Annotated in this window: 109 protein-coding genes, 1 tRNA gene and 2 pseudogenes (2 of these 112 only partly in view); 72 read left to right on the top strand and 40 right to left on the bottom strand. The window is 66.8% G+C overall.

Translation table 11 applies throughout. The features are described from left to right. Window positions 1–500, bottom strand: the beginning of a protein-coding gene (gene ettA / locus L2D00_01815; protein ID WBQ13435.1) for an energy-dependent translational throttle protein EttA. It extends 1,165 nt beyond the left edge of the window; only the first 500 of its 1,665 coding nucleotides appear in the window; the start codon lies at window positions 498–500; the stop codon falls past the left edge of the window. Window positions 501–685: 185 nt separating this feature from the next. Here ettA and L2D00_01820 point away from each other — a divergent pair, with 185 nt between their 5' ends. Next, window positions 686–2,293, top strand: coding sequence for a cisplatin damage response ATP-dependent DNA ligase (locus L2D00_01820; protein WBQ13436.1), 1,608 nt, complete (start codon window positions 686–688; stop codon window positions 2,291–2,293). A 223-nt stretch (window positions 2,294–2,516) separates the two neighbouring features. On the opposite strand, the gene L2D00_01825 is transcribed toward L2D00_01820, so the two are convergent. Beyond that, entirely contained in the window at window positions 2,517–3,398 is an 882-nt protein-coding gene (locus L2D00_01825) for a hypothetical protein (GenBank protein WBQ13437.1), read from the bottom strand. Between the two features lie 102 nt (window positions 3,399–3,500). On the opposite strand from L2D00_01825, the gene L2D00_01830 reads away from it, so the two are divergent. The 9 genes from L2D00_01830 to L2D00_01870 all read left to right on the top strand — a co-directional run bounded on the left by L2D00_01830 (window position 3,501) and on the right by L2D00_01870 (window position 14,039). Next, a complete protein-coding gene (locus L2D00_01830; GenBank protein WBQ13438.1) occupies window positions 3,501–3,983 on the top strand; it encodes a MerR family DNA-binding transcriptional regulator in 483 nt (160 codons plus the stop codon). 94 nt (window positions 3,984–4,077) lie between these two features. Continuing rightward, window positions 4,078–5,865, top strand: coding sequence for an acyl-CoA dehydrogenase C-terminal domain-containing protein (locus L2D00_01835; GenBank protein WBQ13439.1), 1,788 nt, complete (start codon window positions 4,078–4,080; stop codon window positions 5,863–5,865). 31 nt (window positions 5,866–5,896) lie between these two features. Next, entirely contained in the window at window positions 5,897–7,063 is a 1,167-nt protein-coding gene (locus tag L2D00_01840; protein WBQ13440.1) for an acyl-CoA dehydrogenase family protein, read from the top strand. A gap of 108 nt (window positions 7,064–7,171) precedes the next feature. Then, the gene (locus tag L2D00_01845) at window positions 7,172–8,380 is read left to right on the top strand and encodes an acetyl-CoA C-acetyltransferase (GenBank protein ID WBQ13441.1); all 1,209 of its coding nucleotides are present in this window, start codon (window positions 7,172–7,174) and stop codon (window positions 8,378–8,380) included. A gap of 4 nt (window positions 8,381–8,384) precedes the next feature. Next, the gene (locus tag L2D00_01850) at window positions 8,385–8,645 is read left to right on the top strand and encodes a hypothetical protein (GenBank protein WBQ13442.1); all 261 of its coding nucleotides are present in this window, start codon (window positions 8,385–8,387) and stop codon (window positions 8,643–8,645) included. Then, a complete protein-coding gene (locus L2D00_01855) occupies window positions 8,642–10,840 on the top strand; it encodes a 3-hydroxyacyl-CoA dehydrogenase NAD-binding domain-containing protein (protein WBQ13443.1) in 2,199 nt (732 codons plus the stop codon). The genes L2D00_01850 and L2D00_01855 overlap by 4 nt, the downstream gene beginning before the upstream one ends. Before the next feature lie 282 nt (window positions 10,841–11,122). Then, window positions 11,123–11,896: a tyrosine-protein phosphatase gene (locus tag L2D00_01860; protein WBQ13444.1), complete on the top strand. Its 774-nt coding sequence runs from the start codon at window positions 11,123–11,125 to the stop codon at window positions 11,894–11,896. Further along, a complete protein-coding gene (locus L2D00_01865) occupies window positions 11,893–13,221 on the top strand; it encodes an anthranilate synthase component I family protein (protein WBQ13445.1) in 1,329 nt (442 codons plus the stop codon). The genes L2D00_01860 and L2D00_01865 overlap by 4 nt, the downstream gene beginning before the upstream one ends. Continuing rightward, the gene (locus L2D00_01870) at window positions 13,218–14,039 is read left to right on the top strand and encodes an aminotransferase class IV (protein WBQ13446.1); all 822 of its coding nucleotides are present in this window, start codon (window positions 13,218–13,220) and stop codon (window positions 14,037–14,039) included. The genes L2D00_01865 and L2D00_01870 overlap by 4 nt, the downstream gene beginning before the upstream one ends. 40 nt (window positions 14,040–14,079) lie before the next feature. On the opposite strand, the gene L2D00_01875 is transcribed toward L2D00_01870, so the two are convergent. From L2D00_01875 to L2D00_01885, 3 genes are all read right to left on the bottom strand, one after another. After that, window positions 14,080–14,640 (bottom strand): GcrA cell cycle regulator, encoded by a 561-nt coding sequence (locus L2D00_01875; GenBank protein ID WBQ13447.1) that lies wholly within the window; start codon window positions 14,638–14,640, stop codon window positions 14,080–14,082. A gap of 214 nt (window positions 14,641–14,854) precedes the next feature. After that, on the bottom strand, window positions 14,855–15,778 hold the full coding sequence (locus L2D00_01880) for a hypothetical protein (GenBank protein ID WBQ13448.1): 924 nt from the start codon (window positions 15,776–15,778) through the stop codon (window positions 14,855–14,857). Window positions 15,779–15,789: 11 nt separating this feature from the next. After that, the gene (locus tag L2D00_01885) at window positions 15,790–17,361 is read right to left on the bottom strand and encodes a hypothetical protein (GenBank protein ID WBQ13449.1); all 1,572 of its coding nucleotides are present in this window, start codon (window positions 17,359–17,361) and stop codon (window positions 15,790–15,792) included. Between the two features lie 56 nt (window positions 17,362–17,417). Here L2D00_01885 and L2D00_01890 point away from each other — a divergent pair, with 56 nt between their 5' ends. The 4 genes from L2D00_01890 to L2D00_01905 all read left to right on the top strand — a co-directional run bounded on the left by L2D00_01890 (window position 17,418) and on the right by L2D00_01905 (window position 20,424). Further along, window positions 17,418–17,756, top strand: coding sequence for a DUF1491 family protein (locus L2D00_01890; GenBank protein WBQ13450.1), 339 nt, complete (start codon window positions 17,418–17,420; stop codon window positions 17,754–17,756). Between the two features lie 104 nt (window positions 17,757–17,860). Then, entirely contained in the window at window positions 17,861–18,274 is a 414-nt protein-coding gene (locus tag L2D00_01895) for a hypothetical protein (protein WBQ13451.1), read from the top strand. 331 nt (window positions 18,275–18,605) lie between these two features. Then, on the top strand, window positions 18,606–19,094 hold the full coding sequence (locus tag L2D00_01900; GenBank protein ID WBQ13452.1) for a hypothetical protein: 489 nt from the start codon (window positions 18,606–18,608) through the stop codon (window positions 19,092–19,094). Next, window positions 19,024–20,424 (top strand): terminase family protein, encoded by a 1,401-nt coding sequence (locus L2D00_01905; protein ID WBQ13453.1) that lies wholly within the window; start codon window positions 19,024–19,026, stop codon window positions 20,422–20,424. The genes L2D00_01900 and L2D00_01905 overlap by 71 nt, the downstream gene beginning before the upstream one ends. Window positions 20,425–20,428: 4 nt before the next feature. On the opposite strand, the gene L2D00_01910 is transcribed toward L2D00_01905, so the two are convergent. After that, entirely contained in the window at window positions 20,429–22,033 is a 1,605-nt protein-coding gene (locus L2D00_01910) for a glycosyltransferase family 39 protein (protein WBQ13454.1), read from the bottom strand. 367 nt (window positions 22,034–22,400) lie between these two features. Between L2D00_01910 and L2D00_01915 the strand changes: the two genes are divergently transcribed. The 3 genes from L2D00_01915 to L2D00_01925 all read left to right on the top strand — a co-directional run bounded on the left by L2D00_01915 (window position 22,401) and on the right by L2D00_01925 (window position 28,037). Further along, window positions 22,401–25,667 (top strand): TonB-dependent receptor, encoded by a 3,267-nt coding sequence (locus tag L2D00_01915; GenBank protein ID WBQ13455.1) that lies wholly within the window; start codon window positions 22,401–22,403, stop codon window positions 25,665–25,667. 120 nt (window positions 25,668–25,787) lie between these two features. After that, window positions 25,788–26,795: an agmatine deiminase family protein gene (locus L2D00_01920; GenBank protein ID WBQ13456.1), complete on the top strand. Its 1,008-nt coding sequence runs from the start codon at window positions 25,788–25,790 to the stop codon at window positions 26,793–26,795. A 15-nt stretch (window positions 26,796–26,810) separates the two neighbouring features. After that, window positions 26,811–28,037, top strand: a complete 1,227-nt coding sequence (locus tag L2D00_01925; GenBank protein ID WBQ13457.1) for a beta-lactamase family protein — start codon at window positions 26,811–26,813, stop codon at window positions 28,035–28,037. Window positions 28,038–28,126: 89 nt separating this feature from the next. Here the strand turns inward: L2D00_01925 and L2D00_01930 are convergent, their stop codons facing one another. From L2D00_01930 to L2D00_01965, 8 genes are all read right to left on the bottom strand, one after another. Next, window positions 28,127–28,621 carry an ATP F0F1 synthase subunit B gene (locus L2D00_01930; protein WBQ13458.1) on the bottom strand — a complete coding sequence of 165 codons (495 nt, stop codon included), beginning with the start codon at window positions 28,619–28,621 and terminating at the stop codon, window positions 28,127–28,129. A gap of 3 nt (window positions 28,622–28,624) precedes the next feature. Continuing rightward, on the bottom strand, window positions 28,625–29,161 hold the full coding sequence (locus L2D00_01935) for an ATPase (protein WBQ13459.1): 537 nt from the start codon (window positions 29,159–29,161) through the stop codon (window positions 28,625–28,627). Window positions 29,162–29,266: 105 nt separating this feature from the next. Beyond that, entirely contained in the window at window positions 29,267–29,494 is a 228-nt protein-coding gene (locus L2D00_01940) for a F0F1 ATP synthase subunit C (protein WBQ13460.1), read from the bottom strand. A 55-nt stretch (window positions 29,495–29,549) separates the two neighbouring features. After that, complete coding sequence (locus L2D00_01945) at window positions 29,550–30,329, bottom strand: F0F1 ATP synthase subunit A (GenBank protein WBQ13461.1); 780 nt, start codon at window positions 30,327–30,329, stop codon at window positions 29,550–29,552. 60 nt (window positions 30,330–30,389) lie between these two features. After that, the gene (locus L2D00_01950) at window positions 30,390–30,710 is read right to left on the bottom strand and encodes an AtpZ/AtpI family protein (GenBank protein ID WBQ13462.1); all 321 of its coding nucleotides are present in this window, start codon (window positions 30,708–30,710) and stop codon (window positions 30,390–30,392) included. A 121-nt stretch (window positions 30,711–30,831) separates the two neighbouring features. After that, window positions 30,832–34,269 carry a chromosome segregation protein SMC gene (gene smc, locus L2D00_01955; GenBank protein WBQ13463.1) on the bottom strand — a complete coding sequence of 1,146 codons (3,438 nt, stop codon included), beginning with the start codon at window positions 34,267–34,269 and terminating at the stop codon, window positions 30,832–30,834. 48 nt (window positions 34,270–34,317) lie between these two features. Then, on the bottom strand, window positions 34,318–35,112 hold the full coding sequence (locus tag L2D00_01960; protein WBQ13464.1) for a DsbA family protein: 795 nt from the start codon (window positions 35,110–35,112) through the stop codon (window positions 34,318–34,320). Continuing rightward, complete coding sequence (locus L2D00_01965; protein ID WBQ13465.1) at window positions 35,109–35,699, bottom strand: DUF721 domain-containing protein; 591 nt, start codon at window positions 35,697–35,699, stop codon at window positions 35,109–35,111. Before L2D00_01965 ends, L2D00_01960 begins: the two co-directional genes overlap by 4 nt. A gap of 65 nt (window positions 35,700–35,764) precedes the next feature. On the opposite strand from L2D00_01965, the gene L2D00_01970 reads away from it, so the two are divergent. Next, window positions 35,765–36,871: an A/G-specific adenine glycosylase gene (locus L2D00_01970; protein WBQ13466.1), complete on the top strand. Its 1,107-nt coding sequence runs from the start codon at window positions 35,765–35,767 to the stop codon at window positions 36,869–36,871. 376 nt (window positions 36,872–37,247) lie between these two features. On the opposite strand, the gene L2D00_01975 is transcribed toward L2D00_01970, so the two are convergent. The 3 genes from L2D00_01975 to L2D00_01985 form a co-directional block, all read right to left on the bottom strand. After that, entirely contained in the window at window positions 37,248–38,279 is a 1,032-nt protein-coding gene (locus tag L2D00_01975; protein WBQ14481.1) for a site-specific DNA-methyltransferase, read from the bottom strand. Between the two features lie 131 nt (window positions 38,280–38,410). After that, the gene (locus L2D00_01980; protein WBQ13467.1) at window positions 38,411–39,019 is read right to left on the bottom strand and encodes a ribonuclease HII; all 609 of its coding nucleotides are present in this window, start codon (window positions 39,017–39,019) and stop codon (window positions 38,411–38,413) included. A 53-nt stretch (window positions 39,020–39,072) separates the two neighbouring features. Next, window positions 39,073–40,182, bottom strand: a complete 1,110-nt coding sequence (locus L2D00_01985) for a PA0069 family radical SAM protein (protein WBQ13468.1) — start codon at window positions 40,180–40,182, stop codon at window positions 39,073–39,075. 87 nt (window positions 40,183–40,269) lie between these two features. On the opposite strand from L2D00_01985, the gene L2D00_01990 reads away from it, so the two are divergent. The 3 genes from L2D00_01990 to L2D00_02000 are packed head-to-tail and all read left to right on the top strand — an operon-like array spanning window position 40,270 to window position 42,510. Beyond that, entirely contained in the window at window positions 40,270–41,037 is a 768-nt protein-coding gene (locus tag L2D00_01990) for a TIGR04283 family arsenosugar biosynthesis glycosyltransferase (protein WBQ13469.1), read from the top strand. After that, window positions 41,034–41,918 carry a dienelactone hydrolase family protein gene (locus tag L2D00_01995; GenBank protein WBQ13470.1) on the top strand — a complete coding sequence of 295 codons (885 nt, stop codon included), beginning with the start codon at window positions 41,034–41,036 and terminating at the stop codon, window positions 41,916–41,918. The genes L2D00_01990 and L2D00_01995 overlap by 4 nt, the downstream gene beginning before the upstream one ends. After that, a complete protein-coding gene (locus L2D00_02000; GenBank protein ID WBQ13471.1) occupies window positions 41,908–42,510 on the top strand; it encodes a TIGR04282 family arsenosugar biosynthesis glycosyltransferase in 603 nt (200 codons plus the stop codon). Before L2D00_01995 ends, L2D00_02000 begins: the two co-directional genes overlap by 11 nt. Here L2D00_02000 and L2D00_02005 read toward each other — a convergent pair. Then, the gene (locus L2D00_02005) at window positions 42,479–43,303 is read right to left on the bottom strand and encodes a uracil-DNA glycosylase (GenBank protein ID WBQ13472.1); all 825 of its coding nucleotides are present in this window, start codon (window positions 43,301–43,303) and stop codon (window positions 42,479–42,481) included. The genes L2D00_02000 and L2D00_02005 overlap by 32 nt on opposite strands. Before the next feature lie 144 nt (window positions 43,304–43,447). Here L2D00_02005 and L2D00_02010 point away from each other — a divergent pair, with 144 nt between their 5' ends. From L2D00_02010 to nadC, 7 genes are all read left to right on the top strand, one after another. Then, on the top strand, window positions 43,448–45,124 hold the full coding sequence (locus L2D00_02010; protein ID WBQ13473.1) for an electron transfer flavoprotein-ubiquinone oxidoreductase: 1,677 nt from the start codon (window positions 43,448–43,450) through the stop codon (window positions 45,122–45,124). Window positions 45,125–45,156: 32 nt separating this feature from the next. After that, complete coding sequence (locus L2D00_02015; protein WBQ13474.1) at window positions 45,157–46,833, top strand: hypothetical protein; 1,677 nt, start codon at window positions 45,157–45,159, stop codon at window positions 46,831–46,833. Beyond that, window positions 46,830–47,720, top strand: a complete 891-nt coding sequence (locus L2D00_02020) for a 4-(cytidine 5'-diphospho)-2-C-methyl-D-erythritol kinase (GenBank protein ID WBQ13475.1) — start codon at window positions 46,830–46,832, stop codon at window positions 47,718–47,720. Before L2D00_02015 ends, L2D00_02020 begins: the two co-directional genes overlap by 4 nt. Next, window positions 47,717–48,724 (top strand): hypothetical protein, encoded by a 1,008-nt coding sequence (locus L2D00_02025; GenBank protein ID WBQ13476.1) that lies wholly within the window; start codon window positions 47,717–47,719, stop codon window positions 48,722–48,724. Before L2D00_02020 ends, L2D00_02025 begins: the two co-directional genes overlap by 4 nt. Window positions 48,725–48,904: 180 nt before the next feature. Next, window positions 48,905–50,020, top strand: coding sequence for a quinolinate synthase NadA (nadA, locus tag L2D00_02030; protein WBQ13477.1), 1,116 nt, complete (start codon window positions 48,905–48,907; stop codon window positions 50,018–50,020). A gap of 14 nt (window positions 50,021–50,034) precedes the next feature. After that, window positions 50,035–51,558, top strand: coding sequence for an L-aspartate oxidase (locus tag L2D00_02035; GenBank protein WBQ13478.1), 1,524 nt, complete (start codon window positions 50,035–50,037; stop codon window positions 51,556–51,558). Then, window positions 51,555–52,403 carry a carboxylating nicotinate-nucleotide diphosphorylase gene (gene nadC, locus L2D00_02040; protein ID WBQ13479.1) on the top strand — a complete coding sequence of 283 codons (849 nt, stop codon included), beginning with the start codon at window positions 51,555–51,557 and terminating at the stop codon, window positions 52,401–52,403. Before L2D00_02035 ends, nadC begins: the two co-directional genes overlap by 4 nt. Before the next feature lie 6 nt (window positions 52,404–52,409). Here nadC and L2D00_02045 read toward each other — a convergent pair whose 3' ends face one another. After that, entirely contained in the window at window positions 52,410–54,959 is a 2,550-nt protein-coding gene (locus tag L2D00_02045; GenBank protein ID WBQ13480.1) for a hypothetical protein, read from the bottom strand. A 152-nt stretch (window positions 54,960–55,111) separates the two neighbouring features. Here L2D00_02045 and L2D00_02050 point away from each other — a divergent pair, with 152 nt between their 5' ends. Both L2D00_02050 and L2D00_02055 read left to right on the top strand, forming a co-directional pair. Continuing rightward, the gene (locus tag L2D00_02050; protein WBQ13481.1) at window positions 55,112–55,525 is read left to right on the top strand and encodes an NADH:ubiquinone oxidoreductase subunit NDUFA12; all 414 of its coding nucleotides are present in this window, start codon (window positions 55,112–55,114) and stop codon (window positions 55,523–55,525) included. 40 nt (window positions 55,526–55,565) lie between these two features. After that, window positions 55,566–55,970 carry a DUF2155 domain-containing protein gene (locus tag L2D00_02055; protein ID WBQ13482.1) on the top strand — a complete coding sequence of 135 codons (405 nt, stop codon included), beginning with the start codon at window positions 55,566–55,568 and terminating at the stop codon, window positions 55,968–55,970. Here L2D00_02055 and aat read toward each other — a convergent pair. From aat to aroQ, 4 genes are read right to left on the bottom strand one after another with little or no spacing between them, the layout of a single operon-like run. Beyond that, window positions 55,937–56,587, bottom strand: a complete 651-nt coding sequence (gene aat / locus L2D00_02060) for a leucyl/phenylalanyl-tRNA--protein transferase (GenBank protein WBQ13483.1) — start codon at window positions 56,585–56,587, stop codon at window positions 55,937–55,939. The genes L2D00_02055 and aat overlap by 34 nt on opposite strands. Window positions 56,588–56,602: 15 nt before the next feature. Beyond that, window positions 56,603–57,952 (bottom strand): acetyl-CoA carboxylase biotin carboxylase subunit, encoded by a 1,350-nt coding sequence (accC, locus tag L2D00_02065; GenBank protein ID WBQ13484.1) that lies wholly within the window; start codon window positions 57,950–57,952, stop codon window positions 56,603–56,605. A 13-nt stretch (window positions 57,953–57,965) separates the two neighbouring features. Continuing rightward, entirely contained in the window at window positions 57,966–58,466 is a 501-nt protein-coding gene (gene accB, locus L2D00_02070) for an acetyl-CoA carboxylase biotin carboxyl carrier protein (protein WBQ13485.1), read from the bottom strand. Window positions 58,467–58,481: 15 nt separating this feature from the next. Beyond that, a complete protein-coding gene (gene aroQ / locus L2D00_02075) occupies window positions 58,482–58,946 on the bottom strand; it encodes a type II 3-dehydroquinate dehydratase (protein ID WBQ13486.1) in 465 nt (154 codons plus the stop codon). Window positions 58,947–59,050: 104 nt separating this feature from the next. Between aroQ and thiS the strand changes: the two genes are divergently transcribed. Continuing rightward, window positions 59,051–59,260 carry a sulfur carrier protein ThiS gene (gene thiS, locus L2D00_02080; protein ID WBQ13487.1) on the top strand — a complete coding sequence of 70 codons (210 nt, stop codon included), beginning with the start codon at window positions 59,051–59,053 and terminating at the stop codon, window positions 59,258–59,260. A 6-nt stretch (window positions 59,261–59,266) separates the two neighbouring features. Here the strand turns inward: thiS and L2D00_02085 are convergent, their stop codons facing one another. Further along, window positions 59,267–59,455: a hypothetical protein gene (locus L2D00_02085; protein WBQ13488.1), complete on the bottom strand. Its 189-nt coding sequence runs from the start codon at window positions 59,453–59,455 to the stop codon at window positions 59,267–59,269. A 102-nt stretch (window positions 59,456–59,557) separates the two neighbouring features. On the opposite strand from L2D00_02085, the gene L2D00_02090 reads away from it, so the two are divergent. The 3 genes from L2D00_02090 (at window position 59,558) to L2D00_02100 (ending at window position 61,600) form a co-directional block, all read left to right on the top strand. Further along, window positions 59,558–60,367 (top strand): thiazole synthase, encoded by an 810-nt coding sequence (locus tag L2D00_02090; protein WBQ13489.1) that lies wholly within the window; start codon window positions 59,558–59,560, stop codon window positions 60,365–60,367. A 59-nt stretch (window positions 60,368–60,426) separates the two neighbouring features. Next, window positions 60,427–60,885 (top strand): GNAT family N-acetyltransferase, encoded by a 459-nt coding sequence (locus L2D00_02095; protein ID WBQ13490.1) that lies wholly within the window; start codon window positions 60,427–60,429, stop codon window positions 60,883–60,885. A 76-nt stretch (window positions 60,886–60,961) separates the two neighbouring features. Beyond that, window positions 60,962–61,600 (top strand): DUF998 domain-containing protein, encoded by a 639-nt coding sequence (locus tag L2D00_02100; GenBank protein ID WBQ13491.1) that lies wholly within the window; start codon window positions 60,962–60,964, stop codon window positions 61,598–61,600. On the opposite strand, the gene L2D00_02105 is transcribed toward L2D00_02100, so the two are convergent. The 3 genes from L2D00_02105 to L2D00_02115 form a co-directional block, all read right to left on the bottom strand. After that, on the bottom strand, window positions 61,597–62,355 hold the full coding sequence (locus L2D00_02105) for a DsbA family protein (protein WBQ13492.1): 759 nt from the start codon (window positions 62,353–62,355) through the stop codon (window positions 61,597–61,599). The genes L2D00_02100 and L2D00_02105 overlap by 4 nt on opposite strands. 16 nt (window positions 62,356–62,371) lie before the next feature. Continuing rightward, window positions 62,372–63,772, bottom strand: a complete 1,401-nt coding sequence (locus L2D00_02110) for a M48 family metalloprotease (protein ID WBQ13493.1) — start codon at window positions 63,770–63,772, stop codon at window positions 62,372–62,374. Between the two features lie 104 nt (window positions 63,773–63,876). Beyond that, window positions 63,877–66,546, bottom strand: coding sequence for an Rne/Rng family ribonuclease (locus tag L2D00_02115; protein ID WBQ13494.1), 2,670 nt, complete (start codon window positions 66,544–66,546; stop codon window positions 63,877–63,879). A 509-nt stretch (window positions 66,547–67,055) separates the two neighbouring features. Here L2D00_02115 and L2D00_02120 point away from each other — a divergent pair. The 4 genes from L2D00_02120 (at window position 67,056) to prfB (ending at window position 72,089) form a co-directional block, all read left to right on the top strand. Continuing rightward, a complete protein-coding gene (locus L2D00_02120; GenBank protein ID WBQ13495.1) occupies window positions 67,056–68,288 on the top strand; it encodes an N-acetylmuramoyl-L-alanine amidase in 1,233 nt (410 codons plus the stop codon). A gap of 103 nt (window positions 68,289–68,391) precedes the next feature. After that, the gene (locus L2D00_02125) at window positions 68,392–70,908 is read left to right on the top strand and encodes a penicillin-binding protein 1A (GenBank protein ID WBQ13496.1); all 2,517 of its coding nucleotides are present in this window, start codon (window positions 68,392–68,394) and stop codon (window positions 70,906–70,908) included. Next, window positions 70,886–71,041 (top strand): hypothetical protein, encoded by a 156-nt coding sequence (locus L2D00_02130; protein ID WBQ14519.1) that lies wholly within the window; start codon window positions 70,886–70,888, stop codon window positions 71,039–71,041. Before L2D00_02125 ends, L2D00_02130 begins: the two co-directional genes overlap by 23 nt. Next, window positions 70,970–72,089 (top strand): peptide chain release factor 2 gene (prfB, locus tag L2D00_02135; protein ID WBQ13497.1). Its coding sequence is split into 2 segments (ribosomal slippage): window positions 70,970–71,038 and window positions 71,040–72,089, totalling 1,119 coding nucleotides; the frame shifts between segments, so codons are not numbered across the junction. Before L2D00_02130 ends, prfB begins: the two co-directional genes overlap by 72 nt. Before the next feature lie 66 nt (window positions 72,090–72,155). Here prfB and L2D00_02140 read toward each other — a convergent pair. From L2D00_02140 to L2D00_02155, 4 genes are all read right to left on the bottom strand, one after another. Continuing rightward, window positions 72,156–72,656, bottom strand: coding sequence for a polymer-forming cytoskeletal protein (locus tag L2D00_02140; GenBank protein WBQ13498.1), 501 nt, complete (start codon window positions 72,654–72,656; stop codon window positions 72,156–72,158). A gap of 73 nt (window positions 72,657–72,729) precedes the next feature. After that, window positions 72,730–73,971, bottom strand: coding sequence for a peptidoglycan DD-metalloendopeptidase family protein (locus tag L2D00_02145; GenBank protein ID WBQ13499.1), 1,242 nt, complete (start codon window positions 73,969–73,971; stop codon window positions 72,730–72,732). A gap of 649 nt (window positions 73,972–74,620) precedes the next feature. Next, window positions 74,621–76,750: a methylmalonyl-CoA mutase gene (gene scpA, locus L2D00_02150; protein WBQ13500.1), complete on the bottom strand. Its 2,130-nt coding sequence runs from the start codon at window positions 76,748–76,750 to the stop codon at window positions 74,621–74,623. Continuing rightward, the gene (locus tag L2D00_02155) at window positions 76,747–78,585 is read right to left on the bottom strand and encodes a methylmalonyl-CoA mutase family protein (GenBank protein WBQ13501.1); all 1,839 of its coding nucleotides are present in this window, start codon (window positions 78,583–78,585) and stop codon (window positions 76,747–76,749) included. The genes scpA and L2D00_02155 overlap by 4 nt, the downstream gene beginning before the upstream one ends. Before the next feature lie 159 nt (window positions 78,586–78,744). On the opposite strand from L2D00_02155, the gene L2D00_02160 reads away from it, so the two are divergent. Next, window positions 78,745–79,857 (top strand): DUF2793 domain-containing protein, encoded by a 1,113-nt coding sequence (locus L2D00_02160; GenBank protein ID WBQ13502.1) that lies wholly within the window; start codon window positions 78,745–78,747, stop codon window positions 79,855–79,857. Window positions 79,858–79,960: 103 nt separating this feature from the next. Further along, complete coding sequence (locus L2D00_02165; protein ID WBQ13503.1) at window positions 79,961–81,838, top strand: anion permease; 1,878 nt, start codon at window positions 79,961–79,963, stop codon at window positions 81,836–81,838. Here the strand turns inward: L2D00_02165 and L2D00_02170 are convergent. Next, the gene (locus tag L2D00_02170; GenBank protein ID WBQ13504.1) at window positions 81,835–82,185 is read right to left on the bottom strand and encodes a hypothetical protein; all 351 of its coding nucleotides are present in this window, start codon (window positions 82,183–82,185) and stop codon (window positions 81,835–81,837) included. The genes L2D00_02165 and L2D00_02170 overlap by 4 nt on opposite strands. 181 nt (window positions 82,186–82,366) lie before the next feature. Here L2D00_02170 and L2D00_02175 point away from each other — a divergent pair, with 181 nt between their 5' ends. Further along, window positions 82,367–84,349: a polysaccharide biosynthesis protein gene (locus L2D00_02175; GenBank protein ID WBQ13505.1), complete on the top strand. Its 1,983-nt coding sequence runs from the start codon at window positions 82,367–82,369 to the stop codon at window positions 84,347–84,349. Between the two features lie 53 nt (window positions 84,350–84,402). Here L2D00_02175 and L2D00_02180 read toward each other — a convergent pair. Continuing rightward, window positions 84,403–84,477: transfer RNA gene (locus L2D00_02180), tRNA-Thr, on the bottom strand. A gap of 105 nt (window positions 84,478–84,582) precedes the next feature. Between L2D00_02180 and L2D00_02185 the strand changes: the two genes are divergently transcribed. The 8 genes from L2D00_02185 (at window position 84,583) to L2D00_02220 (ending at window position 89,423) form a co-directional block, all read left to right on the top strand. Beyond that, complete coding sequence (locus L2D00_02185) at window positions 84,583–84,750, top strand: hypothetical protein (GenBank protein WBQ13506.1); 168 nt, start codon at window positions 84,583–84,585, stop codon at window positions 84,748–84,750. A gap of 85 nt (window positions 84,751–84,835) precedes the next feature. Next, window positions 84,836–86,104 (top strand): UDP-N-acetylglucosamine 1-carboxyvinyltransferase, encoded by a 1,269-nt coding sequence (gene murA, locus L2D00_02190; protein WBQ13507.1) that lies wholly within the window; start codon window positions 84,836–84,838, stop codon window positions 86,102–86,104. Further along, window positions 86,105–86,548 carry a DUF2948 family protein gene (locus tag L2D00_02195; protein ID WBQ13508.1) on the top strand — a complete coding sequence of 148 codons (444 nt, stop codon included), beginning with the start codon at window positions 86,105–86,107 and terminating at the stop codon, window positions 86,546–86,548. It abuts the gene before it with no gap. Continuing rightward, window positions 86,545–87,018 carry a UPF0262 family protein gene (locus tag L2D00_02200; protein ID WBQ13509.1) on the top strand — a complete coding sequence of 158 codons (474 nt, stop codon included), beginning with the start codon at window positions 86,545–86,547 and terminating at the stop codon, window positions 87,016–87,018. Before L2D00_02195 ends, L2D00_02200 begins: the two co-directional genes overlap by 4 nt. Then, window positions 87,015–87,455: a hypothetical protein gene (locus L2D00_02205; GenBank protein WBQ13510.1), complete on the top strand. Its 441-nt coding sequence runs from the start codon at window positions 87,015–87,017 to the stop codon at window positions 87,453–87,455. The genes L2D00_02200 and L2D00_02205 overlap by 4 nt, the downstream gene beginning before the upstream one ends. Before the next feature lie 99 nt (window positions 87,456–87,554). After that, entirely contained in the window at window positions 87,555–87,773 is a 219-nt protein-coding gene (gene infA / locus L2D00_02210; GenBank protein ID WBQ13511.1) for a translation initiation factor IF-1, read from the top strand. A gap of 4 nt (window positions 87,774–87,777) precedes the next feature. Continuing rightward, a complete protein-coding gene (locus L2D00_02215) occupies window positions 87,778–88,356 on the top strand; it encodes a Maf family nucleotide pyrophosphatase (GenBank protein WBQ13512.1) in 579 nt (192 codons plus the stop codon). A 5-nt stretch (window positions 88,357–88,361) separates the two neighbouring features. Beyond that, a complete protein-coding gene (locus L2D00_02220) occupies window positions 88,362–89,423 on the top strand; it encodes a ribonuclease E/G (protein ID WBQ13513.1) in 1,062 nt (353 codons plus the stop codon). Window positions 89,424–89,436: 13 nt separating this feature from the next. Here L2D00_02220 and L2D00_02225 read toward each other — a convergent pair whose 3' ends face one another. After that, the gene (locus L2D00_02225) at window positions 89,437–90,108 is read right to left on the bottom strand and encodes a hypothetical protein (protein WBQ13514.1); all 672 of its coding nucleotides are present in this window, start codon (window positions 90,106–90,108) and stop codon (window positions 89,437–89,439) included. Between the two features lie 38 nt (window positions 90,109–90,146). Between L2D00_02225 and yacG the strand changes: the two genes are divergently transcribed. Continuing rightward, window positions 90,147–90,341, top strand: coding sequence for a DNA gyrase inhibitor YacG (yacG, locus tag L2D00_02230; GenBank protein WBQ13515.1), 195 nt, complete (start codon window positions 90,147–90,149; stop codon window positions 90,339–90,341). 67 nt (window positions 90,342–90,408) lie between these two features. Beyond that, window positions 90,409–91,881 carry an IMP dehydrogenase gene (gene guaB / locus L2D00_02235; protein WBQ13516.1) on the top strand — a complete coding sequence of 491 codons (1,473 nt, stop codon included), beginning with the start codon at window positions 90,409–90,411 and terminating at the stop codon, window positions 91,879–91,881. 18 nt (window positions 91,882–91,899) lie between these two features. Here guaB and L2D00_02240 read toward each other — a convergent pair whose 3' ends face one another. The 3 genes and pseudogenes from L2D00_02240 to L2D00_02250 all read right to left on the bottom strand — a co-directional run bounded on the left by L2D00_02240 (window position 91,900) and on the right by L2D00_02250 (window position 93,728). After that, window positions 91,900–92,664: an isocitrate lyase/phosphoenolpyruvate mutase family protein gene (locus L2D00_02240; GenBank protein ID WBQ13517.1), complete on the bottom strand. Its 765-nt coding sequence runs from the start codon at window positions 92,662–92,664 to the stop codon at window positions 91,900–91,902. Beyond that, window positions 92,661–93,002 (bottom strand): annotated as a pseudogene (locus tag L2D00_02245) (methylated-DNA--[protein]-cysteine S-methyltransferase). Before L2D00_02245 ends, L2D00_02240 begins: the two are co-directional and overlap by 4 nt. 252 nt (window positions 93,003–93,254) lie before the next feature. Then, window positions 93,255–93,728: pseudogene (locus L2D00_02250) on the bottom strand (bifunctional transcriptional activator/DNA repair enzyme AdaA). Between the two features lie 72 nt (window positions 93,729–93,800). Between L2D00_02250 and L2D00_02255 the strand changes: the two are divergent. From L2D00_02255 to L2D00_02325, 15 genes are all read left to right on the top strand, one after another. After that, window positions 93,801–95,114, top strand: a complete 1,314-nt coding sequence (locus L2D00_02255) for an RsmB/NOP family class I SAM-dependent RNA methyltransferase (protein ID WBQ13518.1) — start codon at window positions 93,801–93,803, stop codon at window positions 95,112–95,114. Then, window positions 95,090–95,959: a hypothetical protein gene (locus tag L2D00_02260; GenBank protein ID WBQ13519.1), complete on the top strand. Its 870-nt coding sequence runs from the start codon at window positions 95,090–95,092 to the stop codon at window positions 95,957–95,959. Before L2D00_02255 ends, L2D00_02260 begins: the two co-directional genes overlap by 25 nt. A 94-nt stretch (window positions 95,960–96,053) precedes the next feature. Then, on the top strand, window positions 96,054–96,275 hold the full coding sequence (locus tag L2D00_02265) for a DUF4160 domain-containing protein (protein ID WBQ13520.1): 222 nt from the start codon (window positions 96,054–96,056) through the stop codon (window positions 96,273–96,275). Next, the gene (locus tag L2D00_02270; protein WBQ13521.1) at window positions 96,272–96,541 is read left to right on the top strand and encodes a DUF2442 domain-containing protein; all 270 of its coding nucleotides are present in this window, start codon (window positions 96,272–96,274) and stop codon (window positions 96,539–96,541) included. Before L2D00_02265 ends, L2D00_02270 begins: the two co-directional genes overlap by 4 nt. A 43-nt stretch (window positions 96,542–96,584) precedes the next feature. Then, window positions 96,585–96,815: a DUF433 domain-containing protein gene (locus L2D00_02275; protein ID WBQ13522.1), complete on the top strand. Its 231-nt coding sequence runs from the start codon at window positions 96,585–96,587 to the stop codon at window positions 96,813–96,815. Window positions 96,816–96,885: 70 nt separating this feature from the next. Next, window positions 96,886–97,164 carry a DUF5615 family PIN-like protein gene (locus L2D00_02280; GenBank protein WBQ13523.1) on the top strand — a complete coding sequence of 93 codons (279 nt, stop codon included), beginning with the start codon at window positions 96,886–96,888 and terminating at the stop codon, window positions 97,162–97,164. After that, a complete protein-coding gene (guaA, locus tag L2D00_02285; protein WBQ13524.1) occupies window positions 97,154–98,716 on the top strand; it encodes a glutamine-hydrolyzing GMP synthase in 1,563 nt (520 codons plus the stop codon). Before L2D00_02280 ends, guaA begins: the two co-directional genes overlap by 11 nt. An 81-nt stretch (window positions 98,717–98,797) precedes the next feature. After that, complete coding sequence (locus tag L2D00_02290; protein ID WBQ13525.1) at window positions 98,798–99,229, top strand: RusA family crossover junction endodeoxyribonuclease; 432 nt, start codon at window positions 98,798–98,800, stop codon at window positions 99,227–99,229. Further along, on the top strand, window positions 99,229–99,885 hold the full coding sequence (locus L2D00_02295) for a hypothetical protein (GenBank protein ID WBQ13526.1): 657 nt from the start codon (window positions 99,229–99,231) through the stop codon (window positions 99,883–99,885). Before L2D00_02290 ends, L2D00_02295 begins: the two co-directional genes overlap by 1 nt. A 104-nt stretch (window positions 99,886–99,989) precedes the next feature. Continuing rightward, window positions 99,990–100,190, top strand: coding sequence for a SlyX family protein (locus L2D00_02300; GenBank protein WBQ13527.1), 201 nt, complete (start codon window positions 99,990–99,992; stop codon window positions 100,188–100,190). A 483-nt stretch (window positions 100,191–100,673) separates the two neighbouring features. Further along, window positions 100,674–102,347 carry a methyl-accepting chemotaxis protein gene (locus tag L2D00_02305; protein ID WBQ13528.1) on the top strand — a complete coding sequence of 558 codons (1,674 nt, stop codon included), beginning with the start codon at window positions 100,674–100,676 and terminating at the stop codon, window positions 102,345–102,347. 241 nt (window positions 102,348–102,588) lie between these two features. Next, window positions 102,589–103,173, top strand: a complete 585-nt coding sequence (locus L2D00_02310) for an NnrU family protein (protein WBQ13529.1) — start codon at window positions 102,589–102,591, stop codon at window positions 103,171–103,173. 48 nt (window positions 103,174–103,221) lie between these two features. Beyond that, the gene (locus L2D00_02315; protein WBQ13530.1) at window positions 103,222–103,626 is read left to right on the top strand and encodes a DUF6249 domain-containing protein; all 405 of its coding nucleotides are present in this window, start codon (window positions 103,222–103,224) and stop codon (window positions 103,624–103,626) included. Between the two features lie 10 nt (window positions 103,627–103,636). Continuing rightward, the gene (locus L2D00_02320) at window positions 103,637–104,188 is read left to right on the top strand and encodes an RNA polymerase sigma factor (GenBank protein ID WBQ13531.1); all 552 of its coding nucleotides are present in this window, start codon (window positions 103,637–103,639) and stop codon (window positions 104,186–104,188) included. Next, entirely contained in the window at window positions 104,185–104,526 is a 342-nt protein-coding gene (locus L2D00_02325; GenBank protein WBQ13532.1) for a hypothetical protein, read from the top strand. The genes L2D00_02320 and L2D00_02325 overlap by 4 nt, the downstream gene beginning before the upstream one ends. A gap of 9 nt (window positions 104,527–104,535) precedes the next feature. On the opposite strand, the gene L2D00_02330 is transcribed toward L2D00_02325, so the two are convergent. Together L2D00_02330 and L2D00_02335 are read right to left on the bottom strand one after the other, a co-directional pair. After that, window positions 104,536–105,135: a cytochrome b gene (locus tag L2D00_02330; GenBank protein WBQ13533.1), complete on the bottom strand. Its 600-nt coding sequence runs from the start codon at window positions 105,133–105,135 to the stop codon at window positions 104,536–104,538. Window positions 105,136–105,138: 3 nt separating this feature from the next. After that, entirely contained in the window at window positions 105,139–105,741 is a 603-nt protein-coding gene (locus tag L2D00_02335) for a YceI family protein (GenBank protein ID WBQ13534.1), read from the bottom strand. 143 nt (window positions 105,742–105,884) lie between these two features. Between L2D00_02335 and L2D00_02340 the strand changes: the two genes are divergently transcribed. The 3 genes from L2D00_02340 (at window position 105,885) to L2D00_02350 (ending at window position 109,499) form a co-directional block, all read left to right on the top strand. Continuing rightward, window positions 105,885–106,172 (top strand): hypothetical protein, encoded by a 288-nt coding sequence (locus L2D00_02340; GenBank protein WBQ13535.1) that lies wholly within the window; start codon window positions 105,885–105,887, stop codon window positions 106,170–106,172. Between the two features lie 417 nt (window positions 106,173–106,589). Further along, entirely contained in the window at window positions 106,590–108,374 is a 1,785-nt protein-coding gene (locus L2D00_02345; protein ID WBQ13536.1) for an acyl-CoA dehydrogenase, read from the top strand. Window positions 108,375–108,416: 42 nt separating this feature from the next. Next, window positions 108,417–109,499 (top strand): esterase family protein, encoded by a 1,083-nt coding sequence (locus L2D00_02350; GenBank protein WBQ13537.1) that lies wholly within the window; start codon window positions 108,417–108,419, stop codon window positions 109,497–109,499. On the opposite strand, the gene L2D00_02355 is transcribed toward L2D00_02350, so the two are convergent. Next, window positions 109,496–109,861, bottom strand: coding sequence for a DUF4870 domain-containing protein (locus L2D00_02355; protein WBQ13538.1), 366 nt, complete (start codon window positions 109,859–109,861; stop codon window positions 109,496–109,498). The genes L2D00_02350 and L2D00_02355 overlap by 4 nt on opposite strands. Before the next feature lie 172 nt (window positions 109,862–110,033). On the opposite strand from L2D00_02355, the gene L2D00_02360 reads away from it, so the two are divergent. The 3 genes in view from L2D00_02360 to L2D00_02370 are tightly spaced (at most 43 nt apart) and all read left to right on the top strand, a layout consistent with a single transcriptional unit that may run on beyond the window. Then, window positions 110,034–110,387: a YbjQ family protein gene (locus L2D00_02360; protein WBQ13539.1), complete on the top strand. Its 354-nt coding sequence runs from the start codon at window positions 110,034–110,036 to the stop codon at window positions 110,385–110,387. Next, a complete protein-coding gene (gene lepB, locus L2D00_02365; protein WBQ13540.1) occupies window positions 110,384–111,139 on the top strand; it encodes a signal peptidase I in 756 nt (251 codons plus the stop codon). The genes L2D00_02360 and lepB overlap by 4 nt, the downstream gene beginning before the upstream one ends. A 43-nt stretch (window positions 111,140–111,182) precedes the next feature. Further along, window positions 111,183–111,936: the 5' portion of an NAD(P)-dependent oxidoreductase gene (locus L2D00_02370; protein WBQ13541.1), read on the top strand. 119 nt of this gene lie beyond the right edge of the window; the window shows 754 of its 873 coding nt (coding positions 1–754); the start codon lies at window positions 111,183–111,185; its stop codon lies off the right edge, out of view.

Consider the following 111,936-nt stretch of genomic DNA (forward strand, 5'->3'; position numbering starts at 1 on the left):
CGCTCGCCGCCTGACAGATTGGTCACCGCTGCCTCGCCTGGCGGACAGCGCAGGGCCTCCATCGCCATTTCGATCTTGGAATCCACGTCCCAGGCGTCGCGCGCGTCGACCTGTTCCTGAAGGGCGTTCATTTCCTCCATCAGCTCGTCGGAATACTCCTCGGCGAGCCGCATGGCGATGGCGTTGTAGGCGTCGAAAATACGCTTGTCTTCAGAGCCCTCGATGACGTTTTCCCAGACCGTCTTGGCCTCGTCGAGCTTGGGCTCCTGGGCCAGATAGCCCACGCGCACGCCCTTTTCGGCCCAGGCCTCGCCGGCGAAATCGGTGTCCTGGCCGGCCATGATGCGCAGGAGGGTCGATTTGCCCGACCCGTTCGTGCCCACCACGCCGATCTTGGCGTCGGGCAGGAAGTGCAGCGAAATGCCCGTGAACACCGGCTTGCCACCCGGATAGGTCTTGGACAGCTTGTCCATGTGATAAACATACTGATACGCGGCCATGAGCGGGGGCGCTCCTTTATATGACGAGCCGGAAAGAAGGGTCGTGCCAGCCTATACCGGATCGCTGGCGGGGCGCGCAATCGGGGCGGGCGGCTGTGGCGGGATTCTGGCAGGTGTGAAGCGGGGCGTCAGGGGGAGAGGGCTGTGCTGGCCGTGTCCCGCCCCCGCGCGCTATATCCATCGCCATGGAGCGTTTTGCGCGATTGCTGGACCAGCTGGCCTTTACCCCGCAGCGCAATGGCAAGCTGCGCGCGCTGGAAGTGCATTTCGGGCAGGTGCCGGACCCGGAGCGGGGGCTGGCGCTGGCGGCGCTGACCGGGGCGCTGGAGTTTCGCGGGGCCAAGGCCGGCGTGATCCGGGCGCTGGCGGCGGAGCGCACGGATCCGGTGCTGTTTGCCCTGTCTTATGACTATGTCGGAGACCTGGCTGAAACCGTGGCGTTGATCTGGCCCGCGCGGCGCAGTGCCAATCGTGCGCCGGATCTGGCCGAGGTGATCGCCAAGCTGCAGACGATGACCCGCGCCGAGGCACCCGCCCAGATCGAGGCCTGGCTGGATGCGCTGGACGCGACCGGGCGCTGGGCGCTCTTGAAGCTGGTGACCGGCGGGCTTCGCGTGGGGGTATCGGCGCGGCTGGCCAAGACGGCGCTGGCGCAATATGGCGGCGTGCCGGTCAATGCGATCGAGGAAATCTGGCACGGGCTGGTGCCGCCCTATGAGGCTCTGTTTGCCTGGCTGGAGGGCCGGGCCAAGCGGCCCGAGAGCGCGGCGAAATCGCCCTTCCGCCCCGTCATGCTGGCCCACCCGGTGGCACCGCGCGATCTCGACGCGCTGGCACCAGACGACGTGCAGGCGGAATGGAAATGGGACGGCATCCGCGTGCAGGCGGTGAGCGAGGGCGGGGTGCGCCGGCTCTACACGCGCACCGGGGACGATATCTCCCACGCCTTTCCCGATGTGCTGGCGGCGCTGGACTATGAAGGCGCGCTGGACGGCGAACTCCTGGTGCGCGCCGGCGATGGCGGGCCGGCCCCCTTCGGTGATCTGCAGCAGCGCCTGAACCGCAAGACCGTGTCCAAAGCGATCGTGACGCGCCATCCCGCCTTTATCCGCGCCTATGATCTTCTGGTGGAGGGTGAGGACGATTTGCGCGCGCTGCCCTTCGCGGCGCGCCGGGCGCGGCTGGAGGCGTTTGTGACGGCGCTCGGCTCGGACCGGATCGATCTGTCGGCACCGATCCGGTTTGAAAGCTGGGCGGCGCTGGACGCCCTGCGCGCCGATCCGCCCCACGCCCATGCCGAAGGCGTGATGATCAAGCGCCTGGCCAGTCCCTATCTGCCCGGGCGTCCGCGTGGGGAATGGTTCAAGTGGAAGCGCGATCCGTTTCTGGTGGACGCGGTTCTGATGTACGCCCAGCGCGGCCACGGCAAGCGGTCGAGCTTCTATTCCGATTTCACCTTCGGCGTCTGGCGCGCGGGCGAGGACGGCGAGGCGCTGACCCCTGTTGGCAAGGCCTATTTCGGGTTCACCGATGCCGAGCTCAAACAGCTCGACGCGTTCGTGAAGGCGCATACCGTCGAGCGCTTCGGGCCCGTGCGCGCGGTGAAGGCGGGGCCCGAGTTCGGCCTGGTGCTGGAGATCGCGTTCGAGGGGCTCAATCGCTCGCCACGCCACAAATCGGGCGTCGCCATGCGCTTCCCGCGCATTCATCGCATCCGCTGGGACAAACCGGCTGCCGAAGCGGACCGGCTGGAGACGCTTGAGGCGATGTTGGGGGACGGGGGCCTGTTATGAACTCGCCCCGTCAAAGCCTCCTCTCCCCTCTCTGAGGGGAGAGGGTAGGGTGAGGGGTGTGCGGCGGTCCAGCCATGCGGGGCCAAGCAATGTGATCCGGAGAGGTCCGCCCCCTCACCTTTATCCTCTCCCCCATAAATGGGGGAGAGGGGGCTTCTACGGAGCGCTTTTATCGGTGAAGCCAGTGGATGGCTTTTCCACAAATGAAGTCAGCGGCCTCCACCTACTCCCCCGACGCCTCTCTCAGCCGCCGCGCGGCCGCCATGGCTTCCAGCGCTTCGCCGTCGGTGCGGGCACCGCGGGCGGCGATGTCGTAGAGGTCGGCGGCGGCACCAAGCTCGCCGGCGGCTTCTTTCAGGCGCGCCAGGCCCAGGGCTGCGCGGGCATGCTCCGGCTCGAAGGCCAGGACGCGTTCGAACTGGACGGCCGCCTCGGCGCTGTCGCCGGCCCGGGCCAGGCACGCGCCCTGGGCCGCGATCAGATCGAGATCCCAGGGTGCATCTTCCAGCTCCAGTGCAATACCGGCGCAGGCGGGGTTCAACGCGGCCGCGCGCTGGGCCGGTGTGGATGCAGGGCCGGGCTGTGAGGTTTGCGCAGGCTCCGGCGCGGCGCGCGGGGTCATGGCTGGACCGGCGGATGTGGGTGCGGGTTCAGGCGGCGGCACCGAAGACGGTGCCGGTGACGGCTCCGGAGACTGCGCCGCGCCGGGGGCCGGTCTGGCCGCTGCCACACGCGCTGCGGGCGGCGCGGTCCATCCGTGTGCATCCAGGGTCAGCCATACGCCGCCTGCGCGTATCTCGGCTGTCTGCATGGGTGCACCGTCCAGCGTGAGGCGTACGCCGTCAGGCTCGGGCGCCAGGTGCAGCGCCGCGATGGGCGCGGGGCCGGCCGGGGTGATCCGTCGCGCGGCTTCGCCGTCCACGCCGGTAATGTACAGCGCGCCAGCTTCGATGAAGGCTGACGCCGGCTGGCGGTCAAAAGCGAGCCAGAGATGCGGCCCGCCGTCGCGCTCCACCAGGAGCACGTCGCGCAACTGCGCCTGAGCGGGGGCCGCCGCGCCAAGCGACGCGGCGGCCAGGAGGCAGGTGAGGGGGCGAGAGACCATGGATGAAGCATTGGCGCGAGTCGCCCGCCGCGCCTAGGTTTGTAGCGGGCTGCCATCTGATTGACGTTGACGTGAACGTAAAGCTGGTAGATGGTGACCGCCATGAGCCAAACACCCGCGCCTGACTCGCTCTGGACGATCCGGGAGCTTGCCGAACGCTTCGGCGTCACGGCGCGCACGCTGCGCTTTTACGAACAGAAAGGCCTGCTCAAACCGCGTCGGCGGGGGGCAACGCGCCTGTACACCGCCGCCGATTGCGCGCGGCTGGAGCTGATCCTGCGCGGACGGCGCGTGGGCTTTTCCCTCGAAGATGTACGCGAAATGCTGGAGATCGAACAGCTCGATCACGGCTCGCGCGCGCATTTGGGCCTGGCGCTGGAGCGCATGCGTGACCGTATCGCGGTGCTGGAGCGCCAGCGCGACGATATCGACGGGGCGCTGGCCGAGTTGCACGCCGGGACGCGCTGGCTGGAAGAGCGCCTGGCCAATCGCGAACCGCCTGACGACATCAAACGCCGCGCGCGCGCCTTCGAGGCGCTGGCTGCGGCGCGCCTGACCGAATGGGCCGCCGGCCCGCCTGACTGACGCCTCATACCGACACGCCAGACCCTGACTGGCTGGCGGCCAACCCTCAAGCCGGCCCGATATCGCGCGCCGGCCCGACACTTCGGAGACCAACATGCCCCAGTACCGCGCCCCGCTTCGTGACCAGAAATTCGTCCTCAACGAGCTTCTCGACGTCCAGCAATACAGCCATCTGGACGGCTTCTCCGAGGCGACCCCGGATATCATCGACGCCATCCTGGAAGAGGGTGCCAAGCTGTGTGAAAACGTGCTGGCCCCGCTGAACAAGACCGGCGACGTGCAGGGTTGCACGCTGAAAGACGGCGTCGTTACGACCCCCGACGGGTTCAAGGACGCCTATGCCCAGATGACCGAAGGCGGCTGGACCGCGCTGTCGGCCGATCCGCAATATGGCGGTCAGGGCCTGCCGCATTTCCTGAACCTCGCCTTCAACGAGATGGTGACCAGCGCCAACATGGCGTTCGGCATGTATCCGGGTCTGACCGGCGGCGCGGTGCATGCGCTGGTGGTGGGCGGTTCGGACGAGCAGAAGCAGATGTACCTGCCCAAGATGATTTCCGGCGAATGGTCGGGTACGATGAACCTGACCGAGCCCCATTGCGGCACGGATCTGGGCATGCTGCGCACCAAGGCGGTGCCCAATGGCGACGGGTCCTACAAGATTTCCGGCCAGAAAATCTGGATTTCGGCGGGCGAGCACGGCCTGTCGAAGAATATCGTTCACCTGGTGCTGGCACGCATTGAAGGCGCGCCGGCGGGCGTGAAGGGTATTTCGCTCTTCGTGGTGCCCAAATTCATCCCCGATGAAAACGGCGAGCCGGGCCAGCGCAACACGCTGAAATGCGGCGGGCTGGAGCACAAGATGGGCATTCACGGCAATGCCACCTGCGTCATGGATTATGACGAGGCCACCGGCTGGCTCGTGGGCGAGGAAAACAAAGGCCTGCGCATCATGTTCGTCATGATGAACGAGGCACGCCTGGGCGTGGGCCTTCAGGGTCTGGGCCTGGCCGAGACCGCCTACCAGTTCTCGCTCAGCTTCGCCAAGGACCGGCTTCAGGGCCGCTCGCTGACGGGGCCGAAAAACCCGGACGGCCCGGCCGATCCGATCATCGTGCACCCGGACGTGCGGCGCATGCTGATGGACCAGAAAGTGTTTGTGGAGGGCGCGCGTGCGCTGGCCTACTGGACCGCGCTGCAGGGCGATCTGGAGCACAAGGGCGAAGACGAGAAGGCGCGCGAGACAGCAGGCGATTACATGGCGCTGCTGACCCCGGTGATCAAAGCCTATCTCACCGACAAGGGCTATGACAGCGTTTCCAAGGGCCTGCAGATTCATGGCGGCTCGGGCTTCACCGAGGAGTGGGGCATGTCCCAGCTCCTGCGTGATGCGCGCATCACCCTGATCTATGAAGGCACCAATGGCGTGCAGGCCCTGGACCTGGTGGGCCGCAAGCTGGCCATGAAGGGCATGGCGCCGATCAATAATTTCTTCGCCGCCCTCGACGCCTTCGTGGCGGAAAACAAGGGCGACAGCGCCATCGCGTCGTCCGTCGAGGGGCTGGAAGCCGTCACCGCCAAGCTGAAACGCGCCACCAACTGGCTGGTCGAGAAGGGGCTGGAGAATTTTGATAATGCGGGCGCGGCCTCGACCGATTATCTGCACCTGTTCGGCCTGACCTGTTTTGCCTGGACCTGGGCGAAAATGGCCAAGATTGCCGCTGCGAAAGCCGCCGCGGGCGAGACCGATCCGATCTACGCGGCCAAGCTTGTCACGGCGGAGTATTTCGTCGCCCGCTGGCTGCCGGATGCCGACGCCCATCTGGCGCGCATCGAAAGCGGTGCCGGCAATTTGATGGCGCTCGCCGCCGAGGCGTTCTAGGCCGGCTGCGACCCAGACAGGAGACACGATCATGAATGCCCAAGTGCTCAATACGCCCCGTCCCGCCTGGCTCGACCAGGAGGATGTGAACATGTTCGACCACGCCGTGCGCGGCTTCCTGACCAAGGAATGCCTGCCTCACGGCGACCGCTGGGAGAAAGAGGGCCAGGTCGACCGGGACATCTGGACCAAGGCGGGCGAGGCGGGCCTGTTGTGCCCGGCCTGCCCGGAAGAATACGGCGGTGCGGGCGGGGACTGGCGCCATGACTACGCCTTCCACATGGCGGTGGCCGAGCTGGGCGTGGACGGCTGGGGCGCGTCTTTGCATAACTCCATCGTGGCTCCGTATGTCTGGCATTACGGCTCGGAAGAGCAGAAGCAGCGCATCCTGCCCAAAATGCTGACCGGCGAGTATGTCGGTGCCATCGCCATGACCGAGCCCGGCGCGGGTTCGGACCTGCAGGGCGTGAAGACCACGGCGGTGCGCGATGGCAATGGCTATCGCATCAATGGCTCGAAGACCTTCATCACCAATGGCGGCACGGCCAATCTCATCGTGGTGGTGGCCAAGACCGATCCCAAGGCCGGTGCCAAGGGCACCTCGCTCTTCCTGGTGGAGACGGACGGGCTCGACGGCTTCCGCCGCGGGCGCAATCTCGACAAGGTGGGCCTGAAAGCCCAAGACACCGCCGAATTGTTCTTTGAGGACATGTGGGTGCCGGCCGAAGCCCTGCTGGGTCAGGACGAGGGCCGCGGCTTCGTCCAGCTGATGGAGCAATTGCCCCAGGAGCGGCTGCAGATCGCGGTACAGGGCGTGGGCATGATGAAGCGCGCGCTGGCCGAGACGATCAATTACGTCAAGGAGCGCAAGGCTTTCGGCAAGGCGGTCATCGATTTCCAGAACACCCAGTTCAAGCTCGCCGAGCTGAAGACCAAGGCCACCATCGCCGAGGTGTTCTGCCAGCACTGCTCAGATCTGCTCATCGACGGCAAGCTGGATGCAGCCACGGCGTCCATGGCCAAATACTGGGTCACCGACATCCAGTGCGAGCTGGTGGATGAATGCGTCCAGCTCCATGGCGGCTACGGCTTCATGAACGAATACCCGATCGCCCGCATGTGGCGCGACGCGCGCGTGCAACGCATCTATGGCGGCACCAACGAAATCATGAAGGTGCTGATCGCAAGGACGCTTTAGGTAGCGCGTTTTCCCTTCAGCCCCGGAGCCCGCTCCGGGGCGACTCCCCCTCAAGCGGGGCAAGACAAACAACACTGAATTCTCTGATTCAACCGGGAGACACCCCCAATGACCGACGCTTACATCTATGACGCCTGCCGCACGCCGCGCGGCAAGGGCAAGAAGAATGGTTCGCTGCACGAGATCACCGCGCTGCAGCTGGCGACCCAGCAGCTGGAAGCCATTCGTGACCGCAATAATCTCGACACCAGCGTCATTGATGATGTGGTGCTGGGCTGCGTTTCGCCGGTGGGCGAGCAGGGCGCCAATATCGCGCGCGCTGCAGCCCTGAATGCGGGCTATGCCGAGACGGTGTCGGGCTTTCAGGTCAACCGCTTCTGCGCCTCGGGGCTGGAGGCGGTGAATCTGGCCGCCGCGAAAGTCATGTCGGGCGAGGCGGACATGGCCATTGGCGGCGGGGTCGAGGCCATGAGCCGCGTGCCCATGGGATCCGATGGCGGCGCGATGGTGGTCGATCCGGAAATGGCATTCGACCATTACTTCGTGCCCCAGGGCATTTCGGCCGATCTGATCGCGTCGAAATACGGCTATAGCCGCGACGATGTGGACGCCTATGCCGTGGAAAGCCAGAAGCGCGCCGAGCAGGCGTGGAAAGAGGGCCGGTTCACCAAGGGCGTGGTGCCGGTGAAGAACCAGCTGGGCCTGACCCAGCTCGATCATGACGAGCACATGCGCCCGGGCACGGACATGCAGTCGCTGGCGAGCCTCAAGCCCGCCTTTGCCGATCTGGCAGCCTTTGTGGGCCTCGACAAGGTGGCGATCCAGCGATACCCGGACCTTGAAAAGATCAATTTCGTCCACCACGCCGGCAATTCGTCGGGCATCGTGGACGGCGCCTCGGCCATCCTGGTGGGCACCAGGGAAATGGGCGAGCGTCTGGGCCTGAAGCCGCGCGCGCGCATTCGCTCCATGGCCTCCATCGGGTCGGAGCCGACCATCATGCTGACCGGCCCGGCGCCGTCGGCGCGCAAGGCGCTGAAAAAAGCCGGCATGAGCGAAAAGGACATTGATCTCTACGAGATGAATGAAGCTTTCGCCGCGGTGGTGCTGCGCTTCATGGAAGATCTCGGCGTTCCCCACGACAAGGTCAACGTCAATGGCGGTGCCATTGCGCTCGGCCACCCGCTGGGCGCGACCGGGGCCATGATCCTGGGCACGCTGTTGGATGAGCTGGAGCGCACCGGCAAGGGCACGGCGCTGGCGACGCTCTGCGTCGGCGGCGGCATGGGCACGGCCACGATCATCGAGCGGATCTAGGGCGATGGCCGAAGACGAGGGCAAGCCGGAGCGCAAGTTTGGGAAGGCCGCTTTTGCGGCGGGCCTGCCCATCGGCATAGGCGTTGGCATGGCGCTGGGCGTGGCGTTCGGCACGATCTTTGGCGATGTCGCACTGGGCCTTGCGTTTGGCGTCGCGTTTGGCGTTGCGCTGGCCCCGGCCTTCGGCGCCGCCCGGACCAGAACCAAAAAGAATTCACCGGATGCGCCTGATGAGGACGCATCAAAGGAGGAGAACTCCCAATGAGCTACACACACTTCAAATTCGAGGTCGACGGCGACGGGATCGCCCTGATCACCTTTGACTCTCCCAACGTGTCCATGAATGTCCTGTCGGCCGACGTGATGGCCGAGATGGGCCAGATCATCGCGCGCATCCAGGGCGAGGACGCCATCACAGGCGCGGTCATCACGTCGGGCAAGAAGGCGTTCTGCGCCGGCGCCGACCTGACCGAGCTGGGCGCGGGCATGGCGGACCTCAAAGGTCTGCCCGAGGATGAGGCCAAGCAGAAACTGTTCGACATTGCCTATCGGCTCAACGCCTCGCTGCGTGCGCTGGAGACCTGCGGCAAGCCGGTCGCCGCGGCGATCAACGGCCTGGCGCTGGGCGGCGGGTTCGAGGTGACGCTGGCGTGCCATTACCGCGTGATGGCGAGCGATACCGGCGCCAAGCTCGGCCTGCCCGAAAGCCTGGTGGGCGTGCTGCCCGGCGGCGGCGGCACCCAGCGCCTGCCGCGTCTCATCGGCGTGATGAATGCCGCGCCGGTGATGCTGCAGGGCAAACAGTTCGACGCCGAGACCGCCAAGGCGCAAGGCGTGGTTCACGAGATCGCCCCGGTCGCCGAGATCGTGGAGAAGGCCAAGGCGCTGGTGAAAGCCAATCCGCTGGGCTCCAAGCAGCCCTGGGACCAGGACAAGTTCAAAATCCCCGGCGGCGGCCCCTACCACCCCCAGGGCATGCAGGTGTTCGGCGCGGCCAGCCCGATGCTGCTGAAAGAGACCTACGGCAATTATCCCGCCCAGCGCTATATCCTGTCGTGCGTCTATGAAGGGCTTCAGCTGCCCATGGACGCGGCGCTGCGCATCGAGAGCCGGTATTTCACCAAGCTTCTGATGCGGCCTGAAAGCCGCAACATGATCCGCTCGCTGTTCCTGTCCAAACAGGCGCTGGAAAAGGGCGGACGCCGCCCGGCGGGCCAGTCGAAATCCGACGTGCGCAAGATCGCCGTCATCGGCGCGGGCTTCATGGGTGCGGGCGTGGCCACGGTGTCGGCCCAGGCTGGCATTGAAGTGGTGCTGATCGACCGCGATCAGGAGGGCGCCGACAAGGGCAAGCAGCACGTGCTTGATCATTTCGCCAAGGGCGTGCAGCGCGGCAAGCTGTCTGAAGCCAAGGCGAAAGCCATGGGCGATCTGGTCACGGCGACCACCGATTATGCGCATCTGAAAGATGTGGACCTGGTGGTGGAAGCGGTGTTCGAGAACTCCGAACTGAAGCACCAGATCACCAAGGCAGCGGAAGAACACCTGCCCAAGGATGCGATCTTCGGGTCCAACACCTCCACCATTCCGATCACCTCGCTGGCGCAGGCCTCGTCGCGGCCGGAAAACTATATCGGCATCCACTTCTTCTCACCGGTTGAGAAGATGATGCTGGTGGAGCTGATCGTGGGCGAGAAGACCGGCGATGCGGCGGTGTCGCGCGCAATCGATTTCGTGTCGAAGATCAAGAAGACCCCGATCGTGGTGTCCGATACGCGCGGCTTCTACGCCAATCGCTGCGTGATGCGCTTCATCGAGCAGGGCATGTACATGCTCACCGAGGGCGTGAAGCCGGCCCTGATCGAGAACGGCGCGCGCATGGCCGGCATGCCGGTCGGCCCACTCTCCCTGCAGGACGAGGTGGCCATTGATCTGGGCTACAAGGTGCTGCAACAGACCAAGAAGGATCTGGGCACCGCCTTCGAGGATACGCCCAACGCCACGGTCATCGAGACCATGTACGAGCTGGGCCGCTATGGCCGCAAGAACGCCAAGGGCTTCTATGTCTATGACGGCAAGTCCAAGCGTCTGTGGGACGAGCTGGGCCAGTTCGCCCCGAACGGCACACTCCTGAGTGACGATCAGCAGCCGTCTGTGGACGAGATCAAGGACCGCATCCTCTACGCCCAGGCGCTGGAAGCGGCCCGCACCATGGAGGAAGGCATCGTCGCCGATCCGCGCGAAGCCGATGTGGGCTCCATCCTGGGCTGGGGCTTTGCGCCCTATACAGGCGGCGTCCTGTCCTTCATCGACACGGTGGGCGCCGCCGACTTCGTCAAGCGCGCCGATGAGCTGAAAGCCAAGTACGGCAAGCCGTTCGAGGTGCCCCAGCTCCTGCGCGACATGGCGGCGAAGACAGAAACCTTCTACGGCCGGTTTGCGCCCAAGCAGGCGGCTTAGGGTTCAGGTTTATCGTTGAGACTGGAGAGCCCCGGTGCGGTAACGCGCCGGGGTTTTTCTTTCCTTCCTGCGCTAACCTAACCTGCCTTCCCGGCCGACCGCAGGGAGAGCCGGGATCCATCCCCTAATCCTGTCCACCTGCGCAGCGGTTGAGACGATCATGGATGGGTCCCGGATCGGCTACGCCGTCCGGGAGGGCACAGGTGGGTATATTGGCTCCCACCCCACCCCCATCCCCTGCCTCCGCTTGCCGCCTTGCGCGCAGCGGGCTAGGTCTGATGTATGAGCGAGCGAGTCCTTCCCCTGTCGGGTGTTTACAATTTCCGCCGGTTCGGCGCTTACCAGGCGGTCGATGGCGGGCATGTGGCCGACCGGCTCTACCGGTCGGGCCAGTTCTCGCGCGCGACGCCCGAGGATCAGGCGCGCCTCGACGGCCTGAACATCCAGGTGGTGGCTGATCTGCGCCGGCCGCGCGAGCGTGAGCTGGAGCCGAGCTTCTGGGTGCAGCGCGACGGCGTGCGGGTGCTGGCCAGCGACCATGCCGGTCATGCCGAGCCGCCGCACATGGTGTTCCTGCGCGACAGCGATATGAGCCTCAATTCCATCCGCCAGTTCATGACGCAAACCTACAAGCGCCTGCCCTTTGACGAGGGCAATATGGCGGTGTTCCGCGCCGGGTTCGAGGCGCTGGCAGAGGCCGATGACGAGGCGGGCTTCGTGGTCCACTGCGCGGCAGGCAAGGACCGAACCGGACTGTTCTGCGCCTTCCTCCTGATGGAGCTGGGCGTGGACGCCGATGTGGCGCGCGAAGACTATCTGATGACCAACACCGCCGTCGATTATGACGAGCTCGCCCCCAAAGTGCAGGCGCGCCTGCACGAGCAGCTGGGCAAGCACGTGGGCGACCGTGAGATCCGCGCCTTTCTGGGCGTGGAGGGCGATTATCTGGATGCCGCCATGGCGGCGGTGGGGGATGTTCACGCCTATCTGCGCGGACCACTGGGCCTGTCCGACGAGACGTTGCAGGCGGTGAAGGCGAGGCTGATCGCGCCGTGAGCACGGTGCAGCTGCCCGGCTGGATCGATCCGGACGCGGCACTGGCCGCCTTTGACGGTGAACCCTGGACCTTGCTCATGCGCGGTGGCGGCGCGGATGCGCGCGGCCGCTACAGCTATCTGTGTGCGCAGCCTGAATTCACAGTTCTGGACGACGATCCGGCGCGCGGCTTTGCGCGCCTGCGCGCGCGATTCCGGCCCGGCATGGCGCAGGACGCCGGCCAAGACGGGTTTGCCGGCGGGTATGCCGGCCTGCTCGCTTATGATCTGGGCCGGGCGTTCGAGGCGGTTCCGCCGTTGCCACCGGGCCTGGCACCGTGGCCGGCGCTCGCCATGGGCTGGTATCCGGCCGTGATCCGCTTTGATCATGTTGCGGGGAACGTGGTGGTGCGCGGGGAGCGGGACGCGGCGCAGCGTCTGGCAGCCCGGATCGCCGATGCGCCGTGTGAAGCGGTCGCGATGGAGCCGCGCGGCGGCGCGCAGCTTGATCAGGTGTGGAGCGATGCGCGCTATCTGGACGCGGCGCGCCAGGCGCGCGCTCTTGTGGCGGCAGGCGACATCTTCCAGGTCAATCTCTCCCATCCCCTGCGCGGACATATGCAGGGTGCCGATGCGCCGGAGCGCCTGGCTCTGCGCCTGGCTGCGTCCAGCCCGGCACCGTTTTCGGCGCTGATGCGCCTGGATGAGGCACGCGCCATCGTCACCAACTCGCCTGAGCGCTTTGTCACAGTCAGTGCGGACGGGCTGGTGGAGACCCGGCCCATAAAGGGCACGCGCCCGCGCCGGGCCGACCGGGACGAAGACGCGGCCGAGGCCGCTGCACTGGCTGTGTCAGACAAGGACCGGGCGGAAAACCTGATGATCGTGGACCTGATGCGCAATGATCTGGCGCGGGTGTGCCAGCCTGGCAGCGTGCGTGCGCGATCCCTGTTCGAGGTGGAGGGCTTTGCCAATGTCCATCACATGGTGTCATCGGTGGAGGGGCGGCTGTCACCGGGCCGGGACGTATTCGATCTGATCGCAGCGGGCTTCCCGCCAGGTTCGGTCACCGGCGCGCCCAAGCTGCGCGCCATGGAGATCATCGCCGCTCTGGAGGGCGAAAGCCGGGGTCCGTATTGCGGCGCGCTGGGCTGGATCGGTTCGAACCGCGCAGCCGATTTTAACGTGATGATACGCACCGCTGCCATGGTCCGGTCGGGTGAGGGCTGGGATGTGGAGGTCCGCTCTGGCGGTGCCATCACCATCGGCTCGGACCCGGACGCTGAGCTGGACGAAACCCGCGCCAAGGCGGCGGCGCTGCGGCAGGCTGTGGAGGAGGCGGGATGAGCGAGGTCTGGCTGAACGGACAATACGTGGCAGCCGATGAGGCGCGCCTGAGCATTTCTGATCGCGGGTTCCTGCTGGGCGATGGCGCGTTCGAGACGATCCGCGCCGGCAAGGGCCGCCTGCGCCGCTGGCCGCGTCACCGGGCGCGGCTGTCCGGGGCGCTCCATGCGCTGGAGATCGCGCCGCCCGACTGGGATCAGGTGGAGGCGGCGGCGCGCCAGTTGTCCAGGGATATCGGCGAGGCCGCCGTGCGCCTGACCATCAGCCGCGGTGCCCACGGGCCGGGCATGAGCGCGCCGTCAGGCGAGGCGGGCACGGTGCTGGTGACCGCCCGCCCGCTGCAGCCGGCGCCGAGCGCCCTGTCCCTGACGCTGGTGACCCAGCCCCGGCGCGAGCCGACGAGCCTGGCCACCCGCTTCAAGCTGACCCATTACGCCGACCCGCTCCACGCCCGTCGCCGGGCCGCCAGCGTGGGTGCCGATATGGCAGTGATGCTGTCCTCCAGCGGCCATCTGTCCTGCGCGGACAGTGCCAGCCTGTTCTGGATCGAAAAGGGGGGGCGCGTCATGACGCCGGGCGCGGACTGCGCGGCGCTGGCGGGCACGGCGCGCGGTGCGCTGATGCTGGCCTGCGCGGACGCCGGGGTGACGGTGGATGAGGTGAAGGCGGAACCCGAGGCGCTCAAGCGCGCCGAGGCGGTGTTCGTCACCAATGCGATGCTGGGCCTGGTCGCCGTTTCGCGCGTGGATGACGTCAGCTACGCCGCCAACCATCCCATGCTGTCGCGCCTGGCCGACATTGAACGGGCGGCGGAGTGATCTCCGCCGCCCGCATCAAGGCCGGTCGTGAGGGGCTGGCCTAGAAATTCGCCCGGCGCATGCCCTGCAGAGAGTCCAGTACGGCGCGTGCATCGTCGGTCGGCTTGCGCTTGCGCTTGGCCTGGGGCTGGTAGGCCATCTGGGCGTGGGCCTCGCAATAGGCACCGCCAGGACGCGTGGAGCGGCCGCAGAAGCGGAACTCGGTATCGGCCGGATCGCCGATCGGCCATTTGCACATGCCCTCGCGCAGGGTGAGCACTGTGGCGTACTCGCCATTGGCCATGCGCTTGGCGTCCACCGGGGCGGGCAGGGTCTGGACCGGTGCCGGTGCCGCCGCGGGGGCGGTGGAGGCGTCCGCTTGCACACGCGGTGCCGGTGCGGCCGCGGCGGCAGGCCGTGGCGCGCGGGCGGCCGCCGGGCGGGTGACAGGACGCCGGACCGGGCGCGAGGGTGCGGCGCGGCCCGACAGGCCCAGACGGTGCACCTTGCCGATCACGGCATTGCGCGTGACCCCGCCCAGCTGCTTTGCAATCTGACTGGCGCTAAGCCCGTCAGCCCACAGTTTTTTCAGGGTTTCGACCCGTTCGTCAGTCCAAGCCATGGCGGTGCGCTCCTCGCCTGTTACGCTATTAAATCCCCGGCGTGCGCCCCGGCATGAGACGCCACCCCTAGGCCTTCGCTTTCGCGAGACCCCTATATGTTGGGGTCAGCCACGAAATACAGTATCGGTTGGAGCGCGGGGCACAAGATGCGCACCGCTCACACCTGTGGAAAGGTGATTCGCAATCGCAGCGACAGGGGAAACGGCGCCGGGTTTAACGTGACGGGCTGGCGGCGGCAGGCGCTGACGCCGCAAGGGCGGCTGCGCGGGCGGCCGCGGCGCGGGCGTCGGCTTCGCTGGCCAGCAAGAGACCCGCGCGCAGGGCGCCGACCTCGATCCAGAGCGATTGCGTGGCCCGTCCGTCCAGGCGCAACAGATCAATGCGCACGCCTTCACGCGGGGTGAGGGCGGTGAGGGCGGTCAGCGCCTCGTCGGGGAAGGTGAAGCCATAAGCGGGCGTTCCGCCGGCGGGGGCCAGATGCCCGGCCGTTTCCGGATCGAGGCGGGCATTGGCCATGAAGCGCTGCTCGCCCCCGGCATAGGCACCCCAGGCGCCGACCGGATTGCCGCCGGGCGCGGGCCGCAGCCCGCCAATGGTGCGGTCCACCGGAGCGGCCTGACGGGCGGGGTCGCGCATCACCATGACCGCGCGCGGTGCCGGCGCATCGGCACGCAGGGCCAGTGCAGGCGCGCGCGCGCTGCGCTCTTCATAAAGACCAAAGGCGGCGGACTGGCCGCCCGGCATCTGCACCACCCGCCAGCCGGGCCGGCCTGCGGCGGCGGGCGGGCGCACGGCCCAGGCGTGGAGGCGGCCGGGCAGGGTGGGCTGGGTCAGTTCGGCCAGTGTGGCCAGACGCGCGCGGTGGGCGTCCGCGCTGGCGTGCAAGCCTGTGTCATCGCAGGCCGGGGCGCGCGTGGCGCGCTCATACCGCGCCAGCATGGCCGCATCGGCACCGGCCACAATGGCGTCGTCGCGCGCCTGGTCCAGCACCACATCGAGAAAGCTGCGCTCGACCGGGGTCAGCAGCGCGCACGCCGCGTCGCCGGCGCGCAGGCGCAGCAGCGCCTCGTGGTCGGAGGCGGGCGGGGCAGGGGGCGCAGCGGCCAGGATGAGGGCGGCGAGAGCGGGCGTGATCATACCCGCCAGTCTTACGCGGTGCGTCTTGACGTCCGGTTTACGCCATGGCCGATCAGCAGAAGCAGCACTGCCAGCGTGAAGGCACCCAGCGCGACCCAGCGGTCATGGCGCCGGATCTGGTTGCTGATCCACACGGCACTGAAGCGCGGTGCGGCGCTGGGTCCGAAGCTGGTCACGGCCGAGGCGTCCCACACCACGGCCTGGCCTTCGAGACCGGTCCACAGGCCTGAGCGCGCCAGACGGGCCGCCGCGCGTGAAAAATCAGCGCCTTCGGGCGCTGTGATCAGGGCGATGCGGCGTCCCCCAGCCTCTTCAAACAGGGCGGCCATGCCGGTGACCCGCGCGCTGCGCGTGGTGTCGTCGGCGAACGCTGTGGAGGTGTAATTGCGGCGGCGCGGGACACGATTGGCCGCAGCGCTGGCGGCGGCGCGCACTTCAGCCGGTGCCGCTGCGATCAGGCGCGGATCGATAGAGCTTTGCGGACCCAGGATCATCAGATCATGACTAAGCGGCGCATCCTCCAGCGTGTCGCCATACCAGGCGTAGAGCCAGGCCGAGCCCGAGGCGAGTGCTGCGCGCGATACCACGGCCAGCGCGGCGGCGCGGTCTTCGGGGGCGGCTGAGGCGAAGACCACCGCTGCGCGTCCGCCCTGGTCAGCTCCGAAGGGCGCGCCGCCCTGGGCCAGCGCGCCCAGCTGCGCGCGATCGCGCACCGGTGCGGCGGTGCGTTCCAGGCGCTGTGCAGACAAGGCGTCGGCCAGCTCAAAGCGCACCGTGTGCAGATTCATCGAGCGGGCGGCAAACAGCCGGGCCGAGGCGATCAGCGCGCCGGGATCGCCGGCTGACAGGCGCACATGGGTGGGGCTTGTCATGTCGATGGCGGGCAGGCCGCCGCTGGCGCGCACCTCCGCCAAGATGACCAGCTCGGCCACGCGCGGGTCAGTGACCAGGATCGGTGCCTCGCCCATGCGCAGGGCCAGACCCTGCGCGACCAGGGCTGATACCGCCAGCGCATCGCGCCCGGCCGCGCCGGCATCGATATACACCCGGCGCGGCGCGGCGTAGTGCGCGCGCAGGCCCGCTTCGAGATCGGCCAGGGTTGCGAAGCCGTCCGGCGGGGTGGAGCTGACGCGCAGCCGGCTGGCCTCGGCCTGGATCGCCCAGCCCGCCCGTGCGGCCTCGCTCAGGCGCAGGACCAGTATGTTTTCACCCGCCCGCAGTGTATCGGCGTGGAGCACAAAGCGCGCTTCGAACGCGACCGGGTCCGGCGCCAGGGCGACCGCGCGCGAGCGGTTGACGAAGACTTCAATCTGGCCGTTGGCGTTCTCGGCCAGCGGGCTGGCGCTCAGGGTCAGCTCCACGCCGGATGGTACGGCGCCGGGCGCAATCGTGAAGGGGATCCGCAGCTCGCGCGCCTGGGGCGTCAGCGTCAGCGCGGGCATGTGAACGGCGATATCGGACAGTCTGATGTCTTCGGCGCGGGGCGGGCGGATGTCCTCGGCAGCAAGGGCCTGATGGCCCAACGCGCCAAGCGCGCACACAATGCCAGTCAACAGGGCGCAAACCCGCACACGTATCGACATGAAACACTCCCCTCGGTTAGGACTTTATTAAGCAATTGACCTGCCATCAAGGTTCAATGAACGAACTCAAGGCAAAATTCTGGATCGATGCCCTGCGCTGGCGCGCCGAAGGGGCGGGCGCGTCTGTCTATGTGTCGCGCCGGGGCGATCCGGACGCCGGGGCGGTGCTGGTGAAGCTTGTGTTGCCACAGGGGTTTGCGCGCCTGTTGGCACCGGTGCGCGACTTTGAGGGCGCACGCGTCTGGAGCCAGCCTCTGGGTGCCGAACCTGTCGCGGAAGCCGAGGTGGATCTTTACGCCACACGCCGGGCCGAGCGTGATCCGGACCTCTGGGTGATCGAGATCGAGGACCGGCAGGGGCGCCATTTCCTCACCGAGCCGGTGGAGGCGGGGTAAAACCCGCTCATGGTCGACGCGCGGTAAACGCCGCACTGGTGAAGTCTTAACGCGGCGGTGCCAGACTGCCCGTCAGTCCCCTCCCTGCCGCCGCGGAACGAACCATGTTGTTTCTGTTCAACGATGCGATTTTTGGTCTCGGCGATGCGCGCGAGTTTGCGCTGGAACACCGCCTGGCCGAACCGCTGGGGCCGTCGGCGGTGATACAGCTGCGCGTGGGCCAGGTGATCAAGATGGTGCGCGAGGCGATTTTCGACGAACCGCAACTGGCCCGCACCAGCCCGGATATGGCCGCGTTCCTTGCCGCCCTGGTGGCCTGGAAAACCGACGAGGCCAATGCGCTGATGGCCGTGGCACCCCGCCACATCACCCTGAGCGCCCAGGTCCAGGTGCGCCTGGCAGCGGTGTCGCTGGTCACGCTGCAGCAATTGCGCGAACTTCAGGATGGCGGCCGGCTGTCCAGCCACGCCGCCAACATGTCGGTCTGGTCCCAGGCCCCCCAACGCCTGGGGGCGTGAGGGGGGAGCGGGAGCGCCCCGCTTCAGCGCTGCATTCCCGGACTTTGCGTGAGCGAATATCCAGGACCCATCCTGCCATATTTCAACTACTTAAGCAGCGGACAGGATCGGTGGATGGGTCCCGGCTTGCCTTTCAGGCAGCCGGGAAAACACGCTGGGTTCTCTGACGGAGCCATCGTCTGCCGCCCCCCAAATCCGCGCATAAGCCCTGCGCCTGTCCCGCCTCGCACGCCCGTCATTTCAGGCGCTTGGCCCCTCCCGATCACAATCAATCCGACCGGTGCGCTGGCGGGGTAGTGTGATGGCAGGTTCGCAATGGAGGGTTCGGGCCATGGTGGTCAGGGCGGACTGGCCGGCGATCTACGCCGACTGGCGCCGGGGCGACAGCGCGCAGCTGCTGGCTGAGCGCTATCACCTGACGCCGCTGACGATCAAGCGCCGCTGCGCGTGGGTGGATCACTTCTTTCCGCACACGGAAATGGCACCCCGTCTGTCGGGGATCGACGCTCTTATCCAGCAGGCGCTGGACGCGGCGGCCTCGGGCGACTGGACGCTGGCCGAACGCATCGTGCGGCTCGTTACAGGGATCGCCCGGGCGATCATCCTCAAGGAGGAACAGCTGATGAAGACACTCTCAACGACGGCTCAGGACAAGGACAGGACGCCTTCGCGTGACGCAACAGGACAATACGCCCGCCCCGGCAGCGAAGAACACAAGCAACTCGTCTCCGAACTCGAAGATCGCCTCGATGCTCTTGCACGATCCATCGAGCAAAGCGCGCATCCTGGAAGAGGTGCGGGCGGGGAAGAGGTCTCCTGAGGAATATCTCTACGACTGGAACCGGTGGGCGGAGGAAGCGCAAACGCCCCCCGCCGGCGACTGGCGCATCTGGTTGTTCATGGGCGGGCGCGGCGCGGGCAAGACGCGCGCGGGCGCCGAATGGGTGAGGGCCCAGGTCGCGGCGGGCGCACGGCGCGTCGCGCTGGTGGGCCCGGCCTTTCAGGATGTGCGCGAGGTGATGCTGGGCGGGCCGTCGGGCCTGTTGTCCATCGGCTATTCCCATGAGCGCCCCAGCTATGAGGTGTCGCGCCGCCGGGTGGTATGGCCGGGTGGCGCAGTGGGCTATGCCTTCAGCGCCGAGGACCCGGACGGGCTTCGCGGTCCGCAGTTTGATGCGGCCTGGGCCGATGAATTCGCCGCCTGGGCGCGGCCGCAGGAGACGCTGGACATGCTGCGCCTGGGCCTGCGCCTGGGCAGCGATCCACGACTGGTGATCACCACCACGCCGCGCCCGATCCCTGCGGTGAAGGCGCTGATCAATGCGCCGGGTGTGGTGATGACGCGCCTGTCGACGTGGGAGAACCGGAGCAATCTGGCGCCGGGCTTTGTCGAGGCGATGGAGGCGCAATACGCCGGCTCGCATCTCGCCCGGCAGGAGCTGGACGGGGTGCTGGTGGAGGACCCCGAAGGCGCGTTGTGGACGCGGGCGATGATCGAGCTGGCGCTGCGCGCTGAACGCTTTGAGCCAGACCGCATCGTGGTGGAGAGTGATGAGGGTTGGGAGGTCCTGAGCTTTGAGCATGCGGTGCTGACCGGGCCGGAGAGCTGGCGCCTGACCGGTTTGCTGCGCGGGCTGGGCGGGTCGCCCGTTGCGGGTGCCCAGGCTGGCGCGCGGGTGGTGGTGCTGGACGGGGCCGGAGCGGTGATCCCGGTGAGCGCGGATGAGCGCGGCGCGCCTTTGCGGGTCATCGCGGCACCGCCGGGCGCGCCGCTGACCGGTCCGGCGGCAAGGATTGTGGAGACGGTGTATGGCGGTGCCGACCTGCGGCCGCTGGCACCGGTGCATGCGCGCGCGCGGGTGCGCAGCGGGGCGCTGGAGGCCCGGTGGACCCGGCGCGGGCGGATCGATGCCGATGCGTGGAGCGCGGAGATCCCGCTGGGTGAGGAGAGCGAGCGCTACGCGGTGACGTTGCTGAATGCGGGCGGGGATGAGATCTGGCAGGGCGAGACGGCCCAGCCCAGGCTCACGCTGGACGCAGTGGCGCTGGCGGCTGCCCTGCCCGGCGGGGCGGACGGTGCCAGGCTACGCGTGGCGCAGGTATCGGCTGTGTACGGTCCGGGACAGGCGCGTGAGGTGGCGTTGGCATAAAGGCTCAGCGCTGCGCGCGTGCCTCGTCCGCCAGCGCCGTAGCGCGCGCTTCGAACGCGGCGTTGCGCGGGACGGGGGCGTAGCCTTCGGCCAGGAAGAGCTGATAGCGGCGCGTGCGGGTGGGGCCGAGTGCGATCACGATCTCGCCGGCCGGTTCGAAGCGCGCGAAATCTTCAGCGATGAGCGGTGCTTCGAACGGGCGCTGGGACACGACCAGAACCTCGCCCTCGAAGCCCGGGGGCAGGGGCCATACCGTGTCGGCGTAATTGTGCGCGCCCTCATAGCGCCGCCACATGAACAGCGGCGCGGGGATCGCGGTGCCATAGCGCTGCATCTGGTGAAAATCATTGCGGTTGTCGAACACCAGCGCAGCGGCGCTGGTTTCGCGTGCCGCGTCTGTCAGGGCACGCGCGGTGGCAGGCCACTCGCGCACGCGGTGGAAAGCGCTTTCTGCGCCTGCCGCGTCGGCCAGGCGCGGTGAGACGGCGAGCGTCATCATCCCCGCCCCCGCGCCGACATGAAGCGCCAACGAGGCGAACAGCGCCCAGCGCCGCCAGACCGGTCCGCGCAACAGGAAAGCCACGGCGAGGATCGTCCCGGCGGCATAGGCCGCCACGGCCCAGTTGGCGTGAGCACGGCTCAGGAAGGCCTGGAATGCCACGATCAGCAGCGGCGGTGCGGCAAAGACCGCCAGCATCAGCTCGGCGCGCGCTGCGTTCCAGTCGGGACGCCCGGCGCGCACAGCGGTGACCATGGCGGCGATGACCGCGGCAATCAGCGCGATAAACATGACCGGGCCGAAAACGGCGAACTGATCGGCCACGAACGAGAGCGCCTCGCCCGGATTGAACATGTCCGCGCCCCAGTTGGCGTTGTCGGCCGTGTGGCTGAAGGTGGAAAACTCGTTGGCGGCGTTCCACGCGATATTGCCACCGGCCGGGACCGCGAACACCGCCAGCGCCAGCCCGCCGCGCCAGCTGATCAGCGCCCGGCGCACCGGCGCGTCGGCCAGGACCGCCAGAGCGGCACCTGCGAAAAAGTAGAATGCGGCGTATTTGGCCAGGAACGCAAAGGCGAGCGCCAGGCCCAACATCACAGCGAAGGGCCAGCCCGCCCCGTCACGAAGGCGGATCAGGGCATAGAGCGCGCCCGACAGGCCCGCCATCAGCGCCACGTCGGTCGACATGATCCCTGACGACAGCCATACCGCCGGCATCACAGCCCACATCACGGCGGTCAGGGCCCCGGCGCGCGGGCCGTAGAGGCGCGCCGCCGTCAGGCCGAGCAGGCAGGCCGTGACCGTGTGCAGCAGCGGGGCGAACAGACGCACTGCCCAATCTGAATCACCGAACACGGCCGTGCTCAGCGCGATCAGCCAGGCGATCATAGGGGGCTTGGAATAGTAGCCCCAGTCCAGCTCGCGCGACCACAGCCAGTATTGCGTTTCGTCGGCATAGAGGTTGGCGGGGTTGATAATCAGGGCTCCGGTGCGGATCACCAGCAAGAGTGCGACCGCCCCGACGGCCCACCAGACCGTGCGATCCAACGCCGGCGCGGATGGGCTCAGGCCATGGGCCGGGCTTGAAGGGGCGGGTGAGGGCGCGCTCATGAGCGCTGTTCTGAGGTTCGGCGCGAGGCTTGTCAAAGCGCTCAGGCTCCGCTCTCCCCCGAGGCGTGGCCAAAAAGGCACGCTTTGCCTCTTTGTGGGGCTGTGGCTGTGGTCCGGAACGCGCGTGACCAACAGGCGCAAACGTCTGGCGATGCTGCACCGCAGCAACCGATTCCCCTTACAACAAAACAAGATAGTGCGCCGAGGGCTGCGTGGCTTACTCCGTGTGCCAACAAACAGGCGTCCAGCACTGCAACAAAAGCTTCACATATCTGTCGCTGATCCGTCAGAGCCACCCCTTAGAGCCCCCCGTGAAGCGTCGGCGTAGTGCCGATGCCCGCACTTGGTCGATTAGGGGAACTAAAAAATGGCGATTCTGAAGAAGCTCTCACTCGGAGCCTCGGCTGTCGCGCTCGTCGCGATGGCGCCGATGGCGGCCGTGCATGCCCAGCAGACCTCCTCGGAGCTGCGCGGCGCCGTGGTGGACGTGAACGGCCAGCCGGTCGTTGGCGCCCGCGTCACCATCATTCACACGCCCACCGGTTCGGCGAACGTCGCCACCACCGGCGGCACCGGTCAGTTTGTTCAGACCGGCCTGCGCGTCGGCGGCCCGTACAACCTCGTGGTCAGCGCTCCGGGCTTTGACGGCGACGCCATTGAAGGCCTGACCCTGGCGCCGGGTGCCCAGCCGCCGCTGCGCATCACCCTGGCGCCGGCCACCGCCGACGTCATCACCGTGACCGGCCAGGCGATCAGCCGCGTTGACCTGAACGCGGGGGTGGGCTCCAACTTCACCGCGCGCGACGTGGCCAACCAGCCCTCGCTGGCGCGTGACGTGATCTCCACCCTGAACCGTGACCCGCTCGCCATCTCCGGCGGCCCGAACAATCTGTCTGTCGCGGGCGTCAACCCCCGCTTCAACGGCGTGACCATCGACGGCGCGCGCCAGCAGGACAATTTCGGTCTGGGTTCGAACACCTTCGCGACCGCGCGCTCGCCGATCAACATCGACATCATCGAATCGGTGTCGCTGGTGGCCTCTGACTACTCGGTCACCTCGTCGGGCTTCACCGGCGGCCTGGTCAACGTGACCACGCGCGGTGGTTCGAACGAGTTTGACGGCGCGGCGTTCTACTATTTCCGCGACCAGGACTATGTCGGCTCCACCACGTTTGGCGGCGAAGGCAGCTTCAGCCCGGGTGAGTTTGAAGAGAAAGAATACGGCATCTCGATCCGTGGCCCGATCATCCGCGACCGTCTGTTCTTCTCGTTCTCCTATGACCGGTTCGAGACCGCCCGCCAGGCGGACTTCGGGTCCGCGGACGCCGCAGGCGGCCGCAGCGCGGCGCTGTTCGACACGCTGAACCAGATGGTTCAGACCACGTATGGCATCGACATGCTGGGCCGTCCCCAGCAGACCGCCGTGCCGGAAGAAACCGAGCGCTGGTTCCTGCGCGTGGACTGGAACATCAATGACAACCACCGTCTGCAGGCGAACTATCAGCGCACCGAAGACGTCGGCGTCAGCAACATCTCCGCGACCAACTTTGTGTCGGCCTGGTATGACACCCCGACCCTGCTGGAAAACTACACCGCCCAGCTGTTCTCTGACTGGACGCCGAACCTGTCGACCGAGCTGCGCGCCAGCTTCATCGACTATACCCGTGGCCAGAACTGCCGCGCGCCGTCTGATGTTGGCACGCTTGAATTCCGCCTGACCCCGGCCAACGTCGCGGGTACGCCGCTCGCGGGCCTGATCACCTCCAACGCGAACCTGACCGGCGGCTGCGACCGTTTCCGCCACGCCAACGAGTACGAAGACACCCGTCTTCAGCTGTTCGCCCGCGCCGACTACACCTGGAACGACTTCATTTTCTCGGTGGGCGGCGAGTACGAAACCCTCGACCTGTACAACCTGTTCGTCGAGCGTTCGCGTGGCCGCTTCATCTTCTCGGGTGCCAATGCCGGTCAGGACATCCTCAACCAGCGCGCCCTCATCGAGTACCGCAACGTGCCGTCCAACGTGGCGCGTGATGGTGCTGCGGAGTGGGGCTACACCCGCCAGACCCTGTTCGGACAGACGCGCTGGCAGGCTCTGCCGACGCTGGAATTCACCGCGGGCCTGCGCTATGAGCGCCTGTCCACCGATGACCAGCCGACCTTCGATCCGACCTTCCAGCCGTCTGTGGGCTTCGACAACACCACCACCACCGACGGTCTCGACATCCTGATGCCGCGCGTCAGCTTCCGTTGGGACGCGGCGGACCGCACCACGGTCTCCGGCGGCTTCGGCCTCTTCGCCGGTGGCGATCCGGGCGTGTGGACCTCGAACGCCTTCCAGGTGCCGGCTGTGTTCGCGGCGGGCACCTTCACCGGCGTGACGGGCCGCGACATTCCGGCGGCGCTGCTGACGGCTGTCTCCAACGGCACCCCGCTGGCCATCGACGCCATCGACCCGAACTTCGAAATCCCGTCCGACTGGAAATACTCCCTGCGCGTCGAGCAGGAGTTTGACCTGGTGTTCGGCGGCTTTGATCTCGGCAGCAACTATGTGGCGACCGCTCAGGTCATCCACAGCCGCAGCAATCAGAGCTTCCTGTGGCGTGAAACGGCCCAGACCAACCAGCAACCCTTCGCCCAGACTGGCGTGGCCCCGGACGGCCGCCCGATCTACGCAGACCTGAACAATCTCCGTGTGTCGAACCGCACCATCCTGACCAACGCCTCGGGCGATGAAAGCACGACCTTCACGGTCTCGCTGGCCAACGAGTTCGAGAACGGCTTCGGCTTCTTCGTCTCGTACGCCAACCAGGACGTCCAGATGATCACCGAGGGTTCGTCCTCGCGCGGCATCTCGTCCCTGCGCGGCCAGGTCGATGCGGACGTCAACTTCCCGAGCGTTCGCACCTCGGTCTACCAGATCGAGCACGCGTTCAAGCTCGGCTTCTCGTACGAGCAGGACTTCTTCCGCGACCTGACCACCCGCATGGACCTGTTCGGTCAGATCAACTCGGGAGCGCCGTTCACCTACACGTTCAACACAAACGCGAGCAACGCCCTGTTTGGCCGTCCGGGCAATGGTGAATCCCCGTTCTCGAACCGTCCGCTCTACATCCCGTCGGCCAATGACGGCCGTGTGGTGTACGCTGCTGGGTTCGACCAGGCCGCCTTCAACAGCTTCGTTGATGCGCGCGGCCTGACCCGCGGTCAGATCCACGACGTCAACTCCGACAATGGTCCGTGGCAGCAGCGCTGGGACCTGAAAATCCAGCAGGACCTGCCGGGCATTCCGGGCATGGACCGCTTCGTGGGTGACAACCGGTTCAAGCTGGTTCTGGACATCCAGAACGTCCTGAACCTGCTCAACGACAGCTGGGGCACCCGCGTCAACGCGCCGGGCTTTGGCCAGCGGCCGATCGTGAACGCGGATCTGGTCCGGGCGGCCGACGTGGCGGCCCTGGGCGTCGGTGGCGCTCCGGCTCTGACCGGCGATGCGCCGCGGACCAACTGCCTCGCGGCCAGCGATTGCGTGTATCGCTACAACAGCTTCATCAGCAACGCTGCGGTCACCGGCTTCCGGTCCAACCCGGGTTCTGCCTGGTTTGCCCGCATCGGCATCCGTTACGAGTTCTAATCAGACCCGTAACTGCTGATGGACGACTGACTAACGAGGGCGGCTCGCAAGGGCCGCCCTCTTTTCTTTTACCCTTGCCATGCTAGGCGTTGATCCGAGCCATCAGCCCGGAGCCCGCCCATGATCGCCCTGCGCGTCCCGCACGAGTTCGAACCCCAGCGCGCCATTCACACGCTCTGGCCGGCGGCCGAGGATTTATGGGAGGAGGATCTTGATCCTGCGCGCGCGGAGTTTGCCGCCTTCCTGGGCCTCACCGCCGCGCCGAGCGCGGACGGGACAGCGCCGGAGATCATCATCTACGCCGCCACGCCTTCCGCCGCCGCCGACGCCCGCACCCGCCTGCCACGGGCCCGGGTGATCGAGGCCGCCTATGGCGATGTCTGGGCGCGCGATACCGGGCCAGTCTTTGCGACGGGACCGGGCGGGCTGCAGGCGGTGCGCATGACATTCAACGGCTGGGGGGGCAAGTATGATTTGCCCGGCGACACCACCATCGGCGGGGATATCGCGCGTCAGTCCGGTGCCGCAAAACGGGCAAGCCAGCTGGTATGCGAGGGCGGCGCGCTGGAGTTTGACGGCGCTGGCAGCGTCATCACCACGCGTCAGTGTGTGCTCAATTCCAACCGCAATCCCGGCTGGAGCGAGGGGCAGGTGGAGGCCGAATTCGCCCGCCTGTTCGGCGTCACCAATGTGATCTGGATCGATGAGGGGCTCGTTGGCGATCACACGGACGGCCATGTGGATAATATCGCCCGATTCCTGCGCCCCGGCATGGTGGCGTGCCAGGCTCCCACAGGGGCCGATGATCCCAATGCGGGGATCCTCGACGCGATCGCCCGCCAGCTGGAGAGCGCGCGCGATGCGTCCGGCAAGCCGCTGCAGGTGGTGCGCATCCCGTCGCCGGGCTTTGTGCCGCACGCCGAAGGCGGGCCGGCGGCGGCGTCGCACATGAACTGGGTGGCGGGACCCAGGCATCTGGTCATGCCCGCCTATAACGCGCACGCAGGCGCGGCAGTCCGGGCGCTCCAGAGCGTGTGTGCGGATCGTGTGGTGGTCGCCAGCCCGTCCAATGCTATCTTGACCGGGGGAGGGTCTTTCCACTGCGTGACCTGTAATGAGCCGCTGTAACGGGAAACCCGATTGATGACTCCGATCCTGCTGCTGGCGCTGAGTGCCACACTGGGCCTAGCGGACGAGACGCCGCCGCCCGAAGGCGATGCCGGTTCCGCGCTGCCCGGTGAGGCCGCGACGGCTGCCGCCGCTGCGTCTGCCCCGGAGATCGACCTGCCGGCGCTGGAGTATTTCGAGCCGCTGATGGCACGTCTGGAACAGGCTGCAAGATTTGACCGCTCGGTGGGCATGGCCATCGCCGTGCTGGAGCATGGCGAGCCGGTGCTGATCTACACCGCTGGCGAGACTGCGGCCGGGTCGGGCGAGATGATCACCGCCGATACCCAGTTTCGGGCCGCATCGCTGAGCAAGGGGTTTACCGGCGTGCTGCTGGCGCTGCTCGAGCATGACGGCCAGGTGGACCTCAACCGGGCTGTGCCAACGCGGGCGCTGCGCCTGCGTGCGCCGCGCCAGCCCACCTGGATGGAAATCCTGACCCATCGCACGGGCCTGCCGCGCAACGCCTATGACACGCTGATCAATGACGGTCGCGACGCTGCCTTTGCCCGGGGACGGCTCGCCGAGGTCGATCTCGTGTGCCAGATGGGCAGTTGCTACACTTACCAGAACGTGGCGTTCTCGGCGCTGGAGCATCTCGTCGAGGAGAGCACCGGCCTGAGCTATGACGCGGCGCTGCGCCGCTATGTGTTCGAGCCCTATGGTCTGGACGGTGCCGGGGTCGGGGTGGAGAGCCTGATCAACGCCCTGAGCTGGGCGGCACCCCATCGCGGCTGGTCGCGCACGACGGATACGCCCGGCAGCCCGCAGTCCAATTATGACGTCATGCCCAGCGCGGCGTCGGTGACCGTCAGCCTCAATCATCTGATTGCCTGGACCCAGGCCCTGTTACGCTCCGAGGCCGAGGGCGGTCTGCCCGACGCGGTGAAGGCGCGCGTCTTCACCCCCTATACCGCTACCCTGCGCGAGACGCGGGGTCTGGGCGGCGTGCGCGAGCGGGTCAGCGAAACCCATTACGGCATGGGCTGGCGCATCTATCACTGGGGGGACCGGCGCCTGATCGCCCACGCGGGCTATCTGTCGGGTTATGGTGCCCAGATCGTGATGGAGCCGGAGACCGGCTTTGCCTTTATCGGCCTGTGGAACTCTGATGGCCGGGCGCCCTGGCGGCTGTGGCCGACGGTGATGGACCTGCGCACCGGGGACGGGCCAGGTGCCTGGATCGACGAGATTCGCAACTGATCCAGCCGGATACTCACCGGCACCGGGCATGAAAAAGCCCGCCTGGCACGCGCCGGGCGGGCTTTTCTATGTCTGATCATCTGTCCGGCCTAGTTCAGCCGGTCTTTGACATCCGCAATGCCGGATTTGACCAACTTGGTGCGCTGGGGCTTGGTCAGGCCGTCCGTGAGCAGGGTGCGGGCCGCTTCCACCGCCAGATCGGCAGCCAGGCCGCGCACATCCTTGGCAGCCTGGGCCTGAGCCTGGGCAATGCGCTGTTCAGCCAGGGCGGTGCGGCGCTCGATGCGCTCGGCGATCTCGGCCTGGGCCTGCTCGCGCAAATACTCGGCCTCGGCACGCGCCTTTTTGATGATCTGCTCGGCTTCTTCGGCGGCTTCGGCGTGCTTGCGCTCATAGGAGGCCAGCAATTCCTGCGCTTCCTCACGCAGGCGGCGGGCCTCGTCCAGCTCGCCACGGATCTTCTCGGCGCGGTCATCCAGCGCCTTGCCGACCGTCTTGTGGACGCCGGCGAAGAACAGGATGACGAAGAAGCCGATGAGGCCGACGAAAGCCCAGAATGTCGTGTCGTTGAGCAAATAGGTCATGGCTTAGCCCTTGCGCACGGCGTCGACGGCCGCTTCGGCGTCGCTGTCGCTCACGTCCAGTCCGGCGAGGCGGTCGGTGATCGCGATCGCTGCGCCGGCGGCGATGGAGCGCACCTCTTTGAGGGCGGCATCACGGGCCTCGCGAATGCGCGCCTCGGACTCGGCCTGCTGGGCGTCCAGGCGGGCGTCGGCCTCGCGGACAGCTTCAGCGATCTCCGCGTCGGCTTCGGCCTTGGCCCCGGCCGCCACGCTCTGGGCACGCGCCCGGGCGTCGGCCAGCGATTTCTCATACGCGCGCACGGTCTCGTTGGCCTGGTCGCGCATGTGCGCGGCGGCATCGAGATCGTCGGCGATACGATCGCGCCGTTCCTCAATGGCTCCGCCGATGCGCGGCAGGACGAAGCGCGACAGAAGGAAATAGAGAACAGCAAAGCTGATCGCCAGCCAGAACAGCTGGGATGCAAAATAGGTCGGATCGAACGGCGGGAAGGCCGCTTCCGCGTCTATCGGCGCGGTATCGATGGTTTGCGGCGCCGTCACGGGCGTCTCTCCTCTAACCGAGGCAAGCGGGGTAGTGACGATGGGCCGGACGCGTGCAGATATCTGTCACGCGCCCGGCCATGCACCGTCTTGTCACGCTGTGGTCTAGACCACAAACAGCAGCAGCAGGGCGATCAGCAGCGAGAAGATGCCCAGCGCTTCGGTCACGGCGAAACCGAAGATCAGGGTACCGAACTGGCTCGCGGCCGCGCCCGGATTGCGCAGCGCGCCCTGAAGGAAGCTGGAGAAGATATTGCCCACGCCCAGCGCGGCGCCGAGCATGCCAAAGGTGGCCAGGCCAGCGCCAATGTATTTAGCGGCTTCCGCTTCCATGATGTTACTCCTCGTAGATGTTCGGTGCGGATGAAGGAAAAGGCTCCGGACGCTCCTAGTGGTGACCAGGGTGGAGCGCGTCGGACAGGTAGATGCAGGTCAGAACGGCGAACACGTAGGCCTGGAGGAACGCCACCAGGAATTCCAGCGCGGTCAGCGCAACGACCATGACCAGCGGGGCAACGGCGCCGAGAACGCCCAGCGCTCCCACCGAGCCCAGCATGACGATGAAGCCGGCGAACACCTTCAGAAGGATGTGGCCGGCCAGCATGTTGGCGAACAGACGAACCCCGAGCGTCACCGGACGTGACAGGAAGGAGATGACCTCGATGGGGAACACCAGAATGTAGAGAACCGGGGGCACGCCGGACGGGAAGAAAATCTTGAAGAATTTCAAGCCGTTCTTCATCACGCCATAGCCCACCACGACCACCATGACCAGCATGGCCAGCGCGAAGGTGACGATGATGTGGCTGGTAAAGGTGAAGCCGTAAAAGCCCGGTGCCGGGAAGTACGGCATCATGCCCAACATGTTGCCCATCAGGATGAAGGCAAACAGGGTGAACACGAAGGGGAAGAATTTCAGCCCGTCATCGCCCGCTGTGGAGCGGATCATGCCGGCCACGAACTCGTAGAGCATTTCGGCGACGGACTGGGACCGGCCCGGCACCAGGGCGCGCTTGGACATGGCCAGCGACAACAGCCCAGACACCAGCACCACCGACGCCACCATGAAATAGCTGGAATTGGTGAAGGACAGATTCAGCCCGCCGATCGTCAGATCTGCGATCGGGTTGATCTCGAACTGTTTGATCGGGTTAGTCGCGTCGGCCACGCCCCGCCCCTTGTCTCATGGACGCGCGCAGCGCGTCCCCTTGGCTATCGTTCAAACCGGTCAGTCGCCACTGGCGTCGCTGTTGCGGTTCATCTCATTGACGGCGCGCACCATGTTTAAAGTGCCCGCCGCGAAACCCAGTATCATCCCGGCCACCAGTCCCCAGGGCGACCATCCCGCCAGCCAGTCGACCAAAAGGCCGAGCACTGTCCCGGTGATCACCCCGCCGAGAAATTCCGATCCGTAACGCAGGCCCTGGCTCCAGCCGGATGCCTGCTGCTTGGCCTCCCGGGCGCGCCGTTCCTCAAGCTTGGCGTCAAGCCTGCGCTCAAAGTCGTCGCGATCGGCATGGTGCGGGTTCGGGTCGTCTTGGCGGGACATAAGTGACCGTTCGCCCGTCAAGGACCTCCCTGTCAGGCGCGCGCACCCTATAAGCGGTCCCCCACCCTGTCAAGCAAGGTCGTCGGCGATCTTAATCATTGAATTAGAAAGACATTTTTGCCTATTCGGCGGCCAGCATGGCTTCGGCTGCCCGCAGGTTCACCGAGACCAGCTGCGAGACGCCACGCTCGCCCATGGTGACGCCGAACAGACGGTCCATCCGGCTCATGGTCACGGGGTTGTGGGTGATGACCAGGAAACGCGTATCGGTCATGGAGCGCATCTCCTCCAGCATGGAACAGAAGCGGTCCACATTGGCGTCATCGAGGGGGGCGTCGACCTCATCCAGCACGCAAACCGGCGCCGGGTTGGCCAGAAACACCGCGAAAATCAGCGCGGTAGCCGTGAGCGCCTGTTCGCCGCCGCTCATCAGGCTCATGGTCTCCATCTTCTTGCCCGGCGGGCAGGCATAGATTTCCAGACCCGCTTCCAGCGGATCGTCATTCTCGGTCAGGGCGAGCTCGGCGCGCCCGCCGCCGAACAGAGCCGAGAACAGGGTCTGGAAATGGCGGTCGACCACCTCGAATGCGTCAAGAAGCCGCGCCCGGCCTTCGCGTGAAAGCGTGTCGACGGCTTTGCGCAGGCGCGCCACCGCTTCGACCAGCTCGTCATGCTCGCCCGCCAGACGTGCGCGTTCGGCTTCCAGCTCCTGGGCTTCGGTGTCGGCGCGCAAATTGACGGCGCCCAGGCGCTCGCGGGTCAGGCGGGCCTCGTCCAGGCGGCGCTCCAGTTCCTGGCTGGACAGGGCGTTGAACTCGCTGTCGGCGGCACCGGGCATGAGCGTCTCGGGCGTTTCGCCCGTGGCGTCAGCCAGTCTCGCCGCGGTTTCCTCCAGCCGTTCCCGCGCACCGGTCAGGCGCGCCTCGGCACCGGCGCGCGCTTCACGGGCTGTGGCGGCGGCACCTTCGGCCAGACGCAAATGCGAATCGGCCTCGCGCTGGGCGCCTTCGGCTTCGGCCACCGCATCGCGCGCCGTGCGGGCGTCCTGTTCGGCCCTGGCCAGCGCATCCAGCAGTGCGGGGCGCTGCGCTTCAAGCGCGCCGGGCCGGGCGCGGGCGGCGTCAAGCTCGCTGGTGGTTTGCGTCAGTTGCGCGGTGAGGGCGGCGCGCCGGGCGCCGGCATTGCCCTCGCGCCGTTCCCAGTCGGCGGTTTCGCGCTCCAGCGAGGCCAGGCGGTGGCGGCGCCCTTGCGCGTCCCGCTTGATGGTTTCCAGGGCTGCGCGGGCGTCGGCAGCGGCACCGCGGGCGCGATCGGCGCGGGTGCGCGCGTCTTCCAGCGCCGTCAAGCCGTCATCTTTGGCTTCAGCCGCCGTGACGGCGGCAGCGGCGGTTTCGGCATCCTTGCGCGCCGCAGCGAGACGGGCTTCAGCCGCCTTCAAGGCATCGACCAGGCCGGCCCGGCGGGCCTCGGCGCGGGCGGCGTCGGCGCGAGCGGCGGACAGGGACTGCTCACCAGCGCGAAGCGCGCGCTCGGCCTGTGCGGCCGTGTCGCGGGTGCGCGCGGCGGCGCGTTCGGCTTCGTTCAGGGCCTCGCGCGCCTCTTCGGCTGTGGCTTCCAGCGTTTCGGCATGGGCGCGGGCGGTGTCCAGCTGAGGCCCCAGCGCGGCAAGCTGGTTCAGGGTTTCCAGACGCACCGCGGCTGCGCCCGGCGCGCCGGCATCGGCCGCATAGCCATCCCAGCGCCGCAGCGCGCCGCTGGCGGTGACCAGCCGCTGTCCGGGTTTCAGGCTTGCCGCCAGGCGATCGAGATCGGCGTCCTCCACCACGCCGATGGCGGCCAGCCTGACGGACAGCGCGGCCGGCGCGCGGACATACCGGCTCAACGGTTTCGCGCCAGCGGGCAGGGCGGCGGCAGTCACCCCAGCGGACGTCCAGCGCCGCGCGGCTTCGGGGCTCAGGCCCGCTTCCAGATCTTCCCCCAGGGCGGCGGCCAGCGCCTGCTCATACCCGGCGTCCGCCGTGACATCATCCAGCACCCGGTCGCTGGTCCCGCCACCGGCCAGCAGACGCTCCAGGCTCGCCTGTTCCCGCTCCAGCGCGATCATGTCACCGCGCGCATCACGCGCCGCATCTTTCGCTTCGCCTGCGCGCTCGCGCAGATCGGTGAGGGCGGCTTCAGCGGCAGCCAGAGCGGCGCGCGCGGCGTCCAGCGCGGACGCCTTGTTGCCCACATCGGCTTCCAGCGCGTTCAGATCGGGGTCGTCCTGCGCGCCTGCGCGCTCCAGCGCGGTGCGGGCGGTGTCGGTTTCGCGCTCCATCCGGTCGGCACGCTGGCGGGCCTGTTCGGCGTCGCGCCGTGCGCCCTGCAGGCGGGCGCGGATTTCGGCGCAGGCGGCACCGGCGGCGTCCAGATCGGTTTCGGCTTTCTGGCGGCTGGTATCGGCATCGGCGAGTGCGGCTTCCGCGCGCGTCTGGGCGGGCGCGTCGGCGCGGGCCTGTTCACGCAACCCGTTCATCTGACCCTTCAGCCGGGTCAGCGTGGCGCGCGCCTCTTCGTGCAGTTCTGCTTCGCGGGCCTCGGCGGCCTGTAGCTCGGTAAGGCGCGTGTCCAGCCGCGTGATGGCGTCTTTGGCCGCGTCTATATCGCGGTCGAGCGTGTCGCGCGTGCGTTCGGCCAGGCGCAGCGCGGCGGCCGCCTCGGCCTCGCCCTCGCGCAGGGGCTGGACGCGCGCGGCGGCGGTCTCTGCCTTTGACGTGGCGCCGGCTGCGGCGCGCAGGGCTGTGTCAGCTTCGGCGCGGGCGGCTTCAAGGGCGGTTTCGGCCAGCGCCACCGCGTCGCGCGCCTCGCGCCAGCGGCGCAGCCAGAGCAGGCTTTCATACTGGCGGATGGTCTGGGACAGCTCGCGATAGCGACCGGCCTGACGCGCCTGGCGCTGCAGGCTGGCGTGGCGGGCGGCCAGATCATCGACGATTTCCTGCAGACGGGCGAGATTGGCTTCGGCGGCGGTGAGGCGCAGCTGGGATTCGCGCCGGCGTGCGCGCAGACCCGCCACGCCGGCGGCTTCTTCCAGCACCCGGCGGCGGTTTTCCGGCTTGGCGCTGATCAGCTCGCTGATCTGGCCCTGGCGCACCAGGGCAGGCGAGTTGGCGCCCGTGCCGGCGTCAGCGAACAGGAGCTGCACGTCCTTGGCGCGCACCTCCTCGCCATTGACTTCATAGTCCGATCCCTTGCCGCGGGTGATGCGGCGCACGACCTGCAGGATTTCCGCATCATTGAAGCGGGCAGGCGCGCGCCGGTCGGTATTGTCGATGGTGAGGGTGACTTCGGCGCGGTCGCGAGCGGCGCGGTTATCCGTGCCGGAGAAGATCACATCCTCCATGCCGCCGCCGCGCAGCGACTTGGCCGAGGTCGCGCCCATCACCCAGCGCAGCGCTTCAAGCAGGTTGGATTTGCCGCACCCATTGGGCCCGATGATTCCGGTCAGGCCGGGATCAATGCGCAGCTCCGTCGCGTCGACAAACGACTTGAAGCCGGCCAGGCGCAGTTGGGTGAACTTCACCACACCCCTCCGTTCACGCCGCCGCCCGCCCTGTGCAGGGCTGAAGGTCTATCCGGCGTCACCATCCGACGCTTCGGGCGCAGCCGTTTCAGGCGTCACACCTTCGCGAGCCAGGAAGTACGCGATGATTCGCTCCATCGTGTCAGCGTCATAATCATGCGCGATCACGCCCTGGTCATCACTGATGGCGCGGCCATTGACGCCAAACGCCAGAGCCGGACGCCGGCTTGCATCCAGTGTCCCGTCCGGATGCTCCATCGTTTCCAGCGTCAAACCGTTGATGATGAATGTGGGCGTGCCGCGAACGCCATCGCGGCCCGCCTGCTCGTTGGCGTCGAGCACTTGCTGATAGATGTCATTATTGGTCATGCAGGCCTGGAACTCGGCGTCGCTGAGGCCCGCGGTGCGCGCAATGGTGCGGAACTGTGCCTGGGCACGGCCCTGGCCCTGTTGCAGCGCGGCGGCGAGCGCCTGCTGCTGGGCGAACAGAAGGTCGAGCACGTCGAAATAGCGCTCTTGCGGCGCGCAGCGCGCCAGCATGAAGCCCGGGGTGGCCAGCGCCGGCAGGCCGGTGATCATTTCGCGGAACACGTAGCGCACCTGGCCGCTTTCCACATACCGGTCCATCGTGGGCTTGCCCTCGGCATGAAAGTAGGCGCAAGCCGGGCAGGCGGTGGACGCGTATTCGATGATGGTGAGCGGCGCGTCCGCGCGGCCCTTGGCGAAATCGCCCTCGCGCTCGAACTGGGAGCGGCCGTCGGGGCTCGCGCCCCCGCATCCGGTGAGCACCAGGCCGGCGGCCAGCGCCGCCGTGCCGATCAGGCGTGACATCGACATCATCATTCGGTCTCTCTCTGCGGGCGCGGCATCGGGGCGGGGCCAAGCCGGACGCCCTCGCGTTCCTCCACCGCGCGCTGAAACTCGGCCATGATCGTATCAAGACTTTGGCCCGGCGTGTCCAGACCGGGCGGCACCGCGCTGGCGGATTTGCGCGCCGGCGGGGTGGAGACGGAGCCGCCCAGCGATCCCTGCACGATACGCAGGCGCTTGGGCGCGCGACCCGCATAGCGCGCGACGCGTTCGAGAATGCGCGCCGACTGCGCCTCCACCAGCGCCGCCGCCGGGCCGCGCGCGCGCACCACCAGCGTCAGACCACCCGCGCCCGATTGCATTTTCTCCGGCCTTGAATGGGCAGCCAGCGGCGCGCCGACAATCTCTGCCCAGTGCTCGGCCAGCTCGGCCACGCCCGGCCCGTGATGCACCGCCAGGGGTTTCAGCACCCGCGCCAGCGCCGCCGCCGCGGCCGGGGGCGGGGCAATGGCCGGCCGTCCGCGATGGCGCTGGGCCCAGACCCAAGCCTGGGCGCTGGCATCGGCATCGGATGCGACCGGGCGGCGTCTGCCGCTTGACGGATGGGGCGGACGTTTCATGGTAACAAGGATCGCCCCCTCAGGCCGCTCTGGCAAGCGGGCGCCACAACAAACCCGCGCGCGCCATGACCTCCACGCCCGTTCCGACCCTGTCGCGCGACGACGCGCCCGCGCTGCGCGCGGCGCTGCTCGCCTGGTATGACCGCGAGGGGCGGACCCTGCCCTGGCGGGTGCGGCCGGAGGACCGGGCGCGGGGCGTGGTTGCCGATCCGTATGCCGTCTGGCTGTCGGAGATCATGCTGCAGCAGACCACGGTGCCGCATGCCACGCCCTACTGGACGCGGTTTCTGGCGCTGTGGCCGGGCGTGCAGGACCTGGCCAACGCGCCGCGCGAGGATGTGATGGCGCAGTGGGCGGGGCTTGGATACTACGCCCGCGCGCGCAATCTGCATGCCTGCGCACAGGTGGTGTCCACTGAGCTGAAAGGCGTGTTCCCCAGTGAACTTGAGGCGCTTCGGGCCCTGCCGGGGATTGGCGAGTACACCGCCAACGCCATCCGCGCCGCCGCGTTCGATCTGCCCGCCAGCGTGGTGGATGGCAATGTGGAGCGGGTGATCACGCGCCTGTTCGCGATCAAGGCCCCGTTGCCCGGTGCCAAGAGCGTGATCCGCGAGCATGCTGCGAGCCTGGCCGATCCGGACCGCCCCGGCGACTATGCGCAGGCGATCATGGATCTGGGGGCGACGGTGTGCACGCCGCGCGGGCCATCCTGCGGGACGTGTCCCTGGGCGGGCGCCTGCGAGGCGCGGGCCGCAGGCGAGATGGAGCGTTATCCGGTCAAGGCGGCCAAGAAGGCCCGGCCCGTGCGCCACGGCCTGGTGTTCGTGATCCTGCGCGGTCCGGCGGTCCGGCGCGAGGTCTATGTCCGGCCCAGGCCCGACAAGGGCCTGCTGGGCGGCATGCTGGAAGCGCCGGGCAGTGCGTGGATTGAGGATGTGAACACGCTGCCCTCCGTTGAAGCGGCGGCGCCCGGGGCGCTGGACTGGCGCAAGGCCGGGGCGGTGTCCCACGTGTTCACCCATTTTGCGCTGGAGCTGGATGTCTACGCGGCTGAGGCCCCTGCAGGCTGGCGCGGGCCGGATGCGACCGGGCGATGGGCGCCCGCCGAGCCGCTGTCAGCCTCGGGCCTGCCCAGCGTCATGAAGAAGGCGGTGCGCGCGGCGCTGGGGTAGGGCGGACCGGCCATTTGATTCAACGTGATGCTTCAGACGGCTCCAGCCCTGAGGAGCTCTGGGGATCAATCCTCCCCTTCGTTCCATGGTGGAGGATCACGCAAGGCGATCGCAGTCTGTCAAGGACGGCCCTTCGGGCCGCCGCTGAGCGGCGACCGAGCGAAGGCTCGGTCGTCCTTGACAGGCTGCGACGCTTGCGAAAATGGCTCAGCAAGGATCGACGGGGGGATGGGGTCGCGTTGCGCTGATACCCGGTCAGTCTTGCACCCGGGGCGAGGAAAACCAGGCGGCGGCCTGAGCGCATTCCCCCAGGGCCTGAGAAACCGTCCGGCGTCGTTCAAATGCGATAGCCATAAGGAGCGAGGCAGCGGTAGGTCTAAGCCCCTTCCATCTGCGCCCGGATGCGGGCGCGCAGGACGTCGATGGGGGCGAGCTGACCGGACTGGCGCACATGCCAGAAGGTCCAGCCATTGCAAGCCGGCGCGCCCTGGACATGGGCGCCCATCTGGTGGATCGAGCCGCTTTCGCCGCCCGCACTGATGGTCCCGTCCGGGCGCACACGCGCCGTGCGGCGCCCTTGCGCGCAGTAGAGCGTGTCGCCAGCTTTCAGCAGGCCCGCCTCGACCACCGCACCGAACGGGATGCGCGGCAGTTCGCGCTTGGACTGGGTGACTTTCAGGTCCGCGTCGGCGGTGGGGCTGATCGCCGCAATGCGCCGCCGCGCGATGTCGGCATAGCCCTCATCGGCGTCGATGCCGATGAAATGACGGCCCAGCTTGCGCGCCACGGCCCCCGTGGTGCCGGTGCCGAAGAACGGGTCCAGAATGACGTCGCCAGGATTGGACGTGGCCAGCAGCACGCGGTGCAGCAGCGATTCCGGTTTCTGGGTCGGATGCGCCTTTCGGCCGTCGGCGGCTTTGAGCCGCTCGCCCCCTGCGCAGATCGCCAGCGTCCAGTCAGAGCGCATCTGCACCCCGTCATTGAGCGCTTTCATGGCGGCATAGTTGAAGGTGACGCGCGAGGCCTTGGTCTTGCCCGCCCAGATCAGTGTTTCGTGGGCGTTGGTGAAGCGCGTGCCCTTGAAATTCGGCATCGGATTGGACTTGCGCCAGATCACGTCATTGTGGATCCAGAAGCCCATGTCCTGCAGGAAAGCGCCCACGCGGAAAATGTTGTGATAGCTGCCGATGGTCCACAGCGCGCCATCGGGCTTGAGCACCCGGCGCGCCTGTTCCAGCCAGGCGCAGGAGAACAGGTCGTAATCGTCGAAACTGCCAATCTGGTCCCAGTCATCGTCCACCGCGTCGACGCGCGAATTGTCCGGCCGGTGAAGATCGCCGCCCAGCTGCAGATTATAGGGCGGGTCAGCGAAGACGAGGTCGACGCTTTCGTCGGGAAGGCCCGCCATCACCTCCACGCAATCGCCGACCAGAACCTGATCGACCGGGAGATTGTTCTTGTTTGCGCCTGACACCGGTTTCGCCCCGCTTGAAAACTTATCACGAGCACAGGCATGAATCAGTCCGGCTTACCCGTTGGTTAAGCGTGATTCATCATACGCCGCGCAAAGCCGCTTTTTTCCAGCGCGGCGCGCACGGGGGCATAGCTTAGCCGATGGAGGGGGCAGGGACCTAACGCCTCGAGGGCGGCGCGGTGAACCGGGCTGGGATAGCCTTTGTGGCCAGCAAATCCGTAGCCGGGAAAACGGTCGTCCGCCTGGGCCATAAGGGCGTCGCGCACGGTCTTGGCGATGATGCTGGCCGCAGCGATGGCTGGCTCGCTGGAATCTCCGCCGACCAGGGCGCGGGCGGGGCAAGGCAGGCCCGGCGGGACCTGATTGCCGTCGATCAGGATGAGCTGCGGCGGGCGCGCCAGTCCCGCTGCCGCGCGCGCCATGGCGGCCAGCGTGGCGTGCAATATGTTGAGCCGGTCAATTTCGGCCGGTTCAGCCAGCGCAATGCTCACCATGGCTTCAGCGCGGATGACCGCCGCCAGCGCTTCGCGCCGCCTTGCGGTGAGCTTCTTGGAATCGTCCAGTGCGCTGAGCGCGGAAAACCCCGCAGGCAGGATCACCGCCGCCGCCACGACGGGTCCTGCCAGCGGGCCGCGCCCGGCTTCGTCGATGCCGGCAGTGAGGGGGTTAGTCATGTCCGGTCCCGCAGTGAGGCAAGCACCTGCCAATTCAGTCGCACGTCCGCAATCTAGAACAAACTCATCTGTGTATTCTCCGCCAGCGGGCGCTGGAACAAATCGGTGCGCAGCGCCGTCCTTGGTCCGTCGAGCTCATACCGGCGCGCGGCGGCGCGGAAGCGGGTGGCGATGAGGTCTGCGACGGGGCCCTCGCCAATGCCGCGCACGTGCCAGCGGGCCTCGTAATCCTTGCCGCCCCGGGTCTGGCGGATCAGGCTCATGATCTTGCTCGCGGCGTTGGGGCGGTGGATGGCGAGCCAGTCCTTGAACAGATCGCGCACCTCCAGCGGCAGGCGCAAGAGCACATAGCCCGCATCGCGCGCGCCCACGCCGGCGGCGGCCTCCAGCAGCGCCTCGATCTCGTGATCATTGAGGCCGGGAATGATCGGCGCGGTCATCACCGTGACCGGCACGCCCGCATCGGTGAGGGCGCGGATGGCGTCGAGGCGGCGCCGGGGCGTGGCCGCGCGCGGCTCCATGGCCCGGGCGAGCTTCGCATCCAGCGTGGTGAGCGAGATGGCGGCTTTGGCCAGGCCCTGCTGCGCCAGCGCGCCCAGCAGGTCGAGATCGCGCGTAATCCCGGCCGATTTGGTGATGACGCTGACTGGATGGCGGAACTCCAGGCACACCTCCAGCAGGCGCCGGGTCAGGCGCAGCTGACGCTCCACGGGCTGATAGGCGTCGGTATTGGCGCCGATCAGGATGGGTTCGGGCTGATAGCCGCGCTTGCGGAAGGCGGCGTCCAGAAGGTCCGCCGCGCCCGGCTTGAAGAAGAGCCGGCTTTCAAAATCAATGCCCGCCGAATAGCCCCAATAGGCGTGGCTGGGCCGGGCGTAGCAATAGATGCAGCCATGCTCGCAGCCGCGATAGGGATTGATCGAGCGGTCAAAGCTGATGTCGGGGCTGTCATTGCGGCTGATAATGGTGCGGGCATTGTCCTTGATCAGCGTGGTGCGCAGCGGCTTCACATCCTCGTCAGCGCCGCTCCAGCCGTCATCACTGGGCTCCCGGGTCTGGCGCTCGAACCGGCCCGCATCATTGGACGCCGCGCCCCGCCCGCGCGGCCGCATGGGCTCAGGCAAAGGCGTGGAGGCGCGGGCAGGGGTGAGGGGCGGGCTCATGGGCCTGATGGTGCCGCGTAGCGCGGAACATAGCAAGAACAAAGTCCGGTTGACTTTCACCGGGACGCGCGGTTCAACCGGCGCATCATGAGTGCGCTGGTCATCGTCATCCCAACCCTGAACGCGGCGGCCGGATTGGCACGCACGCTGGACAGTTTGAGCCCCGCGCGCCGGGCGGGGCTTTTGCGCGCCGTGATCATCAGTGATGGCGGGTCGCGCGACGCGACGCTGGAGATCGCGCGCAAGGCAGGCTGCCAGATCGTGACCGGCGCGCGCGGGCGCGGTGCCCAGCTCGCGGCGGGGGCGCGGGCGGCGCGCGCCATCACCTGGGCGGATGACTGGCTCTTGTTCCTGCATGCCGACACGGTGCTGCAGCCCGGCTGGGCGCGCGAAGCGGCGGCGTTCTTCGAGACCCATGCCGGGCGTGACCGGGCGGGGTATTTCCGATTTGCCCTCGATGACTTTTCTCAGGCCGCGCGCCGGCTGGAGGCCGCGGTGGCGGCGCGCTGCGGCGCGTTTGCGCTGCCCTATGGCGATCAGGGCCTGTTGATCGGGGCCGAGTTCTATGACCGGCTCGGCGGATACAAACCCATGGCCTTGTTCGAGGATGTGGACCTGGTGCGCCGCATCGGCCGGCGGCGGCTGGTGCCCCTGCGCAGCGCCGCAGTGACCAGTGCGGTGCGTTTCCACGAGAAAGGCTATCTGCAGCGCTCGGCGGCGAACCTGATCTTGCTCGCGCGCTATTTCCTTGGCGCTGATCCTGAAACGTTGGCGCGGGCCTATCGTGCGCGACGCACGCCGACGGCCGCCCTAGCGTCCGACGCCCAGCTTGCCAAAAAGGATGAGACGCGATGACCTGCCAGACCCCACCCGATGTGCCGCAGGCCGCCATCGATCTGTACGATGCCTACGCCCACAAGACGCTGGACCGGCGCGGGTTTCTCGAACAGCTTACCGCGCTGGCCGGCAGCGTTGCCGCCGCCGCTGCGCTCCTGCCCCTTATCGAGCCGGGCTCGGCGCACGCGCAGACGATTGGCGAGGATGACCCCCGCCTGGTCACAGAGCGTGTGGTGGTGCCGGGCGGGCAGTCCGGGCTTGAAGGCTACCTCGCCGTCCCTTCTGGCGACGGGCCTATCGGCGCAGTGCTGGTGGTCCATGAAAACCGGGGCCTGAACGCGCATATCGAGGATGTCGCCCGCCGCTTTGCAGCCGAAGGCTTCATGGCGCTGTCGCTGGATTTCCTGAGCCCGGCAGGCGGCACGCCGGGTGACCCAGACGCGGCCCGCGAGATGATTGGCGCGCTTCAGGCAGACGATACGCTGGCGAACGGCCTCGCCGCGCTTCAATGGCTGCGCGGCCATCCGCGCGGCAATGGCCGCACAGGCGTAATCGGGTTTTGCTGGGGCGGGGCGATGGTCAACCGGCTGGCGGTGGCAGATCCTGCCCTGGATGCCGGGTCCATGTTCTACGGCTCTGCGCCCGACGCGTCCGGCGCCGCCCATGTCCGCGCGCGCTTGTTGCTCAATTACGGTGAACTGGATGCGCGCATCAATGCCGGTATCCCTGCCTGGACGCAGGCTCTGGAAGCGGCTGGCGTTGATTTCGAAGCCCATATCTATCCCGGTGCCCAGCATGCCTTCTTCAATGACACCTCGCCGGCGCGCTTCGATCCGCAAGCCGCCGCCCTTGCGTGGCAGCGGACTCTGACCCTGTTCGGGGACGCCCTTGAACGTTAGTGCGCGCCTCATTGTCTTCGCCAAGGCACCGGTCATTGGCGGGGCCAAGACGCGCCTTGCTGCAGGTATCGGCAAGGTGGGTGCCTGGCGAATCTATCGCGCCATGACGGCCAGGGTCCTGCGCCACCTGAATGATCCGCGCTGGCGCACAGTGCTGACCATTGCGCCGGACCGGGCTGTCACGCGCCGCTTTCCCGGGGTCTGGCCGCAGCACGTTGCGCGCGCCGGGCAGGGTGGCGGCGATCTGGGTGCGCGCCAGGCGCGGGCGTTTGAGGGGCTTGGGCCGGTGTGCGTGATCGGCACGGATGCGCCCGGCGTGACCCGCGCCGACATTGCTTTTGCGTTCGCTCAACTCAAGCGCCATGACGCGGTGATCGGCCCGGCCGAGGATGGCGGCTACTGGCTGCTGGCGCTGAACGGCCCGGCGCCGCGCGGCCTGTTTGACGGCGTGCGCTGGTCGCATGATCAGACGCGGGCCGATCTGGAGGGGCGGTTGACGGCGCACGGGTTCACGATCGCCCGGCTGCGCACCTTGCGCGATGTGGATGAGGCGGCTGATCTCAAGCGTCCTGGCCGTCCAGCCTCGCCTTGAGGCTCAGTAAATCTTCCCAGGCGCGCGCTTTTTCCTGCGGGCGGCGCAGCAGGAAGGCCGGGTGGTAGATGGGCAAGGCGGGGATGGGCACCCCGCCCTCGGGCGTGAACGCGCCCCAGCGCCCGCGCAGGGCGGTGATGCCGGCATTGGCGTGCAGCATGGACTGGGCCGCGATGCCGCCAGCGAACACCAGAAGCTCCGGCTTCACCAAAGCAATATGGCGCTCGGCGAAGGGGCGGCAGGCGGCGATTTCGGCGTCGGTGGGCTTGCGATTGCCGGGCGGGCGCCAGAACACGACATTGGTGATGTAGGCATCGTCCGCACCCAGACCGATGGCCGCCAGCATCCGGTCGAGCAATTGCCCGGACCGGCCGACGAAGGGTGATCCGGCGATATCCTCCTCGCGGCCCGGTGCCTCGCCCACCACCATGACCCGCGCCTCGGGATTGCCGCGCGCGAACACCAGCTGGGTGGCGGTGACTTTCAGCGGGCAGCCCTCATAGGCGGACAGCGCGCCTTTCAGCGCCTCCAGAGTCTCGGCCCTGGCGGCGATGGCGCGGGCGTCTTCGTGGGAGGGCGGCGGCGCGCCAAAACCGGCGGCGCGGGCGGCCTGGGGCGTGGCGCGGGCTGATTGTGCGGGCGGTTGTTGAGCGGGCACCGGCGCGCGCCGGGGCTGGCTTGGCCCGGTGCGCTCCTCGGGCAGTGGGGGCAGCACATCCACGCCGGCCTGATCCCACCAATGTGTGAGGCTTTTCAGCACACGGATGTCTTCAGGGCTCATTTGGGCGGACATCGGGCCGGGCTCTGCAAGCGATATGGCTGAGGGCGGGGTTCGCCCTAGCTCATGGGGAGACCCTAGGCTAAGACGGGTTTGAGGCGCGCGCCAGTGATGGCGCTGTGCGACTGGACAGACACGCAGTGTGAGCAGGAGGCGATTTTGGCCGATCAGGCGATTGAGCGCGAAGCCATGGAATATGACGTCGTCATCGTAGGCGCCGGCCCGGCGGGCCTGGCTGCGGCGATCCGCCTGAAGCAGGTGGCTCAGGACGCGGGGCAGGATGTGTCCGTAGCGGTGCTGGAAAAGGGCTCTGAAGTCGGTGCCCATATCCTTTCGGGCGTGGTGCTTGACCCCAAGGCGCTTGACGAACTTCTGCCCGCGTGGCGCACCGACCCGTCCCAGCCTTTCGATACGCAGGTCACCGAAGACAAGTTCGTGATGCTGGGCGAGGCGGGTTCGGCCACCATCCCCGGCTTTGCCATGCCGGACTTCATGCACAATCACGGCTGCTTTGTCGGCTCGCTGGCCAATGTCTGCCGCTGGCTGAGTGAGCAAGCCGAAGCGCTGGGCGTGGAGATTTATCCCGGCTTCCCGGCGGCCAGCTATATCGAGGAGGACGGCGTCATCAAGGGCGTGATTACCGGCGATATGGGCGTGGCCAGGGACGGCTCGCCCAAAGACGCCTATCAGCCCGGCATGGAGCTGCGCGCCAAATACACGCTGATTGGCGAGGGCGCGCGCGGAAATCTCTCTAAGCAGCTCATTCGCGCCTACGGGCTGGACGAGGGCCGCGAGCCGCAGAAATACGGGCTTGGCATGAAGGAGCTCTGGCGCGTGAAGCCGGAGCATTTCCACAAGGGCCGGGTGCAGCACACCATGGGGTGGCCGCTGGACAATGCCACCGGCGGCGGGTCGTTCCTCTATCATTTTGGCGACAACCTGGTCGCAGTCGGCTTTGTGGTGCACCTCAATTACAAGAACCCGCACCTGTTCCCGTTCGGCGAGTTCCAGCGCTTCAAGACCCATCCCGAGATCGCGCCGCTGTTCGAGGGTGCAGAGCGCCTGTCTTATGGCGCGCGCGCCATCACCGAGGGCGGGTTCCAGTCGGTGCCCAAGCTGGCCTTCCCCGGCGGGGCGCTGATCGGCTGCTCGGCCGGCTTCGTCAACGTGCCGCGCATCAAGGGCAGCCATAACGCCATGAAGACCGGCATGATGGCCGCCGAGGCGGTTGCGGCGGCTCTGGCCGATAGCCGCGCCCATGACACGCTGGACGCCTACCAGGCGGCCTATGAGAGCAGCTGGGTCCATGCCGAGCTGAAATCCGTGCGCAATGTCAAACCGATGTGGACCAAGTTCGGCACGGTGCTGGGCGTGGCGCTCGGCGCGCTGGACATGTGGACCAACCGGCTGATCCCGGGCTTCTCCCTGTTCGGCACGATGAAACATGGCGGGCCGGACTATGCCGCCACCAAGCCGGCGGCGGACTGCAAGCCGATCACCTATCCCAGGCCGGATGGCGTCCTGACCTTTGACCGCCTGTCTTCGGTCTTTGTGTCCAACACCAATCATGAGGAAGACCAGCCGGTTCACCTCAAGGTCGCCGATATGGATCTGCAAAAGCAGAGCGAGCTGGGGGTGTATGGCGGCCCGTCGGCGCGGTATTGCCCGGCGGCGGTCTATGAGTGGGTGCCCGATGAAAAGACCGGCGAGCAGCGCTTCGTGATCAACGCGCAGAACTGCGTGCACTGCAAGACCTGCGACATCAAGGACCCCAACCAGAACATCAACTGGACCACGCCTGAAGGCGCGGGCGGACCCAATTACCCCAACATGTGAGGCGTGGAGCGTCCAAGCGTTCCGCGGGCGCCATGCGCACACTGATCATCATTCTGGCCTTGGCCCTGCCTGCCGCGTCCTGCGCGGGCGGGCCGCGGTTTCTGGCACCTGATGACACGCCGCAGACAGCGTATGGCGCGTTCCTGTCAGCACGCTATGCGGCGCAGATGAGCGATATCGCGGCGTCTGCGGCGTATTACGATGCAGCTCACGGCCATGAACCCGGTCTGGCGATGGTGGCCGACCGGGCATTCTCCACAGCCTTGATGGCGGGCGATTTTGCGCGCGCCGACCGCCTCGCCACGGATGCGGGGCGTGAGGGCGGCGTGGGCGGGGTGGCCAGCCTCTACGCCCTGGCCGTGCAGCTGGCGGACGGGCAGGCGGCGGCGCCGGACGCAACCCAGTATGGCCCGTTCGGCGAATTGATCGCGGTGATTCTGGGCGATTGGGAGCATGTTCGGCGCGGGCGCGCCCCGGCGGCGGCTGAAGCGGCGTCGAACCATGACGTGCCCATGGGCGCGGCGGGTTATCTGTTGATCCACCAGGGCCTGCTGCTGGAAGCAGGCGGCGAGTTTGAGCGCGCCGAGAGTGCCTATCGCGCAGCGGACAATTCGCTCGGCCTGCGCGATTATACCGGCGTATTGCTGGGCGCGTTTCTGGAGCGCCGCGGGCGGCGTGAAGACGCCGCCGGGATTTACGAGCGCCAGATCGCGCGCTCAGGCGGCGACGGTGATCCGGAAATCGCCGCAGCGCTGGCGCGTGTTCAATCGGGTGGCCGGCCCCCGCGCTTCCCGACCGCGCCGCACGCGGCCGCGCGGGCCATCCATGGGCCCGCTGTGCTGCTGATGGCGCGCGCGCCGGTCGAGTTTCCCGTCCTTTACCTGCGCCTCGCCCAGCGCCTGGATCCATCATTCGCACGCAATACCCTGGCCGTGGCGGACGCGCTGCAATCGCTGGGGCTCGCGCCAGCGGCCCGGCGCGCTTATGGCAGGATTTATGCGGGTCCGTTCGCCGAACGCGCGGAGATTTCAGCCGCCTGGCTCGACTTTGAAGCGGGCCGCACACAGGCGGCGCTGGAACGGGCCCGCGCCCTGGGCGGATCATCGGCCTCGCCGGGATTGCGTATGCTGCTGGCCAATCTCCTGCAGGCCTCAGGCGATTGCGCAGCTGCGGAAGCCCTTTACATCTCGCTGATCGATGAAGCCGAGGCCGCAGGCGAAACCGCCGACTGGCGTCATGCCTATTTTGCGGGCAGTTGCAGGCTGTCGCGGGCCGGATGGGACGCAGCTGCGCCCCTGATGCTGCGAGCGCTGGAACTGGCGCCCGACCAGCCCGCCGTGCTCAATGATGTGGGATATTCCCTGATCGTGGAGGGCGGCGAGGTGGAGCGCGGACTGGATATGGTCCAGCGCGCCGCGACGCTGGAGCCGGAAAACCCGGCCTTTCTGGATTCGGTTGGCTGGGGGTTCTACCGCGCAGGTTACCCGGAAGAGGCCGTGGACTGGCTGGAGCGCGCCATAGAGCGGCAGCCGGGCAATCCGGTGATCACCTGGCATCTGGGCGATGTCTACGCTGCGACGGGCCGTGAGCTGGAGGCAGGTTTCCATTGGCGCCGGGCGCTGGAGCTGGACCCGGATCCTGAGCTCGCAGCGCTGATCGAACGGCGTCTGTCGCTCGGCCTGGCTGCCGGACCGGTGGAGGCGTCATGAATCTGTCTCTGCGCGCCGGCGTGGAGCAATTTGCCCCCGCCAAGGTCAATCTGACGCTGCGAGTCGGGCGCGCCCGCGCTGACGGCTATCATCCTCTGGACTCCCTGGTGGTGTTCGCCGACTGGGGCGACACGCTTGTGGCCGAGCCTGCCGATGATCTGACCCTTGCCATCGAGGGGGATCGCGCCGGGGCGCTGCAGGACGAGCCGCACAATCTGGTGCTCAAGGCCGCCTGGGCGCTGCGGGCCGCCGCAGGACGGCGTGAGCTGGGCGCGCGCCTGACCCTGACCAAGCGCCTGCCCGTTGCGGCAGGGCTGGGGGGCGGGTCGTCGGATGCGGCGGCTGCGCTGCGCGCGCTCACGGCGCTCTGGGACCTTGATTTTTCGCTGCGCCAGCTGGCCGAGGTCGGTTCGGCTATCGGGGCGGACGTACCGGTGTGCGTGCATGCCCGCGCGGCGCGCATGAGCGGGATTGGTGAAGCGGTGACGCCGCTGGCCGCCTGGCCGTCCCTGCCTGCCCTAATCCTGCATCCGGGCGCGGCGCTGTCGACAGGACCGGTGTTCAAGGCCTTTGACGAGGCGGACCCAGTCCCGCTGGCCGAGGGCGCGGTGATGGCGGCGGGCGATCTGGAGGGCGCGCTGCGCCGCCTGTCCTCTGATGCCAATGATCTGGAGGCACCCGCCCGGCGGCTGTGCCCCGCGGTCAGCGAGGCTTTGGACCTGCTGGCGGACCTGCCCGGCGCGCGCCTGGCGCGAATGTCCGGCTCCGGGGCGAGCTGTTTTGCGATCTTTGAGACGCTGGATGCGGCGCGCGACAGCGCCGCCCTTATCCAGCGTGCCCGGCCGGACTGGACCGCGGCACCGGTGATTCTGGCGGGGGCCGTATGAGCCTTGCGGTGTTCGCCATTCTGGCGGCTGCCTTTGCCGCCAGCCTGATCGTGACCGTGCTGGCATGGCGTGCGGGCGTGCTGGACATGCCCAATGCGCGCTCCAGCCATGTGAACCCGACCCCGCGCGCTGGGGGCCTCGGCGTGATGGCGGGGCTGGGTGCCGGCGCGCTGGCCGCCAGCGCGTTCGCCCTGTCCGGCGGGCCGCTGGCGGGCATGCTGATCATCGCCGCTGCCTTTGCTGTGATGGGCTTTGCCGATGACCTGATCACGCTGGGCGAGACGGGCAAGGCGGTCGCCAGCGTCTGCCTGTGCATTGCCCTCGCCGCCGTGGCGGGGCCTGTGACGCATATTCCCTTGGATGGCGCGACCGGACTGAACCTGCCGGTCTGGCTGGGCTGGGCGGGCTCGGCCCTGTTCGTGTTCGTGGCGGTCAATGCGGTCAATTTCATGGACGGCTCGGACGGCATGTTTCCCGCCGTGATGATCCCGGCGAGCATCGGTCTGGCGGTAGCCGGGCTGGTGGCAGGCGTGACAGCCAGCGTCATTGTCGGCGCGGCGCTGGCGGCAGGGCTGGCGGGATTTGTACTGTTCAACTGGCATCCCGCGCGCGTGTTCGCCGGGGATGTGGGCGCGCTGGGTGCCGGGGCAGCATATGCGGGGGGCGCGCTGGCGCTGGCCGGTCACGGTTTTCCCGGATCGCTCTGGCTGGCGCCGCTCTTCGTTCTGGTGTTTCTCGCCGATGTGCTGCTGACGCTATTGCGCCGGGCGCGCCATGGCCGCTTCTCGCTGCAGGCCCATCGCGAGCATGCCTATCAGCGCCTGATCGATAGCGGGTGGAGCCATAGCCGCGTCGCGCTGGTCTATGGCGGGCTGACCTCCCTGATCGTCCTGACAGGCCTGGCCGCCGTGCAAGGGCCTGATATCGCGCCTTTCCTGGCGTTCTGGATATGGACCGCCATCCTGATTATCCTGCACATTCTGGTGGGCCGCGCGGCGCAATAGTGCCAGCACCCGGGGCGCAAAACCGTCATTGAAAGGAAATATTTCTTGCCTGGGCCCTTGCCGTGCGTATAGTCGCCTCCACCTTAGGCTCACATAGAGCAAAAGTGCGGCGCGTCCCCTCGATCCCGCGCCGTTTCTTTAGGCCCGAGAAATGCTCAATCCGAGCAAAAGGAGTTGGCCATGGACGGCATGCATTTCACGCCCGGCAATGATTGGCCCGAAGCCGAAGCGCTGGTCTATGACGATGCGGTCAAGGCGCGCACTGATCATCTTTACGACCGGGTGAAAGATGTCATTACGCCCATGGAGTGGCCGGTCTTCGCGCCGCTGATCGACGCCATCAACCGTCTGAAGGTGGAGCGCGGCGCGACCATTCTGGCGCACAACTACATGACGCCGGAAATCTTCAACTGTGTGGGCGACATCACCGGGGACTCCCTGAAGCTCGCCCAGGTGGCCGCTGAAGCCAAGGAAGACGTGATCGTCCAGGCCGGCGTGCATTTCATGGCCGAGACCGCGAAAATCCTGTCGCCGGACAAGACGGTGCTGATTCCGGACATGGCGGCGGGCTGCTCGCTGGCGGCATCCATCACCGGTGCCGACGTGCGCGCCATCAAGGCGGCCTATCCGCACCTGCCCATCGTGACCTATGTGAACACGTCGGCCGAGGTGAAGGCGTATTCCGACATTTGCTGCACCTCGTCCAACGCCGTGCAGGTGGTGGAAGCGGCCGCCGCGCAATGGGGCGTGGATACGGTGATCATGATCCCCGATGAATATCTCGCCAAGAACGTCGCCGCCCAGACCAGCATCAAGATCCTCACCTGGAAGGGTTCGTGCGAGGTGCACGAACTGTTCACGGCGCAGGACATTGACGATCTGCGCGCCGCCCACCCCGATGCAGTGATCCTGACCCACCCCGAATGCCCGCCTGAGGTGATGGCGAAGGCCGATTTCGCCGGCTCCACCGGTGCCATGGCGGCCTATGTGAAGGATAATGCGCCCAAAAAGGCCATCCTGATCACCGAGTGCTCGATGAGCGACAATGTGGCGGTTGAGAATCCGGGTGTGGCGTTCGTGCGCCCCTGTAATCTGTGCCCCCACATGAAGCGGATCACGCTCAAGGGCATTTACGAAGCCCTGCGCGACATGCAGCACGAGGTTCATGTGGACCCGCAGATCGCGGAGATGGCGCGCGCCAGCCTGCAGGCCATGCTGGATCTGCCGCGCCTGTCCACGCCTCCGCACTTTGACACCGGCAAGGCAGCTGTCGCCGTGCCGTATGTGGCAGTCTGAGGCCTGACAGGTCCATGACCCGCCCCGTCATCATTGCCGGTGCCGGCATAGCCGGTCTTTGGACCGCGCTTCACGCTGCCCCGCGCCGCGTGATCCTGCTCACCGGCGCGCCGCTGGGTCAGGGCGCGTCCACCGCCTGGGCCCAGGGCGGCGTTGCGGCGGCGCTGGGGCGTGATGATGCGCCGGACCTGCATGCGGCGGACACGGTCGCGGCGGGTGCGGGCCTTGTAGACGACGAGGCGGCGCGGATTCTGGCTGAAGCCGGACCGGCCGAGGTCGAGGCGCTGTACGCGCTGGGCGCGCCGTTCGAGCGCGCTGAAGATGGCGCATGGGCCTTGTCGCGTGAGGCGGCTCATGGCCGCGCGCGTGTGGCGCGGGTCAAGGGCGATCAGGCCGGCGCCGGCATTCTGGCAGCTCTGATCAAAGCCGTGCGCGAAGCCGGTCATGTGGATATTCGTGAAGGCTGGCGGGCTGAAGCCCTGTTGCCGGCGTCCAATGGCGGCTGCGCGGGTGTTCTGGCGCGCGGGACGGATGGCGTTCTGGCGGCGCTGGAGGGCGATGTGGTGCTGGCCACAGGCTCGCTGTGCGGGCTCTACGCCGTGACCACCACGCCCTGGACAAGCCAGGGCCAGGCGCTGGCCATGGCCGCCGGGCTGGGCGCGGTGATCCGCGATCCCGAATTTGTCCAGTTCCACCCCACGGCCATCGATATCGGGCGCGATCCGGCACCGCTGGCCACCGAGGCGCTGCGCGGCGAGGGTGCCACTTTGATCGACCGGGCAGGGTGCCGCTTCATGCGCGCGGTGCATCCCCAAGCCGAGCTGGCACCACGCGACGTGGTCGCCCGGGCCGTCCACCGCCAGCGCCGCACCGGCAAGGGCGCGTTCCTTGATGCGCGTGCCGCTGTGGGCGAGGCTTTTCCCGAGCGCTTCCCCGCCGTGTTTGCCGCCTGCATGAGCGCCGGGATCGATCCGCGCGTGACACCGATTCCGGTCGCGCCGGCGGCGCACTATCACATGGGAGGCATTGCCACGGATTTCGACGGCTATACCGGCGTGCCGGGGCTGTATGCCGTGGGCGAATGTGCAGCGCCGGGTGTGCACGGTGCCAATCGCCTGGCGTCCAACTCTCTGCTGGACGGGCTGGTGTTCGGACACCGCGCCGCTGCAGCGCTGCGCGAGGCGCCGGCCCGACAGGTAGCAGCGGGGCGGGCTGAAGCGCCGCCCCTGCTGCCCGGTCCTGCGCTGCAGCGCCTGCGTCAGGTGATGAGCGCGGAAGCGGGCGTGGAGCGTGATGGTGCCGGCCTCTCGCGCCTGATCGCTGTCATTGATGATCTGGAAGCGCGTTACGGTGCCGCCCATGCGCTGATCGCCGCGCGCCTGACCGCTGTGGCAGCGCTGGCGCGCACCGAAAGCCGCGGCGCGCATTTCCGTCAGGATTTCCCGATGACGGATTGTGTGGCCCGCTCGACCCGCCTGACCCTTGAGGCGGCGCGCGCTCTGGCGCCACGCCTGCCCGCCGCCGGAGTGGCCGAATGAACATCCCGCCAGTCCCGCGCGGCATCGTCGCGGAAATCGTGTCGATGACGCTGGATGAGGATCTGGGGGGGCGGGGCGATCTGACATCGCTGGCCACCATCCCGCACGGTGCCCGGGCCAAATTCGTCATCGCGGCGCGCACCGATGGCGTGCTGGCGGGCATGCAGGCCGCGGACGAGGTCTTCGATCAGGTTGATGAAACGGTCGACGTGCAATGGCTTGTCCGCGATGGCGGGGAGCTGCAGGCGGGCGCGACCGTGGCGCGGATCAGCGGCCCGGCCCGGTCCATCCTGACGGCGGAGCGGGCGGCATTGAATTTCCTGGGGCGGCTGTCGGGCGTAGCGACGCTGACCCGGCGCTATGCGGCGGCCATTGCCGGCACGGGCTGCGTGGTCGCCCATACCCGCAAGACCACGCCGGGACTCAGAGCCCTGGAATTGCAGGCCGTGCGCGCCGGGGGCGGGGCCTCACACCGCTTCGGGCTGGATGACGCCGTCCTGATCAAGGACAATCACGTGGCCGTTTGCGGCGGCGCGGGCGAGGCGGTGCGCCGGGCGCGCGCCTTCTGTGGTCACATGACGCGCATCGCGGTTGAGATCGACCGGCTCGACCAGCTCGCCGAGGTGCTGGATGCCGGCGCGGAAAGCGTGCTGCTGGACAATTTCTCGCTGGACGATCTGCGCCTGGCCGTCGCCACCGCCAACGGCCGGGTGACGCTGGAAGCGTCGGGCGGCGTGACGCTGGAGACCATCCGCGCCATCGCCGACACCGGCGTGGACTTGATCAGCGTCGGCGCACTGACCCATTCGGCACCCGTGTTGGATCTGGGGCTGGATGCGGTCTGACGGGTCTCAGCCCGGCGGCGGACCAGACCAGCCGCAGGCGTCGCAGGCCACACTCGCACCTTGTTCCACAAGGGTGAAATGGCCGCATTCCGGGCAGGGCTCGCCGTAGTATTCAGGTGCCGGCGCGTGAGCCGGGGCTGCGGCACCGGAGGCTGAGCCATCGCCAGCGGGCTTGCGCGGCCGCGAGGCGAGCATCACCACATTGTCAGGCAGCTGGCCGCGCGAGAAGCCGCGCGAGATGAGGCTGGCCGGATCGGCCTGGGCGGCGAGCTTCTCGCTGGCCACACCCCGGCCGATGCCGGCCGTGTCGGCGCGCGGGTCTTCGGTCTGGGCCAGATCGTCGCGGCCCAGATAGCTGACGGCCAGTTCGCGGAACAGATAGTCGAGGATCGAGGTGGCATAGGTGATGGAATCATTACCCTCCACCGGTCCCGCCGGCTCGAAGCGGGTGAACAGATAGGCGTCCACAAACTCCTCCAGCGGCACGCCGTATTGCAGACCGATGGAGATGGCGATGGCGAAGTTGTTCATCAGCGAGCGGAAAGCGGCACCTTCCTTGTGCATGTCGATGAAAATCTCGCCCAGCTCGCCATTGTCGAACTCGCCGGTATGCAGATAGACCTTGTGACCGCCGACAGTGGATTTCTGGATATAGCCCTTGCGCCGGTCGGGCAGTTTGCGCCGTGCGGCGGCGCGTTCGACGACGGTTTCGACCAGGCGCTCCACAATGCGCTCTTCGGTGACCACATCGCGCGGGCCATAGTCGCCGCCGTCAAATTCGATCGTGTTCAGAAGGTCATAGAGCGCTTCGCCTTCGCGGCGGATGGTGATGGCGTGCAATCCCAGGCGCGCAGCCGAGGCGGCCAGGGCACCGGCCTCGTCCATGCCGGCGGTGCCGGGCAGGGCGATTTCCAGTCCGCACGGTGACCCAAGGACAGATTCCACCGCCACAGCCATGGCCAGGCGCGCTTCGGGCGCAGGATCGGCGAAGACGGCGCGGTGCTCGGGTGTCAGGGCCGGGCAGTCATCCAGACGCCCCGAGCCCTGTACATAACGCTCGGCGGCGGCGATATCGACCGGGTCGACGCCCAGCGCCTCCAGCAGTTTTCCGCCTGCGCGGTCAAAGCGCTCCGGGCTGATGCCGCAGCGCTGGGCGATTTCGGGACCCAGGCTCCAGCGATTGACCGCATAGCGCAGCGGGATGCCGTCGGCCAGCGCCGCATTGATGCGGGCGAAGGCACCATCATCCACGCCCTGACGGCGCAGGGCGTCGATCCAGTCGGCCTTGTGACCGCCCAGGGACCGGGCACCCAGAGCGTGGGCAAGAACCTGCGCGCGGATGTCTTCAGGCAGGCCGGACAGTGCGCTGCCGATGCAGGCGGAAAAGCCTGTTCCATCAGCCGAATCCAGCGCGGCGGGCGGATGCACGCCGATGGATTCAGCACCGAGGAAGGTGAGGGACAGGGCGTCCGGGCGGGCCAGCGACAACGGCGCCGGGCTGGCCGATGCGGCGTCGATCAGCCCGGCGGCGGCCTCGCGGGCGGCGTCGCTGTCATAGGCGAGACGCTGCGCGCACAGCGCCGCGCCCAGACCGGACAGGGCGAGGGATCCGCCGGCGGCTTCCGCAATGGTGCCCCACAGGGCTGCGGCGGCTGAAAGCGCCGCCACATCAACGCCCTCGCCGGTAACGAAGCGCGTCAGCTCCAGCGTGATGGCCGGCGCCGGCGCGGGTGCCGCGCCGGTGAAATGCAGGACGGGCAGGCCGTGTGTCCACAGGGCTTCGGCCAGTTGACCGGCCAGTTTGCGCGCCGGTTCGCCGGTTTTCAGCGCGCCGTCCGCGTCGGCGAGGTCAAAGAAACGCGTATCGAGCCGGACAGGCGGCGTGACGAAGTCGGGTGAGGCGGCGTTCAATCCGGCCTCTGGCGTGGTGACGCCCTGGCGGGCGCGGGCGATGGCCCGCTCGATCATGGCGTCGGGCGCCCCGTCGCGCCGGGCGGCGCGCACGGCGCGCGCCAGAGCCCGGTTGTGGCGCGGGTCAAAGCACTCGGCTTCCGCCCCGGTGCAGTTCACGCACGCAAGTGCCACCGCCTCGAGCCGCTCGGCGAGCACCCGCGCGCCCACATCCGCGGCGGCCTGACCCATGGCGGCGGCGTTGAGATCGTGGAGGATGGAGGAGAGGTCTTCGGCTTTGGCAGCCAGCGCCGCCGCTTGCGTCTCCGGGCTTTCGCCGCGCCACAGGGCGGGGGCAGGGCAGGCTTCGCGCGCCAGCAGCGAGGCGGCAAGCTCGGCTTTCGCGAGTTTGGCGTCCCGCTTGGGGAAGGCGCCAGCGAGGCGCGCGGCCAGCTCATTGATCAGGCTTTGCGCATCCATGTCGGCGTCAAACCCACCGCCGGTCAGGGCGGCGAAGGCGGCGCAGGCGCGCGGGCTCCAGCTGGCGGGCGCGCGCAAAGCGGCGTCGGCGGGAGCGTCCAGCGCATCGGGATCAGCCGCCAGCAAAGGGCGGCTTTCGAACGCGTATCCGGCCTCGGCCAGAGTCAGACGCGGCGTGACGGTCATGGCGGCTCCTGGGGCGTCAGACGCGCGAGCGCGCGAATCACCGCTATCATACCGGAGGGGAGGGGCTGTGCGCGAATCCCGCCTGCGCCTCTGGACCGGCGGGCCGGGCGGGGGCATATACGGGGCTCTTATGCTTCGATGAGGAACGGCCCATGCTCGGCTTTCTGTCCAAGATATTCACCTGGTGGAATGGCGCGTCGGCTGGTGCGGCCTGGACCATCTGGCGTTCGGGCGAGCAGGTGGGCGAGGACCAGTTCGGCAATCGGTACTTCCAGGAGCGCAAGGCCGGCACCGGTGCCGACGGCAAGACGCGCCGCTGGGTGGTGTACAAGGGCTATGCCGACGCCTCGCGCGTGCCGTCGGACTGGCATGGCTGGCTGCACCACACATTTGATGATGCGCCGAGCGAAGAGACGATGGCGCGCCGCCCGTGGGAGCTGGACCATGAGCCCAACCATACCGGCACGCTGCGCGCCTACCGCCCAGCCGGCTCTCTGAACTTCGGGTCCCGGCGTCTGCGTCAGGAAACCTCGTCCGATTATGAACCGTGGACACCGGGCGAATAGGCCATGGTCCCGCCACACATCTCGTGACAAAATGACTTCCATGATCCGCTCACTCGTCCTGACCGCGTCCCTCCTGATCTCCGCTCCCGCGCTTGCCCAGCAGGGCGACGGCGCGCGTGAGCTGTCCTCGCGCCCCGGTACGGTCGCCATGCTGCGCGGGCTCGACAAGGTCACGGCGCGCACCCGCGACTTCGAGGCACCGGTGGGCGAGGCGGTGCAGTTCGGCGCACTGTCCATCACCGTGCAGTATTGCCGCAAGCGGCCGCCCGAAGAGCCGCCTGAAGTGTTCGCCTTTCTGCAGGTCAATGACCGGCGCACGGACGGCTTTGGCGGCGAAGACGAGGGCGAGCAGATTTTCTCAGGCTGGATGTTTGCGTCGAGCCCGGGGCTGAACGCGCTTGAGCATCCGGTCTATGACGTCTGGGTCATCGACTGCAGAAGCTGAGCGCCCGGCAGGCCCTCGGGCAGGGCGAAGAAATCAGCCTCACGCGCTACCGCCTTTGACAGCATCGTTTTGTAGCGTGCCCGCGGCGTGGCCACGGCACCAAAGCGCTGCAGGTGCGCGGTCAGGAATTGCGCGTCCAGCAGCTCAAACCCGCCGGCCTTGAGCCGCGCCACCAGATGCACCAGCGCGGTCTTGGACGCGTCGGTCTGGCGCGAGAACATGCTTTCGCCAAAGAAGGCCGCGCCCAGACTCACGCCATAGAGCCCGCCCGCCAGCGCGCCGCCGCGCCAGCACTCAACCGAGTGGGCGTGTCCGGCGGCGTGGAGTTCCAGATAGAGCGAGGCAATGCGCTCATTGATCCAGGTGTCTTCGCGGCCCGGACCCGGTGCCGCGCAGCCGCGCAGCACCGCCTCGAAACAGCGATTTACCGTTACGTGGAACAGGTCCTGGCGCACGGTCCGGCGCAGGCTGCGCGGGATGTGGAAATCGGCCAGCGGCAGCACGCCGCGCACATCAGGCTCGAGCAGGAAGATGCGCGGATCGTCGCGCGTTTCCGCCATGGGAAACGCACCGCGCGCATAGCAGTCCAGTAACTCCTTGACCCCGAAGCCGCGCATGGCGCGGACCTCCCCTTACGTCTTATTGCGTTCGGCCAGCCAGCTTTCCAGCCAGCGGATGTGATAATCACCCGCCAGGAAGGCCGGCTCCTCAAGCAGTGCCAGATGCAGCGGAATAGTGGTTTCCACCCCGCCCACGACCATCTCGCCCAGCGCGCGCTTCAGACGCATCAGCGCTTCGGGCCGGTCGCGCCCGTGCACGATCAGCTTGCCGATCATGGAGTCGTAATAGGGCGGGATCGTGTAGCCGGCATAGAGGGCGGAATCGAGGCGGACGCCGAGCCCGCCCGGTGCGTGGAACTCGGTCACCTTGCCCGGCGAAGGCGTGAAGGTGTTGGGGTTTTCCGCATTGATCCGGCACTCGATGGACCAGCCATTGATCTTTACATCATCCTGAGTGAGGCCCAGCTCCAGCCCCGCGGCGACGCGGATCTGTTCGCGCACCAGGTCGACGCCGGTGATGGCCTCGGTGACCGGATGCTCCACCTGCAGGCGGGTGTTCATTTCGATGAAGAAGAACTCGCCGTTCTCGTAGAGGAACTCCACCGTGCCGGCACCGCGATAGCCGATCGCCTTGACTGCGTCGGTGACGGTTTTGCCGATCTTGGCGCGCGCGGCGGCGTCCAGCGCGACGGACGGCGCTTCCTCGAGCACTTTCTGGTGGCGGCGCTGGAGCGAGCAGTCGCGCTCGCCCAGATGGATGACATGGCCATGCTCGTCGGCCATGACCTGGATCTCGATATGGCGCGGCTTGCCAAGATATTTCTCGATATAGACCGAGCCATCACCGAAGGCGGCCTTGGCTTCGGAGGACGCGGTCTGGAGGGCTGATTCCAGGCTGGCTTCGTTCTCGGCGACCTTCATCCCGCGCCCGCCGCCGCCGGAAGCGGCCTTGATCAGCACCGGAAAGCCGATGGATTTGGCGACCTTGCGCGCTTCGGCCATGTCCGTGATGGCACCGTCAGAGCCGGGCACCACGGGGATGCCGGCATCCACGGCGGCCTGTTTGGCGGTGATCTTGTCGCCCATCAGGCGGATGGTTTCGGGCTTGGGGCCGATGAAGGTCAGGCCATGGGCTTCCACGATCTCGGCAAAGCGCGCGTTTTCCGACAGGAAGCCATAGCCGGGATGGATCGCCTGGGCGCCGGTCACTTCGGCGGCCGCAATGATCGACGGCACGTGCAGATAGCTGCGCCCGGCAGGGGGCGGGCCGATGCACACGCTCTCATCGGCCAGCTTGACGTGCATGGCGTTGGCGTCGGCTTCCGAATGCACCGCCACCGTGGCGATGCCCATTTCGCGGCAGGCCCTGTGGATGCGCAGGGCAATTTCGCCCCGGTTGGCGATCAGGATCTTGTCGAACATGCGCAGATCCGCCTCAGCCGATGATGAAAAGAGGCTCGCCGTATTCGACAGGCTGGGCCTCGGCGACGAGGATCTCAATCAGCTTGCCGGATTTGGGCGCGGTGATCGGGTTGAAGGTTTTCATCGCCTCGATCAGCAAAATGGTCTCGCCTTCCTTCACCGCGTCGCCGGCCTTCTTGAACAGGTCCGCGTCCGGGCTGGGGCGCAAATAGCAGGTGCCGACCATGGGCGAGTTGACCGCGCCGGGATGGGTCTTGGGGTCAGCGGCGGCCGCTTCGGGCGCGCTGGCAGCAGCAGGGACCGGCGCGCTGACGGCCGCGGGTGCGGGCGCTGCGGCCTGGACCGGGGCGGCGGCGTAGTGGACCGCCGGGGCTGCAGGAAACTCACGCGCGACGCGGATTTTCAGGTCGCCGCGCTCCACCTCGATCTCGGTGAGATCGGTGTCTTTGAGGATTTTGGCCAGTTCGCGCACGAACTTCGCATCGCCCTGCGGGCCGGACGGGTTGGACGCCATGAAATCAAGATCCCTTTACTGGCTCGTTTTTTGACGGGCGCGCGCCAGCTGCACCGCCGCCTCTATCCCCAAGGCATAACCCATGGGACCAAAGCCGGAAATACTGCCAGCCGCAGCGCGCGCTGCATAGGACACCGCACGAAACGGTTCGCGCGCAGCAGGTTGCGACAGATGCACTTCCACAGCCGGGACGTCCACCCCCTTGAGCGCATCGAGCAGGGCGACCGAGGTGTGGGTGTAGGCGGCCGGGTTGATCACGATGGCGCTGGCCTCGCGCCCGGCGCGCTGGATCCAGTCCACAAGCTGACCTTCATGATTGGTCTGCTCGAACACGATGTCCACGCCGTGGCGGGCTGCCGCCTCGCGGCACAGCGTCTCGATATCCGCCAGCGTGGCGCGACCGTAAACCTCCGGCTCGCGGGTGCCGAGCAGGTTCAGGTTGGGACCGTTGAGCACATGGACGGGCTTGATGTCTGACAAGATGTTCCGGCTCCGGGCGCCGGGGCGCCTTGACGACTGGCCTCAGTTTTACGACGTGAAGGGGCGGAAGAACAAGCAAACCCTTGCCCCAGAGCGCAGCACCCATGCCAAAGATCACGATTGAGCTCAATGGCGAGACGCGCCAGGTAGATGCCGGACTGACGCTGGCCGGCCTGCTTGAGGCGCTGGCGCTGGATCCGCGCAAGGTGGCGGTGGAGCGCAATCTGGAGATCGCGCCGCGCGGCCAGTACGCCGCGATCACCATCGAACAGGGCGACCGGCTGGAGATCGTGCAGTTTGTCGGGGGCGGGTGAGGGCGCTCAGCCCTTTTTCTTGCCCGTTACCACGCCGAGCACCGCGATCATGGCCAGGCAGATGAATCCGGCGATCATCAATGGCAGGCTGTCGTCAAACGGCGTTCCGGTAAACGTGCGCCAGGCCGCATAACCCCAGTTGGCAAGCGCGACGAGAGCCAGAACGATAGCGGCGGCAAACATGGCTGGTTGCATGGACAATCCCCCCTTGAGATGAACCCGCATGCGATTTTACCCGACTGCGCCGGTGCGCGCCAGACTGATGACGCCTGCCCGGCCCCGCGTTAGAAGAAGACCATGACCGATACCCCATCGACCGCCCCCGCCGCCGCACCCGTTGACGCCCCTCTGGTGGTGGCCGGGCGCACGCTCGCCTCGCGCCTGATCATCGGGACGGGCAAGTATGAAAGCTACGAACAGAACGCCCGCGCGCTCGAAGCGTCGGGGGCGGAGATGATTACCGTGGCGGTGCGCCGGGTGAATCTGTCCGACCCGTCCCAGCCGCGCCTGGTCGATTTCATCGATCCTGAAAAATACATCTTCTTGCCCAACACGGCCGGCTGCTTTACCGGCGAGGATGCCGTGCGCACGCTGCGCCTGGCGCGCGAGGCAGGCGGCTGGTCGCTGGTGAAGCTGGAAGTACTGTCCGACCCCAAACACCTCTATCCGGACATGGCCGAGACGCTGCGCGCCACGGAACTTCTCATCAAGGAGGGGTTCGACGTGATGGTCTATTGTTCCGACGACCCGGTCTATGCGCGCAAGCTCGAAGAGGCCGGCGCGTGCGCGATCATGCCGCTGGGCGCGCCCATCGGCTCGGGGCTCGGCATCCAGAACCCGGTCAATATTCGTTTGATCATCGAGGCGGCCAAGGTGCCGGTGATCGTCGATGCGGGCGTGGGGACAGCGTCGGATGCGGCCATCGCCATGGAGCTGGGCTGCGATGGCGTGCTGATGAACACCGCCATCGCCGAAGCCAGAGACCCGATCCGCATGGCGCGCGCCATGAAGCATGCGGTCATTGCGGGGCGCGAGGCGTATCTGGCCGGGCGCATGCGCAAGAAGCTCTACGCCGATCCGTCCAGCCCGCTGGGTGGATTGATTTAGGGGGATTGCGCCTTTGCGCGTACTCGGGAGATGATCGCGCTCACCGCTAGGTCCACCCCATGATCGATATTCGCGAAGACGATTTATCCGGCGCGCAGACCCGGGCGCTGCTGGCCCTGCATCTGGCGGGCATGCACGCCCATTCGCCGCCGGGAACGGTGCATGCGCTGGATTTGTCAGGGCTCAAGACGCCGGACGTCACGGTGTGGACCGCGTGGCGGGGCGGGACGATTGCGGGCATCGGCGCGCTGAAAAGCCTTGGCGGAGCACACGGCGAGATCAAGTCAATGCGCACCCATCCCGATCATCTGCGTCAGGGCGTTGCGGCGGCGCTGCTTGATCACATCATCGCAGAAGCCGGCGCGCGCGGCTGGCGCCGCCTCAGCCTGGAGACGGGCAGCGGGCCGGCCTTCGAAGCGTCGCTGGCGCTGTACCGCAAGCGGGGTTTTGTGAGTTGCGAGGCCTTTGGCGGTTATGCCTCAACAACGTTCAACCAGTTCCTGCACATGGACGTGTAACCGGTGACGCAGCGCCAGTGAATGCGGTAACCTGCTGGAAGGCGCTTGGACTTCGGGCGGCCGCAGGGGGGGAAGCATGTCAGGACAGGGTATGGTGCCGCGCGCATCGGCGCCGTTTTGGCTGGCGCTGGCGACGGCCGGCTGGCTGGCAGGCGTTCTGGCAGCCGGGAGCCTGTTCTATCCCGGCTATGACCAGACTGGGCAATTCATCAGCGAACTGGGAGCCGTCGGTGCGCCGACATTTCCGTGGACCGGCTGGCTTGGCTTTGTCCCGATCGGAATCCTTCAGTGCCTGTTCTGCCTCACAGCGGCGCGAGCAGCGCCCCGCTCGGGACTTGCGATCACCGGGTTCGTCATGCTGGCAGGGTATGGCGCCGGCGCCATCGCTGGCGGCATCTTTCCATGCGATGCCGCAAGCGCCTGCATGCCCGATGAGCCCAGCCTGTCCCAGACGCTGCACAACACGATCGGCGGAGGCGGGTATCTGATCGGCGTGCTCGGCATGGCGCTGACCGGCGCGGCGGCGCTCGGATGGCGGGGCGGGCTTTGGCTGGGTCTGTCAGGACTGGCGGCGGCCGGGATCGCGCTGGCCGCGTTGCTGTCCATCGACGCGGCGCTGGACTGGCGCGGCGCCCTGCAGCGCATCGCAGAGGCCGCATTCTTGACCTGGTTCATCGTGTGCGGCGTATGGCTGCGCCGTCCGGCGCAGACCTAGCCGTCCGCCGGTTCATCGCCCGCCGCCTGGAGCGCCGCTTCCAGCGCGGCGGTCATTTCCGGCGGGGCGTAGCCGGGGATGATCACGTCGCCGGGAAACAGGAACATGGGCGTGCCGCGCAGATTGAGCTGGTTGGCCAACTCGAACGTGCGGTCGAGATGGGCTTCCACTGCGGGGCTGAGCATGCCGGCGCGCATGGCCGCCACGTCGACGCCGGCCGCCTCGGCGACCTCGTCCAGCGCGGCCTGGTCCAGCGCGCCGCGATGCACCATCAGGCCATCATGGAAGGCCTCGTAGACATCGCGCTGGCCTTCCCAAACCGACAAGGCGGCCAGAGCTGAGATTTCCGACGCCTCGCCGCGCAGGGGCAGGGTTTTGTGCACAAAGCGCACCTGGCCGGGATACAGGGTGAGCATCAGCTCCTTCCACTCATGGGCGCGCTTGCAGAAAGCGCAGGCATAGTCGGTGAACTCCACCACGGTGACGACCGCGTCCTGAGCGCCCAGGAACGGATCACGCGCGTCGGCGAACAGGGCACCGGTCAGCGCCACGGCGGCATCGCGCAATTGCTGGGCTTCGCGCGCTTCGGCGCGGCGGCGCAGCTCCACCAGCGCGTCCTCGATCATTTCAGGGTTCGCCGCGATATACTCACGCACCACCGTCTCGATTTCGGCGCGGTCCGGCTCAGGGCCGGCAGCATCGCTGCAGCCGGTGAGCAGGGCGGCGATGGCGCAAGCGGCGAGGGGGCGGATCATGCAATCTCCAGTCAGATCAGTGCAATTGAAGCCCGGCGAAGTTCGGCCGGGTCTGCTCGCGGCGGTTCCACTCGCGGATTTCGCGCGCGGTCGGTTCGGTGGCGTATAGCAGTTCGGCCGAGCGTATCCACGCTTCCGTACCACGATCGAGCCGGTCATGGGCACGGCGGGCGAACAGATGCGCGTGCATCGAATCGCCCACGGCGAAATAGCGCTCGGCGGTGGCCAGCTCCGCCATGGCCAGATCGCCCAGCTCGGTATGAGCGAGGGATTTCTGGAACCAGCCAAACGCATTGTCAGGCTCGGCCACCAGGGCCTGGGAGAGCAGGGTGAGTGCCTCGTTCACAGAGGCCTGCTCGCCTGTGGCGATCAGCGCTGTGGCCAGACCGATCTGCAAAAGCGGCTGGCGTTCAGCCAGTTCCAGGGAGCGGCGATAGGGCGGGATGGCGCGGTCAATATTCCCGCTTTCAAACAGCATCTGGCCGTGCAGCTCGTGGAAGTAGGGATTGTCCGGCTCGTCTGCGATCAGGGTGAGGATCACTTCCTCGGCGCGGGTCATCAGGCCCTGCTTGTAGAACGCCACTGCGCGCGCATAGCGCGCCGGTATCGAGGTGTCGCTTTCGGGATAGCGATCGAAGGTCTGGGCGGGCGGGGCCATGAAGCCGATGATCTTGGCCTGGATGCGCCGCAGGGTGGCGATCTCTTCCTCGGTGTCGGGCACGTCGGCATAGGGCGAGGCTTCGACATTGCGCCGCAGCGCCGTGATCCGGTCAGAGGAGAGCGGGTGGGAGCGGAAATACTGCCAGCGGCGCTGGAAGGAGAGGCGCTCCTGATGGGCCAGACGCTCGAACGTGCTCACCAGACCGCGGCCGGACTGGCCGGTCGCGGTCATGAAGCGCACCGCGGCCTGGTCGGCGGCAGCTTCCTGGGACCGCGTATAGGTCATGAAATCCAGCGTGGCGAACTGGGGCGAGGACGCAATGATCGCCGCGCCCGCATCGCCCGCACCGGCCAGGGCAGCGATGATGCCCACCCCGATGGCCGCGGCCATGGTGGCCATGGCGCTGCGCTCGGCCTGCTGCATGCGCACCAGATGGGCGCCCTCGATATGGCCGATCTCGTGAGCGATCACGCCCTTGATCTCGTTGGGGGTCTGGGCCACCACGATCAGGCCGGTATGCAGGAACACGTTCTGCCCGCGCGTGACGAACGCGTTGAACTCCATATCGCCGACCAGATAGATGTCGACCGAATTGAGATTGAGCCCGGCCGCTTCGATCAGCGGGTCGGAATAGGCGCGCATCACCGCTTCGATTTCGGCATCGCGCACGAGACCCTGGGCGATGGCGGGCGCAGAAGCCAGCACGAGCGCGGCGCAGGCGGCTGCAGTCCGGCGCAGGAATGAGATTACGGGCAAGGCGATACTCCCTCCCCCTGTGGCTGACCCCTCAGCGTTCTCATGGGCAATCTAGACAGATATGAGGCGGCGCGCCTAGTCCGGGCGCGCCGCTCTCACAAATGTTATTTCAGTCCCAGCAGCTTGCTGGAACGTGACCACCAGCCGGTCTTGCGCGGCTCGTCGGTTTTCGGCTCCGGCGCGGGCTCGGCTTTCGCCTCCGGCTCGGCCTTGGGCTTGGGGGCCGGCCTGGCTTTGGGCTCGGCTTTGGGCTCTGCCTTGGCGTCTGCCGCCTTGGGTTTGGCCGGAGCCTTGCGCCGCGTGCGGGCGGGCTTGGCTTCCGGTGCCGGGGTAGCGGCTTCGGAGGCAGAGTCTGCCGCAGCCGGTTCCACAGGGGCAGCTTCGGCGGCCGGCGCCTCAGCGGGCTTGCGCCGCGTGCGCTTGCGCGGTGCCTTGGCCGGGGCGGCTTCAGCGTCCGCGGCTTCGGGCTCTGCCGGGGCAGCGGCGCTTACGGCATCAGCATCCTTTGCGGCTTCAGCGGCGGCCGGCGCCTTGCGGCGGCGGCGCTTGGGCTTGGCGGCCTCGGCGGTGTCATCCAGACCCTCCGGCGCAGGGGCGCTGGCGTCTGCCGTTTGGGCCGGCGCTTCGGGTTCGGCGTCGCCGGCGGAGGCGGCGTTGCGCTCGTCGGTGTCAGAGCCGGGCCGGCGGCGCCGGCGGGCCGGCCGCGTGCGCCGCGGGGGCGCTTCGCCTGAGCCGAAATCATCGCCGCCCGTAGGCTCCACCACCACCAGCACATCGGCACCGTCGGTCGTGGCGTCCCGATCATCGCGATCACGCGAAAAGGCTTCGCCGCCCTGGTCGCTCTCAGGCCCGCCCTCATCGCGGCGTTTGCGATTGCGCCCGCCACGGCGGCCGCGTCTGCGGCGCTTCTTGGAGGCCTCGTCGCCATCGGCGGCCGCGTCTGCGGCAGCCGGGCGCGGAGCCGGGGCTGCTGCGGCCGCTGTTCTGGCCGGCCGCTCCCGGGGCGCGTCCTCAGCGTCGGCGTCGTCATCGGTTTCGGCTTCTTCCGCCTCTGCGGCGGCTTCGGCCGCTGCATCCAGCGCGGCTTCGGCGGCAGCGTCCACCTGGCTGACCGGGGCCGGGCGCGCCGAGACGGGCCGGGCACCTTCAACGGCCGCTTCCAGACGCTCCAGCGAGCAGGCCGGACGCATCAGGGCGTCGTCGGCCTTGATGGTGACGCGCATGGCGTAGCGCTGTTCAATGGTGTGCAAATGGTCGCGCTTTTCATTGAGCAAATAGAGCGCCACTTCGGTCGGGCAGCTCAGGCGGACATGGGCAGAGCGGCCGCGCACGCCTTCTTCTTCCAGCGTGCGCATCACCACCAGCGCGCTCGATTCCACCGAGCGGATATAACCGGTGCCTTCGCAATGCGGGCAGATATCGGTGGAGCCTTCCACCAGCGAGGTGCGCCGGCGCTGGCGCGACATTTCCATCAGGCCGAACTGGGAGATGCGCCCGATCTGCAGGCGCGCCCGGTCGCGGGCCAGCGCGTCCTTCATCTTCTTCTCGACGGCGCGGACGTTTTTGTTCTCGTCCATGTCGATGAAGTCGATGACGATCAGACCGGCCAGGTCGCGCAGGCGCATCTGGCGTGCGGCCTCTTCGGCGGCCTCCAGATTGGTGCGGTGGGCGGTCTGCTCGATCCCGCGTTCCTTGGTCGACTTGCCCGAGTTCACGTCGATGGCAACCAGCGCCTCGGTCGGGTTGATGACGATATAGCCGCCTGACTTGAGCTGCGCGGTGGGCGAATGGATCGCTTCGAGCTGGCTTTCCACCTGGTGGCGCAGGAAAAGCGGTGCATCGTCGTTATAATGCTGCACCTTCTTGGCGTGGCTGGGCATGAGCATGCGCATGAAGGCCTTGGCCTCCTTGTACGCTTCCTCGCCCTCGACCAGGACCTCGTCGATATCCTTGTCATACATGTCGCGGATGGTGCGCTTGACCAGATTGCCTTCCTCGTAAATCAGGGAAGGGGCCATGGATTTCAGCGTCGTCTCGCGAATGTTTTCCCACAGACGGATCAGGTATTCGTAGTCGCGCTTGATCTCTGTCTTGGTGCGCGAGGCACCGGCCGTGCGGATGATCAGCCCCATGCCCTGGGGCACGGACAGTTCCGACACCGCTGATTTCAGGCGCTTGCGGTCAGGCGCATTGGTGATCTTGCGCGAAATGCCGCCACCGCGCGCAGTGTTGGGCATCAGCACGCAATAGCGCCCGGCCAGGCTGAGATAGGTGGTCAGCGCTGCGCCCTTGTTGCCGCGCTCTTCCTTGGCGACCTGGACCAGCAGCACCTGGCGGCGCTTGATGACTTCCTGGATCTTGTACTTGCGCAGGAGGTTGCGGCGCCGGCGCGAGGCCTCGTCCAGCAGGTCATCCTCATCCTGAGACGCCTCGGAATCCTCGTCACCATTGGCGGAGGCGGCGGCCTCGTCAGCCATCTGGGCACTGACTTCGGCTTCCTGGGCGCGCAGGGCTTCGCGATCCGCGTGCGGGATCTGGTAATAGTCCGGGTGGATTTCGTTGAAGGCGAGGAAGCCGTGCTTGTTGCCGCCATACTCGACGAAAGCGGCCTGGAGCGAGGGCTCCACACGGGTCACCTTGGCGAGATAGATATTGCCCCTGATGGGCTTTCTGGAGGCAGACTCGAAGTCGAATTCTTCAACGCGGTTGTTTTCCACGACCACGACCCGGGTTTCTTCCGGGTGGGCCGCGTCGATCAGCATCTTGCGGGACATTAAAGCGATCTCCAGGCCGCACGACAGCGTCGCCGGCCCGGGTCAAACCGGGCAGCGGGGTGTGGCGGCGTTCGTTGGAGCGCGAAGCGGGGCGAGGGCCTGATGATGTCAAAGCGGTCGCGTACGCAGCGCGCATGGGGTTGGTCCTCGGGGCGCATCCGCTATGGCCTGGGCCGGGGCGGCGCGCCCGTTCTCTGGTGTTTCCGGCGCCGGCGTGTCGGGCAAGGGCCCGTGCGCGCGTCGTCCTGAACATGTTTCATGTGCGCCGGGCCATTATGGCCTGAAGCGCGTCGTTGCCGGGCGTGCGGACCGAGTCACCGGAACCGGCACAAGCCGACGCGTGGCACATTGCACCATTCTTCAGGCGATGAAAAGCAAGCTTGTCCATGTTAGGAGATGCTCAACAGTCCGCTAACCGAATCGAAAGGCGGGCGCCCTTAACGTGGGGTACGAGACGTCTGCCCGCAAAACGCGGCAAGTCAGGCGCACGGGATGATGAGGGTGCAAGGGTGACGCGATTTTTCGCAGCGGTCCTGGCGTTCGCCGCCGCCCTGCTGGCGCTGGAAAGCGCACAGGCAGGGGAAATCACCGCCATTCGATTCGGTGAGCATGACAGCTATACCCGCGTGGTGGTGGAAACCCGCACGCCGGTGCGTGTGCGCGCCCATACCCTGGCTGAACCCGGCGCGCGCCTGGTGCTGTCGTTTGAATCCGCGTCCTGGCGCGTCGCCAATCTGCCCGACGGTGCCGGTCTGGGAACGGGTCTGGTGGGCATGTTCCGGTTTGATGAGGCGGCCAGCCATCCAAGACTGGTCTTCTCGCTGTCGGGCCCGGCCAATATCCGCCAGCAGATGACGCTGGACCCGGCCGGTGGCGGCTACCGCACGGTCATCGATCTGGAGCCGGTCAGCGCGGCGGCCTTTGCCAGCGTGTCCGGTTTCCCGCAAGCCGCCGCCACGATCACGGAACTGGTGGCGCGCGAAGCGGGTGTCGGCTTCACGCCGCAGGCCTGCGAACGCATCCGGGTGGTGGTCGATCCCGGTCATGGCGGGCGCGATCCCGGCGCGCTGGCGCGCTTTGGCGGCTTGCACGAGTCCGGTGTGGTGCTCGCCGCGGGTCTGGTTCTGCGCGATATCCTGAACGAGACCGGGCGCTATGAGGTCATCATGACCCGCGACCGCGATGTGTTCGTGACCCTGGAGGACCGGGTGCGGATCGCGCGCGAGGCACGCGCCGATCTGTTCATCTCGATCCACGCCGACTCGGCGGGCGACAATAACGGGCCGCAGGGCGCAACGGTTTACTCGATGAATGCGCGCGCCGAGAGCCGGGCGCGCAACCGCGCCATCACCGACGGGAACTGGGTGGATGTGAGCCGGCCCGAAGAGGTGTCGCGTATCCTTGTGGAGATGTCGATCACCAACAAGCGCAGCCAGTCGGAACTGTTTGCCGAGGCGTTGCGGACCGAGGTCGGCCGCACGGCACCGCTATGGCGCTCCACCCCCATGGAAGCCAATTACGCGGTGCTCACCGACGCCGAGACCCCGTCGGTGCTGTTTGAAATGGGCTTCCTGACCAATCGTGAGGATTCGCGCCGCATGAATGATGCACGCGAGCGCCGGCGCCTGATGCAGGCGGCGGCCGCGGCGATCGACACCCATTTTGCCGGCTGCAACGGCACCGGGCGGACTTACTGGGCGGCCAATACCGCCGCGCCCGCGTCCACCGTCACGGCGCGTTGACCACTTCACACTGTTGGCTTGTGCGCGGCTTGCGCCATAATGGTGCCCGTTTCGGGGGGCATAGCACGGGCAACTTGCGGGCTGTCTGGCGGGTGAGGGTCATATGAGACTGTTGAGCTTTGGCAATGCGCTTCGGGCCCTGGTCTGGGGCGGCGTGGCGGTATGCGTGCTGGGCGTTATCGGCCTGGTCGCCTCAGCGGTCTATGTGGTGCGCGTCACCGCCGACCTTCCCGACTATGAGCAGCTGGCCGAGTACGAGCCGGCCATCATGAGCCGGGTTCATGCCGGCGATGGCCTGCTGATCGCCGAGTATGCGCGCGAACACCGTGTGTTCGTGCCAATCGAGAATATTCCCCCCGAGGTGATCAGCGCCTTTCTCTCGGCCGAAGACCGCAGCTTCTACCAGCATGGCGGGCTGGATTTCACCGGCATCGTGCGCGCGGCTATCGCCAATATCGGCAATTATCTGGGCGGGCGCCGGCTGGAAGGCGCGTCAACCATCACCCAGCAGGTGGCCAAGAACTTCCTTTTGACGTCCGAGCAGGTGCTCGGCCGCAAGGTGCGCGAAATGGTGCTGGCGCGGCGCATGGAGCGCGCGTTCACCAAGGACCAGATCCTCGAGCTCTATCTCAATGAAATCTATCTGGGCAATCGCGCCTATGGCGTGGCGGCGGCGGCGCTGAACTATTTCGACAAGTCGCTGGACGAGCTGGAACTGCACGAGATCGCCTATCTGGCCACCCTGCCCAAAGGCCCCAATAATTATCACCCCGAGCGGCGCACCGAAGCGGCGGTCGGCCGGCGTAACTGGGTGCTCTCGCGCATGGCCGCCAATGGCTATATCACCGGGGCGAGCGCGGAAGCGGCGGCCCGTCTGCCGCTGGAGGCGACCACGCGCCTGGCCGGCGAGACCTATCTGGCAGCGGAGTATTTCGTTGAGCAGGTGCGCCGCGACGTGTTCAACCGGTATGGTGATGCGCAGATCTATGAGGGCGGATTGTCCATCCGCACCACGCTGGATACCCGCATGCAGCTGGCCGCGCGCCGGGCGCTGCGCGACGGGCTGGAAACCTATGACTGCCGGCACGGGTTCCGGGGGCCGCTGACCCAGTTTGAAGAGTTTGACGATTGGCCGGCGCGCCTGGCGGGCGTGCGCCCGCCCGCCGATATCGACGCCGAATGGTCCATCGCGCTGGTGCTGGAAGTCAATGAGCGCGAGGCGCTGATCGGGTTCGCCGACCGTACGCGCGGGCGCATCCCGCTCTACGCGCTGAGCTGGGCGCGCACGCCATCGCGTGATCGCGAAACCGGCATGCCGCGCCTGGGGCCGGCCATCTCGCGCGCCGATGCGGCGCTGACCATGGGCGACGTGGTGCTGGTCGAACGTCTGACCGCCGAGGACGCGCCCGGAGAGACCGTGGCCGAGGATCATTACGGTCTGCGCCAGATCCCCGAAGTCAATGGCGGCATTCTGGCCATGGATCCGTTCACGGGCCGGGTGCTGGCCATGGTGGGCGGGTATTCCTTTGCCCAGAGCCAGTTCAACCGCGCCGTACAGGCGCGCCGCCAGCCAGGATCGGCCTTCAAGCCCTTCGTCTACGCGGCTGCGCTGGAGAACGGATATACCCCGGTCTCGATCATCCTGGATGCGCCCTTTGTGGCGTCGGGCGACGCGGAGATGCGCTTTTACCGCCCGACCAATTATTCCGACGTGTTCTACGGCCCCTCCACGCTGCGGCGCGGACTGGAGCTGTCGCGTAACGTGATGACCGTGCGTCTGGCCCAGGACATGGGCATGAGCCCGGTGACCGATTTGTCGCGCCGCTTCGGCATCTATGATGATTTGCAGCCCACCCTGGCCATGTCGCTGGGTGCCGGTGAAACGACGCTGATGGATCTGGTTGGTGCCTACGGCGCGCTGGTCAATGGCGGACGGCTGGTGGAGCCGTCCATTCTCGACCGCGTGCAGGACCGCACCGGACGGACGATCTGGGTCGCGGATGAACGCGACTGCCCCGGCTGCGACGCGGATGCGTGGGACCGCTCCCTCAGCGAGCCTCAGCTGGCACCGCTCGGCGAGGACGCCGTTGATCCGGTCGTCGCCTATCAGGTCGTCAGTATGCTGGAAGGGGCCGTGGCGCGCGGCACCGGCACTGCGCTGCGTGCGCTGGGCCGTCCCCTGGCTGGCAAGACCGGCACCACCAACGAGTTTCGCGACGCCTGGTTCGTCGGCTTCAGCCCGGATCTGATTGTCGGGGTCTATGTCGGCTTCGACACGCCCGTGCCGCTGGGGCAGGGCGAGGCGGGCGGCGTGCTGGCAGCACCGATCGCGCGTGACTTCCTGCGCCCGGCGCTGGAGGGCTATGCCGTTTCCAACTTCCGCCTGCCCGATGGCGTCAGCCTGGCACCGGTCAATCGGGATACGGGCGAACCGTCAGCCCTGGGCCGGCCCGGCGTCATCCTGGAGGCCTTCCGTCCCGGCACCGAGCCGCGCCGCGGCGCCAGCTCGGCCGAAGAGGCGCTGAGCTTCGGCTTTGGCGCGCTCGGCGGGACTGCGGCCGACCGGCGCGCGCCCGATGACGAGGACGATGAAGAGGATGAGCTGGGCGGGTTGTATTGACGGCGCCCAGCCGGTATCCCGCCCATCCATTGCGTCCATCGCCGATCAGGAACCCCTCGCCATGCGCGCTGAAATCGCCGAACTGAAACTGGCCATCGAACAGTCCACCCTCCTGCTGCGGAGGCGTCTTTGACTGGGATACTGCCAGTAAACGCCTCGACGAACTGAACGCCCGCGCCGAAGACCCCTCGCTCTGGGACAAGCCTGAACAGGCCCAGACGCTGATGCGTGAGCGCAACCGGCTGGACGCCGCGATCCGCGAGGTCCGCGAGATCGAGTCCGAGCTGTCGGACAATATCGAAGTGGCCGAGATGGCCGAGGCCGAAGGCGAAGAAGAGCTGTACGAAGAGGCGCTCTCGGCGCTGCGTCAGCTGTCCAGGCGGGCGGGCAAGGCCGAGCTGCAGGCCTTGCTGTCGGGCGAGGCCGACGCCAATGACTGCTATGTGGAAATCCACCCGGGCGCGGGCGGCACCGAGGCCCAGGACTGGGCCGAGATGATGTCGCGCATGTACACGCGCTGGGCGGAGAAATCGGGCTACAAGGTCGAGGTGATTGATTATCAGGCGGGCGACGAGGCGGGGCTGAAATCGGTCACACTGCTGGTCAAGGGCGAGAATGCCTATGGCTGGCTGAAGACCGAGGCCGGCGTGCACCGGCTGGTGCGCATTTCGCCCTATGACAGCTCGGGCCGGCGCCATACCAGCTTTGCCAGTGTCTGGTCCTATCCGCTGGTGGATGACACCATCAATATCGAGATCCTCGACAAGGATGTGCGCACGGACACCTACCGGGCATCAGGCTCGGGCGGCCAGCACATCAACAAGACCGACTCGGCCGTGCGCCTGACCCATATTCCCACCGGCATCGCCGTGGCGTGCCAGTCGGAGCGCTCCCAGCACAAGAACCGGGCCAAGGCCTGGGACATGCTGCGCGCACGCCTGTATGAGCAGGAATTGCAGAAGCGGGAGGCGGCCGCGCAGGCCGAGGCCGATTCCAAGAGCGATATCGGCTGGGGCCACCAGATCCGCTCCTATGTCCTGCAGCCCTATCAGATGGTCAAGGATCTGCGCACGCAGGTGGAAACGTCCGATACCCAGGGCGTTCTGGACGGTGATCTCGATCCGTTCATGGCGGCGGCGCTGGCCGCGCGTGTCGGCGTGGAAGACGCGCCGGACACCTGACGCAAAAAAACCGGGCGCGTGTGGCACGCGCCCGGTCTTGCCTCATCTCACGATGATATCGGGTGTTCAGAGCTTCGGCGCTGTTGCACCGGACGAGGGCGGCGGCGCGGCCGGTGTGGCCGGCTTGCCGAACGCGGATGTCTGGGGCTGGGACGGCCCATCGGACTTCGGTGCCGCGGATGCGCCAGCCGGCGAGGCGGTCTCGTTGCGGGCCGGTGCCGAACGGGCCGTGCCCTTGTCGGTCATCGGATCGGTGGAGCGGCGGCAATGGCCGTCGAAGAACGCGCCGCTTTCAATGGACAGCGTGGCATGGATCACATCGCCCTCGACGCGGGCGGTGGAGGCCAGCTGCACCTGGCGGGCGCGGACAGAGCCCTGAACGCGGCCGCGGATCACCACGGTCTCGGCAACCACTTCGCCCTTCACATTGGCTTCCTCGCCAATGGTCAGCGAGCCGGCGCGCACATCGCCCTCGACCGTGCCGTCCAGCTGGACTTCGCCCTCGGACATAATCGAGCCGTGCACGACCAGATCGGCGCTCAGAATGGAGGGGGCTTTGCTTTTCATGGAGGACGACCTCTTGGACGGGGCCGGCGGCTGGAAGCCGGCGTCTGGGGCTGCGGCTGGTGGAGAGTCTTTTTTAGTGAACATAGCGTCCCGCTCTGATGAAATCTTCAGGGTCCACGTGCGCGCCACGGAACCAAATCTCGTAGTGGAGATGGGTCGCCGTCGAGCGGCCCGTCGAGCCCATTCCCCCCAAGCGTTGTCTGGCCTCGACGTCGTCCCCTCGGCGAACATCGATCGAGTGCAGGTGCGCAAAGCGGGTTCGGAACCCGAACCCGTGATCGACCTCCACGGTGCGACCATAGCCTGCCCGCCATCCTGCGTAAACGACCCGGCCCGGGGCCGGCGACACAATCGGCGCCCCGCGATAGGCGGCGAAATCCGTGCCGGCGTGGAAGGCCGGGCGGCGCGAGAACGGGTCAATACGGTTGCCATAGGGGGAGGTGCGCCGGTGCGGCCCGTCTATGGGCAAAGCCAGCGGCGTCGACGTGAGCAATTGCTCCACCTGTTCAGCCTCGACCAGGCGTGCGGTGATGCGCGCGATACGGGCATTGAACGGGTCATTGAGATCCAGCCCGCCGGAAAAGACCGGTGCCTGGTCAATCGGGATAAAAGGGCCGCCTGTACCACCTTCGCCGTCCAGGGGACCGGCGCTGACCGCCTGATCCACGCGCATGCCGGTCAGGCGCAGGACCGCGCGAAGCTTCTCCAGTCTTTGCTCGGCACCTTCTTCGACCAGCGCCAGCGCCGCTTCCTGATCGGCCAGCAGGGCAGCGACCCGCTGTTCAGCCGGGTCGGCGTCGGGGTCCATGGCCAGCGCGTTGGGCGCAACCAGCGGCTCACGCGGCACCTCATCGCCCTCGGTGGCGGCCATCAGGATGCGGCCATCGTCCAGGCTCGGGCTTTCGCGTTCGCGCGTGACGGACAGGTCTTCGGCGAAATCGAGCAGGCGGCGCAGCGTGTTGGAGCGGTTCTGAAGCTCCCCGGCCGTGCGGTCAAAGGCGCTGGTGCGCGATTCCACATAGGCGATGGCGGCGGCCTCGGCGGCGCGGGCCTCGTCCAGCTGTTGCTGGTGGCGCTCGGCCAGAAGGCGGAACTCCTGGTCGACGCGGCCTTCGGCACGCGCGCTCAGCACCATGTTGACCGAGGTGATGGCCAGCCATACCGCCAGCAGGCAGACGCCGGTGATGGCCGCCATTTGCATTTCGGTGGTGATCGCAAAATACCGCACCTGACCTTCGGTGCGGTGATAGATCTGCCGGTCGGGGAAGCGCTGCTTGATATGCTCCCACGGCCCGGCCAGAAGACGTTTCACCATCTGCTCGCCTCGCCTTGCCTTAGCATTCCTGGTCGGCACCCTCCCACAGGCCAGCCACATGAAGCACATTCATGTGACCGTTTTCGACACACCGCATGCAATGTGTGGACCGGACGTTAAGATATTGTCGACTGTAACGCCAGCGGCCTGTCTGCGTCCTTCATCCTGCGTTCATAATGCGGGCGCGGGGCGGGTGGGACGGCGGCGGGCGATGCGCTGGCCCAGCACGAAAACCCCTTGCGCCATCAGGGGCGTAAGGGCTTCAGAGATACGAGGCGCGCGGGAGCAAGTCCGGGCCGTTATGGGGTTGTGGGCGTGTTGGAGCCCGGTAAAGGCTCCCGCGCAACGGGACGATTTACGGCGACTGAGCCTTCTTGGGGGGCAGACTTTGACCTGCGCGCTTGTCACGCAGGAGGACGCCCCCACTTTATCTGACCGCCGCCTGTTTGCTGAACCGGGGCGTTAATCCGGCCAACTCGGGACATCCCGCTCCCCGCCCGGCCAGGACGCTCCGGACCGACCTCGCGTGCGGGAAGGGGGTTAGAATAGGGGCGTGCAGCGGGGAGGGGGATAAGGGTGGGGATAGGGGGGCACATATCTTCAATGCGGCCGGCAAGGCTAGGTCACCCAAGCGCCCTGTCCCTGCGCATTACCCCTCCAGCATCGCAATCAGATCCAGCGCGCTTTCATAGATCACTGTGCCAGGGGGATACACCGCCGCCGCGCCCATGGATTTGAGTTCGGGCACGTCTTCGGGCGGGATGACGCCGCCCACCACGATCAGCATGTCGCCGCGGCCGTCAGCGTCGAGGGCAGCCTTGAGCGCCGGGACCAGGGTGAGGTGCCCGGCGGCCAGGGATGAGGCGGCGACCACGTGGACGTCATTCTCCACTGCCTGGCGTGCGGCTTCTTCGGGGGTCTGGAAGAGCGGGCCGATATCCACGTCCCAGCCGAGGTCGGCGAATGCGCTGGCGACGACTTTCTGACCGCGATCATGGCCGTCCTGGCCCATCTTGGCGATGAGAATGCGCGGACGGCGGCCTTCGGCCTCAGCGAACCGGTCGGCGGCGGCGCGCGCGCGGCGCACGCTCTCGTCATTGCCCGCAGCTTTCAAATACACCCCCTGGACCGAGCGGATTTCCGCCTTGTGGCGTCCGAACACGCTTTCCATGGCGTCGGACATCTCGCCCACCGTGGCGCGTGCGCGCGCGGCGTCAATACACGCGGCCAGAAGATTGCCGTGCGAGGCGGCGGCGCGGGTAAGCGTGTCCAGCGCGGCGCGTGTCTTGTCCGCATCGCGCTCGGAGCGCAGTTTTTCCAGCTTGTCCAGCTGCTCGGCGCGCACTTTACGATTGTCGACTTTCAGCACCGGCACGTCTTCAGGCTCGGTCAGGCGGAATTTGTTGATCCCGACAATGGTCTGAAGGCCGGAATCGATGCGCGCCTGGGTGCGCGCGGCGGCTTCCTCGATGCGCAGCTTGGGCACGCCTTCCTCGATGGCGCGGGTCATGCCGCCCAGAGAGTCGATTTCCGCAATGTGATCCAGCGCCCGGGCGGCCAGGTCATGGGTCAGGCGCTCGACGAAGTACGAGCCGCCCCACGGATCGATGGCGTCGGTGAGATGGGCTTCGCTGGCCAGCACCAGCTGGGTGTTGCGGGCGATGCGCGCGGAGAAATCGGTAGGCAGGGCCAGTGCCTCGTCCAGCGAATTGGTATGCAGCGACTGGGTATGGCCATCCACCGCCGCCATGGCTTCGATCGTGGTGCGCGCGACATTGTTGAACACGTCCTGCGCGGTCAGCGACCAGCCCGAGGTCTGGGAGTGGGTGCGCAGCGATAGGGATTTGTCGCTTTTGGGCGCAAAGCGCTCGCGCACCAGCCGGGCCCATAGCAGGCGAGCCGCGCGCAGCTTGGCCACCTCCATGAAATAATTCATGGAAATGCCCCAGAAGAAGGACAGGCGCGGCGCGAACGCGTCCACATCCAGCCCCGCCTTCACGCCTGCGGCGATGTAATCGAGCCCGTCGGCCAGGGTATAGGCGAGCTCGAGGTCCGCCGGGGCGCCGGCCTCCTGCATGTGATAGCCGGAGATGGAGATGGAGTTGTAGCGCGGCATCTCCCTGGCGGTGAAGGCGAAGATGTCGGAGATGATCCGCATGGAGGGCGCGGGCGGGTAGATATAGGTGTTGCGCACCATGAATTCTTTGAGGATGTCGTTCTGGATCGTGCCCGACAGCCTGGCCGCGGGCACGCCCTGCTCCTCGGCCGCCACGATATAGAGCGCCAGCACGGGCAGCACCGCGCCGTTCATGGTCATGGACACGCTCATCTGGTCCAGCGGGATGCCGTCGAACAGCTGGCGCATGTCCAGAATGCTGTCGATGGCCACGCCGGCCATGCCCACATCGCCGATGACGCGCGGATTATCGCTGTCATAGCCGCGATGGGTGGCCAGATCGAAAGCGACCGAGAGGCCTTTTTGACCCGCCGCCAGATTGCGCCGGTAGAAGGCGTTGGAATCGGCCGCCGTGGAGAAGCCGGCATATTGGCGGATGGTCCAGGGGCGCTGGACGAACATGGTGGGGTAGGGGCCGCGATGGAACGGCACTGCGCCCGGCTTGTGATCGAGGAAATCGAGCCCCTGCACGCTCGCGCTGTCATAGACCGGCGCGATGGGCAGGCGTTCGGCGGTCTCGAACGGCGGGGCATCCACCTTCGGGGCGCGCGCGGTTTCGGGCTGGCCGAGATCGATCTTTGTGAAGTCGGGATGGCGGCTCATGATCCGATCCCCAGCACGGCATGGGCGCGCGCGCCATCGTCCAGGGCGTCGCTGCGCAGATGGATGAAATGGTCGATGCCCGCGATCTCCGCCGGCTTGCCCGCCAGCCAGACGGCGCGCGCGCCGGCGGCTTTCAGGGCTTGGGCGAGGGCGGCAGCGTCCGCCTCATAGGCGGCGTCGGTGCCGCAGATCACGGCCAGCGCCGAGCCCGAGGCTTTGAGCGCGGCGGCGCAGGCCTCAATCGTGTCGAAGACCTCAGCCGGCTGCGCGGCAATGCCGGCGACGGCCAGACGGTTGGTGGCAAAACCCGCCCGGGCGCTGAAATCGGCGCGGGGGCCCAGCGTGGCCAGGAAGGCGGCGGGCCTTTGGCTTTGCGCGTCAGCGGTGTCGCGCAAGCCTTCAAACGGCGCGGCGAAGCGCATTGGCACCAGACCTGGCCAGGGCAGGGGCAGATCGCTGCCGGCACCGCCCTGGGAGGCGGGGGCGTGGGCCACGCCGGTCTCCACAGTGCGGGCGTCCAGCTCGGGATAGGCCGTGACGCCGATCAGGCTGTCTGCGCCCGAGGCGTAGCGCTGGGTGCGCTTGGCGCTCATGGCGGCGACGTCGCTGGCGAAGGCACCCGAGGCCAGCGTGCCTTGCGCGCCGCCATTGGCTTCCATCGCCTGAAGCCGCGTCCAGGCGGCTGCGGCCAGGCGTGCGGCCAGCGTCTCGTGCAGATAGCCGCCACCCGCCGGATCGGCTGTGCGGCCTACATGGCTCTCTTCCATCAGCAGGACTTGCAGATTGCGCGACAGGCGCCGGGCGAACCGGGTCGAGCCGCCCATGGCGTGGGTGAAGGGGCGCACCTCCACGCTGTCGGCACCGCCCACAGACGCCGCGAACCCGGCGCAGGCATTGCGGATCAGGTTGGTATAGGGATCGCTGGCCGACATCATGCGCGCGCCGGTCAGGGCGTGGAGCTTGAGGGCGCGCGTGTCCGCGCTGACGCCGAAGGCTTCCAGAAGGCGCGACCAGAGCCGGCGCGCCGCGCGCAGCTTTGCGATGGTCAGATGCACGTCGGCATCGGCGGCCAAGGTGACGGTGACGGCGCCGGCCGCTGTGTCGGGGCCAAGCCCCTGATCGATCAGCGCGCGCATCCAGGCCGCACCCGCGGCGCACATGAAGGCCAGCTCCTGGGCTTCCGATCCGCCCGCTTCATAGACTGCGTGGGCACGCACGGTGACGGGCGTCAGGCCGGGATAGCGCGCCAGCGCGTCTATCGCAGCGCCGGTTCCGGCGCCGTCGGGGATCGTCAGGCCCAGCCCGCCGCGCACAGCGCTGCGGTCATAGCCCTGCGCGTCCAGCCAGGCGAGGAACAGGCTTCCGGTCTGCGGGCTCTCGTACACAGGGTCGAGGTGAACCGGGGCCAGATCGGCCAGCACGCCGTCCAGTGCGCGCGCCAGATCGCCGGCGGTGGTCACCGCAATGCCGCGCTGACCGGACGGATCCAGGGCCAGCGTGATCTCGCTGGCGCCGCCATTGAGATCCTCGAGAATCGCCGCGTTGGCCTCAGCCGGATCGCTGAGGTCTGCGCGCTGACGGATGCCCCAGGGCAGGAAGGCATCGCGCACCGGGCTTGCGCCGCGGATGAAGGGTGCCGCGCCCGGCGCGCCGGGATCGCAGGCCGCCTCAAGGTCGCTGCGCGTGAACAGCGGACCGCGCGCCACGCCGTCCAGCGTCTTGCGCACCAGGCTCTCGAACGGCGCGCCCTTGAGCGCGTCCTCGGCCAGAGCGTGCCAGTCGGCGTCGGAGGGCGCGGCGAATCCCTCGGCCAGGGGGCGGATTGATTGGGTCATGGCCACGGGGATTACACCGCGTGCGCCGCGCCGCCAAGCCGGATGCCGCGCTTTGCGGGGCTGGCAGCGGCACGCGGACAGGCCCGCAATCTGTCCGCCCCCTTCTGCACGCGTCCTAGCCTCGGGGCGATCGTTACCCCCAGCCTGAGCGGAGATATGATGAGCGATGCGACCCCCAGGCTGGGCCTGCCCTGGCTGATGCCGGCCCAGGCCCAGAAGCATGTCACGGTGAACGAGGCGCTCGGCCGGCTCGATGCGCTGGTGCAGGCCCATGCGCTGAGCGCCAGCCTCGTGGTGCAGCCGGCGGGCCCGGCGCCGGGCGACAGTTACGTCCTGCCTGAAGGCTGCGAGGGCGCAGACTGGGACGTATTCGATCCCGGATCGCTGGTCTGGTTCCAGGACGGCGCCTGGCAGGGCACCGCGCCGCGCGCCGGGCTGGTGGTGTTCGTCGCCGATATCGCCGCCTTGATGATTTTTGACGGCTCGGCCTGGCGCGAACTGGATGCGCTGATCCGCGCGCTGGCCAATCTGGAGGGTCTCGGCGTGGGCACCGTGCCGGACGCGGTCAACCGCTTCGCTGCCAAGCTCAACACCGCGCTATGGACGGCTTTGACCACGGGTGAGGGCGGAACGGGCGACCTGCGTTACACGCTCAACAAGGAAGGGGCGGGCCATGTCCTGTCCCTGCTGTTCCAGTCGGGATGGAGCGGACGGGCGGAGCTGGGCCTGATCGGCGATGACGATCTGGCGCTGCGGGTCTCGTCCGATGGCGCGGACTGGATCGAGGCGTTGAAGGTCAACCGGCAGACCGGCGCGCTGAGCGCCCAGGGCCAGGGCGTGATCCATCGCGGCAATCTGGTGGGGACCGCAGCCTTTGACGGCAGTGCGCCCGCCGGTGCGGTGATCGAACACGGCTCGAACGCGAACGGGCAGTACACCCGGTTCGCGGACGGCACCCAGATATGCGCCACCGGCGTGATTGATTTCGGGGTTCTGACCGGGGCGGGCACCGGAAGCTACGCCGATCCGTGGCGGACCGATCCGGCCGTGACGGTGATCTGGCCGGCGGCCTTCATTGCGCCGCCTGCGCCTTGCTGGTCGGTGTGGCCGGACCAGGGCGGTGCCGATCCGGCGGCCCGCGCGATTGCCCTGACCCCGGCGGGTGCCCCGACCGCCACCCAATGGGACACGCTGCGCTGCATGCGGTTCAGCGCCAGCAGCCACGCATCGCGCGCGCTGGGCCGCATTACCGCGTTCGGGCGCTGGGCCTGACGGGATGAAGCGCACCGGTCAGCGTTGATCGCCGCACAGCGCGTTTGGCGCTGGGCCAAGGTGTGCGAAGGTGCGCGCATCTCCAGCCAGACCGGTGTGCGCCATGACGCTTGATCAGGGATTGATCCTCCTCATCCTCGCGGCCGCCATGGCCCTGTTCCTGTGGGGACGGTTCCGCCATGACATCGTGGCGCTGAGCGCATTGCTCGCCTGTGTCGTGGCCGGACTGATCGACCCGGCGACCGCGTTCGCCGGATTCGGCCACCCGGCGGTGATCACCGTGGCCTGTGTGCTGGTTCTGAGCCGCGGGCTGCAGAATTCCGGTGCCATCGACGTGATCGCGCGTCATGCCCTGCCCAACGGTGCCGGACCCCTGGTGTCGATGAGCGCACTCGTCGCGCTGGGGGCGGTGCTGTCGGGGTTCATGAACAATGTCGGCGCCATGGCGCTGCTGATGCCGGTGGCTGTCCGCATGGCGGGCCGGTTCGATCTGTCGCCCGGCCAGGTGCTCATGCCGCTCGCCTTCGGCACCATACTGGGCGGGATGACGACGCTGATCGGCACGCCGCCCAACCTGATCGTCTCGGGCTTTCGCGCGGATCTGACGGGCGAGGGTTTCGCCATGTTCGACTTCACGGCCGTTGGCGTGGCCGTGGCCGTGGTCGGCGTGATCTTCGTGGTCGCCGCCAGCCGCTGGCTGGTGCCAGCCAACCGGGGCAGTGGCGACGACGAGTTCTCGACCGGTGCCTACATGACCGAGGCGCGCGTGGGTGAGAAAAGCCGGGCGGCGGGCCAGACCTTGCGGCAGGTGGAGGATCTGTTTGGCGATGCCGACGCGCAGGTGCTTGCCATCGTGCGCAATGATGTGCGCATCACCGCGCCTCACCGGCGGCGCAAAGTGCTGGCGGGCGACATTCTGGTGCTCGAAGCCGATGTGGCGGATCTGCCGGACGTGCTGACGGCTCTGGGCGTCAAGCTGGAAGAGCGCGGCTCGTCCAAGGCACCGGTCGCAGCGGCTGACAAGCGCGAGGCCGCGGCCAAGGTGAAGGCGTCACGCGACAAAGAGAAAGCCGCATCCGCGGAGGGCGAGGGGAAGGCCACCCGCGCAGGCGATGACGGGTCGGACGAGATTGTCCTGCGTGAATATGTGGTGCTGCCCGAAGCCACCTTGTCGGGGCGATCGGCCAGCGATGTGCGCCTGCGCACACGGTCCGGGATCAATCTGCTGGCGGTGTCGCGTGACGGCCAGCGTTCGCGCGCGCGCCTGCGCACTCTGAAAATCCGTGCCGGCGACCTTTTGCTGCTGGAAGGGGCACCCGAAGCGCTGGGCGATTTCGCCTCTGACATGGGGCTGGCACCGCTGGCCGAGCGCGAATTGCGCGTGCCTGATCCGCGCAAGGCCATCATCGCCAGCGTGATCATGGCCGGCGCAGTGGGCGGGGCCGCGTTCGGCCTGCTGCCGGCCGCGGCGTCCTTCGCCATGGGCGTCGTGGCGTCCATGATCACGGCGACCGTGCCCCCGCGCACGGTCTATCAGGCGATTGACTGGCCGGTGGTGGTTCTGCTGGCCGCGCTGATCCCGGTGGCGGGCGTGATGAATTCAACCGGGCTGGCCGATGTGATCGCCCAGGGGCTGATCGGATCGGTCGCCATGGGCAACGCCGTGCTGGCGCTGGCCGCCATCCTGATTGTGACGATGTTTCTGTCAGACCTGATGAACAACGCCGCAACGGCCGCTGTGATGTGCCCGGTGGCCATCGGTGCGGCGGCTGCGCTGGGCGTCAATCCGGACGCCTTCCTGATGGCGGTGGCGATCGGGGCGTCCTGCGCCTTCCTCACCCCGATCGGGCATCAGAACAACACGCTGATTCTGGGCCCGGGCGGTTTCCGCTTCGGCGACTATTGGCGCCTGGGTCTGCCGCTGGAGGCGCTGGTGGTGACGGTCAGCCTGCCCTTGCTGCTGGTGGTCTGGCCGCTCTAGGGCAGCGTGCTTGCCCTGGGGCCGGAGCGGCTGAAGGCTCCGGCAACGGCGCGCGCCAGAGACAGGACCGCCAGAACCAGCACGGTGGCCGCCAGCATCAGCAGCATGAACACCATGGCGGCCCCGGACAGGTGCAGGGTCAGCAAGGCAGCGTCGGAGCTGGCCAGCGGGGAATTGAGAATCAGGCGGGTGAGCCAGTTGGAGGTCTGCAGGAGACCGGAGAGAATCGCCGGGTTCTCCCGCTCGATGACCACAAACAGACCCAGTGTGGTGAGCGGTATCGCGATCAGGGCGATGAGGGTGCGCAGCACCCATCCCGCCAGTGCTGCGCCTGCCGTGTGTGCCATGCCACCCTCCCCGAAACGCCTTTGCATGCGAACGGTCACGCTTGGCCGCCCGGCAAGCGATAGTGTGGCTCAAATGCGGCAATTTCCCGGCGCGGGTTAAGGCATCCGACTGCGGCTTTGCCCTTTCGATAATTGCGCGCTAAGAAAGCCTTACAGGGAGTTACGGGTAATTCGGGACGCCATGACACGTCTTCGCAAGACATTATCGTCAGGGGTCCTGGCGCGCGCCGCGTTCACCCGTCTCCTGGGAATGAAGGCCTCCCACAAGCGTCTGCTGAAGATGCTGTTCGACACCGTCAGCCTGGCTGTTGCGTTCCAGCTGGCGCTCGCTCTGTCGACCGAGAGCCTGGCCTATGTGACGCACTGGCATGTCTGGGGCGTGATGGCCGGCGTCGTCGCGGTGGGGCTTCTGGTGTTCATGAAGGGCCGCCTTTACGCCTCCATGGGGGCGGAACGCGACGTCGACATTCTGCGGGTCTCCGGGATGGGCGCGCTGGTGTCCGCGGTGCTGCTTCTGGTGTCGAGTGCGCTGGTGTCGGTGAACGTTCCGCTGGGCGCAGCGGTCATCTACCTGGCGCTGGCGCTCTGCCTGACCGGCGGCATGCGCGTGGCTGTGCGGGCGCTGTTCTGCGACCATCAGGTGCGCGCCAAGGAGCGGGTGCTGATCTATGGTGCCGGGGATGCAGGGCGCCAGCTGCTGGCGGCCCTGCGCGAGCGCGGCGAGCACGCGCCGGTGGGTTTCCTTGACGATGACGCCCTCCTGCATGGCGCGCGCATTGGCGGCCTGGAAGTGTTCAATCCGGCCGAGATTGGCCATGCAGCGGGCGTGACGCAGGCCGATGCGGTCTTCCTGGCGCTGCCCAGCGCGACCCGGGCGCGGCGCAAGCGGATTCTGGACGTGCTGGAGCCCTACGATCTGCGCGTCCAGACCGTGCCTGACATCAATGATATTCTCTCCGGACAGGTGCCGATCTCCCATATCCGGGCTGTGAAGGCCGAGGACCTTCTGGGCCGCGATCCGATCGCGCCGGATCCCCAGCTGATGTCGGCCACGATCCGCGGACGCAGCGTGATGGTGACCGGGGCGGGCGGCTCCATCGGCTCGGAATTGTGCCGCCAGATCCTCAAACAGGCCCCGGCGCGCCTGGTCATGCTCGATCAGTCGGAGTTTGCGCTCTACGAGATCGAGCGGGGCCTGCGCGATCACCGGGGCGAGTGCGAGCTTGTCGCCAAGCTCGGCTCGGTCAGCGATGCCTCGCGGGTGGCCTCCCTGCTCGCGCGGTTTGAGGTGAACACCGTGTTCCACTGCGCGGCCTACAAGCACGTGCCACTGGTGCAGAACAATGTCATCGCCGCCGTGCGCAACAATACGCTGGGTACGCTGGCACTGGCCCATGAAGCGATTGCTGCGGGGGTGGACTCCTTCATTCTGGTATCGACCGACAAGGCGGTGCGCCCCTCCAGCGTGATGGGGGCGACCAAGCGCCTGGCCGAGCTGACCTGCCATGCCCTGGCGGCCACCCAGAGCACGACGCGGTTCACCGTCGTGCGCTTTGGCAATGTGCTCGATTCGTCCGGCTCCGTGCTGCCGCTCTTCCGCCAGCAGGTGGAGGAGGGCGGTCCGGTCACGGTGACCCACCCCGACGTGACGCGCTATTTCATGACACTGGGCGAGGCCGCCCAGCTGGTGATCCAGGCCAGCGCCCTGTCGGATGGCGCGGGCGTCTACGTACTGGACATGGGCGATCCCATCAAAGTGGTCGATCTGGCCTGCCGGATGGTACGCCTGGCCGGCATGCGCCCCTACCTGTCTGACTCCATGACGCGCGGGGATATCGAGATCCAGTTCAGCGGCCTGCGCGAAGGCGAAAAACTCCACGAGGAGCTGCTGATCGGCACAACGGCCAATCCCACGCGTCACCCGCGCATCATGAGCGAATCAGCGGTCGCGCCCGACTGGGTGGCGATGCAGGCCCTGCTGGCGCGCATCGAGGCCGGCTGCGCGGCCGGCGATGCATCCGGCGTGGTGCAGCTGCTGGCCGATGATGTCATCGGATACAATCCCGATGCCCTGTCGGGTCCCGCCGTGGTCAAGATGGACCCGCGCGCTGCCGTCCGCGCCCGCACCGGCACCACCCGCACCGGCGCACGGCCTGCGGAGTAGGGCGCGGGGCGGGCAGGTCATTGCCCTGATGTTGTTGAAAACAAAGCGTTGGCTGGTGCTGCCGGAGAGATTCGAACTCTCGACCTCTCCCTTACCAAGGGAGTGCTCTACCCCTGAGCTACGGCAGCGCGCCAGACGTCCGCCGAACAGCGGAGGAGCGCGCTATAGCGCATAGTTTTCCCCCCGCCAAGGCCGGGCTTGACCCCAGACGCAGGCGGCGCCATTCCAAAAACATGACCCGGTCCACCTCCGATCCCAAGCGGGGCGCGTCTGCGCCTGACACGGCAGCGCGCGAGGCCCGTCTGGCCGAGGCGCTGCGCGCCAATCTGAAGCGCCGCAAGGCACCGCGCGGCGCGCAGGATGCGCCGGGCGCGGACAGCAGCGCGGCCGGCACCGACTGAACCGGGCCGCGCGCCCGCCACTTGTATGCACCCATCCGGCCACTCACATGGCCCTCAACATTTCACACAAGGCGGACACACAGGCATGGACCGGATCCTCATTCGCGGCGGACGCCCTCTCAACGGGGCCATCACCATCTCCGGCGCGAAGAACTCGGCCCTCAAGCTGATGGCCGCCTCGCTCCTGTCGGATGCGCCGCTGACCCTGTCGCGCGTGCCGGCGCTGGCCGATGTGCGTTTTTTGGGTCAGCTGCTGGCCCGGCTCGGCGTGACGGTCGAGAATGAAGGCGGCGGGCACCTGCGCCTGCATGCCGGAACCATCGCCGCGCCTGAAGCGCCTTACGAGCTGGTGCGCAAGATGCGCGCAAGCTTCAATGTGCTGGGGCCGCTGATCGCACGCGAAGGCCGGGCGCGGGTGTCCTTGCCAGGCGGGTGCGCCATCGGCGCGCGGCCGGTCAATCTGCACCTGATGGCGCTGGAAGCGCTGGGTGCCGAGATCGAACTGTCCGAGGGCTATGTGATTGCCCGCGCGCCGCGCGGCCTGACGGGCAATCGCATTGTGTTTCCCATGGTGTCGGTGGGTGCCACCGAGCACGCCATGCTGGCTGCCGTGCTGGCCAAGGGACAAAGCGTGCTGGAGCACTGCGCGCGCGAACCGGAGATCGCCGATCTGGCCCATTGCCTGAACGCCATGGGGGCGCGTGTCTCCGGTGCCGGAACCGACACCATCACCATCGAGGGCGTTGACCGGCTGCATGAGGCGCAATGGACCGTCACGCCCGACCGGGTCGAGACCGGCACCTATGCCATCGCCGCAGCGGCGGCTGGTGGCAAGGTGCGGCTGGAGGGCGTCGAGCCCGATCACAACAATGCCCTGTGGGATGTGCTGCGCCGCGCGGGCGCCGGGGTCACCAGCGGTGCAGATTATGTGGACATCACGCGCAGCGGTCCGATTCGCGCAGTGGATATCCAGACCGAGCCCTATCCCGGATTCCCCACCGATTTGCAGGCGCAGTTCATGGCGCTGATGACGCTCGCCGACGGGGCCAGCGTCATCCGCGAGACGATTTTCGAGAACCGCTTCATGCACGCCCCCGAGTTGGCACGCCTGGGCGCGCGCATTGATGTGCGCGGCAACGAGGCCATCGTGCGCGGCCCGGTCCGCCTGAAGGGCGCGCCGGTGATGGCGACCGATCTGCGCGCATCGGTCAGCCTTGTCATCGCCGGTCTCGCGGCGGAAGGTGAAACGAGTGTCAGCCGCATCTATCATCTCGACCGCGGGTTCGAGCGGCTTGAGGAAAAACTGTCAGCCTGCGGTGCCGATATCGAGCGCCGCCCCGAGGAGTCCGTCTGAATGACCGCCGACCGTCCCCTGCGCCTGATCGCCGAGAGCGAAGACGATCTCCCGGTCCTGTCGGCGGCGCTGCAGGACGCGGCCGGACAGCTGGGCGATTTCGTCTTCGAGCCCAGGGCGCGCCGCTTCACGATTGCCCTCAACCGCTTCCGCTGGGAGGCCGAGACGGGCCGCCGTGGCGAGCGTGTTCGCGCCGCCCTTCAGATCAGCTCGGTCCTGGAGGCCGGCTCCCAGCGCCTCAGGCAGGGCGCCTCCGACGCGGTGGTCAGCCTGCTGGCGATGACATTCGAGCCGGGCGAGGCGCCGGGCGGCGTGCTGCTGCTGACCTTTTCCGGGGGCGGGGCCCTGCGCCTGAGCGTGGAGTGCATTGACGTGACCCTGGCAGACATATCGGCACCCTGGGCGGCGGCGCGCCGCCCCGATCACCGTGAGGCCCGGACATGAGCGAGCACAGGCTGATTGCGGTGGAGCTGGACCAGGCCTCCATCGGGAAGGCCGAGGAGGCGGTCGAGCACGAGCGCCGCGTGGCAATCGCCGACCTTCTGGAGGCCAATGTGTTTGAGCCGGCCGGATCTGAACACGGCCCCTATGCGCTGCGCCTGGCCATCGAGGATCAGCGCCTGGTGTTTGATGTGAAGTCGCAAGATGGCGCGCCGGTGCGCGTCTTCGTGTTCTCGCTGGGGCCGTTGCGCCGCATCCTGAAAGACTATTTTCTGATGTGCGACAGCTATTACGCCGCCGTGCGCGATGCGCCGCTGGGCCAGATCGAGGCCATCGATATGGGCCGGCGCGGGGTGCACAATGAGGGCTCCACCCTGTTGCGCGAGCGGCTGGCCGGCAAGATCGACGTGGATTTCGACACGGCCCGGCGTCTGTTCACGCTGATCTGTGCGCTGCACCGGAGAAGCGCGTGACGGCGTCCGGGCATGCCCCGGCCGTGGTTTTCGTATGCGCACGCAATGCCGTGCGCTCGCCCATGGCCGAGACATTCTGGCGCCGGCGATTCGGGGCCGACGCGCCGGCGGGCTCGTGCGGTGTGGAACCGGCGCCGTGGCCGGACGGTTTCATGATCCATGTCATGGGCGAGCTGGAGCTGGACCTGACCGGGTTTGAATGCCGCGATATGGAGGCGACGGCCGACACGCCGGTGGAGCTGGTGGTGTGCCTGGCCCACGAGGCCGATCACGCCGCATCGGCCTTTGCTGAACGGCGTGGTGCAGCCTATGAGTTCTGGCCCATCGCCGATCCCGCGCGCGTGGAAGGCCAGCGTGAGCGCCGTCTGGACGCCTATCGCGCCGCGCGCGACGCGATAGCGGCACGGGTGGCGCAATGGGGTGCCAGGAATAGCTGAAGCGCTCAAGGCTCGACGTGGCCTGTCATAGGGGACTATATAGCGCGCCGGCGCGTGACGGGATTGTTCAGGTCCGGCGCAACGATCAAGAGGAGCCGCATGGCGAAGGAAGAATTGCTCGAGTTTCCCGGCGAGGTCGTCGAACTCCTGCCGAACGCGACCTTCAAGGTCCGTCTCGAAAACGAACACGAGATCATCGCCCATACCGCAGGCAAGATGCGCAAGAACCGCATCCGCGTGCTGGCGGGCGACAAGGTGCTCGTCGAGATGACGCCCTATGACCTGACCAAAGGGCGCATCACCTATCGCTTCAAGTAGTCCGGTGACCGCCGCGCGCGCGCCTCTGGTGCTGGCGAGCGCCTCGCCGCGGCGCAGGGACTTGCTGGCGCAGATCGGCGCCACGCCTGACCGGATCGCCCCTGCCGATATCGATGAAAGCGCGCGTCCCGGCGAATTGCCGCGGGCGCTTGCCCTGCGTCTGGCTGAAGGCAAGCTGGCCGCCAGCGATCATCCCGGCTGCTATGTGCTGGCCAGCGATACGGTGGTGGCGGTCGGCCGGCGCATCCTGCCCAAGGCCCAAAGCCGCGAGGAGGCCGAAACCTGCCTGCGGCTTCTGTCGGGGCGTAATCACCGGGTCTTCACAGGCGTGGCCGTGCGCGCGCCCGACGGCAAAACCGCCAGCCGTGTGTCGGAAACGCGCCTGAAAATGAAGCCGCTGAGCGAGCCTGAGATCGCCGCCTATCTCGACAGCGGTGAATGGGACGGTAAGGCGGGCGGCTATGGTATTCAGGGCCGGGCAGGGGCCTTTGTCATCGCGCTCACCGGCTCCTATACCGGCGTCATGGGTCTGCCGGTCTATGAGACCCGCCAATTGCTCACCGGACTGGGGTATGCGTTTTGAGGATCGTGGCGTTTGATCATGTGGGTGAGACCCGCGCAGCCGTGCTCGATGGCGAGCGGACTGTGGAGCTGCATCTCGAACGCTGGAGCGAGCGCGGCAAGCGCGCCATCCGTGGCGAGGTCTATCGCGCGCGCGTGACCAAGGTCGATAACGGCCTGAATGGTGCGTTCTGCGAACTGGGCCGCGGCCCGGCGGGCTTCCTGCCCTTCGGCAAAGCCGGGCGCCCTGACCGGCTGCACGAGGGCGCGGCGCTGGGCGTGCAGATCCAGCGCGAGGCGTTTCAGGAAAAGGGCCCGACGCTCTCTCTGTTCGAGGTGGAGCCCGGCGAGGCGCCGCAAGTGGTCGTGCCGTCGCCGCCGCTGGCCGAGCGCCTGTCCATGATGTTCGACGCGCCGGTGCGCACGCCGAAGGAAGCCGAGATCGACCTCGACGCGCTGTTCGAGGATGCGCTGGACCCGGTGGTCCCGTTGCCCGGCGGCGGGAAGCTGGTGATCGAGCCGGTGACCGCGCTGACGGCCATCGATGTGGACGCCGGCGCGCGCAGTACGCCGGGCGGGGCGGGCAAGCTGGCCATCGAGCTTAACAAGAGTGCCGCGCGCGAAGCGGCGCGTCAGATCCGCCTGCGCGGCATTGGCGGGGTGGTGGCGATTGACTTCCTGCCGCTGAAAAAGCGCGCCGACCAGGCGGCGCTGGATCAGGCTATTCGCGGCGCTTTCAGGAATGATCCGGCAAAAGTGGACATCGCCCCGGCCTCGCGCTTTGCCATTGTCGAGCTGGCCCGCCAGCGCATCGGGCGCGGCCTGCACGAGATATGCTGGGAGCGGTTTGGCGTGGAGACGGTGGAGACCGCGGCCCTGGCCGCCCTGCGCGCGCTGGAGCGTGAAGGTGCGGCCAATCGCGCCGCGCGTCAGATCATCTTGCGCGCGGGGAGTGAGGTTCACGCCTGGCTCGACGCGGACCCTATTGGCTGGCGCAAGGCGATGAAGGCGCGCCTGGGCGAGCGCTTCACGCTGGAGCTGGACACAGTGACGGGACCGCGCGCGTTTGCGGCGCATTTCACCCCATAGCATCACTGGAGACCTAAGGAGATATTTGGGACACGGAAAGCGACTTTCCTGCTAAGCTGTCGTCAGAGTGAAATTTTTTGTCCCACTCAATTTGGATTAAAATTTCAGTAGAGTCTACTTCAACAGTTTGTCCGACGATCTTGAAGCGAATGCTTAAGTGATCTTTCTGATATTCGGACTTTATAACTTCGCTAAACGCAGTTGGAACTTTTGAATTTCCAAATGAGACTTCTTCCATGCTATTTATATGGAAAAAATCTGCGATTCTGTCATGGCCGAGAATATTGTGTTTTATGCCCAACTCTTCTGAGTCTTTGTACTGCCAGCTAAGTTTTACAAGCCCTGACCAAGCACGGATCCACTGTCTCTGAGGCCCTTTTATCTCAATTTCAGTAATAGCGATTTGCGGCTCTTCAAGGCGGTATAGGTTTCGTGTTTTATTAGAAATTTGAATTAGAAAGAACCTCCCCCAGCCGATACTATTTAGCGATCCGTCTGAATTATTGTAATAAAGAGGTGTTTTTTGAGGAAGCGATTCCACCAATTTTATTTCAATTTTTGGAGGAAAAATGCGCCTTTTGATCCAGTCTCCAAAAATGGCTGCAACTGCAACAAGCGTTGATGCCGCAGCGCTAGATGCGATTATCCAATCTGTGACCGAGATATCTGGCATCGTGAGTTCCAAACGGTAGTTGCATCCTGATTAGTGGAGATAGAGCACCGATGAATAAGCGCCACAAGACCGGCTGCCCGATCTGCGGGCGGCCGGTGGTGAAGGACTACCGCCCCTTCTGCTCGCGCCGTTGCGCGGACGCGGATCTCGGCCGCTGGTTTTCAGGTGCCTATGCCGTCCCCGGCGAGCCGGTGGACCCGGCCGATCTGCCGCCTTCGGACGATGGCGGGACTGAGCGCGATTGACCGCCTCCCCTTGCCCTTTTGGCAAGACCTGCTAAGTCGGCCCCGCAAGAGAGAAGGAGGCCTCCCCATGCAGATTCGCGAGGGGCTCACCTTTGACGACGTGCTCTTGCAGCCCGGCGCGTCCGAGGTCATGCCCGCCCAGGCCGATGTGCGCACCCGCGCCACTGCGTCCATCCCGCTGAACATTCCGATCCTGTCGGCCGCCATGGATACGGTGACCGAAGCCGGTCTGGCCATCGCCATGGCGCAGGCGGGCGGCATGGGCGTGATCCACCGCAATCTGACCAATGAGGAGCAGGCCGAAGAGGTCCGCCGGGTCAAGCGGTTTGAAAGCGGCATGGTGGTCAACCCGATCACCATCACGCCGGACGCCAAACTGGCGGACTTGCGCGCCCTGATGGACCGTCATCGCATTTCCGGCATCCCGGTGGTTGAAGCGGGCGGCGGACCCAATGGCAGGCTGGTGGGCATCATCACCAATCGCGATGTGCGTTTTGCCGACGACATGAATGCCAGCGTCGCCTCGCTGATGACGCGCGAAAACCTTGTTACCGTGAAGCCGGGCGTAGACCAGGCCGAGGCGCGCCGCCTTTTGCACAAGCACCGCATCGAGCGGCTTCTGGTGATCGACGAGGCGGGTCATTGCGTCGGGCTGATGACCGTCAAGGATATGGAAAAGGCGCAGGCTCACCCCAGCGCCGCCAAGGACGAGCAGGGCCGCCTGCGTGTCGCCGCCGCGACGACGGTCGGCGATGCAGGCTTTGAGCGGGCGCAGGCTTTGATCGATGCCGGCGTGGACGTGCTGGTGATCGATACCGCCCACGGCATGTCGGCCAGCGTCATCGAGCAGGTGCGCCGCATCAAGGCCGCCTCCAACAAGGCCCAGGTCATGGCAGGCAATATCGCCACCTATGACGGCGCGCGCGCTCTGTTCGACGCCGGGGCGGACAGCGTGAAAGTGGGCATCGGGCCGGGCTCGATCTGCACCACGCGCATCGTGGCGGGCGTGGGCGTGCCCCAGCTGACCGCCATTATGGACGCCGCGCGGGCGCGTGAAGGCTTTGACGGCGCGATCATCGCCGATGGCGGCATCAAGTATTCCGGCGATCTGGCCAAGGCTATCGCCGCGGGCGCGGACTGCGTGATGATGGGTTCCATGCTGGCCGGCACCGAAGAAGCGCCCGGCGAGGTGTTCCTGTTCAAGGGCCGCTCCTACAAATCCTATCGCGGCATGGGCAGTGTCGGCGCCATGGCACGCGGCTCGGCCGACCGGTACTTCCAGAAGGAAGTCACCGACGCCATGAAGCTGGTGCCCGAAGGCATTGAAGGCCAGGTTCCCTATAAGGGGCCTGTCGGCCCGATCCTGCACCAGATGGTCGGCGGTTTGCGCGCGGCGATGGGCTATACCGGCGCCAAGACCGTGGAAGAGTTCCAGGCCAAGGCGCAATTCGTGCGCATCACCAATGCAGGTCTGCGCGAAAGCCATGTCCACGACGTGACCATCACCCGCGAAGCCCCGAATTATCCCACGCCGAGCTGACGGCGCGGCGTCTGGCGGTCAGGCGGCGAAGGCCGCGCGCGCCGCGCTGCGCAGCCCGTCCATGGCCGCGATATACGGTGCCGGGCCGAAGCTGATCCGGCGCACGCCGGCGTCCCGCAACCGGCCGATGGCGTCAGGCGAGCGGACCATGATGTTGAGCGGCGCGTTGATGGCGCGAACGGCCTCGGCGACGAGGGTCAGGTCGGACAGGCCAGGCAGAAACAGGCCGTCTGCGCCAGCGGCCAGATAGGCTTCGGCGCGGCGCACAGCCTCGGCCAGCTGGCTGGCCTGCGACGCCGCGTCATCCGCGCCGCCGGAGAAAAACACGTCGCACCGCGCATTGATGAACACGTCGAGCCCGTGCGCCGTCACCTCTGTGCGGATGGCTGCGATCCGCCCGGCCGCATCGTCCAGGGCCGTCAGACCGTCGCCCGAGGGGTTGCAATCCTCCAGATTGATGCCCGCCGCGCCAGCCTGGACGATGGTCAGCACGCTGTGCGCCGCCGCCTCCGGGCTCGCGCCATAGCCGGTTTCCACGTCCACGCTGACGGGCAGGCTGGTCGAGGCGGCGATGCGGCGCGTGCAGTCCACCAGGCGGTCGAACGGCAATGCCTCGCCATCGCGATAGCCTTGAGCCGCCGCCACCGCCCAGCTGCTGGTGGCGATGGCGCTGGCCCCGCCATCGGCGATCGCCCTGGCGCTGCCGGCATCCCAGGCATTGAACACTATGAGCGGCGCGCCGGCTGTGTGCAGGCTGCGAAACAAGGCGGCTGATGCGGTCATGGGGCGGATGTCCTGGTTTGAGGGGGCGGTGATTGCTCGAGATCCAGCAGCGCGCGCTTGCGGTGCAGGCCGCCGCCATATCCGGTCAGGGCACCGTCTGCGCCAATGACCCGGTGGCAGGGGATCAGAATCGCGATCTGATTGAGGCCGTTTGCGCGCGCGACAGCACGGCTGGCACCGGGGCGGCCCATGGTGGCGGCGATGTCGCCGTAGCTGCGCGTTTCGCCGCGCGGAATGTCCTGAAGATGGCGCCAGACTTCGCGCGCAAACGGGCCGCCATGCAGGGCGAGGGGCGTCTTGAAGGTCACCGCTTCGCCTGCAAAATAGGCGTTCAGCTCCGCCTCGATCCGATCGTGGGGCGGGCGGCGCGAGCATCCCAGCCCGTTCGGGCTGGATGTGGCGAGGCGCTGCAATTCGCCCGCCAGCGCCTTCCGGTCCATGAATTCCAGAAGGTGCAGGCGCTCCGTATCGCACACGGCAATCATCGCGCCCAGGGGCGTGGGGATAGGGGCTGCCTGTAGGGCGGCACCGGCCCGGAACGTGCCCGGAGCCATGCCCAGAAAGCGGGCGACGGCCGTGCGGAATCCGCTGGCGGAGTCATAGCTTGCCGTCAGCTGAGCGCTGATCACGCTGTCGCCCCCGCCCAGCGCTGCCAGGCCTTCCTGCACCCGGCGCAGACGCGCCAGTTCCAGAAACGTCACGCCCAGCTGGCGGCGGAAGGCGCGGCGTACTGTGGAGGGGTCATGGCCCATGGTGATCAGATCGGCTTCGCGCCAGCGCCGGCCCGGCTCGGCCTCCAGTGCCTGCGCCAACGACGCCACCAGCGGCTCCATCCCGTGCTGTAGCGGCTTGCAGCGCTTGCACGGGCGGAACCCCGCTTCTATGCAAGCGGCGGCGCTCTCATGGAAGCGGCAATTCTCCCGCTTGGGCTTGCGGGCCGGGCAGGTGAGACGGCAGAAAATCCCCGTGGTCGTGACGCCGACATAGGCGCGTCCGTCCCAGCGCGCATCCCGCGCGATCAGGGCGTCGTAAAGCTGGGCGTCTGAGGGCGGTGTGAAGAGCATGGATGATGCCTAGCAGACTTGCGATCGGGCCATCGACGAAATTCGGGCGTCTATTTCCAGGAAGACACAATCATGCGTGAAGCCGGGCGTATTGCCGCTGCCATCGAGGTGCTCGACACCGTTCTCAACCGGCATCAGCCGGTCAAGGATGCCCTGCGCGACTGGGGCAAGGCCAATCGCTATGCCGGGTCGGGCGACCGGGCGTGGATTTCCGGCCTGGTGCTGGACGCCATGCGCAAGCGGGCCTCGCACGGCGTGCGCATGGGCGAGGACACGCCGCGCGCCATGGTGCTGGCCACGCTGGCCCATGAGTGGGAGACGGGGCCCGACGCCGTGGCCGCGATCTTCGACGGCGACGAGCACGCGCCCGCGCCGCTGACCGACGCCGAGCGCGCCGGGATGACCGCCGCCCTGCCGGACGATGCGCCGCTGTGGGCGCGCGCCGAAATCCCGGACTGGCTGGAAGCCAGCTTTGTGCGCGGCTTTGGCGGCGATGCAGTGGCGGAGGGCGCGGGCATGGCCGCGCGCGCGCCGGTGGATCTGCGCGTGAACACGCTGAAGACCGATGCGGAGAAGGCGATCTCGGCGGTGCGCGCGCAGATCAATTGCGATCCGTCTGACCTGGTCACCAGCGCCATCCGCATCGCGGCGGCCGATCCGCGCGCCAAGGCGCCGCCGGCCGATTCCATCCCCGCCTATGGCAAGGGTTGGGTCGAGGTGCAGGATCTGGGCAGCCAGATCGCCGCGCTCGCCGCCGCGCCGCTGGACGGGCTGCAGGCGCTGGATTTCTGCGCCGGGGCCGGGGGCAAGACGCTGGCTCTGGCCGCGCTCATGAACAATTCAGGCCAGCTCTATGCCTGGGATTATGACTGGCGGCGCCTGCGCGCCATCTGGCCGCGTCTGGAGCGCGCCGGGGTGCGCAATGTCCAGGTGCGCACCGGCAAGGAAGGCGAGGCGCTGTGCGATCTGGAAGACCGGATGGATCTGGTTTTCATCGACGCGCCCTGCACGGGGTCGGGCACCTGGCGCCGGCGCCCGGACACCAAATGGCGCCTGAAAGAGCGCGCGCTCGCCACCCGCATCAAGCAGCAGGACGAAGTGCTGGCCAAGGCCGCCAAATACGTGAAGGCTGGCGGGCGCATAGTCTATGTCACCTGCTCGGTTCTGCCCGAAGAGAACGGCGACCGGATCAACGCCTTCCTGGCCGCCAACACAGCCTTCCGCGCCGTGCCGGTGATGGATGCCCTGACGGCCTCGGGCCAGCTCACCGAAGAGGGCGCGCTGACGCTGTCCGCCTGCGCCGGGGAGCATGGCGCCCTGCAACTCACCCCGGCGCGCACCGGCACGGACGGGTTTTATGTGTGCGTGATGGAGCGGGAGGGGTGATATTCCGACTGATCAGCCTGTTTTGCCTGTCCGTTCTGTGGAGCGTTCCGGGGGCCGAGGGGCAAACGGTTCAGTACGAGATTTCCCGCAGCGCGGTATGGCCTGTCACGGACAGCCAATCCGGGCGGGAGTATGACATCTATGTGCGTATCCCGCTGGGTTATGAAGAGGCGCGCGCGGAAGGGTATCCGGTCGTCTATCTCAATGACGGTCCTTATACCTTTCCCGTGGCGGTAGGGATCGCCCACCTGCCCATGAATGCGGGCGTTATGGAAAGTGCAATCATCGTCGGCATTTCCCATGCTCGCAATGAGAACGGCATGGACAGCAGGGTGCGTGATCTTATCCATGCGCACGATGCCGGATGGCGCCTGCAGACCGGTGGGGCACCAGCCTATGCCGATTTTCTCGAAACCGGCATCATTGCCGAGGTAGAGGCGCGGTATAATGCTGATCCGGCGCGCCGCATCCTTTCCGGCCAGTCCTTGGGCGGTTCGTTCGGAGCGTGGATGCTTTTCGCGAGGCCCGGGTTGTTTTCCGGCTATATTCTGACCAGCCCGTCTCTCTGGTTCAATGACGGGTCGATCTTCGCGCTGGAGGCCGATTACGCTGCCAATCACTCCGATCTCCCAGCCAGGGTCTATTTTGCGACTGGAGCGCGCGAAGTCCCGGGGGACTCCACCCGTCACGACCTGGCAGGTGATCAGGTGAGGTTCGCTTCCACGCTCGAGGGGCGGGCCTATCCCTCGCTGGTCATCCGAAGTGAGATAATCGAGGGTGCCCGGCACGAGACCACATTCCCGATTGGCTTCACGCGAGGGCTTGAGTGGTTGCTGGCAAACTGATGGCCGGAACCGACGGATTTTACGTGTTTGGACGGGAGCGGGCGGGGTAGCAGGCATGCCGATAGTTTCAGTCTTTTTCGGCATTACCATCCGCATGTATTTCGGTGATCATCCGCCGTCGCATATCCATGTGGTCTATCAAGGGCATGAGGCGTTGATCGCTATTGCCGATGGCGCTTTGCTCGAAGGCAGTTTGCCGCCGCGCGCCCGCAGGCTGGTTGCTGAATGGATGGATATGCGCCGGGATGCTATACTGGAAAACTGGCGGCGCGCTGAACGTCTGGAGCCGCTGGAGCGCATTGAAGGTCTGGAATGATCAAGCTTATTGATATCAAGGCTATCGGACCTGCCTCGCTGCACCTGACCTTCTCGGACGGTCAGGCCGGTGAGCTGGACCTGTCGGCCCTCATCGCACGGCCCGGCGCGATGGTCCTGCCTTTGCGCGATCCGGCGTATTTCGCGCGCGTGTTCCTGGAGGACGGCGCGCCGACCTGGCCCAACGGGTTTGATCTGGCACCCTGGGCGCTGCACCGCGACATGGACGCGCAAGGCCTGCTCAAGCCGGCGGGTCAGGCCGCCTGAGCTGCGCTTGCCGCCAGTGCTTCCCGCGAGTTATTCTCGGACTATGAACACGCTTCTGGACCGCATCACCACCGACCCCGCCCAATGCGGCGGGCGGCCCTGTATCCGGGGGATGCGGGTGCGCGTGCGTGACGTGCTCGACCTGCTGGAAGCCGGGCTGGGTTATGATGAGGTGCTGGCCGAGCTGCCCTATCTGGAGCGCGATGACATCCGGGCCGCAATTGCGTATGCGGCGCGCCGCCTTGATCATCCTGTGATCAATGCCGCCGAATAGGCAGGCAGAGCTCTGGCCGGACGCCCACCTGCCGCCCGCACTGGTGCCTTGGCTGATCGAACGTTTCGATATGCAGGCACAGTCATTTGACCGCGCAGGGCTGCGGTTCGCGACGGATGAAGAGGCGTTCGCCAAGGCCAGACAGGCCGATGCCGTGATTGTTACCAAGGATACCGATTTTCCCCGGCTGCTGGAGCGGTGCGGGCCGCCCCCACGGGTCATCTGGCTGACCTTTGGCAATACAAGCCGTTCCAGATTGCAGGACATTCTGACATCCAAGCTGGGAATCGCGCTCAATCTGCTTGACGAGGGTGAGCGGCTTGTGGAGATCAGCGCCGATGACAATTGAAAATCACGAACGCGCCCTGATTGTCGATTTCGGCAGCCAGGTGACCCAGCTCATCGCGCGGCGCCTGCGCGAGAGCGGGGTGTATTGCGAAGTGCATCCGTTCAACCGGGTGGATGACGCCTTCCTGCGCGCCTACGGGCCCAGGGCCATCATCCTGTCGGGCGGACCGGCCAGCGTGCATGGCGAAGGCACGCCGCGCGCCACGCAAGGCGTGTTCGAGCTGGGCGTGCCGGTGCTGGGCATTTGCTATGGCGAGCAGACCATGTGCGCGCAGCTCGGGGGCAGCGTGGAGCCGGCCGACGAGCGCGAGTTCGGCCGCGCCGATATCGAGATCACGGCCGAGAGCCCGCTGTTCGAGGGCCTGGGCGGCGCCGGGCATCTGGAGCGCGTGTGGATGAGCCATGGCGACCGCGTCAACGCGATCCCGCAGGGCTTCCACCCCATCGCCGCCACCACCCATGCGCCGTTTGCCGCCATCGCGGATGAGGCCCGGCGCTTCTACGGCGTGCAATTCCATCCTGAAGTCGCCAACACGCCGCGCGGCGCGCTGATCCTGCGCAATTTCACCCACCGCATCGCGGGGATGAAGGGCGACTGGACCATGGCCGCGTTCAAGGATGAAGCCATCGCCAAAATCCGCGCCCAGGTGGGTTCTGGCAAGGTGATCTGCGGGTTATCGGGCGGGGTGGATAGCTCGGTCGCCGCGGTGCTGATCCATGAAGCGATCGGGTCTCAGCTCACCTGCGTGTTCGTCGATACCGGCCTGATGCGCGCGGGCGAGGCCGACCAGGTCGTCACCCTGTTTCGCGAGCACTACAACATCCCGCTGGTGGCCGCCGACGAGGAGGAGCGCTTCCTGTCCGCGCTGGCCGGGGTGAGCGATCCTGAAACCAAGCGCAAGACCATCGGCAAGCTGTTCATCGACGTGTTCGAAGAGCACGCCAAATCCGTCGGCGGCGCCGATTTCCTGGCCCAGGGCACGCTCTACCCTGATGTGATCGAAAGCGTGTCCTTTGATGGCGGGCCGTCCGTCACCATCAAGTCCCACCACAATGTGGGCGGCCTGCCTGAGCGCATGAACATGAAGCTCGTGGAGCCGCTGCGCGAATTGTTCAAGGACGAGGTGAGGGCGCTGGGCCGGGAGCTGGGCCTGCCGGAAAGCTTTATCGGGCGCCACCCCTTCCCGGGGCCGGGCCTGGCCATCCGCATCCCCGGCGAGGTGACCCGCGACAAGGCCGACATCCTGCGCAAGGCCGACGCCATCTATATCGAGGAGATCCGCAAGGCCGGCCTCTACGATTCCATCTGGCAGGCCTTCGCCGTGCTCCTGCCCGTCCAGACCGTGGGCGTGATGGGCGACGCGCGCACCTATGACAATGTGCTGGCCCTGCGCGCGGTGACCTCCACTGACGGCATGACGGCAGACTATTTCCCCTTCGACCACGACTTCCTCGGCCGCACGGCCACCCGCCTCATCAACGAAGTGCGCGGCGTGAACCGGGTGGTCTACGACGTGACCAGCAAACCGCCGGGGACGATTGAGTGGGAGTAGGGGGGTGGTCTGAAATTCGCGTGAAGGGCTATCCACGGGAGTGGTGTCTGCTAGATTGCCCTCTCATATACGGGTAGGCGAATGTCAGACGTCGGCGACTTCTTCCCGCTTGAAGTGCTGATACCGGGAGTGCCGGTGTCGCATCAGGCAAAGCCTGCGGGCAGGGCGGCGTGGCAGGAGACGGTGCGTGAAGCCGCCACTGAACGCCGGGACAGCGCGTCCGAGCTTGGCTGGCCAGATGCACGCCCGGTCTCCGTACTGATTTACTACATCGCTGACGCCCCGATGCAGGGCGATATAGACAACATCATCAAGCCCATTCTCGATGCTTTGGAAACGGTCGCATACCTGAACGACAATCAGGTGGAGCGGGCCACGGTTCAAAAGTTTGAGCCCGGCGTTGAGCGGGAGTTTCTGTCCCTTTCAGATCAGCTCGCCGCCGCATTGGATGCCGAGCCCCCATTGGTGTATATTCGCGTTGAAGATGATCTTTGCTGGAGAACCATTTCATAATGGCGGTTTCGGATACCAGCTTCGGCGATCAGGAGGCCGCTGTTCTGGAGCGCTTGAGAGAGCGTTACGCACTGGCAGGCTATGCGTTTGTCACCTCTGTCGGCGAGATGCAGCTTCCGGCCAGCTTCGGCAAGTATGTCCCGGACGCAGTCGCGAGCCGTGGCGGCGAGCGCATCGCTATCGAAGTCAAGCTGGCGCGCAGCCCTCGATCCCAATCCATGCCATTGACGATGTTGCGCGACATTGTCGAGCAAAGCCCCGGATGGAGGTTCTCAGTCGCTTACATCAATGCCGATGATGCCGAAACTGATGGCATTGCTCCTGCGGACGCCCGTTCGATCAAGAAACGTCTGGCGGAAATCGATAAGCTCAGAAAGTCGGGCTTTCTGCGGCCTGCCTTTATCATGGCCTGGCCGTTACTGGAGGCCATTGCGCACGGGCTGTCTGAGCGACGTGATATTCGCCCGCTCAAGCCGGGAACCGTTGTCCAGTCACTGACCATGGAAGGTCACGTGTCCGCATCGGACGGCGCGCGTCTGCGCGAGTTGATCAAGCTTAGAAATCAAATCATTCATGGCAACCTCAATGCCGAACCCACGGGCGAGGATGTTGATTTCATACTGGCGGCTATTCGCAACCTGGCCTCAAATCCTTGATCCCGGCCGCGGCACCGTGCGCAGGCTGCGCGAAGAGCGCGGCGCAGACCGTATAGCCTGAAACCTGACCCGCCAGCTGACGGGACGATTAATCAGGAGCCATCATGATCACCGACCGCCTCGACACGCTTGAATCCCATATCGCGCAGCAGCAGCGCGTGATCGATGATCTGTCCGAGGCGTTGGCGCATCAGCAGAAAGATATCGAGCGGCTGAAGGCCCGGCTCCTGCAATCTGACGACCGGATTGCCGAGCTGGAGGCGGGGCTGGCACCGGCGACAGGCGAGAAGCCGCCGCATTATTGAGGCTGACCGGGCGGGCTGTTGCATCCGCCCTGTCCCCGCATCGTCCAACCTATCGCTTCGTGTTGTGCTGCGTGCCAGAGCCCCGCGCCGGGGCCTGACCGTGAAAACAGATGTTATGGTTTGCGTGCAGTTAATGCACCCGTTCGGTGAGCGCATTCACCTTCAGATAACAGGTCTGCCCGGCCCGCTCCGAGGCGAGTCTGGGCCAAAAATTCGCGATAAACGACGTTGCGCACGCAAGGCCGATATCGAAGCCGCAGGTCATGGGGCGGTCGCCCATTAGGTTAATAGACAAAATAATGCCTTTAAAAAAATGCCTTGTGATCTTGTGGATTTCCAGATCGGAAATATTGCGCCTTTACAGGCGCGGCATGTGGAGCAGCCGAGCGGTTGTTTAGAATCTTTTAAGGCGCCTTTCACGATAGAATGAGCCAGTGTTTCGCACTGAAGGGACTCATCATGCGCCTTGCGAATATTCCCGTTATGGGAAAGTTGCTGCTCATTGTCGCCGCCATGGCTGTTGTCATGGCAGGGCTGGGCGGATTTGCCGTCTACGAAATCAACCAGGTGCGCGACTCCGCGCAGCGTATTCATTATGCCTCGACCGAGCTCCAGCATGCGGCCGTGATGAATGACGCGGCTGCGACCATGCGGCAGCAATGGTATAATCTGGCTATCAATCCCCAGAACGTTGACGCGATCAACGCCACTGTGACCGAAGCGCGGGCGCGTTACAGGGCGGCGCTTGACTCCATAGCGGACGGCGCGTCATCGACAGCCCGGGGACACCTTGATCGCATCGCTCCTGCTTTTGAAAGCTTCAGTGCGGCGCTGGATCAGGGCATGTCGATGACGCGCAGCCGCCAGGGCGGCGACGCCGACGCTCTGCGCGCTTTGCTGATGTCCAGGCTGGACGCGGTCCGCCAGTCCGAAGAAGCCCTGGCTGCATCGGTCGCAGACTTCATGGCCTACGAGATTTCCAACGAGCAAGCGGCCTATGCCCAGGCTGAACGGACGGCTGAAACGGCGCGCAACCTCCTCATCATTGGTGCGCTGTTCGGCATCCTCGCCGGCAGTGGCATCAGCGTCCTGATCGGACGTTACGGCATCGGCCAGCCCCTGGCGCGCGCCATCGGGCGTCTTGACCGGCTGGGCAAGGGCGAGCTGGACATCACGATTGAAGAAACCGACCGGGGCGATGAGGTGGGCACGCTGAATGGCGCGCTGGAAACCTTCAAGGCCGAATCGCTCAAGGCGCGTGAGCTCGCCGCCGCCCAGGACGCGGAATCGCGGCGCAAACTTGCCGAGGCCGAACGTGTCAGTGCGCTGACTCGCACCTTCGAAAACGAGATCGACGAGGCGGTCGCAGCCCTGGCCGCCGCGGCCGCGGAGCTTCAGGCGACCTCCCAGTCCATGGCCTCCACCGCTGAAGAAAGCGCGGCTGAAACCCAGACCGTGTCGGCCAGCACCACCCAGACGGCAGCCAACGTTCAGACCGTGGCCAGCGCCGCGGAGGAATTGTCGAGCTCGATCCGCGAAGTGGCGACCCAGATCGGCCGCAGCTCGGGTGTTGCCGCGGAAGCGTCCAAGAAGGTCGCCGAGGCGCTCGGCCGCATTGACGGCCTGGTCAAGTCGGCCAGCGCGATCGATGAAGTCGCCAGCCTGATCGGCGCTGTAACCGAGCAGACCAAGCTGCTGGCGCTGAACGCCACCATCGAGGCAGCCCGCGCCGGAGAGGCCGGCAAGGGCTTCGCCGTCGTGGCCAGCGAGGTCAAGCAGCTGGCCGAGCAGACCGAAAAAGCCACCGCCACCGTGATCGAGCAGATCCGTGCGATCCAGGAAGGCACGCAAACGGCCGTCGCCGCGGTGCGCAGCATCGAAGCGGTTGTCGATCAGGTCACCGAGATATCCTCGTCTGTCGCATCGTCTGCCGAAGAGCAGGTGGCCGTGACCGGCGAGATCAGCCGCAATGTGACAGAAGCCGCACAAGGCGCCGAAGCAGTGTCGCGGTCTCTGGGCGGACTTGAGCAGGCGGCGGGCACTGCCTCGGCGTCGGCCTCCCAGGTGGCGGCCACGGCCTCCCAGGTGGCCGAGCGCTCGGCCCGCATCAAGGCGGATATCGAACGTTATCTGCACGCCGTGCAGAACGCGGCCTGAGCCTGATAGAAGCGGGCGGCGCGCCCAGCGCCGCCGGATCGGCTGCACCTGCGACCCGCCGGGGCCACAAGCCCCGGCGGGTCAATGCATGGCGGGCTTGCCGGCGCGATGCGCGCGCTCCGGCCCGGCGGGCCCGGCAGGAGCGCTCGGATCAGCTGCGCGCAGCCTGCAGGCTCGCCCGACAAGCCGGACTCGGTCTATCGTGAATGCGATACGGCATTCTGGCAGGCGGAGGGGCATCATGGATATTCTGATCATTGGCCTGGTGTTGCTGCTGGGCGTGCACATGACCCGTGTGATTGGCCTGCGCGGCCCTGTGGTGCGCGTGATCAGCGAACCGCTCTACGCCGTCTTCTATTCCGTGATCAGCGCGATCGGCCTGGCGCTGGTGATCTATGGTCATATTCTCTCCCATCCCTCGCCGACGATCTGGCTGCCGCCGGAGTGGACGCGCACGATGGCGCTGCTGGCGGTGCCCGTCAGTCTGGTGCTGCTGGTGGCGGCCTATCTGCCCAGCCATATCCGCTCATTCACGCGCCACCCCATGACGCTGGCGGTTTTCCTGTGGTCCGGGGCGCACCTGATGGCCAATGGCTCGTTGGCGTCGATGGTGCTGTTCGGCAGTTTCTTCGTCTGGTCGGTGATCATTCTGATCGAGGCCTATGCGCGCGGCGGCGCGTTTGCACGGCCCGGGCGTTGGCTGGCGGACGCCGGTGCCATCGTCATAGGGCTCGGCGCGGCGGCGCTGTTCGCTTACTTCCACATGCAGCTGTTCGGCGTGGCCGTGTTCGAGTTTGCATCCGAACCGGGCGCTCCGGGCATCTAGCTTGTGACAGGCGCGCCCAGGACGGGCGCGCGGCACAGGAGCTGACCCATGGAAGAACTCGTCCCGCTGGCCCCATTCATTATGGTCGTCCTTATCGTGGCGACCGTCTATTTCTTCTCCGCGCGCAATCGCCGTGAAGTGCTGGAAACCGTGCGCGAGGCGATCCGTAATGGCCAGACACTTGATCCTGACACCATCAAGGCCCTGGGCATGCCCCAGAACAAGCCCGGCAATGGCGATCTGAAGGCCGGACTCATCCTGATTGCTGTCGCCATGGCCCTGATCGTTCTGGGTTGGGTTATCGGCAGCACGGCGGACATGCCCTCCGGTGCGCCTGACCCATTGTTGATGATGGCCGGCATGGCAGCCTTTCCCGGCTTCATTGGTCTGGTGCTGACCGGCTTCGGTGTCGCGCGCATCGGCAGGCAGACATCGTCCGGCGACGGCCGGTAGGGACGCCGGCATGGCTGTTCCGCCCAACGCGCCGGATGAAGATCTGGTGGCCGCGGTCATCGCCGCGGGGGACCGGCGCGCCTTCGGGGCGCTGGTTGCGCGCCATCAGCAGGCCGTGCGCGGGCTTCTTCTGCGCCTGACGCGCCAGAGCGCGCTGGCCGATGATCTGGCCCAGGAAACCTTCCTGAAAGCCTGGACGCGCATCGGATCGTTCCGCGCTGACGGCAGCTTCAGGGCCTGGCTGTGCGCCATCGCCTACAGCGAGTTTCTGATGGGCGCGCGCAAGGCCCGCGCCACGCAGCGCCTGACCGACGGGCTGACCGCCGAGCCGGGCGAGACCAGCACCCCGCCGGAGCCGGGGGGCGAGCGGGTCGATCTTGACCGGGCCCTGGCGCAATTGGGCGAAGAGGAACGCACCTGCGTGGTGTTGTGTTACGCGTCCGGCCTCAGCCACACGGAAGCCGCGCAGATCACGGGTCTTCCCGTCGGCACGGTGAAATCCCATGTCAGCCGGGGCCGGGCAAAACTGAAACTCTGGTTCGAGCGCAAGGAGGCTGCATGATGCGCCCCGATGATGATTTTGACGCGGCCCTGCGCGGCCTGTTCGCGGACGCTGCGCCGCCCGCGCACGACCCTGAATTTGCTGATCGCGTAATGGCGCAATTGCCGCGTCTGGATCGCTGGCGCGCCGGCGCCCTTGTGATCGCCGCTCTGGCGGGCGCGGGTGTGGCCAGCATGCAGGCCGCGCCTCTGGTGGCGCAGATCACCGCTCTGCTTCAGGGCATGGGCGGCCTGGCCGCCGGCGTTGTGAGCGGCCAGGCGCTGGCCATGGGCATGGCGGGCGCTGCAGCGCTGGGGCTGGCGCTGGTCCTGTCCTGGCGCCAGATCGGTCTGCGCTGACCCCTCAGTCTAGCCGCGCGGTGTCTGGGTGGGCGTGTTCAGCCCCGGGATCATCCGCTGCAGCGTGCCGTCGCGATCCAGGAAATGGTGCTTAAGGGCCGCCCCGGCATGGAGAGCCAGAAGGCCAAGGATCACCCAGCCGCCCGCGCCATGCATCGACCCGGCCAGCTCGTAGAAGCCCTCGGTCTGCGGCACGGGCAGGCGCGGCAGGTCGAAGCCCTCGATATTGAACAGACGGGTGGGGAAATTGGTGGCCGAAGCCGTCACCCAGCCCCCGATCGGCGCCCCGATCATCACCGCGTAGAAGGCGATATGGGTGAAGCGCGCCAGGATGGTCTCCCATGGCTTCATGTGCGCAGGCAGGGGCGGGACCGGATGGGTGAAGCGCCAGGCGAGCCGCGCCAGTGACAGGATCAGGATCGTGATGCCGGCGGTCTTGTGCCAGTTATAGGCGGCCTGCACCTCGGCGAAGGTCATCTCTCCGGCCAGGGCCAGATCGCGCAGTCCCTCCATCCACCAGCCGTAAAACACCATGGAGACCAGCATGATGGCGATCACCCAGTGGAAGGCGATGGCGACGGTTGTGTAGGTGGTGCGGCTGGCGGTCATGGCTCACTCCGGGGTGGTGCGCAGGAACTCGGCCTCTATTCGTAACCGAACTTCGTCGCCGATAAAGCCCGGTGGCAGCCGTCCGACGCCAAATTCGGTCCGGTCGATGATCAGATCCGCTCCGAAACCCATGGCCCGCCTGCCTTCCAGAAGATTGAAGACCCCGCCGTAAAACTCTGTCTCCAGAACGGCCGGACGCGTCACGTCCTTGACGGTCAATGTGCCATGGACCCGGCCTGTGGTCTCGCCAGTGACCTCGATTCGGGTCGAGCGGAAGACGATTTGCGGGTGGCGCGACGCGTCGAACCAGGCGGCGCCGCGCAGGAGCTCGTCAAAGTCCGGGTCGCCGGTGGAGACCGAGGCCGCGTCGATCACGGCTGTGAGCTCTGACGCGCCGGGGTGTGCCGGATCGAAGCGCAGGCTCGCGTCCAACCCGTCAAAGCGCGCCGTGTACCAGGACAGGCCCAGATGGCGTACCCGCCAGGTGGCCGAGGCATGCTCTGTGTCCAGCGCCCACTCGCCAGCGGGCAGGCGCGCGGGATCGACTGACGGTGCCGAGACACAAGCGGTCAGCATCAGGCAGGCGAGGGCGGCGAGGCGGTGCATGGGGCAGTTCCTAAGCGAAACGTACGGACTCAGATCATTAACGAAAATTAACCAATTAAGGGTGGAAGAATTCCCTCAGTTCGATAATTTTATACAACCCAAGAAATACACACCAAAGTTCGCAAGAGAAACTATGTTATTTGATGGAGAAGGCAATGAGAGTGCTCGAAGAACACGAAATCGCTGCGGTAAGTGGTGGTGCTGGTGCAGCAGCCAGGGGTGTTGCCTTAAGCAAAGCTGCCGATCATTTCGGGAATCAAAATGGGCAATGCGCAGATGAGCTTGCAGTGGCGGCAGCTGTCGTTGCAGCCGCCGCTGGTGTGGCTGTTGTCGCCGGCGTTGCAGCTCCGGCCGCGAAGGCGGTCGGTGCTGGAGCCGCACTGGTCTCAGCTGTTTCGGCTGCGGCATCAATGTTCGGCTTTGGAAGTTAGTGCATCTAGGTGGGGCGGGCCCTGGCCCGTCCCACATAATATGGAGTTAATGAAAAAATGATCCGCACATTTCTTTTTGCATCTATACCTCTATTTCAAATTATTTCTTTTATTATTTATTATTTTAGTGGCTATAGAGCGCTTTATGTGATGGTTATAATTTTAAGTCTATTAACCTTCTATTGCGCTATGTTTTTTTCGATCAAGGTTAATTTCACGCAGTTGGAGGCAAAGCTGATAGCATTCACTTCAGTATTGGCGGCTGCGATGACCTTACACGTATTCTTTTTTTAGCGCTCGATGCTGTAGGAATTTTAGGCGTCGCACCGCCGCGTCCAGTTCACGCACCCTCTCGCGCTGGCGCGTGAAAGCGCTATGTTGCGGGTCACATCCGGATCTGACCTTCGAGGCCTGCCCATGACCTACCGCGCTCCTGTCCGCGACATCCGCTTCTGTCTGGAAGAAATTGCCGCGCTGGACGGGCTCAAGCCCACGGGCGCATTCCCGGAATTGTCGGGCGACCTGACCGGCGCGATCCTGGAGGAGGCGGCCCGCATGGCCAATGACGTGCTGGCACCGCTGAACTGGACCGGCGACCAGCAGGGCTGCACGCTGAAGGACGGCGCGGTCACGACGCCGGACGGGTTCAAGGACGCCTATGCCAAATTCGTCGAGGGCGGCTGGCAGGGTCTGCAGTTCAGCGCCGAGCATGGCGGCATGGGTCTGCCGCGCGCGCTGGGCTGCGCCCTGATGGAGATGCTGCAGAGCTCCAACATGGCGTTCGGGCTGGGGCCGATGCTGTCGTTTGGGGCCATCGAGGCCCTGATCGCGGTGGGCACGCCGCAGCAGCGCGAGCTGTATCTGCCGAAAATCATTTCCGGCGAATGGACCGCCACCATGAATCTGACCGAGCCGCAGGCGGGCTCGGATGTCGGCGCGCTGCGCACCAAGGCCGAGCCCAATGGCGACGGGTCCTGGTCGATTACGGGGCAGAAAATCTACATCACCTGGGGCGAGCACGACTGCACGGACAATATCATCCATCTGGTGCTGGCGCGCACGCCGGACGGCGCACCGGGCACGCGGGGCATCTCGCTGTTCCTGGTGCCCAAATTCATCCCCGATGAGACCGGTGCACCCGGTGAGCGCAATGCCGTGACCGCCATCGGGCTGGAGCACAAGATGGGCATTCACGGCTCGCCCACCTGCACGATGGAATATGCCGGCGCCAAGGGCTGGCTGGTCGGCAAGGAATTCAAGGGCATGGCCGCCATGTTCATCATGATGAACTCGGCGCGCCTCAATGTCGGTGTTCAGGGCGTGGGCATCGCCGAGCGCGCCTATCAGCAGGCCTATGCCTTTGCACTGGACCGCCGCCAGGGCCGCGCCCTGATGGGCGAAGGCGAGGGCCCGCACCCGATCATCGAGCATCCTGACATCCGCCGCACCCTGGCGGTGATGAAGGCCAAGATAGAGGCCGCGCGCGCCATTTGCTTCCACGCGGCCGTGGAGGCCGATTTCGCCGAGCATCATGATGATGCGGACGAGGCGGGCTGGGCCAAGCGGCGCGAGGATTTGCTGATCCCGATCGCCAAGGCCTGGTGTACTGATGTGGGTGTGGAAGTCGCGTCCATGGGGATACAGATCCATGGCGGCATGGGCTTTATCGAGGAAACCGGCGCGGCCCAGCATTACCGCGATGCGCGCATTGCCCCGATCTATGAGGGCACGAACGGCATCCAGGCGATTGATCTTGTGGGCCGCAAGCTGGTGCGCGATGGCGGCGAGGCCATGGGCGAGCTGATAGAGGATATCCGCCAGACGGTGGAGGATTGCGAGACCAGCTCCAATCCCGAGCTACCCGCTCTGGCCGCCCAGCTGGCGCCGGCGTGCGATGCGCTCAGAACCGCGTCCGACTGGATGCTCAAGGCCAGCGAGGCCGACCGGCTGGCGGGTGCCACACCCTTCCTGAAGCTGGCCGGTGACGTCACCGGCGGCTGGCTGTTGTGTGTCGGCGCGGTGGCGGCCCAGCGCCGCCTGAAGGAAAAAGAGGGCGATCAGGCCTATGCCAGCGCGCGCATCGCCATGACGCGGGTCTATGCCGATACGGTGCTGTCCAGCGCGCCCGGCCTTCTGGGCGATATCCAGACCGGTGCCGCGGTGCTGTTCGAGCCGGGGCTGACGATGCTGGAAAGCGCCTGAGCTTACCCTGCCGGGTGATGACCCGGGCGCGCGGAGTGGGTCATGATCGCGATCGTGCTGTCTGTTGTTCTGGCCGGGGCGGGCGCAGGGCCTTGCCCGGGTTCCATCACGGCCCGGCCTGATCTGGCGCGGGAGGCTGCGGGGGCCATTACAGCCGATCAAGAGCCGGTGTCCGGGCTGCAGGGTCATCGCCTTGGCGCTGACCAGATAAGGGTGATGGCCGCCGAGGCCACCCCGGAGACTCTCGGCGTAAACGGCGCGGCGGAGCGCTATGCCTGGGTGGAGACCGCTCAGGGTCCTGTCATTGTTCTGGAAGCCTGTGGCCTTGGCGACAGCGCACTGGCTTTGATGGCGGGCGAGAGCTACCTCGAATGGACCGGCCCCGGTTTTCATCTGGCCCGCCCCCGGGAGCTTGTCGCCGGCACCGGTTTCGAGACGCACTTGTTCGACAGCACCGCCCTGGGCGCGTCCCGCGAGGTCTATCTGCATGTTCCGGAGGGCTGGGACGGCACCCGGGGCGACCCGGTCATTGTATCGGGCGACGGTCTTGCCGGCTCATCCTTCGCGCGGATTGCCGAAACCCTGATGCATGAGGGCCGGATCCGTCCGGTTGCCTTTGCTTCGGCGCGGTTTGGCGAAGGCTGGATCGCCGGGGCCGGTACGGACCAGCGGTCAGCTGAGTATCTGGTGCCGGCAGATTCCGCGGCCCCCGCGCGCATTGAGGCCTATCAGCGCCATGAGACTTTTTTCTTTGACGAATTTCTGCCCTATATCATCGAGCAGCTGGGCGGTGAGACCGGTCCGGTCTACGCGTTCGGCCTGTCAGCCTCGGCGACATTCGCGCTGGAGCAGGGGCTGAAACGCCCCGACCTGATCTCGGCGGTCATCGCGGGCTCGCCGCCGCTCACAGCGCGGACCCGTGCACTGGCGGCCGAGGCGGACCCGGCCCTGCGTGTCCATCTCTGGTGCGGCGATTTCGAGCCGGTGTTCTGCGCGCCGCTGGCTGAGTTCGCGCACGCGACCGGGTTCCTCCTGGAGACGCGTCGCGCCGCCCATGCCTCAGCCCTGTGGGAAGAGGCGCTGGCTGCATCGCTTCTGGAGCGGGCGCCCCCGCGGGCAGACTAAATCCAGTACGCGCCCGGATCGGGGTGGGTGCGGCCATCGACCAGGCGCATCAGCCCCACCACCGTGCGCACCACGAGCCACACCGCGCCGAGCAGCCAGATCAGGAGCCCGAGGCCGAGCAACCAGATTGTGGCGAAACCGACCACCACAATGATGATGCCATAAATCACCGTGCGGATCTGGAAGTCGTAATGGTTTCGCAGCCAGGCCGACGCCTGATCGCGGCGCATGAAGGCGATGACCAGCGCGATCAGAGCCGTCAATCCGTTGGACAGGGCGAGCAGAAGCAGCACGTAATTGATCAGCGCCAGGGTGCGGTCGCCATTGGGGTCGGGGCGGGCGTCAGGCATGGCGTCGCTCATCGGTTTCCTTCCTTCTGCCGTTGTAGTGTCAGATGGTTCGGCCCACTGCTCAAGACCACCCGGCATGCCAAATCATAACAGGGTTTCATTTGGATTTGCCCTGTAGCCTGATAAGAATGTCCAACACACACTCGTCAGCGGCGTGGCCGCAGGGCGAAAAGGGGGTCAGACCATGACCAGTGCGGGAAGCCATCCGGGCGCGCGGGCGCCGGTGATCGTGACCATGGCCGACACGGTACCTGGGCGCGACGTGGCCGAAGTGATCGGCATCGCGCGCGGCTCGGTCGTGCGCGCACGCTTTTTCGGGCGCGATTTCATCGCCGGACTGCGCAATCTGGTGGGCGGGGAAGTTACCGAATACACCAAGCTGCTGGCCGAGGCGCGCGAGCAGGCACTGGGCAGGCTGGTGGCGCATGCCGAGGAAATGGGTGCAGATGCCGTGGTGACCTTCCGCTTCTCGACCTCGTCTGTGATGGAAGGCAGTGCAGAAATTCTGGCCTATGGAACGGCGGTAAAGCTCTCATGATCGAATCTGTCCGCACCCTGGCGCGCAAGGCTGCAAGCGAGTTTGGCGAAACCGTGCGCTTTCTCGGCGGCGTGGCAGCTGTGTGGCTGGTGCTGGTGACCTTCGGGTTTGCCGCCTTCCATATTCCGTCGGTGAGCATGGAGCCCGGTCTGCAGGTCGGCGACCGGGTGCTGGTGTCGAAGTTCACCTATGGCTATTCGCGCCATTCCTTGCCGCTGGGGTTGGGCTATGCGCTGCCGGACAGCTGGAGCGGGCGGGTGTTCGGCTCCACCCCGGGACGCGGCCATGTCATCGTGGTGCGCGATCCGGTCCAGAACATCAATATCATCAAGCGCGTGATCGGCCTGCCGGGCGACACGGTGGAAGTGCGCAATGGCCGCCTGATCCTCAATGGCGAAATGGTGCACCGTGAGCCCAAAGGCGTGGTGCGCTACCGCGACCGGTCCGGACTGCTGGTGCAGGCCTCGGTCTATGACGAGGTGCTGCCCGACGGCACGACCCATGAGATCTACGAACGTTCCGATACCCAGAATTTCGACAATGTGGGGCCGTTCCGGGTGCCCGCCAATCATCTCTTCCTGATGGGTGATAACCGCGACGCGTCCGCCGACAGCCGCCTGCTGGGCGGGCTGGGTTATGTGCACAATGACCAGGTGGTCGGGCGTGCCTTCACCGTCCTGTTCACCTTCGCCTCCTGCCGTCAGGAAGAGGGCCTGCACTGCCCGCCCTGGCGGGTCTGGCGCGGGTTGTAGTCGCGCTCTAGACTCCTCCCCCTGACATCAAGGGAGGGCGATCATGAGCCTCAAGGGCAAGACCATCTTCATTACCGGCGCGAGCCGGGGCATCGGCCTGGCGATCGCGGAGCGCTGCGCACGCGACGGCGCGAACATCGCCATCGCGGCCAAGACCGCCGATCCGCATCCCAAGCTGGAAGGCACGATCCACACTGCCGCCGCTGCCATTGAGGCTGCCGGCGGCAAGGCGCTGGCGCTGCAATGCGATATCCGCGACGAGGCGAGCGTGCAGGCCGCCGTGGCCAAGACCGCTGAAACCTTCGGCGGGATCGATATCGTGGTAAACAACGCCTCGGCCATCTTCCCGATGCCCACAAAGGACACGCCCATCAAGCGCTGGGATCTGATGCACGGGGTCAATGCGCGCGGCACCTTCCTGGTGACCCAGCACTGCCTGCCCTGGCTGGAGAAGGCTGAAAACCCGCACATCCTGGCGCTATCGCCACCGCTGGACATGCAGGTGAAATGGTTCGCGCCCCATGTCGCCTATACCAGCGCCAAGTACGGCATGAGCCTGTGCATCCTCGGCTGGGCGGGCGAGTTCAAGGGCCGCATCGCCGCCAACGCCATCTGGCCGCGCACCGCCATCGCCACAGCCGCCATCGCCAACGTGCTGGCGGGCGAGGAGGCGTTCAAGCATTGCCGCAAGCCCGAGATTCTCGCCGAGACGGCCTATCGCGTGCTGCTGAAGCCGGCGGCGGACTTCACCGGGCATTTCCTCATCGATGACAGCTTCCTGGTCAGCGAAGGCGTGA

It is taken from the genome of Hyphomonadaceae bacterium BL14 (assembly GCA_027627705.1).
Lineage (GTDB): Bacteria > Pseudomonadota > Alphaproteobacteria > Caulobacterales > Maricaulaceae > Oceanicaulis.

Bases quoted from the DNA above. Each gene is read 5' to 3' on its own strand.
- L2D00_01820 (WBQ13436.1), top strand. From the start codon at position 686: ATGGAGCGTTTTGCGCGATTGCTGGACCAGCTGGCCTTTACCCCGCAG.
- L2D00_01825 (WBQ13437.1), bottom strand. From the start codon at position 3,398: ATGGTCTCTCGCCCCCTCACCTGCCTCCTGGCCGCCGCGTCGCTTGGC.
- L2D00_01830 (WBQ13438.1), top strand. From the start codon at position 3,501: ATGAGCCAAACACCCGCGCCTGACTCGCTCTGGACGATCCGGGAGCTT.
- L2D00_01835 (WBQ13439.1), top strand. From the start codon at position 4,078: ATGCCCCAGTACCGCGCCCCGCTTCGTGACCAGAAATTCGTCCTCAAC.
- L2D00_01840 (WBQ13440.1), top strand. From the start codon at position 5,897: ATGAATGCCCAAGTGCTCAATACGCCCCGTCCCGCCTGGCTCGACCAG.
- L2D00_01845 (WBQ13441.1), top strand. From the start codon at position 7,172: ATGACCGACGCTTACATCTATGACGCCTGCCGCACGCCGCGCGGCAAG.
- L2D00_01850 (WBQ13442.1), top strand. From the start codon at position 8,385: ATGGCCGAAGACGAGGGCAAGCCGGAGCGCAAGTTTGGGAAGGCCGCT.
- L2D00_01855 (WBQ13443.1), top strand. From the start codon at position 8,642: ATGAGCTACACACACTTCAAATTCGAGGTCGACGGCGACGGGATCGCC.
- L2D00_01860 (WBQ13444.1), top strand. From the start codon at position 11,123: ATGAGCGAGCGAGTCCTTCCCCTGTCGGGTGTTTACAATTTCCGCCGG.
- L2D00_01870 (WBQ13446.1), top strand. From the start codon at position 13,218: ATGAGCGAGGTCTGGCTGAACGGACAATACGTGGCAGCCGATGAGGCG.
- L2D00_01875 (WBQ13447.1), bottom strand. From the start codon at position 14,640: ATGGCTTGGACTGACGAACGGGTCGAAACCCTGAAAAAACTGTGGGCT.
- L2D00_01880 (WBQ13448.1), bottom strand. From the start codon at position 15,778: ATGATCACGCCCGCTCTCGCCGCCCTCATCCTGGCCGCTGCGCCCCCT.
- L2D00_01885 (WBQ13449.1), bottom strand. From the start codon at position 17,361: ATGTCGATACGTGTGCGGGTTTGCGCCCTGTTGACTGGCATTGTGTGC.
- L2D00_01890 (WBQ13450.1), top strand. From the start codon at position 17,418: ATGAACGAACTCAAGGCAAAATTCTGGATCGATGCCCTGCGCTGGCGC.
- L2D00_01895 (WBQ13451.1), top strand. From the start codon at position 17,861: ATGTTGTTTCTGTTCAACGATGCGATTTTTGGTCTCGGCGATGCGCGC.
- L2D00_01900 (WBQ13452.1), top strand. From the start codon at position 18,606: ATGGTGGTCAGGGCGGACTGGCCGGCGATCTACGCCGACTGGCGCCGG.
- L2D00_01905 (WBQ13453.1), top strand. From the start codon at position 19,024: ATGCTCTTGCACGATCCATCGAGCAAAGCGCGCATCCTGGAAGAGGTG.
- L2D00_01910 (WBQ13454.1), bottom strand. From the start codon at position 22,033: ATGAGCGCGCCCTCACCCGCCCCTTCAAGCCCGGCCCATGGCCTGAGC.
- L2D00_01915 (WBQ13455.1), top strand. From the start codon at position 22,401: ATGGCGATTCTGAAGAAGCTCTCACTCGGAGCCTCGGCTGTCGCGCTC.
- L2D00_01920 (WBQ13456.1), top strand. From the start codon at position 25,788: ATGATCGCCCTGCGCGTCCCGCACGAGTTCGAACCCCAGCGCGCCATT.
- L2D00_01925 (WBQ13457.1), top strand. From the start codon at position 26,811: ATGACTCCGATCCTGCTGCTGGCGCTGAGTGCCACACTGGGCCTAGCG.
- L2D00_01930 (WBQ13458.1), bottom strand. From the start codon at position 28,621: ATGACCTATTTGCTCAACGACACGACATTCTGGGCTTTCGTCGGCCTC.
- L2D00_01940 (WBQ13460.1), bottom strand. From the start codon at position 29,494: ATGGAAGCGGAAGCCGCTAAATACATTGGCGCTGGCCTGGCCACCTTT.
- L2D00_01950 (WBQ13462.1), bottom strand. From the start codon at position 30,710: ATGTCCCGCCAAGACGACCCGAACCCGCACCATGCCGATCGCGACGAC.
- L2D00_01960 (WBQ13464.1), bottom strand. From the start codon at position 35,112: ATGATGATGTCGATGTCACGCCTGATCGGCACGGCGGCGCTGGCCGCC.
- L2D00_01965 (WBQ13465.1), bottom strand. From the start codon at position 35,699: ATGAAACGTCCGCCCCATCCGTCAAGCGGCAGACGCCGCCCGGTCGCA.
- L2D00_01970 (WBQ13466.1), top strand. From the start codon at position 35,765: ATGACCTCCACGCCCGTTCCGACCCTGTCGCGCGACGACGCGCCCGCG.
- L2D00_01975 (WBQ14481.1), bottom strand. From the start codon at position 38,279: ATGGCGGGCCTTCCCGACGAAAGCGTCGACCTCGTCTTCGCTGACCCG.
- L2D00_01980 (WBQ13467.1), bottom strand. From the start codon at position 39,019: ATGACTAACCCCCTCACTGCCGGCATCGACGAAGCCGGGCGCGGCCCG.
- L2D00_01985 (WBQ13468.1), bottom strand. From the start codon at position 40,182: ATGAGCCCGCCCCTCACCCCTGCCCGCGCCTCCACGCCTTTGCCTGAG.
- L2D00_01990 (WBQ13469.1), top strand. From the start codon at position 40,270: ATGAGTGCGCTGGTCATCGTCATCCCAACCCTGAACGCGGCGGCCGGA.
- L2D00_01995 (WBQ13470.1), top strand. From the start codon at position 41,034: ATGACCTGCCAGACCCCACCCGATGTGCCGCAGGCCGCCATCGATCTG.
- L2D00_02005 (WBQ13472.1), bottom strand. From the start codon at position 43,303: ATGTCCGCCCAAATGAGCCCTGAAGACATCCGTGTGCTGAAAAGCCTC.
- L2D00_02015 (WBQ13474.1), top strand. From the start codon at position 45,157: ATGCGCACACTGATCATCATTCTGGCCTTGGCCCTGCCTGCCGCGTCC.
- L2D00_02020 (WBQ13475.1), top strand. From the start codon at position 46,830: ATGAATCTGTCTCTGCGCGCCGGCGTGGAGCAATTTGCCCCCGCCAAG.
- L2D00_02025 (WBQ13476.1), top strand. From the start codon at position 47,717: ATGAGCCTTGCGGTGTTCGCCATTCTGGCGGCTGCCTTTGCCGCCAGC.
- nadA (WBQ13477.1), top strand. From the start codon at position 48,905: ATGGACGGCATGCATTTCACGCCCGGCAATGATTGGCCCGAAGCCGAA.
- L2D00_02035 (WBQ13478.1), top strand. From the start codon at position 50,035: ATGACCCGCCCCGTCATCATTGCCGGTGCCGGCATAGCCGGTCTTTGG.
- nadC (WBQ13479.1), top strand. From the start codon at position 51,555: ATGAACATCCCGCCAGTCCCGCGCGGCATCGTCGCGGAAATCGTGTCG.
- L2D00_02045 (WBQ13480.1), bottom strand. From the start codon at position 54,959: ATGACCGTCACGCCGCGTCTGACTCTGGCCGAGGCCGGATACGCGTTC.
- L2D00_02050 (WBQ13481.1), top strand. From the start codon at position 55,112: ATGCTCGGCTTTCTGTCCAAGATATTCACCTGGTGGAATGGCGCGTCG.
- L2D00_02055 (WBQ13482.1), top strand. From the start codon at position 55,566: ATGATCCGCTCACTCGTCCTGACCGCGTCCCTCCTGATCTCCGCTCCC.
- aat (WBQ13483.1), bottom strand. From the start codon at position 56,587: ATGCGCGGCTTCGGGGTCAAGGAGTTACTGGACTGCTATGCGCGCGGT.
- accC (WBQ13484.1), bottom strand. From the start codon at position 57,952: ATGTTCGACAAGATCCTGATCGCCAACCGGGGCGAAATTGCCCTGCGC.
- accB (WBQ13485.1), bottom strand. From the start codon at position 58,466: ATGGCGTCCAACCCGTCCGGCCCGCAGGGCGATGCGAAGTTCGTGCGC.
- thiS (WBQ13487.1), top strand. From the start codon at position 59,051: ATGCCAAAGATCACGATTGAGCTCAATGGCGAGACGCGCCAGGTAGAT.
- L2D00_02085 (WBQ13488.1), bottom strand. From the start codon at position 59,455: ATGCAACCAGCCATGTTTGCCGCCGCTATCGTTCTGGCTCTCGTCGCG.
- L2D00_02090 (WBQ13489.1), top strand. From the start codon at position 59,558: ATGACCGATACCCCATCGACCGCCCCCGCCGCCGCACCCGTTGACGCC.
- L2D00_02095 (WBQ13490.1), top strand. From the start codon at position 60,427: ATGATCGATATTCGCGAAGACGATTTATCCGGCGCGCAGACCCGGGCG.
- L2D00_02100 (WBQ13491.1), top strand. From the start codon at position 60,962: ATGTCAGGACAGGGTATGGTGCCGCGCGCATCGGCGCCGTTTTGGCTG.
- L2D00_02105 (WBQ13492.1), bottom strand. From the start codon at position 62,355: ATGATCCGCCCCCTCGCCGCTTGCGCCATCGCCGCCCTGCTCACCGGC.
- L2D00_02115 (WBQ13494.1), bottom strand. From the start codon at position 66,546: ATGTCCCGCAAGATGCTGATCGACGCGGCCCACCCGGAAGAAACCCGG.
- L2D00_02125 (WBQ13496.1), top strand. From the start codon at position 68,392: ATGAGACTGTTGAGCTTTGGCAATGCGCTTCGGGCCCTGGTCTGGGGC.
- L2D00_02130 (WBQ14519.1), top strand. From the start codon at position 70,886: ATGAGCTGGGCGGGTTGTATTGACGGCGCCCAGCCGGTATCCCGCCCA.
- L2D00_02140 (WBQ13498.1), bottom strand. From the start codon at position 72,656: ATGAAAAGCAAAGCCCCCTCCATTCTGAGCGCCGATCTGGTCGTGCAC.
- L2D00_02145 (WBQ13499.1), bottom strand. From the start codon at position 73,971: ATGGTGAAACGTCTTCTGGCCGGGCCGTGGGAGCATATCAAGCAGCGC.
- scpA (WBQ13500.1), bottom strand. From the start codon at position 76,750: ATGAGCCGCCATCCCGACTTCACAAAGATCGATCTCGGCCAGCCCGAA.
- L2D00_02155 (WBQ13501.1), bottom strand. From the start codon at position 78,585: ATGACCCAATCAATCCGCCCCCTGGCCGAGGGATTCGCCGCGCCCTCC.
- L2D00_02160 (WBQ13502.1), top strand. From the start codon at position 78,745: ATGAGCGATGCGACCCCCAGGCTGGGCCTGCCCTGGCTGATGCCGGCC.
- L2D00_02165 (WBQ13503.1), top strand. From the start codon at position 79,961: ATGACGCTTGATCAGGGATTGATCCTCCTCATCCTCGCGGCCGCCATG.
- L2D00_02170 (WBQ13504.1), bottom strand. From the start codon at position 82,185: ATGGCACACACGGCAGGCGCAGCACTGGCGGGATGGGTGCTGCGCACC.
- L2D00_02175 (WBQ13505.1), top strand. From the start codon at position 82,367: ATGACACGTCTTCGCAAGACATTATCGTCAGGGGTCCTGGCGCGCGCC.
- L2D00_02185 (WBQ13506.1), top strand. From the start codon at position 84,583: ATGACCCGGTCCACCTCCGATCCCAAGCGGGGCGCGTCTGCGCCTGAC.
- murA (WBQ13507.1), top strand. From the start codon at position 84,836: ATGGACCGGATCCTCATTCGCGGCGGACGCCCTCTCAACGGGGCCATC.
- L2D00_02195 (WBQ13508.1), top strand. From the start codon at position 86,105: ATGACCGCCGACCGTCCCCTGCGCCTGATCGCCGAGAGCGAAGACGAT.
- L2D00_02200 (WBQ13509.1), top strand. From the start codon at position 86,545: ATGAGCGAGCACAGGCTGATTGCGGTGGAGCTGGACCAGGCCTCCATC.
- infA (WBQ13511.1), top strand. From the start codon at position 87,555: ATGGCGAAGGAAGAATTGCTCGAGTTTCCCGGCGAGGTCGTCGAACTC.
- yacG (WBQ13515.1), top strand. From the start codon at position 90,147: ATGAATAAGCGCCACAAGACCGGCTGCCCGATCTGCGGGCGGCCGGTG.
- guaB (WBQ13516.1), top strand. From the start codon at position 90,409: ATGCAGATTCGCGAGGGGCTCACCTTTGACGACGTGCTCTTGCAGCCC.
- L2D00_02240 (WBQ13517.1), bottom strand. From the start codon at position 92,664: ATGACCGCATCAGCCGCCTTGTTTCGCAGCCTGCACACAGCCGGCGCG.
- L2D00_02255 (WBQ13518.1), top strand. From the start codon at position 93,801: ATGCGTGAAGCCGGGCGTATTGCCGCTGCCATCGAGGTGCTCGACACC.
- L2D00_02265 (WBQ13520.1), top strand. From the start codon at position 96,054: ATGTATTTCGGTGATCATCCGCCGTCGCATATCCATGTGGTCTATCAA.
- L2D00_02270 (WBQ13521.1), top strand. From the start codon at position 96,272: ATGATCAAGCTTATTGATATCAAGGCTATCGGACCTGCCTCGCTGCAC.
- L2D00_02275 (WBQ13522.1), top strand. From the start codon at position 96,585: ATGAACACGCTTCTGGACCGCATCACCACCGACCCCGCCCAATGCGGC.
- L2D00_02280 (WBQ13523.1), top strand. From the start codon at position 96,886: ATGCAGGCACAGTCATTTGACCGCGCAGGGCTGCGGTTCGCGACGGAT.
- guaA (WBQ13524.1), top strand. From the start codon at position 97,154: ATGACAATTGAAAATCACGAACGCGCCCTGATTGTCGATTTCGGCAGC.
- L2D00_02290 (WBQ13525.1), top strand. From the start codon at position 98,798: ATGTCAGACGTCGGCGACTTCTTCCCGCTTGAAGTGCTGATACCGGGA.
- L2D00_02295 (WBQ13526.1), top strand. From the start codon at position 99,229: ATGGCGGTTTCGGATACCAGCTTCGGCGATCAGGAGGCCGCTGTTCTG.
- L2D00_02300 (WBQ13527.1), top strand. From the start codon at position 99,990: ATGATCACCGACCGCCTCGACACGCTTGAATCCCATATCGCGCAGCAG.
- L2D00_02305 (WBQ13528.1), top strand. From the start codon at position 100,674: ATGGGAAAGTTGCTGCTCATTGTCGCCGCCATGGCTGTTGTCATGGCA.
- L2D00_02310 (WBQ13529.1), top strand. From the start codon at position 102,589: ATGGATATTCTGATCATTGGCCTGGTGTTGCTGCTGGGCGTGCACATG.
- L2D00_02315 (WBQ13530.1), top strand. From the start codon at position 103,222: ATGGAAGAACTCGTCCCGCTGGCCCCATTCATTATGGTCGTCCTTATC.
- L2D00_02320 (WBQ13531.1), top strand. From the start codon at position 103,637: ATGGCTGTTCCGCCCAACGCGCCGGATGAAGATCTGGTGGCCGCGGTC.
- L2D00_02325 (WBQ13532.1), top strand. From the start codon at position 104,185: ATGATGCGCCCCGATGATGATTTTGACGCGGCCCTGCGCGGCCTGTTC.
- L2D00_02330 (WBQ13533.1), bottom strand. From the start codon at position 105,135: ATGACCGCCAGCCGCACCACCTACACAACCGTCGCCATCGCCTTCCAC.
- L2D00_02335 (WBQ13534.1), bottom strand. From the start codon at position 105,741: ATGCACCGCCTCGCCGCCCTCGCCTGCCTGATGCTGACCGCTTGTGTC.
- L2D00_02340 (WBQ13535.1), top strand. From the start codon at position 105,885: ATGGAGAAGGCAATGAGAGTGCTCGAAGAACACGAAATCGCTGCGGTA.
- L2D00_02345 (WBQ13536.1), top strand. From the start codon at position 106,590: ATGACCTACCGCGCTCCTGTCCGCGACATCCGCTTCTGTCTGGAAGAA.
- L2D00_02350 (WBQ13537.1), top strand. From the start codon at position 108,417: ATGATCGCGATCGTGCTGTCTGTTGTTCTGGCCGGGGCGGGCGCAGGG.
- L2D00_02355 (WBQ13538.1), bottom strand. From the start codon at position 109,861: ATGAGCGACGCCATGCCTGACGCCCGCCCCGACCCCAATGGCGACCGC.
- L2D00_02360 (WBQ13539.1), top strand. From the start codon at position 110,034: ATGACCAGTGCGGGAAGCCATCCGGGCGCGCGGGCGCCGGTGATCGTG.
- lepB (WBQ13540.1), top strand. From the start codon at position 110,384: ATGATCGAATCTGTCCGCACCCTGGCGCGCAAGGCTGCAAGCGAGTTT.